General features: G+C 61.5%; 112 protein-coding genes, 1 tRNA gene, 2 pseudogenes and 1 riboswitch (1 of these 116 only partly in view). Of the genes and pseudogenes, 61 read left to right on the top strand and 54 right to left on the bottom strand.

Annotated elements, in window-relative coordinates; genetic code table 11:
• The 6 genes from NANH_RS0103900 to NANH_RS0103875 all read left to right on the top strand — a co-directional run.
• A protein-coding gene (locus tag NANH_RS0103900) for an ABC transporter substrate-binding protein (protein ID WP_027260849.1) crosses the window boundary here: on the top strand, positions 1-1,487 show its 3' portion. The gene continues 103 nt to the left of window position 1, outside the view; the window shows 1,487 of its 1,590 coding nt (coding positions 104-1,590); the start codon falls outside the window, past its left edge; it ends in the stop codon at positions 1,485-1,487.
• A gap of 63 nt (positions 1,488-1,550) precedes the next feature.
• Positions 1,551-2,660, top strand: coding sequence for a M24 family metallopeptidase (locus NANH_RS0103895; protein WP_051372226.1), 1,110 nt, complete (start codon positions 1,551-1,553; stop codon positions 2,658-2,660).
• Complete coding sequence (locus NANH_RS0103890; protein ID WP_027260847.1) at positions 2,654-3,661, top strand: ABC transporter permease subunit; 1,008 nt, start codon at positions 2,654-2,656, stop codon at positions 3,659-3,661. The genes NANH_RS0103895 and NANH_RS0103890 overlap by 7 nt, the downstream gene beginning before the upstream one ends.
• A gap of 1 nt (position 3,662) precedes the next feature.
• Positions 3,663-4,559: an ABC transporter permease subunit gene (locus NANH_RS0103885; protein ID WP_027260846.1), complete on the top strand. Its 897-nt coding sequence runs from the start codon at positions 3,663-3,665 to the stop codon at positions 4,557-4,559.
• A 4-nt stretch (positions 4,560-4,563) separates the two neighbouring features.
• Complete coding sequence (locus tag NANH_RS0103880; RefSeq protein ID WP_027260845.1) at positions 4,564-5,541, top strand: ABC transporter ATP-binding protein; 978 nt, start codon at positions 4,564-4,566, stop codon at positions 5,539-5,541.
• Entirely contained in the window at positions 5,538-6,494 is a 957-nt protein-coding gene (locus NANH_RS0103875) for an ABC transporter ATP-binding protein (protein WP_027260844.1), read from the top strand. Before NANH_RS0103880 ends, NANH_RS0103875 begins: the two co-directional genes overlap by 4 nt.
• Positions 6,495-6,497: 3 nt before the next feature.
• On the opposite strand, the gene NANH_RS0103870 is transcribed toward NANH_RS0103875, so the two are convergent.
• The 4 genes from NANH_RS0103870 to gabT all read right to left on the bottom strand — a co-directional run bounded on the left by NANH_RS0103870 (position 6,498) and on the right by gabT (position 11,636).
• Positions 6,498-7,055 (bottom strand): carboxymuconolactone decarboxylase family protein, encoded by a 558-nt coding sequence (locus tag NANH_RS0103870; RefSeq protein ID WP_027260843.1) that lies wholly within the window; start codon positions 7,053-7,055, stop codon positions 6,498-6,500.
• 24 nt (positions 7,056-7,079) lie between these two features.
• Positions 7,080-8,681: an FMN-binding glutamate synthase family protein gene (locus tag NANH_RS0103865; RefSeq protein WP_036049380.1), complete on the bottom strand. Its 1,602-nt coding sequence runs from the start codon at positions 8,679-8,681 to the stop codon at positions 7,080-7,082.
• Positions 8,682-8,705: 24 nt separating this feature from the next.
• A complete protein-coding gene (locus tag NANH_RS0103860; protein ID WP_027260841.1) occupies positions 8,706-10,025 on the bottom strand; it encodes an aspartate aminotransferase family protein in 1,320 nt (439 codons plus the stop codon).
• A 195-nt stretch (positions 10,026-10,220) separates the two neighbouring features.
• Positions 10,221-11,636, bottom strand: coding sequence for a 4-aminobutyrate--2-oxoglutarate transaminase (gene gabT / locus NANH_RS0103855; protein ID WP_081710416.1), 1,416 nt, complete (start codon positions 11,634-11,636; stop codon positions 10,221-10,223).
• A 212-nt stretch (positions 11,637-11,848) separates the two neighbouring features.
• Here gabT and NANH_RS0103850 point away from each other — a divergent pair, with 212 nt between their 5' ends.
• Entirely contained in the window at positions 11,849-12,418 is a 570-nt protein-coding gene (locus tag NANH_RS0103850) for a cupin domain-containing protein (RefSeq protein ID WP_027260839.1), read from the top strand.
• Positions 12,419-12,447: 29 nt separating this feature from the next.
• Here the strand turns inward: NANH_RS0103850 and NANH_RS0103845 are convergent, their stop codons facing one another.
• Both NANH_RS0103845 and ndk read right to left on the bottom strand, forming a co-directional pair.
• Complete coding sequence (locus NANH_RS0103845; protein WP_051372225.1) at positions 12,448-13,683, bottom strand: cytochrome P450; 1,236 nt, start codon at positions 13,681-13,683, stop codon at positions 12,448-12,450.
• Positions 13,684-13,867: 184 nt separating this feature from the next.
• Positions 13,868-14,290, bottom strand: a complete 423-nt coding sequence (gene ndk / locus NANH_RS0103840; protein WP_027260837.1) for a nucleoside-diphosphate kinase — start codon at positions 14,288-14,290, stop codon at positions 13,868-13,870.
• A 187-nt stretch (positions 14,291-14,477) separates the two neighbouring features.
• Between ndk and NANH_RS0103835 the strand changes: the two genes are divergently transcribed.
• From NANH_RS0103835 to NANH_RS0103825, 3 genes are read left to right on the top strand one after another with little or no spacing between them, the layout of a single operon-like run.
• The gene (locus tag NANH_RS0103835; protein ID WP_027260836.1) at positions 14,478-16,328 is read left to right on the top strand and encodes an ABC-F family ATP-binding cassette domain-containing protein; all 1,851 of its coding nucleotides are present in this window, start codon (positions 14,478-14,480) and stop codon (positions 16,326-16,328) included.
• Positions 16,328-16,945 (top strand): MarC family protein, encoded by a 618-nt coding sequence (locus NANH_RS0103830; RefSeq protein ID WP_027260835.1) that lies wholly within the window; start codon positions 16,328-16,330, stop codon positions 16,943-16,945. The genes NANH_RS0103835 and NANH_RS0103830 overlap by 1 nt, the downstream gene beginning before the upstream one ends.
• Before the next feature lie 51 nt (positions 16,946-16,996).
• On the top strand, positions 16,997-17,578 hold the full coding sequence (locus tag NANH_RS0103825) for a retropepsin-like aspartic protease family protein (protein ID WP_027260834.1): 582 nt from the start codon (positions 16,997-16,999) through the stop codon (positions 17,576-17,578).
• 47 nt (positions 17,579-17,625) lie between these two features.
• Here NANH_RS0103825 and NANH_RS0103820 read toward each other — a convergent pair whose 3' ends face one another.
• From NANH_RS0103820 to NANH_RS0103810, 3 genes are read right to left on the bottom strand one after another with little or no spacing between them, the layout of a single operon-like run.
• Complete coding sequence (locus NANH_RS0103820; protein ID WP_027260833.1) at positions 17,626-18,084, bottom strand: DNA polymerase III subunit chi; 459 nt, start codon at positions 18,082-18,084, stop codon at positions 17,626-17,628.
• Positions 18,084-18,485, bottom strand: coding sequence for a VOC family protein (locus NANH_RS0103815; RefSeq protein WP_027260832.1), 402 nt, complete (start codon positions 18,483-18,485; stop codon positions 18,084-18,086). Before NANH_RS0103815 ends, NANH_RS0103820 begins: the two co-directional genes overlap by 1 nt.
• Positions 18,486-18,513: 28 nt before the next feature.
• Positions 18,514-20,001, bottom strand: coding sequence for a leucyl aminopeptidase (locus tag NANH_RS0103810; RefSeq protein WP_027260831.1), 1,488 nt, complete (start codon positions 19,999-20,001; stop codon positions 18,514-18,516).
• Between the two features lie 131 nt (positions 20,002-20,132).
• Between NANH_RS0103810 and lptF the strand changes: the two genes are divergently transcribed.
• From lptF to rsmA, 6 genes are all read left to right on the top strand, one after another.
• A complete protein-coding gene (lptF, locus tag NANH_RS0103805; protein WP_027260830.1) occupies positions 20,133-21,275 on the top strand; it encodes an LPS export ABC transporter permease LptF in 1,143 nt (380 codons plus the stop codon).
• A complete protein-coding gene (gene lptG / locus NANH_RS0103800; RefSeq protein WP_027260829.1) occupies positions 21,272-22,375 on the top strand; it encodes an LPS export ABC transporter permease LptG in 1,104 nt (367 codons plus the stop codon). The genes lptF and lptG overlap by 4 nt, the downstream gene beginning before the upstream one ends.
• Positions 22,372-24,519 (top strand): LPS-assembly protein LptD, encoded by a 2,148-nt coding sequence (locus tag NANH_RS0103795; RefSeq protein ID WP_027260828.1) that lies wholly within the window; start codon positions 22,372-22,374, stop codon positions 24,517-24,519. Before lptG ends, NANH_RS0103795 begins: the two co-directional genes overlap by 4 nt.
• 5 nt (positions 24,520-24,524) lie before the next feature.
• The gene (locus NANH_RS0103790) at positions 24,525-25,757 is read left to right on the top strand and encodes a peptidylprolyl isomerase (protein WP_245601393.1); all 1,233 of its coding nucleotides are present in this window, start codon (positions 24,525-24,527) and stop codon (positions 25,755-25,757) included.
• Positions 25,754-26,719, top strand: a complete 966-nt coding sequence (gene pdxA / locus NANH_RS0103785) for a 4-hydroxythreonine-4-phosphate dehydrogenase PdxA (RefSeq protein ID WP_027260826.1) — start codon at positions 25,754-25,756, stop codon at positions 26,717-26,719. The genes NANH_RS0103790 and pdxA overlap by 4 nt, the downstream gene beginning before the upstream one ends.
• Before the next feature lie 82 nt (positions 26,720-26,801).
• Complete coding sequence (gene rsmA, locus NANH_RS0103780) at positions 26,802-27,641, top strand: 16S rRNA (adenine(1518)-N(6)/adenine(1519)-N(6))-dimethyltransferase RsmA (protein WP_027260825.1); 840 nt, start codon at positions 26,802-26,804, stop codon at positions 27,639-27,641.
• Between the two features lie 12 nt (positions 27,642-27,653).
• Here the strand turns inward: rsmA and NANH_RS0103775 are convergent, their stop codons facing one another.
• From NANH_RS0103775 to prfA, 3 genes are all read right to left on the bottom strand, one after another.
• Positions 27,654-28,322, bottom strand: coding sequence for a DUF4167 domain-containing protein (locus tag NANH_RS0103775; protein WP_027260824.1), 669 nt, complete (start codon positions 28,320-28,322; stop codon positions 27,654-27,656).
• A gap of 232 nt (positions 28,323-28,554) precedes the next feature.
• Positions 28,555-29,385, bottom strand: coding sequence for a peptide chain release factor N(5)-glutamine methyltransferase (gene prmC, locus NANH_RS0103770; RefSeq protein WP_027260823.1), 831 nt, complete (start codon positions 29,383-29,385; stop codon positions 28,555-28,557).
• Complete coding sequence (gene prfA, locus NANH_RS0103765; RefSeq protein WP_027260822.1) at positions 29,382-30,437, bottom strand: peptide chain release factor 1; 1,056 nt, start codon at positions 30,435-30,437, stop codon at positions 29,382-29,384. The genes prmC and prfA overlap by 4 nt, the downstream gene beginning before the upstream one ends.
• 61 nt (positions 30,438-30,498) lie before the next feature.
• Here prfA and NANH_RS27780 point away from each other — a divergent pair, with 61 nt between their 5' ends.
• Positions 30,499-30,789, top strand: a complete 291-nt coding sequence (locus NANH_RS27780; RefSeq protein ID WP_074920572.1) for a hypothetical protein — start codon at positions 30,499-30,501, stop codon at positions 30,787-30,789.
• Here NANH_RS27780 and NANH_RS0103760 read toward each other — a convergent pair.
• Genes NANH_RS0103760 through NANH_RS0103745 form a run of 4 tightly spaced genes read right to left on the bottom strand, consistent with a single transcriptional unit; the run spans position 30,730 to position 34,266 of the window.
• Positions 30,730-31,128, bottom strand: a complete 399-nt coding sequence (locus NANH_RS0103760; protein WP_322786778.1) for a DUF1499 domain-containing protein — start codon at positions 31,126-31,128, stop codon at positions 30,730-30,732. The two genes, NANH_RS27780 and NANH_RS0103760, sit on opposite strands and share 60 nt — an antisense overlap.
• Before the next feature lie 52 nt (positions 31,129-31,180).
• The gene (gene speB / locus NANH_RS0103755; protein WP_027260820.1) at positions 31,181-32,128 is read right to left on the bottom strand and encodes an agmatinase; all 948 of its coding nucleotides are present in this window, start codon (positions 32,126-32,128) and stop codon (positions 31,181-31,183) included.
• A complete protein-coding gene (gene speB / locus NANH_RS0103750; protein WP_027260819.1) occupies positions 32,125-33,087 on the bottom strand; it encodes an agmatinase in 963 nt (320 codons plus the stop codon). Before speB (NANH_RS0103750) ends, speB (NANH_RS0103755) begins: the two co-directional genes overlap by 4 nt.
• A 9-nt stretch (positions 33,088-33,096) precedes the next feature.
• Positions 33,097-34,266, bottom strand: coding sequence for a M20 aminoacylase family protein (locus tag NANH_RS0103745; protein WP_027260818.1), 1,170 nt, complete (start codon positions 34,264-34,266; stop codon positions 33,097-33,099).
• A gap of 62 nt (positions 34,267-34,328) precedes the next feature.
• Here NANH_RS0103745 and mazG point away from each other — a divergent pair, with 62 nt between their 5' ends.
• Positions 34,329-35,168 carry a nucleoside triphosphate pyrophosphohydrolase gene (gene mazG / locus NANH_RS0103740; RefSeq protein WP_175543406.1) on the top strand — a complete coding sequence of 280 codons (840 nt, stop codon included), beginning with the start codon at positions 34,329-34,331 and terminating at the stop codon, positions 35,166-35,168.
• Here mazG and NANH_RS0103735 read toward each other — a convergent pair.
• Entirely contained in the window at positions 35,137-36,033 is an 897-nt protein-coding gene (locus tag NANH_RS0103735; RefSeq protein ID WP_139236347.1) for a hypothetical protein, read from the bottom strand. The two genes, mazG and NANH_RS0103735, sit on opposite strands and share 32 nt — an antisense overlap.
• Before the next feature lie 101 nt (positions 36,034-36,134).
• Here NANH_RS0103735 and NANH_RS0103730 point away from each other — a divergent pair, with 101 nt between their 5' ends.
• Together NANH_RS0103730 and NANH_RS0103725 are read left to right on the top strand one after the other, a co-directional pair.
• The gene (locus NANH_RS0103730) at positions 36,135-37,076 is read left to right on the top strand and encodes a nucleoside hydrolase (RefSeq protein ID WP_027260815.1); all 942 of its coding nucleotides are present in this window, start codon (positions 36,135-36,137) and stop codon (positions 37,074-37,076) included.
• The gene (locus tag NANH_RS0103725; RefSeq protein WP_027260814.1) at positions 37,073-37,522 is read left to right on the top strand and encodes a GNAT family N-acetyltransferase; all 450 of its coding nucleotides are present in this window, start codon (positions 37,073-37,075) and stop codon (positions 37,520-37,522) included. Before NANH_RS0103730 ends, NANH_RS0103725 begins: the two co-directional genes overlap by 4 nt.
• Positions 37,523-37,894: 372 nt before the next feature.
• Here the strand turns inward: NANH_RS0103725 and eno are convergent, their stop codons facing one another.
• Both eno and NANH_RS0103710 read right to left on the bottom strand, forming a co-directional pair.
• Complete coding sequence (gene eno, locus NANH_RS0103715) at positions 37,895-39,169, bottom strand: phosphopyruvate hydratase (RefSeq protein WP_027260813.1); 1,275 nt, start codon at positions 39,167-39,169, stop codon at positions 37,895-37,897.
• A 35-nt stretch (positions 39,170-39,204) separates the two neighbouring features.
• A complete protein-coding gene (locus NANH_RS0103710; protein WP_027260812.1) occupies positions 39,205-40,107 on the bottom strand; it encodes a DMT family transporter in 903 nt (300 codons plus the stop codon).
• Positions 40,108-40,144: 37 nt separating this feature from the next.
• Between NANH_RS0103710 and NANH_RS0103705 the strand changes: the two genes are divergently transcribed.
• Positions 40,145-41,257, top strand: coding sequence for an AbrB family transcriptional regulator (locus NANH_RS0103705; protein ID WP_245601391.1), 1,113 nt, complete (start codon positions 40,145-40,147; stop codon positions 41,255-41,257).
• On the opposite strand, the gene NANH_RS0103700 is transcribed toward NANH_RS0103705, so the two are convergent.
• Positions 41,254-41,667, bottom strand: coding sequence for a Fur family transcriptional regulator (locus NANH_RS0103700; protein WP_027260810.1), 414 nt, complete (start codon positions 41,665-41,667; stop codon positions 41,254-41,256). The genes NANH_RS0103705 and NANH_RS0103700 overlap by 4 nt on opposite strands.
• A gap of 402 nt (positions 41,668-42,069) precedes the next feature.
• Between NANH_RS0103700 and NANH_RS0103695 the strand changes: the two genes are divergently transcribed.
• A complete protein-coding gene (locus NANH_RS0103695) occupies positions 42,070-43,362 on the top strand; it encodes a DEAD/DEAH box helicase (RefSeq protein WP_027260809.1) in 1,293 nt (430 codons plus the stop codon).
• Positions 43,363-43,446: 84 nt separating this feature from the next.
• On the top strand, positions 43,447-43,791 hold the full coding sequence (locus NANH_RS0103690) for a hypothetical protein (protein ID WP_027260808.1): 345 nt from the start codon (positions 43,447-43,449) through the stop codon (positions 43,789-43,791).
• A 50-nt stretch (positions 43,792-43,841) separates the two neighbouring features.
• Here the strand turns inward: NANH_RS0103690 and NANH_RS0103685 are convergent, their stop codons facing one another.
• Together NANH_RS0103685 and NANH_RS0103680 are read right to left on the bottom strand one after the other, a co-directional pair.
• Positions 43,842-44,687, bottom strand: a complete 846-nt coding sequence (locus tag NANH_RS0103685) for a tellurite resistance TerB family protein (RefSeq protein ID WP_027260807.1) — start codon at positions 44,685-44,687, stop codon at positions 43,842-43,844.
• Between the two features lie 109 nt (positions 44,688-44,796).
• Entirely contained in the window at positions 44,797-45,510 is a 714-nt protein-coding gene (locus NANH_RS0103680) for an endonuclease/exonuclease/phosphatase family protein (protein ID WP_027260806.1), read from the bottom strand.
• A 220-nt stretch (positions 45,511-45,730) separates the two neighbouring features.
• On the opposite strand from NANH_RS0103680, the gene NANH_RS0103675 reads away from it, so the two are divergent.
• Positions 45,731-46,606, top strand: a complete 876-nt coding sequence (locus NANH_RS0103675; RefSeq protein ID WP_027260805.1) for a DMT family transporter — start codon at positions 45,731-45,733, stop codon at positions 46,604-46,606.
• Between the two features lie 4 nt (positions 46,607-46,610).
• Here the strand turns inward: NANH_RS0103675 and NANH_RS0103670 are convergent, their stop codons facing one another.
• Positions 46,611-48,029 (bottom strand): protein adenylyltransferase SelO, encoded by a 1,419-nt coding sequence (locus NANH_RS0103670; RefSeq protein ID WP_027260804.1) that lies wholly within the window; start codon positions 48,027-48,029, stop codon positions 46,611-46,613.
• Between the two features lie 145 nt (positions 48,030-48,174).
• A complete protein-coding gene (locus tag NANH_RS0103665) occupies positions 48,175-49,311 on the bottom strand; it encodes an anhydro-N-acetylmuramic acid kinase (RefSeq protein ID WP_036049371.1) in 1,137 nt (378 codons plus the stop codon).
• Between the two features lie 63 nt (positions 49,312-49,374).
• On the opposite strand from NANH_RS0103665, the gene tyrS reads away from it, so the two are divergent.
• The gene (gene tyrS, locus NANH_RS0103660; RefSeq protein ID WP_027260802.1) at positions 49,375-50,628 is read left to right on the top strand and encodes a tyrosine--tRNA ligase; all 1,254 of its coding nucleotides are present in this window, start codon (positions 49,375-49,377) and stop codon (positions 50,626-50,628) included.
• Here the strand turns inward: tyrS and NANH_RS28900 are convergent.
• Positions 50,625-50,762 carry a hypothetical protein gene (locus tag NANH_RS28900; protein WP_169730246.1) on the bottom strand — a complete coding sequence of 46 codons (138 nt, stop codon included), beginning with the start codon at positions 50,760-50,762 and terminating at the stop codon, positions 50,625-50,627. The two genes, tyrS and NANH_RS28900, sit on opposite strands and share 4 nt — an antisense overlap.
• A 46-nt stretch (positions 50,763-50,808) precedes the next feature.
• Here NANH_RS28900 and NANH_RS0103650 point away from each other — a divergent pair, with 46 nt between their 5' ends.
• The 3 genes from NANH_RS0103650 (at position 50,809) to NANH_RS0103640 (ending at position 53,085) form a co-directional block, all read left to right on the top strand.
• Positions 50,809-51,702, top strand: a complete 894-nt coding sequence (locus tag NANH_RS0103650) for a GNAT family N-acetyltransferase (RefSeq protein ID WP_027260801.1) — start codon at positions 50,809-50,811, stop codon at positions 51,700-51,702.
• A gap of 75 nt (positions 51,703-51,777) precedes the next feature.
• Entirely contained in the window at positions 51,778-52,533 is a 756-nt protein-coding gene (locus tag NANH_RS0103645; protein WP_027260800.1) for a 3-hydroxyacyl-CoA dehydrogenase, read from the top strand.
• A 6-nt stretch (positions 52,534-52,539) separates the two neighbouring features.
• Positions 52,540-53,085 carry a sugar O-acetyltransferase gene (locus tag NANH_RS0103640; RefSeq protein ID WP_027260799.1) on the top strand — a complete coding sequence of 182 codons (546 nt, stop codon included), beginning with the start codon at positions 52,540-52,542 and terminating at the stop codon, positions 53,083-53,085.
• 4 nt (positions 53,086-53,089) lie between these two features.
• Here NANH_RS0103640 and NANH_RS0103635 read toward each other — a convergent pair whose 3' ends face one another.
• The 3 genes from NANH_RS0103635 to NANH_RS0103625 all read right to left on the bottom strand — a co-directional run bounded on the left by NANH_RS0103635 (position 53,090) and on the right by NANH_RS0103625 (position 56,250).
• Positions 53,090-54,895 (bottom strand): ABC-F family ATP-binding cassette domain-containing protein, encoded by a 1,806-nt coding sequence (locus tag NANH_RS0103635; RefSeq protein ID WP_027260798.1) that lies wholly within the window; start codon positions 54,893-54,895, stop codon positions 53,090-53,092.
• Between the two features lie 54 nt (positions 54,896-54,949).
• Positions 54,950-55,690, bottom strand: coding sequence for a GNAT family N-acetyltransferase (locus NANH_RS0103630; RefSeq protein ID WP_027260797.1), 741 nt, complete (start codon positions 55,688-55,690; stop codon positions 54,950-54,952).
• An 86-nt stretch (positions 55,691-55,776) separates the two neighbouring features.
• Positions 55,777-56,250, bottom strand: a complete 474-nt coding sequence (locus NANH_RS0103625; protein WP_027260796.1) for an outer membrane protein assembly factor BamE — start codon at positions 56,248-56,250, stop codon at positions 55,777-55,779.
• 84 nt (positions 56,251-56,334) lie between these two features.
• Here NANH_RS0103625 and NANH_RS0103620 point away from each other — a divergent pair, with 84 nt between their 5' ends.
• From NANH_RS0103620 to NANH_RS0103585, 8 genes are all read left to right on the top strand, one after another.
• Positions 56,335-56,871 carry a YceD family protein gene (locus NANH_RS0103620; protein WP_027260795.1) on the top strand — a complete coding sequence of 179 codons (537 nt, stop codon included), beginning with the start codon at positions 56,335-56,337 and terminating at the stop codon, positions 56,869-56,871.
• A 217-nt stretch (positions 56,872-57,088) separates the two neighbouring features.
• Entirely contained in the window at positions 57,089-57,295 is a 207-nt protein-coding gene (rpmF, locus tag NANH_RS0103615) for a 50S ribosomal protein L32 (RefSeq protein WP_027260794.1), read from the top strand.
• Between the two features lie 21 nt (positions 57,296-57,316).
• Entirely contained in the window at positions 57,317-58,444 is a 1,128-nt protein-coding gene (plsX, locus tag NANH_RS0103610) for a phosphate acyltransferase PlsX (protein WP_027260793.1), read from the top strand.
• Positions 58,441-59,412 carry a beta-ketoacyl-ACP synthase III gene (locus NANH_RS0103605; protein WP_027260792.1) on the top strand — a complete coding sequence of 324 codons (972 nt, stop codon included), beginning with the start codon at positions 58,441-58,443 and terminating at the stop codon, positions 59,410-59,412. Before plsX ends, NANH_RS0103605 begins: the two co-directional genes overlap by 4 nt.
• 112 nt (positions 59,413-59,524) lie before the next feature.
• Positions 59,525-59,827, top strand: coding sequence for an integration host factor subunit alpha (gene ihfA, locus NANH_RS0103600; RefSeq protein ID WP_027260791.1), 303 nt, complete (start codon positions 59,525-59,527; stop codon positions 59,825-59,827).
• A 15-nt stretch (positions 59,828-59,842) separates the two neighbouring features.
• Entirely contained in the window at positions 59,843-60,850 is a 1,008-nt protein-coding gene (locus NANH_RS27775) for a MerR family transcriptional regulator (RefSeq protein ID WP_081710415.1), read from the top strand.
• Between the two features lie 60 nt (positions 60,851-60,910).
• A tRNA-Pro gene (locus NANH_RS0103590) sits at positions 60,911-60,987 on the top strand.
• A 55-nt stretch (positions 60,988-61,042) separates the two neighbouring features.
• Complete coding sequence (locus NANH_RS0103585) at positions 61,043-62,116, top strand: 2'-deoxycytidine 5'-triphosphate deaminase (protein ID WP_027260790.1); 1,074 nt, start codon at positions 61,043-61,045, stop codon at positions 62,114-62,116.
• 3 nt (positions 62,117-62,119) lie between these two features.
• Here the strand turns inward: NANH_RS0103585 and NANH_RS0103580 are convergent, their stop codons facing one another.
• From NANH_RS0103580 to NANH_RS0103545, 8 genes are all read right to left on the bottom strand, one after another.
• On the bottom strand, positions 62,120-63,316 hold the full coding sequence (locus NANH_RS0103580) for a coiled-coil domain-containing protein (protein WP_027260789.1): 1,197 nt from the start codon (positions 63,314-63,316) through the stop codon (positions 62,120-62,122).
• Positions 63,317-63,402: 86 nt separating this feature from the next.
• Positions 63,403-63,660, bottom strand: coding sequence for a hypothetical protein (locus tag NANH_RS25375; protein ID WP_036049361.1), 258 nt, complete (start codon positions 63,658-63,660; stop codon positions 63,403-63,405).
• Positions 63,661-63,729: 69 nt separating this feature from the next.
• The gene (gene scpB / locus NANH_RS0103570) at positions 63,730-64,344 is read right to left on the bottom strand and encodes an SMC-Scp complex subunit ScpB (protein ID WP_139236351.1); all 615 of its coding nucleotides are present in this window, start codon (positions 64,342-64,344) and stop codon (positions 63,730-63,732) included.
• Between the two features lie 34 nt (positions 64,345-64,378).
• Entirely contained in the window at positions 64,379-65,182 is an 804-nt protein-coding gene (locus NANH_RS0103565) for a segregation and condensation protein A (RefSeq protein WP_027260787.1), read from the bottom strand.
• On the bottom strand, positions 65,175-66,179 hold the full coding sequence (gene nagZ / locus NANH_RS0103560; RefSeq protein WP_027260786.1) for a beta-N-acetylhexosaminidase: 1,005 nt from the start codon (positions 66,177-66,179) through the stop codon (positions 65,175-65,177). Before nagZ ends, NANH_RS0103565 begins: the two co-directional genes overlap by 8 nt.
• The gene (locus NANH_RS0103555) at positions 66,176-67,168 is read right to left on the bottom strand and encodes an SPOR domain-containing protein (protein WP_036049357.1); all 993 of its coding nucleotides are present in this window, start codon (positions 67,166-67,168) and stop codon (positions 66,176-66,178) included. The genes nagZ and NANH_RS0103555 overlap by 4 nt, the downstream gene beginning before the upstream one ends.
• A gap of 82 nt (positions 67,169-67,250) precedes the next feature.
• Complete coding sequence (gene argS / locus NANH_RS0103550) at positions 67,251-68,996, bottom strand: arginine--tRNA ligase (protein ID WP_027260784.1); 1,746 nt, start codon at positions 68,994-68,996, stop codon at positions 67,251-67,253.
• Positions 68,997-69,077: 81 nt separating this feature from the next.
• A complete protein-coding gene (locus tag NANH_RS0103545) occupies positions 69,078-70,247 on the bottom strand; it encodes a deoxyguanosinetriphosphate triphosphohydrolase (protein WP_027260783.1) in 1,170 nt (389 codons plus the stop codon).
• Between the two features lie 82 nt (positions 70,248-70,329).
• On the opposite strand from NANH_RS0103545, the gene NANH_RS0103540 reads away from it, so the two are divergent.
• Entirely contained in the window at positions 70,330-70,653 is a 324-nt protein-coding gene (locus tag NANH_RS0103540; RefSeq protein ID WP_027260782.1) for a HesB/IscA family protein, read from the top strand.
• 18 nt (positions 70,654-70,671) lie between these two features.
• Here the strand turns inward: NANH_RS0103540 and NANH_RS0103535 are convergent, their stop codons facing one another.
• Together NANH_RS0103535 and NANH_RS0103530 are read right to left on the bottom strand one after the other, a co-directional pair.
• Positions 70,672-71,748: a DUF6902 family protein gene (locus NANH_RS0103535; protein ID WP_027260781.1), complete on the bottom strand. Its 1,077-nt coding sequence runs from the start codon at positions 71,746-71,748 to the stop codon at positions 70,672-70,674.
• 12 nt (positions 71,749-71,760) lie between these two features.
• The gene (locus tag NANH_RS0103530; protein ID WP_139236345.1) at positions 71,761-71,985 is read right to left on the bottom strand and encodes a DUF6749 family protein; all 225 of its coding nucleotides are present in this window, start codon (positions 71,983-71,985) and stop codon (positions 71,761-71,763) included.
• A gap of 191 nt (positions 71,986-72,176) precedes the next feature.
• On the opposite strand from NANH_RS0103530, the gene xth reads away from it, so the two are divergent.
• Positions 72,177-72,956, top strand: coding sequence for an exodeoxyribonuclease III (gene xth / locus NANH_RS0103520; protein ID WP_027260779.1), 780 nt, complete (start codon positions 72,177-72,179; stop codon positions 72,954-72,956).
• 33 nt (positions 72,957-72,989) lie between these two features.
• On the opposite strand, the gene NANH_RS25370 is transcribed toward xth, so the two are convergent.
• Together NANH_RS25370 and dksA are read right to left on the bottom strand one after the other, a co-directional pair.
• Complete coding sequence (locus tag NANH_RS25370; protein WP_051372224.1) at positions 72,990-74,162, bottom strand: FAD-dependent monooxygenase; 1,173 nt, start codon at positions 74,160-74,162, stop codon at positions 72,990-72,992.
• A 79-nt stretch (positions 74,163-74,241) separates the two neighbouring features.
• Complete coding sequence (gene dksA, locus NANH_RS0103510) at positions 74,242-74,664, bottom strand: RNA polymerase-binding protein DksA (protein ID WP_027260778.1); 423 nt, start codon at positions 74,662-74,664, stop codon at positions 74,242-74,244.
• A 184-nt stretch (positions 74,665-74,848) separates the two neighbouring features.
• Between dksA and NANH_RS0103505 the strand changes: the two genes are divergently transcribed.
• The 6 genes from NANH_RS0103505 (at position 74,849) to NANH_RS0103480 (ending at position 80,026) form a co-directional block, all read left to right on the top strand.
• Positions 74,849-75,688 (top strand): AAA family ATPase, encoded by an 840-nt coding sequence (locus tag NANH_RS0103505; RefSeq protein ID WP_027260777.1) that lies wholly within the window; start codon positions 74,849-74,851, stop codon positions 75,686-75,688.
• Positions 75,689-75,809: 121 nt separating this feature from the next.
• Positions 75,810-76,265: a GNAT family N-acetyltransferase gene (locus NANH_RS0103500; protein WP_027260776.1), complete on the top strand. Its 456-nt coding sequence runs from the start codon at positions 75,810-75,812 to the stop codon at positions 76,263-76,265.
• Positions 76,262-77,635, top strand: coding sequence for a DUF2927 domain-containing protein (locus NANH_RS25365; protein ID WP_036049354.1), 1,374 nt, complete (start codon positions 76,262-76,264; stop codon positions 77,633-77,635). The genes NANH_RS0103500 and NANH_RS25365 overlap by 4 nt, the downstream gene beginning before the upstream one ends.
• 61 nt (positions 77,636-77,696) lie before the next feature.
• Entirely contained in the window at positions 77,697-77,891 is a 195-nt protein-coding gene (locus tag NANH_RS28895) for a hypothetical protein (protein ID WP_139236343.1), read from the top strand.
• 4 nt (positions 77,892-77,895) lie between these two features.
• Positions 77,896-79,083, top strand: a complete 1,188-nt coding sequence (locus tag NANH_RS0103485; RefSeq protein WP_027260775.1) for a vWA domain-containing protein — start codon at positions 77,896-77,898, stop codon at positions 79,081-79,083.
• A gap of 253 nt (positions 79,084-79,336) precedes the next feature.
• A complete protein-coding gene (locus NANH_RS0103480) occupies positions 79,337-80,026 on the top strand; it encodes a M48 family metalloprotease (RefSeq protein ID WP_027260774.1) in 690 nt (229 codons plus the stop codon).
• Here the strand turns inward: NANH_RS0103480 and NANH_RS0103475 are convergent.
• Genes NANH_RS0103475 through NANH_RS0103460 form a run of 4 tightly spaced genes read right to left on the bottom strand, consistent with a single transcriptional unit; the run spans position 80,023 to position 84,883 of the window.
• Positions 80,023-80,574, bottom strand: a complete 552-nt coding sequence (locus NANH_RS0103475) for an RSP_2648 family PIN domain-containing protein (RefSeq protein ID WP_027260773.1) — start codon at positions 80,572-80,574, stop codon at positions 80,023-80,025. The genes NANH_RS0103480 and NANH_RS0103475 overlap by 4 nt on opposite strands.
• Entirely contained in the window at positions 80,571-81,770 is a 1,200-nt protein-coding gene (locus NANH_RS0103470; RefSeq protein ID WP_027260772.1) for an RSP_2647 family RNA methyltransferase, read from the bottom strand. Before NANH_RS0103470 ends, NANH_RS0103475 begins: the two co-directional genes overlap by 4 nt.
• A gap of 60 nt (positions 81,771-81,830) precedes the next feature.
• On the bottom strand, positions 81,831-82,103 hold the full coding sequence (locus NANH_RS0103465; RefSeq protein ID WP_027260771.1) for a hypothetical protein: 273 nt from the start codon (positions 82,101-82,103) through the stop codon (positions 81,831-81,833).
• On the bottom strand, positions 82,100-84,883 hold the full coding sequence (locus tag NANH_RS0103460; RefSeq protein WP_027260770.1) for a [protein-PII] uridylyltransferase family protein: 2,784 nt from the start codon (positions 84,881-84,883) through the stop codon (positions 82,100-82,102). The genes NANH_RS0103465 and NANH_RS0103460 overlap by 4 nt, the downstream gene beginning before the upstream one ends.
• Positions 84,884-84,967: 84 nt before the next feature.
• On the opposite strand from NANH_RS0103460, the gene NANH_RS0103455 reads away from it, so the two are divergent.
• The 3 genes from NANH_RS0103455 to NANH_RS0103445 all read left to right on the top strand — a co-directional run bounded on the left by NANH_RS0103455 (position 84,968) and on the right by NANH_RS0103445 (position 88,083).
• On the top strand, positions 84,968-85,441 hold the full coding sequence (locus NANH_RS0103455; RefSeq protein ID WP_027260769.1) for a YbaK/EbsC family protein: 474 nt from the start codon (positions 84,968-84,970) through the stop codon (positions 85,439-85,441).
• Between the two features lie 811 nt (positions 85,442-86,252).
• Entirely contained in the window at positions 86,253-87,620 is a 1,368-nt protein-coding gene (locus NANH_RS25360) for a M23 family metallopeptidase (RefSeq protein ID WP_051372223.1), read from the top strand.
• A complete protein-coding gene (locus tag NANH_RS0103445; protein WP_027260768.1) occupies positions 87,571-88,083 on the top strand; it encodes a bactofilin family protein in 513 nt (170 codons plus the stop codon). The genes NANH_RS25360 and NANH_RS0103445 overlap by 50 nt, the downstream gene beginning before the upstream one ends.
• 318 nt (positions 88,084-88,401) lie before the next feature.
• Here the strand turns inward: NANH_RS0103445 and NANH_RS0103440 are convergent, their stop codons facing one another.
• Together NANH_RS0103440 and NANH_RS0103435 are read right to left on the bottom strand one after the other, a co-directional pair.
• Positions 88,402-88,956: a peptidylprolyl isomerase gene (locus NANH_RS0103440; protein WP_027260767.1), complete on the bottom strand. Its 555-nt coding sequence runs from the start codon at positions 88,954-88,956 to the stop codon at positions 88,402-88,404.
• On the bottom strand, positions 88,949-89,455 hold the full coding sequence (locus NANH_RS0103435; protein WP_027260766.1) for a peptidylprolyl isomerase: 507 nt from the start codon (positions 89,453-89,455) through the stop codon (positions 88,949-88,951). The genes NANH_RS0103440 and NANH_RS0103435 overlap by 8 nt, the downstream gene beginning before the upstream one ends.
• 127 nt (positions 89,456-89,582) lie before the next feature.
• Between NANH_RS0103435 and NANH_RS0103430 the strand changes: the two genes are divergently transcribed.
• The 6 genes from NANH_RS0103430 to NANH_RS0103405 all read left to right on the top strand — a co-directional run bounded on the left by NANH_RS0103430 (position 89,583) and on the right by NANH_RS0103405 (position 96,050).
• On the top strand, positions 89,583-90,773 hold the full coding sequence (locus NANH_RS0103430; RefSeq protein ID WP_027260765.1) for a phosphoglycerate kinase: 1,191 nt from the start codon (positions 89,583-89,585) through the stop codon (positions 90,771-90,773).
• Between the two features lie 145 nt (positions 90,774-90,918).
• A complete protein-coding gene (locus NANH_RS0103425; RefSeq protein WP_027260764.1) occupies positions 90,919-91,812 on the top strand; it encodes a fructose bisphosphate aldolase in 894 nt (297 codons plus the stop codon).
• Between the two features lie 126 nt (positions 91,813-91,938).
• Complete coding sequence (locus tag NANH_RS0103420) at positions 91,939-92,238, top strand: FtsB family cell division protein (RefSeq protein WP_027260763.1); 300 nt, start codon at positions 91,939-91,941, stop codon at positions 92,236-92,238.
• Between the two features lie 112 nt (positions 92,239-92,350).
• A complete protein-coding gene (gene pdhA / locus NANH_RS0103415; RefSeq protein WP_027260762.1) occupies positions 92,351-93,361 on the top strand; it encodes a pyruvate dehydrogenase (acetyl-transferring) E1 component subunit alpha in 1,011 nt (336 codons plus the stop codon).
• 13 nt (positions 93,362-93,374) lie between these two features.
• Positions 93,375-94,730: a pyruvate dehydrogenase complex E1 component subunit beta gene (locus tag NANH_RS0103410; RefSeq protein WP_027260761.1), complete on the top strand. Its 1,356-nt coding sequence runs from the start codon at positions 93,375-93,377 to the stop codon at positions 94,728-94,730.
• Positions 94,731-94,742: 12 nt separating this feature from the next.
• Positions 94,743-96,050 carry a pyruvate dehydrogenase complex dihydrolipoamide acetyltransferase gene (locus NANH_RS0103405; protein ID WP_027260760.1) on the top strand — a complete coding sequence of 436 codons (1,308 nt, stop codon included), beginning with the start codon at positions 94,743-94,745 and terminating at the stop codon, positions 96,048-96,050.
• A gap of 49 nt (positions 96,051-96,099) precedes the next feature.
• Here NANH_RS0103405 and cysE read toward each other — a convergent pair whose 3' ends face one another.
• The 3 genes from cysE to NANH_RS28370 form a co-directional block, all read right to left on the bottom strand.
• Positions 96,100-96,909, bottom strand: coding sequence for a serine O-acetyltransferase (gene cysE, locus NANH_RS0103400; protein WP_027260759.1), 810 nt, complete (start codon positions 96,907-96,909; stop codon positions 96,100-96,102).
• Between the two features lie 304 nt (positions 96,910-97,213).
• Entirely contained in the window at positions 97,214-98,398 is a 1,185-nt protein-coding gene (metZ, locus tag NANH_RS0103395) for an O-succinylhomoserine sulfhydrylase (protein WP_027260758.1), read from the bottom strand.
• A 63-nt stretch (positions 98,399-98,461) separates the two neighbouring features.
• A riboswitch (SAM riboswitch) is annotated at positions 98,462-98,538 on the bottom strand.
• 224 nt (positions 98,539-98,762) lie between these two features.
• Entirely contained in the window at positions 98,763-98,912 is a 150-nt protein-coding gene (locus tag NANH_RS28370; RefSeq protein WP_154665560.1) for a hypothetical protein, read from the bottom strand.
• Between the two features lie 145 nt (positions 98,913-99,057).
• On the opposite strand from NANH_RS28370, the gene NANH_RS28365 reads away from it, so the two are divergent.
• The gene (locus NANH_RS28365; RefSeq protein WP_139236341.1) at positions 99,058-99,240 is read left to right on the top strand and encodes a hypothetical protein; all 183 of its coding nucleotides are present in this window, start codon (positions 99,058-99,060) and stop codon (positions 99,238-99,240) included.
• Positions 99,241-99,355: 115 nt separating this feature from the next.
• Here the strand turns inward: NANH_RS28365 and guaB are convergent, their stop codons facing one another.
• A complete protein-coding gene (guaB, locus tag NANH_RS0103385) occupies positions 99,356-100,804 on the bottom strand; it encodes an IMP dehydrogenase (RefSeq protein ID WP_027260757.1) in 1,449 nt (482 codons plus the stop codon).
• A 263-nt stretch (positions 100,805-101,067) separates the two neighbouring features.
• On the opposite strand from guaB, the gene NANH_RS0103380 reads away from it, so the two are divergent.
• A complete protein-coding gene (locus NANH_RS0103380; protein ID WP_027260756.1) occupies positions 101,068-103,110 on the top strand; it encodes an ASKHA domain-containing protein in 2,043 nt (680 codons plus the stop codon).
• A gap of 59 nt (positions 103,111-103,169) precedes the next feature.
• Positions 103,170-104,366 (top strand): DUF2235 domain-containing protein, encoded by a 1,197-nt coding sequence (locus tag NANH_RS0103375; protein ID WP_027260755.1) that lies wholly within the window; start codon positions 103,170-103,172, stop codon positions 104,364-104,366.
• A gap of 535 nt (positions 104,367-104,901) precedes the next feature.
• Here NANH_RS0103375 and NANH_RS25355 read toward each other — a convergent pair.
• Positions 104,902-105,900: an MFS transporter gene (locus tag NANH_RS25355; protein WP_074920570.1), complete on the bottom strand. Its 999-nt coding sequence runs from the start codon at positions 105,898-105,900 to the stop codon at positions 104,902-104,904.
• Between the two features lie 61 nt (positions 105,901-105,961).
• On the opposite strand from NANH_RS25355, the gene NANH_RS25350 reads away from it, so the two are divergent.
• From NANH_RS25350 to NANH_RS0103355, 3 genes are all read left to right on the top strand, one after another.
• Positions 105,962-106,435, top strand: a complete 474-nt coding sequence (locus NANH_RS25350; RefSeq protein ID WP_051372221.1) for a helix-turn-helix domain-containing protein — start codon at positions 105,962-105,964, stop codon at positions 106,433-106,435.
• A 207-nt stretch (positions 106,436-106,642) separates the two neighbouring features.
• The gene (locus tag NANH_RS0103360) at positions 106,643-107,101 is read left to right on the top strand and encodes a carboxymuconolactone decarboxylase family protein (RefSeq protein ID WP_027260754.1); all 459 of its coding nucleotides are present in this window, start codon (positions 106,643-106,645) and stop codon (positions 107,099-107,101) included.
• Positions 107,102-107,169: 68 nt separating this feature from the next.
• Complete coding sequence (locus NANH_RS0103355) at positions 107,170-107,757, top strand: flavodoxin family protein (RefSeq protein WP_027260753.1); 588 nt, start codon at positions 107,170-107,172, stop codon at positions 107,755-107,757.
• Positions 107,758-107,827: 70 nt separating this feature from the next.
• On the opposite strand, the gene NANH_RS0103350 is transcribed toward NANH_RS0103355, so the two are convergent.
• Positions 107,828-108,496, bottom strand: coding sequence for a CatB-related O-acetyltransferase (locus NANH_RS0103350; RefSeq protein WP_027260752.1), 669 nt, complete (start codon positions 108,494-108,496; stop codon positions 107,828-107,830).
• A gap of 223 nt (positions 108,497-108,719) precedes the next feature.
• Between NANH_RS0103350 and NANH_RS0103340 the strand changes: the two genes are divergently transcribed.
• Entirely contained in the window at positions 108,720-108,983 is a 264-nt protein-coding gene (locus NANH_RS0103340) for an LptA/OstA family protein (RefSeq protein ID WP_027260751.1), read from the top strand.
• A 246-nt stretch (positions 108,984-109,229) separates the two neighbouring features.
• Positions 109,230-110,381 (top strand): class C beta-lactamase, encoded by a 1,152-nt coding sequence (gene ampC, locus NANH_RS0103335; protein WP_027260750.1) that lies wholly within the window; start codon positions 109,230-109,232, stop codon positions 110,379-110,381.
• Positions 110,382-110,632: 251 nt separating this feature from the next.
• On the opposite strand, the pseudogene NANH_RS25345 reads toward ampC, so the two are convergent.
• Positions 110,633-111,136 (bottom strand): annotated as a pseudogene (locus NANH_RS25345) (IS5 family transposase); the annotation flags it as partial.
• 7 nt (positions 111,137-111,143) lie between these two features.
• Positions 111,144-111,602: pseudogene (locus NANH_RS25340) on the bottom strand (IS6 family transposase); the annotation flags it as partial.
• Positions 111,603-111,751: the final 149 nt, after the last annotated feature.

The raw sequence follows: 111,751 nt of genomic DNA, 5'->3' as shown, positions 1-111,751 counted from the left end.
AAGGTTTTGATCCGGCCCTCTATACGGCCGGCACGACTTTCGATGCCTCCAGCCATCCACTCTATGACCACCTTACCGAATTCAAGGTCGGCACGACCGAAGTCCTGCCGGGTCTCGCCGAAAGCTGGGAAGTTTCCGATGACGGCCTGACCGTGACTTTCAAGCTACGCGCCGGGGTCAAGTTTCACAGCAACCAGAACTTTACCCCTACGCGGGACTTCAACGCCGACGACGTGATCTTTTCCTTTGATCGCCAGGGCAACCCGGATCACCCATACAACAAGGTCTCGGGCGGCACCTGGGAATATTATGGCGGCATGTCGATGCCCGATCTGGTCAAGAGCATCGAAAAGGTCGACGATCTGACGGTCCGCTTCCACCTGAACCGCCCAGAAGCCCCGTTCGTCGCCAATATGGCGATGGATTTCGCCAGTATCGTTTCGGCGGAATACGGTCAGGCGATGCTGGACGCCGGTACGCCCGAGATGCTGAACCAGGCCCCGATCGGCACCGGCCCATTCACCTTCCAAGCTTATCAGAAAGACGCCGTGATCCGCTATCTGCGCAACGACGCCTATTGGGGTGAGCCCGCCCGGGTCGAAACGCTGATCTTTGCCATCACGCCGGATGCGAGCGTACGCTATCAAAAGGTTCAGGCGGGCGAGTGTCACATCATGGCCTATCCGAACCCGGCCGACGTTGCCGACATGCAGTCCAATGAGGACATCGTCGTGATGGAGCAGGAAGGTCTGAATGTGGGATATCTGGCCTACAACACCACGGTAGCGCCCTATGACAATCCCAAGGTGCGCAAAGCCCTGAACATGGCGATCGACAAGCAGGCGATCATCGATGTGGTGTTCCAGGGGGCCGGTCAGATTGCCAAGAACCCGATCCCGCCGACCATGTGGTCCTATAACGACGCGATCGAGGACGATGTCTATGATCCCGAGGCCGCCAAAGCAATGCTTGAGGCCGAAGGCGTCAGCGATCTGAACCTCAAGATCTGGGCGATGCCGGTTCAGCGTCCTTACAACCCCAATGCGCGACGCATGGCCGAGCTGATGCAGGCAGATTTTGCCAAGATCGGCGTCAACGTGGAAATCGTGTCGTATGAATGGGGCGAGTACCTTTCGCGTTCGCGTGAGATGGACCGTGACGGCGCCGTGCTGCTGGGCTGGACCGGCGACAATGGCGATCCGGACAACTTCCTGGCCGTGCTGTTGGGCTGTGACGGGCGCGAAAACTCAAATCGCGCACAGTGGTGTTATGAACCTTTCGAGGAGCTGATCCAGAAGGCCAAGGTTCTGCCGACACAGGCCGAACGTCAGCCGCTGTATGAAGAGGCGCAGGCGATCTTCAAGGAACAGGCGCCTTGGGCAACCATCGCGCATTCGGTTGTCTACATGACCATGCGGCCCGAGGTCGACAACTATGTCGTACACCCGCTGGGCGGCCACATCTTCAACGCCGTTGGCCTGAAGTAATACCATCGGGGCGGCGCAGGATGCGCCGCCCCGTTTCTGTCACGCAGCGAAAGATCCAGCCACGTGCGCCATTCCGTTTCCGACCGCCTGTCCCAATACGCCACTGTCGCCCGCAATCTTGATGTCGGTGCCGTGGCTCTGGTGCCGGGGCCAAATTTCACCCGTGCCCTGAACCACAGTTTCATGAGCCACGAACGCCCGTTTCTCCTCGTGATCCCGGCAAGAGGGCCGGCCGCTGCCCTGGTCCCCAATCTGGAATTGCGCAGCTGGGATTTGGTCGGGTTTGACGGCGCGGTGTTTGACTGGCGCGATCAGGATGGGTACGGGACCGCCTTTTCCGGGCTGATGGACCACCTCGGCATTTCATCTCTGGCTGTCGAGGGTCAGGTGATGCGGGTTTTTGTCCATCACGCACTTAAGACCGCTCAGCCCGATCTGCGCATCGTTGACGGCGAGACGGCGATTTCCGGCCTTCGGATGATCAAGACGCCGGATGACATCTCGGCAATGCGCGCCGCAATAGAGATCTCGGAACGCGCTTTGGCCCGCACGCTGGACGCCGTTCGCATTGGACAGACCGAGAAAGACATTGAACAGTGTTTGATTCAGGCCTTGTTTGACGAAGGGGCCGAGGACATGGCCTTTCATCCGATTGTCGCTGCCGGTGACAATTCGGCCCGCCCCCACGCCCATGCCCGCGCGGAATACGCCGTGCAGCCGGGCGATGCGCTGCTGATCGATTTCGGTGCGCGCAAACACGGCTTTGCTGCGGACATCACCCGCACCGTCTTCCTACGACACGCCAGCGACGAAGGTCGGGCGGTATATGACACGGTGCTGCGCGCCAATTTGCGCGGGCTGAATATCACCCGCGCCGGGGTCACAGCCCATCAGATCGACGATGCGGTGACAGGCGTGCTCGAAGCGTCCCCCTACGGCGACCGGATTCGTACCAAGACCGGTCACGGGCTGGGCCGTGACGTGCACGAAGCGCCCTATATCATGCGCGGCAACCACATGGTTTTGCCCGCCGGTACGGTGTATACGAATGAACCCGGTCTCTACGATATCGGCAACTTTGGCGTCCGAATCGAGGATGACGTTCTGGTCACCGAAGATGGATACATAACGCTGACTTCATTTCCCAAGGAGCTGACGATCCTGCCATGCTGAAATATCTTGGTTCCCGCCTGCTGACCTTTATCCCCACGTTCATCGGCGTCACGTTAATTTCCTTTGCTTTTATCCGCGTTCTTCCGGGCGATCCGATCATTGTCATGGCCGGCGAACGCGGGCTGACCGAGGAACGCTATCAGGAACTGACCCGGCAATTCGGCTTTGACCGCCCCGTCTACGCGCAATTCTGGGATTACCTGACCGGCGTGTTGCAGGGCGATCTGGGCAATTCCTTTGTCACCAAACGCCCGGTCTGGGACGAGTTCTTTGCCCTGTTTCCCGCGACGTTGGAACTGTCGATCTGCGCCATGGTGTTTGCGGTCCTGTTGGGCCTGCCGGCCGGGGTGATCGCCGCGGTGAACCGTGGCAAATTTTTTGATCGCACGTTGATGAGCACCGCTCTGGTGGGGTATTCCATGCCGATCTTCTGGTGGGCGCTGCTGCTGATCATCGTGTTCTCGGGTAATCTTGGCTGGACCCCGGTGTCGGGCCGCATTGATCTGCTTTATTATTTTCCCGACGCCACCGGCTTTATGTTGATCGACAGCCTGGCCTCGGGGCAAAGCGGTGCCTTTGCGTCGGCGGTTCGGCACCTGGTGTTGCCGACCATCGTTTTGGGCACCATCCCGCTGGCGGTGATCGCGCGACAGACCCGATCCGCAATGCTTGAGGTTCTGGGCGAGGACTATATACGAACCGCCCGCGCCAAGGGGATGTCGCCGGGCCGGATCAATGGCGTGCACGCCCTGCGCAATGCCTTGATCCCTGTAATCACCGTGATCGGCTTGTCGGTCGGCACGCTTCTGGCGGGGGCAATTCTGACCGAAACCATTTTCAGCTGGCCCGGCATCGGAAAATGGATGGTCGACAGTATTTTCCGCCGTGACTACCCGGTGGTTCAAGGCGGGTTGCTGTTGATTGCGGTCATGGTGATGGTCGTCAACCTGACCGTTGACGTGCTTTATGGCGTTATCAACCCCAAGATCAGGAAGCGCTGATATGACTGACGCAACCGCCCCCACAGAACCCGCACGCCCCGGTCGCCTGCGTGAATTCTGGTTCTACTTCCGCGAAAATCGCGGCGCAGTCTTTGGCCTTTGGGTCTTTGCCGCTTTTGTGATCTGTGCCGCACTTGGCCCTTGGCTGGCGCCTTACGACCCGGCCGAGCAATTCCGTGAACTCACCCTGTTGCCCCCGGCATGGCAGACCGGCGGCAGTTGGGCCCATCCACTTGGCACCGACCCGCTGGGCCGGGATATGCTGTCTCGCCTGATCATTGGCGCGCGGTACTCGTTCTTTGTCGGGGTCATCGTCGTGTCCATTGCCGCCTCGGGCGGTATCCTGATCGGCATGATCGCCGGCTTTGCACCGTCGTGGCTGGACAGTGTCATCATGCGGATCATGGACGTCATTCTGGCCTTTCCGTCGCTGTTGCTGGCGCTGGTGCTGGTGGCGATCCTGGGGCCCAGCCTGACTAACGCAATGATTGCCATCGCCATTGTGCTGCAACCGCATTACGTACGCCTGACCCGAGCCAGTGTGCTGTCCGAGAAACAAAAGGACTATGTTACCTCGGCCCGTGTCGCCGGAGCCGGGTTGCTGCGGCTGATGTTCGTGACCGTGCTGCCCAATTGCCTTGCACCGATCATCGTGCAGGGCGCGCTGTCCTTTTCCACCGCGATTCTGGATGCGGCAGCGCTTGGCTTTCTCGGCATGGGCGCGCAGCCGCCGACTCCGGAATGGGGCACGATGCTGGCAGAAGCCCGCGAATTCATCCTGCGGGCCTGGTGGGTCGTGACATTTCCCGGTCTTGCCATCCTGGTGACCGTGCTGGCGATCAACCTGATGGGTGACGGGTTGCGCGACGCCCTTGATCCGAAACTCAAGCGGAGTTGATCCGATGAATTTATTGCGCATCCGCAACCTGAGTGTCGATTTCTCCACCTCATCCGGCAAGTTCCGGGCCGTGGACGCGGTCGATGTCGATGTTGAAACCGGCGATGTCCTGGCCATCGTTGGAGAATCCGGGTCAGGAAAATCCGTATCCATGCTGGCACTGATGGGGCTGTTGCCCTGGACCGCCACCATCACCGCAGACGAGATGATGTTTGATGGCCAAGATCTGAAAACCATCAGCGCCAGCGCCCGGCGCAAGATTGTCGGCAAGGATCTGGCAATGATTTTTCAGGAACCCATGTCTTCGCTCAACCCCTGTTTTACCGTCGGCTGGCAGATCAAAGAGGCATTGCGGTTCCACATGGGTCTGGACCGCGCCGCCCGGCATGCCCGCGCCATCGAGCTGTTTGAACAGGTCGGCATCCCGGCACCGGAAAAGCGACTGTCGGCCTTTCCGCATCAGATGTCCGGCGGCATGAATCAGCGGGTGATGATCGCCATGGCCATCGCCTGCAACCCCAAGCTATTGATCGCGGACGAACCCACAACCGCGCTGGATGTTACCATTCAGGCGCAGATTCTGGACCTTCTGGTCAGCTTGCGCAAGGACACCGGCATGGGGCTGGTGCTGATTACCCATGATATGGGCGTGGTGGCGGAGACCGCGGAACGGGTCAGCGTGCAATACGCCGGCCAGAAAATCGAGGAGCAGCCCGTGGCCGATCTGTTTGCCACGCCGCACCATCCCTATACCGCCGCGCTGCTCAGCGCTCTGCCGGAACGGGCCACAGAAAAGCGCCTGCCCACCATTCCCGGTGTCGTGCCGGGGCAATTCGACCGCCCAAAGGGGTGCCTATTCTCACCACGGTGCCAGTTTGCCGATGCCAAATGCAAGTCCGAACCGCCACAGCCGCAAAGCGATACCTTGGGCCGGGCCCGCTGCCACTATCCGCTGAATGGCGATGAAAGGATTGCGTCATGACCGCCCCCGTGATGATCGCCACCGCCCTGGCCCGCCATTACGAAGTGGGCGGCGGGCTGTTTTCGAAACCACAGGTGCTGCGCGCCGTCCTGCGGGTGGATTTCAACCTCTATGCCGGCAGGACCCTGGCCGTGGTCGGAGAATCCGGTTGCGGAAAATCCACCCTCGCACGCATGGTGACGATGATCGAGGAACCCACCTCGGGCGAGTTGACGCTGGATGGAAAACCGGTGATCAAACCGGCATGGCCCGAGCTGCGCACCGATGTGCAAATCGTGTTTCAGGACCCCTATGGCTCGCTCAATCCACGCCAACGGGTCGGTACCATCCTGATGGAGCCTCTGGTCATCAACCGCCCTGATATTTCCTCGGCCGACCGCGAGGCGCGGGCGCGCGAAATGTTGGGGTTGGTCGGTCTGCGCCCCGAGCATTTCGACCGCTATCCACATATGTTCTCTGGCGGTCAGCGTCAGCGTATCGCAATCGCCCGCGCCCTGATGCTGGACCCCAAGGTGCTGGTGCTGGATGAACCGGTCTCGGCGCTGGACGTTTCGATCCAGAGCGCTGTGCTGAACCTGCTGATCGATCTGCAGGAGCGGCTGAACCTTGCCTATTTGTTCATCAGCCACGACCTGAGCGTGGTGCGCCATGTCTGCGATGACATCATCGTCATGTATCTGGGTCAGGCGGTCGAGACCGGCCCAAAGGAAGAGGTCTTTGCCTCCCCCCGTCACCCGTATACCAAGGCGCTTCTTTCAGCGACACCGCGCGCCGATCCGGGTGCTGCCAAGGACCGGATCAAACTGACGGGCGAGTTGCCTTCGCCGCTGGCAAACCTGCCTGGATGTCCGTTTGCGCCGCGCTGTTGGAAAGTCCAGGATATCTGCCGCGCGGAACGGCCCGCGCTGAACGGAGCGCCCCATGCCGCAGCCTGTCACTTTCCGCTGGACTGACCGCTATCGCCGAGGGAACGGGTCTGCATCCAACTCGGCCTGCGCCTCCGCGTCAAGCGGTGTGTCGAACGTGTTCAGGATGAACCCGAGGCTTGAATAAAATCCCACCGTCGCCATCACGTCGAATACACCTTCAATACCGAATTTAGCGGTCAGGGCGGCACGCGTGTCCGACCGCAAGCGCGCTGTATCATAGAGTTCGTCCACGGCCCGTGCCAGCAATGCATCCTCGGGCGACATGGCCTCGACCGATTCCGCGATGCTGGCGATCCGCTCATCCGCCAACCCACATTTACGCGCCCGAAGAATGTGCTGCGCCCATTCATATCGCGATCCAAGCCGATGGCCGGTTCGCAGGATCACAACCTCGGATCCCTGCTGGCCCAGAACGGTGCGATTCACCACGTGATCGCGCAACGATGCCCAGGCCCGTAGCAACGCCGGGTGATGTGCCATGGTGCGATAAACGTTCAGTCCGCCGGCAAAACCGTCCAGCATGTCGGCCAACTCTTCGGGCCATTCATCATCGGTAATGGGGGAAAGGGTGGGGCAATCAGTCATGGGTGATCTCCAGTTCCAAGCCAATCATACATAAGACATGTCGACTGGCGCAAAGCTTTCCGCCCGAGCACGACGCCACCGCACCGCATAGCCAAAATCATCCTCTTCGTCCCGTAACAGGAAACCTTCAGGCAGATACGGGTAAATCTCCTGCCCGGTAACCATCGCCCGGTCGCTTTCGCGTGTCATCAGGTGGTGCGGACGGAAATCGCCCGGATGCGCAAGTCCGGCGGCCCCGGTCATTTCCGCCAGCGCCTTCATCGTATTCTGATGAAACCTGAATACACGCTGTGATTTTCGCACCGGATCCAACGCCCGTTGGCGCACCGGATCCTGTGTTGCCACACCGACCGGACAGGCGTTTGTGTGGCAGGCCTGCGCCTGGATACAACCGACGGCAAACATGAACCCGCGCGCCGAATTCACCCAATCCGCCCCCAGCGCCAGCGCCTTGGCAATATCGAAGGACGTCACCAATTTGCCTGATGCGCCCAGTTTGATCCGATCCCGCAATCCGGCGCCGCGCAGGGCGTTATGGGCAAACGTCAGCCCTTCGACCAAAGGCATGCCCATGCGGTTGGCGAACTCAAGCGGGGCCGCACCGGTGCCGCCTTCTTTACCATCAACGACGATGAAATCGGGGATAATGTCGGTTTCCAGCATCGCCTTGATCATGCACATGAACTCTCGACGGTGGCCGATACACAGCTTGAACCCGACCGGCTTGCCACTGGCGTTGTCGCGCATCTTCTTGATGAAATGCATCATCTCAATCGGGGTGGAAAACTCCGAATGCGCGGCAGGAGACTCGCAATCGTGACCCATCGGTATTCCGCGCGCCTCTGCAATTTCAGGTGTGATCTTGGCCGCAGGCAACAATCCACCATGGCCGGGCTTGGCCCCCTGGCTCAATTTCAGTTCGACCATCTTGACCTGTGGATCGGCGGCCTGTTGGCGAAATTTGTCGACGTCGAACCGCCCATCTGCCGAGCGGCAGCCGAAATAGCCAGAGCCGATTTCATAGATCAGATCACCACCGCCTTGCCGGTGATAGCGGCTGATGCTCCCCTCACCGGTATCGTGCGCAAACCCGCCCTTTTTCGCCCCGGCATTCAAGGCAAGGATGGCGTTGGCGGACAGCGCACCAAAACTCATCGCCGAAATATTATAGATCGAGGCGGCGTAGGGGACCTTGCAGTCCGGCCCGCCGATGGTGACGCGAAAGTCGTGATCCTGAATATGCTTGGGGACAACCGAATGGGTCAACCATTCGTACCCCGAATCGTAAACACGCAGGCGGGTGCCGAACGGGCGTTTGTCTTCGACCCCCTTGGCGCGCTGGTAGACGATAGAGCGGGCATCGCGCGAAAACGGTTCCTCGTCCTGATCGCTTTCGATCAGGTATTGCCGGATTTCCGGTCGGATGCCCTCGAACAGAAACCGCATGTGACCTATCACCGGATAATTGCGCAGGATCGAATGGCGCGACTGAACCACGTCATAAACGCCAAGAGCCGCAAGGTACCCAAACAACGCGACCGGCAGCAAGAACCACCAACTGAACGCCAGGCCGATCAACGACAGAATGGCCAGAACCACCGCTCCGGCAAAAATCATGAATCTCATGGTCGGAATTCTCCGTTGTGTCCGTCAGATCACCGAGGTGATCGCCCGGTCCAGCTTGTCTGTCAGTTCGTCCAGCTGCACATCTTCGATGATGAAGGGCGGTGCCAGCAGGATATGATCGCCACGCCGCCCGTCAATCGTGCCAGCCATCGGATAACAAATGAGCCCGGCCTGAAACGCAGCTTTCTTGATCTTGGCGGCAACACCGCGCGACGGGTCGAACGGGGCCTTGGTTTCACGATTTTCCACCAGCTCGATCCCCCTGAACAGCCCTCTGCCGCGCAAATCTCCAACATGCGGGTGCTGGCCGAACCGGTCCACCAGCCGCTGATGCAGCTTGTCGCCCTGTTCCCGCACCCGGGACAACAGGTTGCGGTCCAAAACTGCGGAGACCACAGCCAACCCGGCAGCAGCTGCAGTCGGATGACCATTATAGGTGTGTCCATGCTGGAAGAATCCGGAGCCATTGGCGATTGTGTCATGAATTTCGGCTGTGCACAGCATCGCCCCTATCGGCTGATATCCGGCTCCCAGCCCTTTGGCGATACAGGCAATATCGGGTGCAACCCCGTCCTGTTCACAGGCAAACAAGGTGCCCGTCCGGCCCATGCCGCACATCACCTCGTCCAGCACCAAAAGAACGCCGTATGTGTCACAGATTTCACGGATGCGCTTGAAATAACCAGGCGCTGGCGTCAACGCCCCGGCGGTTGCCCCGACCACCGGCTCTGCCATAAAGGCCATTACATTTTCCGGTCCCAGGCGCAGGATTTCATCTTCCAGAGCATTCGCAGCCCGCAGGCCATACTGCTCTGCGGTTTCGCCGTCATGTCGCAGCCGATAGTCGTAGCAAGGATCGATATGACTAATGTCCAGCAGCAACGGGCCGAACTGGGCCCGGCGCCATTCGTTTCCGCCCGCAGACAGCGCACCGATGGTATTGCCGTGATAGCTTTGCTTGCGCGCAATCATCTTGCCGCGCTGCGGCTCACCCTTTTCAACCCAATATTGCCGGGCCAGCTTGATCGCCGCTTCGGTCGCCTCGGACCCACCTGAGACGAAATAGACACGATCCAGTTCGCCCGGAGCGTTGGCAATCAACAGGTCCGCCAATGCCTCGGCCGGTTCCGACGTCAGAAAACCCGTATGGGCAAAAGCCAGGCGGTCGATCTGGGCCTTGATGGCCGCCGTTATCTGGGCATCCCCATGGCCCAGGCAAGACACTGCAGCGCCGCCAGAGCCGTCCAGATATCGCTTGCCCGTGCTGTCGATCAGGTAACACCCCTCTCCCCCGACGGCGGTGGGCGGGTTCAGTTTGGAATGACGGTGAAACACGTGCGACATGATCGAATTCCCTGAAACCGTGAAATGGACCGGTGGGCCGGTCCGCCCTTTCAGTTCTATCCGGAGGTGATTGGAATAGGAATTGTTTTGCCCCCTCAACGGGAGGATCGTGATCAAAATGACAAAAATGGCGCGGAGTGACCCGCGCCATCTGAATGTATATCGTCACCCGAGAAGACCCCCGGTGCCAATCGGTCAGCCCGCCAGGGCATCCGCCAGGGCCGCCTCGAAAATAGCGAGCCCTTCTTCGATAATCGCATCGGACGCCGTCAGCGGCACCATGATCCGCAGGGCATTGCCGTGCATGCCGCAGGCCAACAGGATCAGGCCGCGTTTCAAAGCGTGCGCGATCACCGATTTAGTCAGGGCGGCATCAGGCATCGCGGTTTCGAAATCGGTCACGAATTCGACCGCCAGCATCGCGCCCTGCCCCCGAATGTCCCACATCCGGTAAGGAGCAGTACGAGCGCCGATCTCGGCGAACCGGGCGCGGAATTTCTCGCCCAAGGCCGTCGACCGTGCCAACAGCCCTTCGGAGTCGATTGCCTCGATGGCAGCCAAGGCCGCAGCACAGGCCACCGGGTTGCCACCATAGGTCCCGCCAAGCCCGCCGGGCTGCAACGCATCCATCACCTCGGCACGCCCGATCACACCGGCAATCGGATAACCGCCCGCCATTGATTTGGCGACCGTGATCAGATCCGGCACAACTCCGGTATGCTCTATGGCAAACCAGGTGCCGGTCCGACCAAACCCGGCCTGAATCTCGTCCGCGATCAGCAGGATGCCGTGGGTGTCACAAATCGCACGCAGAGCCTGCATCATCTCGGTCGGAACCGGAAGATACCCGCCTTCACCGAGAACGGGCTCGATGATGATGGCCGCGATCCGCGCCGGATCGGCGTCGGTCAGCATCAGCGTTTCCAGACCCTTCAGCGCGTCCTCGACCGTCACACCGTTCCGTGCATCCGGGAACGGGGCGCGGAAGATATCGGACGGGAACGGGCCGACGTCCTTTTTGTAGGGCGATACCTTGCCCGTCATACCCAGCGTCATAAGGGTACGGCCATGGTAAGCACCCGAAAAAGCGATGATGCCGGAACGACCGGTGGCGGCACGGGCAATCTTGACTGCGTTCTCGACCGCTTCGGCACCGGTGGTCACCAGCAGGGTTTTCTTGGCAAAGTCACCCGGCGCAAGCTCGTTCAGCTTTTCAGCCAGCGCCACATAGGGCTCATAGGGAACAACCTGGAAGCTGGTGTGGGTATACAGATCTTCCTGCGCCTTGGCCGCGGCAATTACCTTGGGGTGCCTGTGGCCCGTATTCAGAACGGCAATGCCACCGGCGAAATCGACATAGCGGTTGCCCTCTACATCCCACAGTTCAGCGTTCTCAGCGCGTGCGGCAAACACCGGCGCAGCCGAAGCGACACCGCGCGGAACCGCAGCTTCGCGGCGCGCCAACAGGACCGCATTGCTCGCGCTGGATGCGGGCGCGGCTGTTGCAGCCGGGACTTTGGCGGCAACCGCCTTGGGGGCTGCGGCCTTGGCTGTCGTCCGCCGTGCACGGGGTTTGGCGGGGGTCTTTTTGGTGTTGGTCAAAGTGGTCATTTGGACACTCCGGCTCGAGGGCAATCTTGATGAAAATTATAATATCCGGATCAATATTATTGTCAACAACATCGAGAAAGGCGCACAAACCTTGTCATTTCAGGAATTTACTCACTAATAATCTTTTGTTTTCAAGTGCAAACAAAGATTGACCTTTACCTCAATCCTGCGTTTAATATTTAAAGCACCGGATAAACACCAAGGTGAGTGACGTGGACATCGGCGGCAGACTCAGGAACATGCGCGAGACTCGCGGCCTGACCCAACGCGACCTGGCGGCGCGCGCCGGACTGACCAACGGTGCGATCTCGCTGATCGAGCAGAACAAGAGCAGCCCCTCGGTTGCATCGCTCAAACGTCTGCTGGACGCAATCCCGATTACCATGTCCGAATTCTTTTCGGAATTCGAGGAGAACAGCACCGCGAAGTATTTCTATGGAGCGGACGAGCTGACCGAACTGTCGCCACAGGATGGCGGTCCGGGCAATGGCACGCCACGGGTGTCGTTGCGCCAGGTTGGCGATGCATCACGACACGCCTTGCAGATGCTGCACGAGATTTATCCACCAGGTGCGGATACCGGACCCGATCCCATCAGCCACGATGGCGAAGAGGCGGGTGTGGTGGTGTCGGGAATAATCGAAATCACGGTCGAAGATCAGACACGGGTGTTGAACCCTTGGGATGGCTACCTGTTCGACAGCCGACTGCCGCATCGGTTCCGCAACATCGGCGAGTGTGATTGTGTCATCATAAGCGCCTGCACGCCGCCAACGTTCTGAGTGTCTCCGGTTCGTGCCAGGGGTTTGGGTCACCCCAATTCCGCCGGCAGCGCTGCATAGCCGCGAAACCGCATGCGGCCGCCATCGACCCGCCCCGGCTTGATCCGGAAGGCCGGAAAACGGGACAGGAACCGACCGATCGCGATGCGACCCTCCATCCGCGCCAGCGTCAGACCGATACACACATGCGGCCCGCCTGCAAAAGCCAGATGCCGGTTTGGTTTACGACCGATATCAAACCGTTGCGGATCGTCGAATACCGCGGGATCGCGGTTGGCCGCTCCGATGATCAGGTGCAGATTGGTGCCGGGCGCAATGACATGGCCGCCTATTTCGATTTGGGCGCTGGTTTCCCGGTTGCCCAGCTGATTGGGCGACCGAAACCGCAGGATCTCTTCGATCGCAGACGCGATCAGCTCGGGCTGCCTCACCAGGCGCGCCTTTTGATCCGGGTGATCGTTCAGCAGGGCCAGCCCGTTGCCGATCAGGTTGGTGGTGGTTTCGTGCCCCGCATTGAGAATGAAGATACAGTTCTGGATCAACTCGATTTCGCTCAACTGCCCTTCTGCCCCATCGCCCCGGATCAGGCGGGTCAAAACGTCGGTCTCGGGATCTCCAGGCCGCGCACGACGGCGCGCGATAAGATCCTGCAGATATGCCTTGAATTCGGTCACGGCCTGGTGCCCGAGCTCCAACTGTGACGACGACAGGGACGGCTCCAGCGCCCCCAGGATGGCCAGCGACCAGTCGCGCAGCGGGCCACGTTCGTCCACGGGGACATCCAGAAGGTTGCCGATGATCTGAATCGGAATCAGCGCCGCAAAATCCTGGATCAAATCCAACTGCGGGCGCGACGCCACCGACCCGAGCAACGCATCCACGGCGGCAATCAATCCCGGTTCCATCCGTGCGATTGCACGCGGTGTCAGGGCCGATGCCATGATCCGTCGTACCCGCGTGTGCAGTGGCGGATCGTTGAACACCAGCGACGTGGTATGATGTTCGAACAACGGGCTGCCGGATCCGAATTTTGGGGCAAAAACCGATTTCTTGTCAGACGTGAACAGCGTCGTATCGCGATAAACCCGGTCCAGATCGCCATGTCGCGACAGCAGGACCGATCCGTCAGGCTGCCGCAGCACCGGGGCCCTGCGCAACAGGGCGTCGTAAAAGGGAAAAGGATCCTCGACAAAGCCGGGAGGCGGATTTGCCAGATCGAAACCGCCAATCTCTGCCGCCCCGAGCTCATCCGTTGCAGTATTCATGCGCCACTCTCCCTTGGCGGCAAGGTTCCCGACCCGACGGGACATGTCAATCGTGCCGCGTCTGAAAACCGCACTCCGGCACGGAAACAGGGGCCGCGCCAATTGGAGCGGCCCCTGCCACGACAGCACTACTGTCGCAGGCGTTTTTCGTTCTCAAAAACGCCCCGGAATTTTACAATTCCACTTAGCCGACGAGTTCGAGACCTGAAAAGAAGTAGGCGATTTCGACCGCTGCGGTTTCCGGAGCATCCGAACCGTGAACCGAGTTTTCGCCAACGGATTCAGCGAAATCAGCGCGGATCGTTCCGGGTGCGGCATCCGCAGGGTTTGTCGCGCCCATGATTTCGCGGTTCTTGGTAATGGCGTTTTCGCCTTCCAGAACCTGGACGACCACCGGCTCGGACGACATGAACTCGCACAGTTCGTCATAGAACGGGCGCTCGGCGTGGACCGAATAGAACACGCCAGCCTGTGCCTTGGTCATGTGGATGCGCTTTTGCGCGACAATGCGCAGGCCGGCGTCCTCGAATTTAGCGTTGATCTTGCCGGTCAGGTTGCGACGGGTTGCATCGGGTTTGATGATCGAAAAGGTGCGTTCCAGAGCCATTTTGGGCGTCTCCTTGATTATCGGCCGCACACTCTGGCAGCCGGGTAACTGATGGCGCGCGCCTAGCATGTCCTCTTTGGTTAGGAAAGGGCGCAATTGGCCCCCGACTGCACCTGCCCCCAATCAATGGCGCAGACCGTTCAAAAGGTTCTTTCAGCTTTGCGCAATCTGCACTATTGCCCTGCCCATGTTACGCATCACCGATATTACATATGCCGTTGAAGGCCGCCCGCTGTTCGAATCCGCCAGCGCCACCATTCCCACCGGCCACAAGGTCGGGCTGATCGGGCGCAACGGGGCTGGCAAGACCACCCTTTTCAAACTGATCCGGGGCGAATTGCACCTTGAGGGGGGCAGCATTACCCTGCCCGCCCGCGCGCGCATCGGCGGCGTGGCGCAGGAAGTGCCCGGCAACGAAGTATCGCTGCTGGACACGGTTCTGGCCGCCGATACCGAACGCGCATCCCTGCTGGCCGAAGCGGAAATCGCCACCGACCCGAGCCGTATCGCCGAGGTCCAGACCCGTCTGGCCGATATCGACGCCTGGTCGGCCGAAGGGCGTGCCTCGTCCATTCTGCGCGGACTGGGATTTGAAGCCGAAGAACAGCTGATGCCGTGCTCTGCCTTTTCCGGCGGCTGGCGGATGCGCGTTGCTCTGGCGGCGGTGTTGTTTGCACAGCCCGATTATCTGCTGCTCGACGAACCGACCAATTATCTGGATCTGGAAGGCGCATTGTGGCTGGAAAACTACCTGGTACGCTATCCGCATACAGTCATCATCATCAGCCACGACCGCGAATTGCTAAACCGCTCGGTCGGCGGCATCCTGCATCTCGAGAATCGCGGCCTGATCTATTACACTGGCAACTACGACCAGTTCGCCCGCCAGCGCGCCGCGAACCGCGCGGTGCAAGCGGCAGCAGCCAAGAAACAGGATACAAGGCGTGCCCATCTGCAGGCCTTTGTCGATCGGTTCAAAGCCAAGGCCAGCAAGGCGAAACAGGCCCAGAGCCGGGTCAAGATGCTGGAAAAGATGGAAACCATCCGCGCGCCCGAAGACGCGGCGCGCACGGTGTTTTCCTTTCCCGAACCCGAGGAACTGTCGCCCCCCATCATCGCCACCGAAGGCGTCCAGGTCGGCTATGGCGACACGGTCGTGCTGCGCAATCTGAACCTGCGGATCGATCAGGACGACCGGATCGCCCTGTTGGGCAAGAACGGCCAGGGCAAATCGACCCTGGCAAAGCTGCTCAGCGACCGGTTGGCCCCTTTGGCGGGCAAGATGACCAGTTCGAACAAGCTGCGCATCGGGTTCTTTGCCCAGCATCAGGTCGAAGAGTTGCGGGTTGACGAAACGCCGCTGCAACATCTGCTGCGCGAACGCCCTGCAGAGGGGCAGGCGAAATTGCGCGCGCGGCTGGCCGGGTTCGGGCTGGGCGCAGATCAGGCCGATACCGCAGTCGGGCGGCTGTCGGGCGGGCAAAAGGCCCGGCTGTCGCTGCTCTTGGCTACCCTGCCCGCGCCGCATCTGCTGATTCTGGACGAACCGACCAACCACCTCGATATCGAAAGCCGCGAAGCCCTTGTCGAAGCGCTGACAGCCTATTCCGGCGCGGTGATTCTGGTCAGCCACGACATGCACCTTCTGTCGCTTGTGGCCGACCGTCTGTGGCTGGTCAGCGACGGAACCGTCAAACCCTATGACGGTGATCTGCCATCGTATCGCACGCTGCTCTTGAGCCGGGACAAACCCGCTTCCAAATCGGGGGCCGGGACCGCCAAACCCAAACGCCCGTCGCGCGATGCCATCCTTGCGCTGCGCTCCGAAGCGCGCAAGGGCGAGGAGCGGGTGCAGAAACTGAACCAGATGCGCGACAAGCTGGCCGCCAAATTGGCCGACCCAAGTTTGTATGAAGATGGCAAGAAGGGCGAGGCCGAAGTCTGGCAGCGCAAATACGCCGAAGTGATGGAGGGGCTGGACCGCGCCGAAGCCCTGTGGATGAGCGCTCTTGAAAAGCTTGAGAGAGCCCAGGCATGATCGTGGACACGGCCTTTCTGATCACCGCCTATGTCACTCTGTTCGTTGTCATAGATCCGATCGGACTGGCGCCGCTGTTCATGGCCATAACGCAGGGTTTGGACGCGGCCCGCCGACGTTCGATTGCGGTGCGGGCCTGTCTGACCGCGATCATCATCCTGTCTGTTTTCGCGGCTTTCGGCGAAGCGGTTCTGAATTTTGTCGGCATCTCGATGGCAGCTTTTCGCGTGGCAGGCGGGGTTCTGTTATTTCTGACCGCGCTGGAGATGCTGTTCGAGCGGCGCAGCAAAAGGCGCGAAGACCAAGCCGAAGACGAAAGCCCGGACCCTTCGGTTTTTCCACTGGCGATTCCATTGATCGCCGGCCCCGGTTCCATCGCCACGGTTATCCTGTTGTCCGGGCAGAAGCCCGGAGCCGAAGGCCTTTTTATGGTCATAGGGGTGATGATCGCAGTTGTCACGGTGGTCCTCCTGTTGTTTCTGGCCAGCGGATTGCTGGCCCCTGCCCTTGGCAAGACCGGCATAAATGTGGTGACACGCCTCTTGGGCATGCTTCTGGCGGCACTGGCGGCGCAATTCGTACTGGACGGATTGCGTGATTTCGGTTTCGCCAGCTAGCAAGCGCACCCAGCGCACCTATATCTTGGGTAACAATTACGGAAGGTGCCAATGACGTCGTTTGAATGGGGCAACCTGATCTATCTGATCCTGATGCTGGGCATGGTGTTGACATGGTTTCTGGCCCGCAACAGGCAGTCGATCGGCAAGACCGTGCAACAGGTGCTGGCTTGGGGCTTGATCTTTGTCGGCGTGATTGCCGCCATCGGCATCTGGGACGATATCCGTCAGACGCTTCGACCCAGCCAGGGTATGATCACCGCCGACGGCCAGATCGAAGTCCCGCGTGCCAACGACGGGCACTACTACCTGACATTACTGATCAACGATAGCCCGGTGGAGTTTCTGATCGACACCGGCGCGTCGGACATGGTGCTGACCCATGCAGACGCCAAACGGGTCGGTGTCGACCTGGACGGGCTGGCTTATGTCGGACGCGCCAATACCGCCAATGGCACGGTCCGCACAGCCCCGATCAAGCTGGAGCGGGTGGGTCTGGGTCCGGTGCAGGATCGCAACGTGCGGGCCTGGGTAAATCAGGGCGAAATGGATCAATCGCTGCTGGGCATGGCCTACCTTCGCCGCTGGGAGCGGATCGAAATCACGGGCGATGCGCTGGTCTTGACGCGCTGACGCCCTTGCCGCGAAAGAACGCGGGGCAAAGACCCGTCAGCCCCGGATCAGCGTTCCGCCTTTTTCTCCCATCGCCCGGATTCTTCTGACCAGTATTGCGCAGAACATCCCGCATCGGTGAGGCTTTTCCACTGCGCGCGCGCGCGCTCGATCGCCGGCCCGTTGTTGCCGTCAAACAGCACGCAAACCCGCTGCATTCCGGTAACGTCTTGGGCAGAGACCGCCGCGCCATCCACCGCCATCAGGCAAGCGGGTGCGTTTGCGGCCGACGCCTCTGTGGTCAACAGGATTGGCTGGTCTGCATCATACGACCCGCCCGCCAGACCGTGCGGCAGAAACCCGGCGTCCGACCCCAGCCACAGCTGTTCGTCAAGCCAGGCCAGACGCTCTGAATCGGTTCCGCGAACCACGATTCGCCACCCCGCATCGAGTGCCTTGTCCAGCAGAACTGGCAGGGTCTGTTCCAGCGGTTTGCGGGTCAGGTGATAAAAATAAACCGCCCCCATCAGGCATTCGCCGCCAGAGGATCGTAATCGCCAAAGCTCCAGATATGGCCCTCGGGATCGCGCACTGTGAAATTGCTGCCGCCATAATCCTGCGTCTCGAGCGGCAGAACCACATCCGCATCATTTGCCAATACCCGCGCGTGCAGCGCCGCGACATCCGCAACCACGACATAGATCGTGGTGGTTTCTCCACCGGCACGCCGGGGATCAACCATGAAAGCGTCAAAGGCGCCGCTCTTTTGGGGGCCGAACATCATCACCCCCTGCCCCTGCCGGATCTCGACATGCAGGATCGCCCCGTCTTTGCCTCGATGAACCGCATGCGGCGTCAGCCCCAGCACCTCGGTGACAAATTTCAACGCGGCTTCGCAGTCGCGATATCGGGTGGCAGGGATCAGCATGTCGGGCTCCTTTCGCGCCGGGGCCTGATTATTCTTCTATTTCGAACCGGTCCCGCACCAACCGGTTCAGCGCCGCAACGCCCCATCCGGTGGCCCCTTTGGGGGCAAAATCGGTGTCGGATTTGACCGAGGCAACCCCGGCAATGTCCAGATGAATCCACGGGGTCTCGTCCTTGACGAAACGGGCCAGAAACTGCGCCGCCGTGATCGAGCCCGCCGGGCGGCCACCGGTATTCTTGATGTCAGCGATGCGCGACTTGATCAGATCGTCATACCCCTTGCCCAAGGGCATCCGCCAGGCACCTTCGCCCTCGGCCTTTGCCGCCTTGAGAAATGCGTTGCACAGCGAATCGTCGTTCGAAAACACACCGGCATTGTCATGTCCCAGCCCGACGATGATCGCCCCGGTCAGAGTCGCCAGATCGATCATGCCCGCCGGTTTGAACCGTTCCTGTGCATACCACATGACGTCACACAGAACGAGCCGGCCCTCGGCGTCGGTATTGATCACCTCGACCGTGGTCCCCTTCATCGACCGGATCACGTCGCCGGGTCGTGTGGCGTTCCCGGAAGGCATGTTTTCAACCAGACCGACCAAACCGACCACATTGGCCTTGGCCTTGCGAGATGCCAGCGCACGCATGGTGCCCGCGACAACACCCGCACCGCCCATGTCCATGGTCATGTCTTCCATCCCCGCCGACGGTTTCAGCGAAATACCACCGGTGTCGAACACCACACCCTTGCCCACCAGTGCCAGCGGCGCATCGTCAGGATTGCCCCCCATCCACTGCATCACCACCACCTTGGACGGGCTGACCGAGCCCTGTCCGACCGACAGCAATGTGCGCATGCCCAGTTCAGCCAGCGTGTCTTCGTCCAGCACCTCGACAGTCAGTCCGAGATCCCGCATTTCGACCAGACGGTCGGCGAATTCGGTGGTGGTCAGAATATTGGCGGGTTCGTTGACCAGATCACGGGTCATATGCGCGCCCTCGGCCACGGCCAGCAACGGTTCCGCCGCCGCCGCCATCTCATCCGGACGAGCGTGACAGATCACGATTTCGCCCGGGTCATCGGCCTCGGCCTCTTCGCCAGCGGTCTTGTAGGCATCGAACCGATAATCCCGCAACGCCAGCCCCAACGCCAGATTGTCCGCCTGCCTGGCATTTCCGGCCAGCAACATCAGCGCCTTGGTGCCCTTGAGCTTGGCCAGTTCCGCGCCAGCCTTTCGTGCGGCTACCGGGTTGGACTGCCGGGCCAGCACCAGCACGTCCAGTGCCTCGGCCGCCATACCGGCGGGCCAGGCCAGCGAGATCACCTGACCCGATTTCGCCTTGTCGAACCCTTCGCTTTCCAACAGGCGGGCCACCGCCCCCTTGGTCAGCCGATTGGCCCGCCGCGCGCCGGGATCCATCTTGCCATCCGGCGTGACCAGGATCGCCACCCGCCCCGTCGCTTGGGCGATGGCATCCAGGTCGGTGGCTTGGAAACGGATCGGTGTCAAACTGCTCATCTTTGGGCTCCATATGTGTTTTGCCCACAGCTACCGCGCGGTGCCCGGCTTGACCAGATAGCAGTTTTCCCCGCATAGGAAGTGCATTAGGGTCACGCCCAAGAAAATGCAGGCAAGAGCGAGGGATCAAGGTGTCACGTTACGACAGATACGTCCTGTCGCAATACCTGGTATTGTTCGGCTTTTTTGCGCTGATCCTCGTTGCCGTGTTCTGGATAAACCGGGCGGTCGTATTGTTCGACAATCTTATCGGCGACGGCCAATCGGCGATGGTGTTTCTGGAATTCACCGCGTTGACCCTGCCCAATCTGATCCGCATGGTCCTGCCGATGGCCGCCTTTGCAGCCGCTGTCTATGTCACCAACCGTTTGAACGGTGAAAGTGAGATGACCGTGATGCAAGCCACCGGATCCAGCCCCTGGCGGCTGGCGCGTCCGGCGCTTGTCTTCGGCCTGATCACTGCCGCGATGATGAGCATCCTGACCCATGTCCTGCTGCCGGCCTCGACCAGCCAACTGGCAATCCGCGAGGCGGAAGTCGCCCGCAACGTCACCGCCCGGCTGTTGACCGAAGGCAGTTTCCTGCACCCCGCGCCCGGCGTGACGTTCTATATCCGGCAGATCGACCCGGACGGCACCCTGAACGACGTGTTCCTGTCCGACCGTCGCGATCCCGAACAAACGGTGACCTACACCGGTGCCGAAGCCTTTCTGGTGCGCGACGGCGATCAGGCAAACCTGATCATGGTCGACGGTCTGGCCCAGAGACTGGACACGGCCACCCTGACCCTGTCCACCACCGTCTTTCAGGACTTTTCCTATAACATCAGCTCGCTGCTCAAGGAGCGAGCGGCCAGAAGCCGCAGCATCCGGTCCATTCCGACGATCGAACTGATGACAGAGCAGAATCAGATCTCAGCCACCGAAGACTTTACCCCCGGGCAACTGGCCGAAGAGCTGCACCTCAGGTTTGCCCGTGCCCTGATCTGCATCGCGGTGACGCTGATCGGTTTTTCAACCTTGTTGCTGGGCGGATTTTCCCGCTTTGGCGTCTGGCGGCAGATATTGCTGGCCTTTGTGCTGTTGATCGTCCTCGAAGTACTGCGCGGCGTTGTGTCCGATCCCGTTCTCGAAAACCCGCGCCTCTGGCCTCTGCTCTATCTTCCAACCGTGGCCGGGATAGCCACGGCGATGCTGTTTCTGCAAATGGCAGGGCGCCCCTTGCCACAGCCGTTCTGGCGTCGGGCAACCAAAACGGCCGAGACAGCACCATGATTCTGGACCGGTATTTCGCACGGCGCTTTATCCAGAGTTTTCTGATGATCGGAGCGGTATTCCTGTCTCTGATCATGCTGATCGACCTGATCGAACAATTGCGCAAATTCGAGGGCCAGGACGTGAGCTTTGGCCAATTGTTCCGCCTGATGCTGCTGAACGCCCCGGCGGCGGTGAACGAGATCCTGCCTCTGCTGATGATTCTGTCAACCATCGTGCTGTATGTCGGGCTGGCGCGCAGCAGCGAATTGGTCGTCACCCGGGCCACCGGACGATCCGGCATTCGCGCATTGCTGGGGCCTGTGCTGGTGGCGTTGATCATCGGCGTGCTGGCGGTCAGTACCCTGAACCCGATCGTGGCGGCGACATCCAATCGCTATCAGCAATTGGCCGACACCTACCGTACCGGCGGCCCCTCGGCCCTGTCGCTGAGTGGCGAAGGGCTGTGGCTGCGTCAGGGCGCGGCGCGCGGACAATCCGTCATCCATGCCACTGGCTATGGCGGCGGCGAAGAAGACGTGGTGTTGTTCGACGTCTCCATTCTGACCTATGCCGCTGGCGGTGGTCCGGTGCGCAGGATCCATGCCAAAAGTGCTGAGTTGCAGCAAGACGAGTGGATCCTGAAACAGGCCAAGGTCTGGCCCCTCGTGACCGGGTTGAACCCGGAAACCTCGGCCGCCTATCATGACACGCTGCGCATCCCTACCACCCTGACCGAAGACCGGATCCGCGACAGTCTGGGTCGCCCCACCGGCATTTCCATCTATGACCTGCCCGACACCATCCGCCAGTTGAAACAGGCTGGTTTCTCCACCAAACGACACGAAGTCTGGCTGCAGGTCGAACTTGCGCGCCCGGTGTTCCTGATGGCGATGGTGCTTGTGGGCGCGGCCTTTACCATGCGGCACACCCGGTTTGGCGGCACAGGTGTCGCCGTTCTGACTGCGGTTTTGCTGGGGTTCGGACTGTACTTCATCCGCAACTTCGCGCAGATCCTGGGGGAGAATGGCCAATTGCCGGTGGTATTTGCTGCATGGGGTCCGCCCGTGGCGTCGATCCTGCTGACATTTGGCCTGTTGTTACACGCCGAGGACGGATGAACCGGATTTTTTGCATATCGCTGGGGCTGACCGTGTCGCTGGCCCTTTGGCAGCCGGACCCGGTCCATGCACAGGACGGGCCGCCGGCCGAAACCGCCATGCCCGCGATGTTGGTTGCGGACAGCGTATTCATCACACCCGAGCGCCAGTTGATTGCCGAAGGCAATGTCGAAGCGCTGCAGGGAGATGTCCGGATTCGCGCAACGCGGATCACCTATGACCGTGACGCCGGCACGATGTCCATTGATGGGCCGATCCGGATCGAACAGGGCGGCGAAATCACCATCCTGGCGGACGCCGCCGAAATGGACTCTGCGTTGCAGAATGGCCTGCTCAGCGGGGCGAGAATGGTGCTGGATCAACAGTTGCAGATGGCGGCGCTGCAGATGTCTCGGGTCAGCGGGCGCTATACGCAATTGTACAAGACCTCGGTGACGGCCTGCCACGTCTGCGAAGACGGCAGCCCGCCCCTGTGGCAGATCCGGGCCGGACGGGTGATCCACGATCAGCAGGAACGGCAACTGTATTTCGAGGACGCCCAGTTTCGGGTTCTGGACGTGCCCATCGCCTATCTGCCCCGATTCCGCCTGCCGGACCCGACACTCGACCGCGCCAGAGGTTTCCTGGTGCCGTCGATGCGCACCACTACGCAGTTGGGCACAGGAGTCCGAATCCCCTATTTCATCCCGCTGGGAGAAGACAAGGACCTGACACTGGCGCCGTATGTGTCGCCACAAACTCGCACGTTGGATTTTCGCTATCGTCAGGCCTTCCGCACGGGCAGCGTGGCGTTCGAGGGTGCCTATACGCGCGATGATCTGATACCCGAGACCTGGCGCGGCTATCTGTTCGGCTTTGGAAGGTTCTCGTTGCCGCACGATTTCAACCTGCGCTTTGACATCGAAACCGTCTCGGACAATTCCTATGTCGCTGACTACGATCTACCGGATGTGGACCGGTTGCGCAGCCAAATCGCGCTGGACCGTATTCGGCGCAACAGCGCCTTTCAGGCCGATGTCATCCATTTCCGTTCCTTGCGCGATGACGAGATCGATTCGAGCCAGCCGCTGTTGATTGGCGATCTCTTCTATGAACGCCGTCTGTTTCCCAGCGTCATCGGCGGCGAGTTGCGCCTGAACTTTGAGGCACATGGTCACGAGCGCAATTCCAGCGAGGATCGGCTTGGCCGAGATGTCGTACGCACAACGGCCGATGTGGACTGGCGCCGGACCTGGATCACCGGACAGGGGCTGCGCGCGGACTGGCGCATGGGTATCTCAGCGGATCTGTTCAAGATCTATCAGGATAGCAACTATCCCGACGACATATACCGCCACACCCCGCGTGCGGCTCTGACACTGAGCTATCCGATGCAAAAAACCCGGGCCAACGGAGTCGCGTACTACCTGGAACCGTTGTTGCAGGTCGGGTGGACCGAGGTAAACGGCGCGCAACCCCCGAATGACGAAAGCACCTTTGTTGAATTCGATCAGGGCGATCTGGTGTCCCTGTCCCGGTTCCCGGCACCGGATCGGCGCGAGGATGGCGCAACTGTCGTCTACGGGCTGAACTGGTCTCGCCACGCGCCCTCGGGGTGGCAGGCATGGGCGACCATCGGACAGGTGTTCCGCACGACCGCCGATCCGTCTTTCACCGATACATCGGGGCTGTCAGGGACTTCATCGGCCATATTGGTCGCCGGGCAACTCAAGACCGACTATGGATTATCTCTGACCGGACGCAGCCTGATCGATGGCTCTCTCAGCCTGTCCAAGGCCGAATTGCGCGGCAACTGGAACAGTGAGCGTCTGAACCTTGCAGGCACCTATCTGTGGCTGGGTTCGGATCTGGACGAGGGGCGCACTCAGCCATTGTCCGAATTGTGGTTCGACGGCGACTATCAAATCAATCCAAGCTGGACCGCCGGCGCCGACCTGCGCTATGACATTTCAGACGAACGCGCGACCCGCGCCGGTGTCGGTCTGATCTACCGCAACGAATGCGTAACGGTCGATGTTTCGGTCCGGCGTCGCTATACCTCATCGACAAGTGTTGAGCCTTCGACCGATTTCGGCTTTACCATCGCGCTAAACGGCTTTGCCGTCCAAGGCGGAACAGAAAAATACAGGCGAGCATGCAGTTGACCCAAATGCCCAAAATCCAAACCCTCATGCCCGCCCTGTGCGGCCTTGCCCTGACCCTTGCAATTGCCCCACTGGCGACTACCGCAACGGCTCAGGGGCTGTTTTCGCCCGTCATCACCGTGAACGAACAGGTCATCACCCGGTTCGAGCTGGAACAACGCGCGGGACTGCTGCAACTGCTCCGGGCGCCGGGCAATCCCGAAGCGCTCGCGCGCGAGGCGCTGATCGAGGATCGTCTCAAGCTGCAGGCTGTCAAGGACGCCGGAATTGCCATCACATCCGAAGATATCGAGGCCGGGCTGGACGAGCTGGCCGGGCGCACCAACCTTTCTACCGAAGAGTTCATCGCGGCAGTGGAACAGGGCGGCGTGGCGGTCCAGACGCTACGCGATTTTGCCGAGGTCAATGTTGCATGGCGCGACCTGATCCGAGCGCGTTTTCTGGCCCAATCCCGCCCGACCGACACCGAAATCGACCGCGCGATGGGCTCCCAGGGTGGGGGCAGCGGCGTGCGCGTCCTGTTGTCCGAGATCATCATTCCGGTGACGCCACAAACAACCGAACAGGTCGACGATTTGGCCCAGCAGATTGCGCAGGTCAAAGGATACGACGCGTTTTCACAGGCCGCATCGCAATATTCCGCCGCCCAGACCCGCGCAAACGGCGGCCGGATGAATTGGCTGGACCTGAACACCCTGCCGCCGGGCCTGCGCCCGCTGATACTGGAACTGACCCCAGGCGAGGTGACCGACCCCATCGCCCTGCCCGATGCGGTTGCGCTGTTTCAGATGCGCGGCATCCAGGAAAGCACCCTTGCGGCTCCAAAATATGCCGAAATCGAATACGCGACCTATTATATTCCCGGCGGGCGCACCCCCGAGGCCCTTTCCACGGCGGCCCGTATCGCCCAGGAGGTGGACACCTGCAAAGACCTTTATGGCCTCAACAAGGGCCAGTCGCCCGAACGCCTTCAGGTGGTCACTCAGAAGCCCGGAGAAATTCCGCGCGACATTGCCACCGAACTGGCCAAACTGGACGAATACGAAGTCTCGACCGCGCTGACCCGGTCCGGTGGTCAGACCCTGGTGTTTCTCATGCTTTGTGGACGCACGGCGCAATTGAACCAGGATGCCTCGCGCGAGGATGTTGCAAACGCCCTGATCTCGCAACGTCTGACCGCTTTCGCACAAAGCTATCTGGATCAGTTGCGGGCCGACGCGGTGATCGTTGCGAAATGACCGCGCCGATTGCCCTGACCTGCGGGGAACCCGCTGGGATCGGCCCGGAACTGGCCGTCAAGGCGTGGAAGGCGCTGGGGCGGGATTGTCCTTTTCTGTGGATCGGGGACCGGCGTCATCTGCCTCAAGATGCTCCGGTCGTCGAAATAGATACCCCAGAACAGGCCATTGCAGCCTGTGCCGCCGGGCTGCCGGTGTTGCCCCACCGGTTTGCCGCCCAGACGACCCCCGGCCAGACAGATCCCAACAACGCACGCGGCGTTGTCGAAGTAATCAAGCGTGCCGTTTCGCTGGTTCAATCCGGCCAGGCCAGCGCCGTCTGCACCGCCCCCATCCACAAAAAAGCGTTGATAGACGGGGCCAGTTTTGCCTATCCCGGCCATACCGAATTTCTGGCCGCCCTGGGCGGCCGCAAACGGGTTGTGATGATGCTGGCCAGCGACCAGTTGCGGGTTGTGCCTGCGACAATCCATATCGCTCTGGCAGATGTACCCCACGCCCTGACTCCGGATCTGCTGCGCGAGACCATAACCATCACCGCCGCTGGCCTTCGGGACCGGTTCGGCATCCCGCATCCGCGTATCGCTGTCGCCGGGCTCAACCCCCACGCCGGAGAAGGTGGCGCGATGGGACACGAGGAACTGGACTGGATCGGGCCGCTTCTCGATCAGATGCGTAACGACGCGTTCGCCCTGACCGGTCCGCATCCGGCAGACACCCTGTTTCATGCGGCCGCCCGCAGAAACTATGATGCTGCCGTCGCCATGTATCACGACCAGGCCCTGATCCCGATCAAGACTCTGGATTTCGACCGGGGCGTCAACGTCACTCTTGGCCTGCCCTTTATCCGCACGTCGCCTGATCACGGCACGGCGTTTGACATTGCGGGACAGGGTATTGCCAACCCAACCAGTCTGATCGAAGCGCTAAAACTCGCCCAGCACATGTCGCGGCGCGGCTGACCTCTTCCTTGCAATCATTCCCCCGCCGGAGGCATCAAGGTTCCGGCACAGCCTTGCCCCTTTGCGCGACGGAATCCGGATCATGAGCACCATCGACAGCCTCCCTCCCCTGCGCGAGGTCATCGCGACACACCAGCTTTCGGCGCGCAAATCGCTGGGCCAGAACTTTCTGCTCGATCTCAACCTGACGGCCAAGATCGCACGCCAGGCCGGGGATCTCGCCGATTGCGATGTGCTGGAAATCGGCCCTGGCCCGGGTGGATTGACGCGGGGACTGTTGGCCGAAGGTGCCCGCAGGGTTCTGGCGGTGGAAAAAGACAGCCGCTGCATCGCAGCCCTGCAGCAGATCCAGGCGGCCTATCCGGGTCGGCTGCAGGTGATCGAGGGCGACGCGCTCGCAATCGATCCATTGGCGCATCTGAAACCGCCGATCAGAATCGCCGCCAATCTGCCATATAACATCGGTACCGAGTTGCTGGTGCGCTGGCTGACACCTCCCGATTGGCCACCCTTCTGGAAAAGCCTGACCCTGATGTTTCAGCGCGAAGTGGCGGAACGGATCGTGGCACAACCCGGCAGCAAGGTGTACGGGCGGCTTGCAATCCTGGCGCAATGGCGGTGCGATGCCCGCATCGTGATGTCGTTACCCCCCGAGGCATTCACCCCGCCCCCCAAGATTTCCAGTGCCGTTGTGCATCTGAACGCCTTGGCTCGGCCCCGCTATCCGGCGAATGCCGACAGCCTGTCGCGGGTGGTCGCCATGGCGTTCAATCAGCGTCGCAAGATGTTGCGGTCGGCACTGAAAGGCATCGCGCCGGACATAGAGGACCGCCTGCGCGCAGCCGGACTAAAACCGACTGAACGCGCCGAGCAAGTGTCTCTGGAAGGGTTCTGCGCCCTGGCCCGTATCTTGGACAGCTGAGCGGGCTACAGCCTATTCAGCGGCTTCCGGATTGCCGCCCGTTTCAGGTTCGCTCGCTTTGGCTTTTGCCTTGGGTGGCTTGGGCGCTGCGGGTTTGCGGACCCGGGGCTTGCGGACCGGTTTTTTCGGGGCGCTTTCAGGTGTTTCGACCAGTCCGCTGTCCTCGACATCGGGGGCTGAAATTCCCAAATCCAGCACGTCCGGCTGGGGCGCATCTGCCGGATCGGGCTGAGGTGCTGTCGCAGGGTCAGGCCGAGGTGCCGGAGCTTGATCAGGCCGAGGTGCATTCGCAGCATCGGGCTGCCGTGTGCGCGCCTGGTCGGGCTGGGCTGCCGGGGTTTCGCGCTCCTGACGTTCGGCCCGCTCGCGGTCGCGCTCGGCCTGGCGTTCGCGATTCTGCCGCTCCTGCTCTTCGCGGCGCGCATCCATTTCGCGCTGTGCCTCGCTGAGCAGGCGCAAATAATGCTCGGCGTGTTGCTGAAAGTTCTCTGCCGCGACGCGATCATTTCCTAACTGTGCATCACGCGCCAGCTGGTTATATTTTTCAATGATTTGCTGTGGTGTCCCACGCACCTTACCCTCTGGGCCGGAGCTGTCGAAGACACGGTTGACGACGTTGCCGCCACTTTGGGACCGATTGCGGTTGGACTTCGAACGCGAACGTGTTTTTGATGATCTCATGTACTTGCTGTCAGCCTTGTCTTCGCTGCCTAGTGATCCGTTTCACGCCTCGTGCGTTCAAAATACGCCGGATCATCGACTTTTTGGGCTTGGTGTCGCTCGCACGCTTCAGCAGCATTTGTCGGAGCAACAGAATTGAGTAAGCACGTCCTGTCGTCGTAGACAAGAGTTTCCACAGCTTTTTCCGGATTTTTGACTCGGTTTGACACTTTTGGGCTGCAATTTGCCTAGATCAGGGCCGACGGGCACAGACGACTCTGGGCCGACCATCCAGATCAGGCACCGCCGCAATCCCGTCTAATCCGGCCTCGGCCAGCAAACCGGTCACGGTAGCAGCCTGGGTCGGGCCGATCTCCAGTAACAGCCGTCCGCCCGGCGCCAGATAGTCCATGACTTGCGCCGCAATGACGCGATACGCCCCCAGCCCGTCCCCCCCATCGGTCAGCGCCATTTCCGGTTCATGCTGTCGCACTTCGTCCTGCAGACCGGCCATCTCATCGCGGGCAATATAGGGCGGGTTGGACACGATCAGATCGAATTGTCCCCTTACGGAAGAAAACCAGTCCGATTGCAGAATCTCCGCCCGGTTCTGCACCCTGTGCAGGACAGCATTGGCGCTGGCCTGCAAACAGGCCGCTTCGGAAAGGTCGACCCCCAAACCGATTGCACCCGGGTTTTCCGCCAACAGGGTCACCAGAATACACCCCGAGCCCAATCCCAAGTCCAGAACCCTGTCAAACGGCGCCGACAAGGCTACTTCGATCAGAATCTCGGTTTCGGGCCGCGGATCAAGGACATCGGCGCTGATCTTAAAGCGTCGGCCATAAAATTCGCGTTCACCCAAAAGGTGCGACACCGGGACCCGCACGGCGCGCAGGGCAATCAACTGCTCGTAGCGCTCGCCGATATCCGGGGCCAGATCCTCGGGCGCGATCAAGGTCACACGCGCCGCTTCGATTCGCGCTGCATGAGCCAGCAGCACGCGCGCGTCCCGCGCCGGCTGGTCGATACCGGCGGCACGCAGGCGGGCGGTGGCCGCCACCATGGCCTCGGCAGCGGTCATGTGCCCATCTCGGCCAGTTTGCGCGCCTGATCGTCGGCTGTCAGCGCGTCTATCACCTCGTCCAGATCTCCTTGCACGACCTGATCCAGCTTGTACAAAGTCAGATTGATCCGGTGGTCGGTCATACGCCCCTGGGGGAAATTATACGTGCGAATCCGTTCCGAACGATCTCCGCTGCCCACCTGTGCGGCGCGATCTGCACTGCGCTCGCTGTCAACCCGCTGACGCTCGCGGTCATACAGCCGGGTCTTCAGCACCTGCATGGCGATCTCGCGGTTGCGATGCTGCGATTTTTCCGAACTGGTGACCACGATGCCGCTGGGGATATGGGTGATGCGCACTGCCGAATCGGTGGTGTTCACATGCTGCCCCCCGGCCCCCGAGCTGCGCATGGTGTCGATTCGCAGGTCATTGGCATCGATCTGGATGTCCACGTCTTCGGCCTCGGGCAGAACCGCGACCGTCGCCGCACTTGTATGGATGCGCCCGCCGCTTTCGGTGGATGGCACACGCTGTACCCGATGCACCCCGCTTTCGTATTTCAGCCGGGCAAAAACATTCTCGCCCTTGATATGGGCGACGACTTCCTTGATCCCGCCCAGCTCGGTGTCCTGTTGTTCGATGATCTCCAGCTTCCAGCCACGGGTTTCGGCATAGCGCTGATACATCCGCAGCAAATCGCCCGCGAACAGGGCAGCTTCGTCTCCGCCGGTGCCGGGACGGATTTCCAGCATCGCGGGGCGCGCATCAGCGGCATCCTTGGGCAAAAGACTAAGCAGAAGGGCATGTTCCACCTGCGGCAGGCGTTCGCGCAGGACCGCAAGTTCTTCTTCCGCCAGTTCCTTCATGTCGGGATCGGCCAACATCACGCGGGCCTCGGCGAGGTCGGACACCAGGGTCCGATAGGCTGTGATCTGTTCGACCACCGGACGCAGATCGGAATATTCCTTGGCCAGAATCGCAATGTCCCCACCGTTGGCACCATCGGCCATTGCGGCTTCGAGATACTGAAACCGCTGGGTGATCTGTTCAAGGCGCTCTTCGGGAACCATTGGCAGGGTGTCTTATATCGCGGGGCTTTGGTCAAGGGGCGGGCTGTGCTAGCATTGCCCTATGACACGTTTGATTGCACTTGGATTGTTGCTTGGCGCCTTTCCTGCGATGGCCGATGTGTTGGGACCCAAGGGCAAGGTGCAGGACTGCTATTGCACCGATACCGTTGGCGCGCGGGTCGAGCTGGGCGAAACCATCTGCTTGCAGGTGGACGGGCGCATGTTCATGGCGCAATGCCAGATGTCCCTGAACGTACCGATGTGGCGCGAAGTTCAGCAGGGCTGTATGTCGTCACGGCTGCAAAGCGTCGATCCAACCCTGAACACGGTCGCGGTTCACTCCCATATCTGACCTGCCGAACCGGGCACGGGCATAGATCGTCACGGTCTCGGCATCCTGCTGCACCGTGGTGTAATCCGGGAACCCGAAAAGCGCCGAGCGGGTGACATAGGTCAGCATCCCGGCCCCGGTCGAACCGGCCAGCCGAGTGGTGCGCGGCGATTGCATGACGATCCCATCCAGCCGTTCCAACCCGTCCGGCGCCCCCGAAACCACCCGGATGACACCGTTGCCAAAATCCTTGTCGCCACTTGTCTGCGGCATGACATGCCATGTCTCCGGGTCGCTGGGGGCGAGACGCACATAGCCCAAGAGGACCGCGACAACGGCCAGAACGACCCACAGCGCCACCCTCAGCTTTCCCAAATCCCGACCTCGCCCTCTCTGAGCCGATGATCGCCCATCAGCGTTGCCCGACGCCCGGCAGCACACAGAGCAATTCGTACAACAGGTTCGCCCCCGTCAGCGCCGTATTTCCCGATGGATCATAGGGCGGCGACACCTCGACCAGATCGCAGCCGACGATATTGGCCCCTTTCAGCGCGCGGATCAGGTCCAGCGCCTGAGGCGTCGTCAGTCCTCCGATCTCGGGGGTGCCGGTCCCCGGAGCAAAGGCTGGATCGAGGCTGTCGATATCATAGCTCACATAGGTCGGCCTGTCGCCGATGTCGCGGCGAATCTCTGCACCCATCCGTGCCAGAGAACTGTTCCAAAGTTCGTGCGCCGGGAATTGCTGAAACCCCCAGCCCTGCGCTTCGGAAAAGTCATCCGCACCGTATCCGGTGCCGCGAATGCCGATCTGATAGGTTTTGTCGGGCAGGATCAGCCCTTCTTCATAGGCGCGGCGAAAGACGGTGCCATGGGTTTCCTTTTCGCCGAACATCTCGTCGTTCACATCGGCATGGGCATCCACATGCACCAGCGCGACGGGGCCGTGTTTGCGCGCAATCGCACGCAGGATCGGCAGCGTGATCGAATGGTCCCCGCCCATGGCCAGCGGGATCACGTCATTGGTCAGGATCGCATCGTAACTATCTGATATAATGCGTATACTGTCAGAAAGCGAAAACGTGTTGATGGCCAGATCGCCAATATCGGCCACCTGCAACGCATCAAACGGCGCCGCCCCCGTCGCCATGTTATAGGGCCGGATCATCGCGCTTTCGGCGCGAATCTGCTTGGGGCCGAATCTGGCCCCCGACCGCCACGAGGTCCCGATGTCCATCGGCACACCCAGAACCGCCACATCCAGCCCGTCCAGCGCATTGGCGGGCGGCAGGCGCATAAAGGTGTCGGGTCCGGAAAACCGCGCAAGATCGTTACCGCTGATCGGTTGGTTAAAGTCGCTCATGTCAGTTTATTCCATCCCAGCAGGCACAGGATTTCGGTGGCCACATGCGCCCCCGCAATAGCCGTGGCACCGGTGGTGTCAAACGGCGGGCTGACCTCGACCACGTCCCCCCCCTTGATGTCGATACCGGCAATGCCGCGCAGTATCGCCGCCGCCTGCGCACTGGTCAGACCGCCCCAGACCGGCGTCCCGGTGCCGGGTGCATAGGCCGGATCGAGCCCGTCGATGTCAAAGGTCAGATAGGTCGGATGGTCGCCCAGAATCGATTTGATCTTGTCCGCCACGGCCTTGGGTCCGGTCTCGTGCACCTCGCGCGCGTCGATAATGTTGACCCCCAGCGTATCGGCATTGGTGGTGCGGATACCCACCTGAACCGAACGGGCCGGGTCGACGATGCCGGATTTGACGGCTTTGTAAAACATCGTGCCATGATCCACCCGCTCCATGTCGTCATCGACCCAGGTGTCGGTATGCGCGTCGAACTGCAACAGCGAGATCGGCCCGAATTTCTCGGCATACGCCTTGAGGATCGGGAAGCTGATATAGTGATCCCCGCCCAGCACGACCGACGCCGCCCCTGCCCCCAGGATGCCGCGAATGTGGTCCGTCAGCAGCCCCGGAAAGGACGGCACGTCGGCATAATCGAACGCCAGGTCGCCATAATCGACAATCGCCAGATCGCTCAGCACGTCATAAGGCCAGCCATAGGGCGCATCGGGAGCCTGCAAGGCGCTGGCCTCGCGGATCGCCCGCGGTCCCAGCCGGGTGCCGGGGCGGTTGGTGACCGCCTGATCGAACGGCACCCCCGTGACAGCGATATCGACCCCGGTCAGATCCTTGGAATAGCGTCGGCGCAGAAACGACAGCGCGCCACCAAAGGTCAACTCAAAGGACGGCCCGCGCAGATCTTTGCGCGTAAAGGCCATGTCGATCTGGGTCTTTGCGTCTTCAAGTGCCACGCCAGTCTCCTATTTTGCCGCCAGGGGCTGTGCCCGCTCGACGAGCCGGGCAAAGAACGAAGCGCCAACCGGCGCCACCTCATCGTTGAAATTGTATTTCGGATGATGCAACCCTGCCCCCTCGCCCTGCCCCAGGAACAGATAGGCACCGGGGCGGGCCTGCAACATATAGGCGAAATCCTCGGCCCCCATTTCGCGCCCGGCCTCGGCCACGACCCGGTTCTCGCCAGCCACCTCGCCAGCGACCCCTGCCGCGAAGGTGGCTTTTTTCGCGTCGTTCACGGTGGCAGGATAGCCGATCTCATAGTCGAGCCTGGCCTGCACGCCGTAGCTCGCCGCCTGCCCATCGACGATGGCTTGCATACGCTCCATCACCATCTGTTGGACTCGCGGATCAAAGGTGCGCACAGTCCCGTTCAGATAGGCTTTGTCAGGGATCACGTTGTCCACCGTGCCGGTGTGAATCTGGGTCACTGACACCACCAGATCGTCCAGCGCATAATGGTTGCGGCTGACAATGGTCTGAATCGCCATCGCGATGCCACAGGCCGCCATTACAGGGTCGCGGGATTCGTGGGGCATCGCGCCATGTCCGCCAACGCCCTGGATATGGACGTGGAACGTATCGACCGCAGCCATCAGCGGTCCCGGATTGGTATAAAACGCGCCTGCATCGAAACCCGGCGCATTGTGCAGCGCATAGACCTGGCTGATGTTGAAACGGTCCATTATGCCCTCGTCCACCATAACGCCGGCGCCACCGCCGGCCTCCTCGGCAGGTTGAAAGATCAACGCTACACGCCCGGCAAAATTGCGCGTCTCGGCCAGGTAGCGTGCAGCCCCCAACAGCATCGTTGTGTGTCCGTCATGCCCACAGGCGTGCATTTTGCCGGGATGGAGGCTGGCATAGTCCAATCCGGTATCTTCGGTGATTGGCAAGGCGTCGAAATCGGCCCGCAGACCGATTGTCGGCCCTTCGCCCTGACCCTGGATGATCGCCACGATCCCGGTCTGCGCGATGCCTTCGTGCAACGCATCGACTCCGAATTCACGCAGGCGCTCGGCGATGAAGCCAGCGGTTTTCGGACAGTCAAAGGACAGTTCGGGAATAGTATGCAGATGTCGGCGCCATGCGGTCATGTCGGCGGAAAATTCGGCGATGCGGTTCACGACAGGCATGGGCTGGACTCCGAGGTCAGGCAATGGATGATGCATCTGACACAGGAAACAGGGCCGCCGCAATGCCAGATGATACCACGATTCAAGACACACTGATCCACGATCCCGATGCCGGAATAGAGCGGTTGCTGGAAATCATGCGCCGCCTGCGCGACCGCGAAACGGGCTGTCCCTGGGACATCGAGCAGGATTTTTCCAGTATCGCGCCCTATACGATCGAAGAGGCATACGAAGTGGCCGATGCCATCGACCGCTCGGCGTGGAACGAACTGCAAGGCGAGTTGGGCGATCTGTTGTTGCAGACGGTCTATCACACCCAAATGGGCGAAGAGGCCGGACATTTCAGCTTTCAATCGGTGGTGCACAGTATTTCCGACAAGATGGTGGCGCGCCACCCGCATGTGTTTGGCAACGATCCGCGCGACAAATCCGCAGAACAACAGACCGCCGACTGGGAGGCGATCAAGGCGGCAGAGCGCGCGGACAAAGCTCAGCCCGGCACACTGGACGGCGTCGCCGTCGGCCTCCCCGCACTGCTGCGCGCCTACAAGCTGCAGAAACGCGCCGCCCGGGTCGGGTTCGACTGGCCCGACGCCAGCCATGTGCTGGACAAGATCGCCGAGGAAACCGCCGAACTGGTCGAGGCCCGCGACCGCATGGACCAGGATCAGGTCGAAGAGGAATTCGGCGATCTTCTGTTCGTAGTCGCCAACCTTGCCCGGCATCTGCAGATCGAACCCGAAGCCGCGCTGCGCCGTGCCAATGCAAAGTTCATCCGCCGGTTCCAGGGGGTCGAGGCCCGGCTCGCCGCTCAGGGTAAAACCCCGCAAGACAGCGATCTGGCCGAAATGGACGCCCTCTGGGACGCGGTCAAACGGGACGAGCGGGCAACATCAGACTGATCCCCGGCATTTCGGCCAACCGCGCCAGATCCTGTTGGTAGCGGGCATGCAACGCTGCGCGATCCTGCGTGTTGAACGCGGCGAACCCGCGCTGCGCGGTGTCCGGGGCATATTGCTTGAGAACCGCCTGCCACGCCGGGCGCGACAGGGTCTGACCCGTCCGGTAGCGTGCCTGCAATGCGATCAGCGCCGCATCCGTCGCGCTGAGATTCATGGCGGTCCCTGGCTCGCTCAGCGCCACGTTTTCCAGATCCGGCACAAGGTGGCGCAACAGGCTGCGGCTGTCCCCACGATGCTCATAGGCCAGTACAATCAGCTGGCTGGGCCGCAATTCATCGCGCATCTCGGCCAACAGATCCGGCCAGCCCCGGTCCATGGCAAGAAAATGGGGCACCAGGTCGGTGAAATCCGGCACCGGGTTGTCCTCGGCCCGCTTGCGATAAGCGGACAGGTAAAGATCAGCATAGGACCGCACCACATAGATCATCCGCGTGGGCGGCGCGCCCAACGCGGCCCCGAGGCTGCGAAACCGCTTGCCAGCCGCGGGAAAGAAACGACCGTCATAAAAATGCCGCATCGGACCGGGAATGTTCTCTTCTGACAGGATCAGACCCCGCGCCCGATCCGACAGCTGCGCCTGCAATACCCGGCGCAGCCCTGCGGCAAATTCCGGCACGCGCTTTTCTCCATGCCGTGGACGCGGCAGCGACAGCCGCAGATTTCCGCCCGGCACCCCATCGCGTCCGGGATAGACCACGTCCAGCCCCTGCCGGTGCAGCACGGGGCGATTTTCCGACAGGCACAATTGAAACGAACTGGTCCCCGTGCGGTGGGCGCCGGCGTGAATATAGACGGGTTTGCGCATCGGCGGCACCATGGGCGAAGCTGCGCTGCCACGCAATCGGCTTCTGGACAATCCTGACCGGGATTGCGACTGTCCGCGCTCGCAACTCAACGAGACTCGGCATGACAGCACGCAAGATCATTATCGATACAGATCCGGGACAGGACGACGCGGTGGCGATTCTGCTGGCCCTGGCCAGCCCCGAAGAGATCGAAGTCGTGGGCATCACGGCAGTTGCAGGAAATGTGCCGCTGGCTCTGACCGCCAGGAACGCGCGCATCGTTTGCGAACTGGCCGGGCGTCCGGATGTGCCGGTCTGTGCAGGTTGTGACCGCCCGTTGGGCCGCCCGCTGGTAACGGCCGAGCATGTGCATGGCCAGACCGGGTTGAACGGCCCGATCCTGCCCGATCCGACCATGCCACTGCAGCACGAGCATGGGGTCGATTTCATCATTCGCACGCTGCGTGAACAGGCACCCGGTTCTGTCACCCTGTGCCCGCTGGGGCCGCTGACCAACATCGCCATGGCCTTTGTCAAAGCGCCCGACATTGTCGACCGTGTGGCTGGCGTCGTGTTGATGGGCGGGGCCTATTTTCAGGTGGGCAACATCACCCCGACCGCCGAATTCAACATTTATGTCGACCCCCAAGCCGCTGATATCGTTTTTAAGTCAGGTATCGACATTACGGTCATGCCGCTGGATGTGACCCACAAGGCGCTTGTGACCAAAGCCCGAAACGACGCTTTTCGCGCCCTCGGCACCCCGGTCGGCATGGCGGTGGCGCAGATGACCGACTTCTTCGAACGGTTCGACCGCAAGAAATACGGCAGCGACGGCGCACCGCTCCACGATCCCTGCGTGACCGCCTGGCTGATCCGCCCGGATCTGTTCAGCGGACGCCGGGTGAATGTCGAAATCGAAACCACGTCCGAGCTGACCATGGGCATGACCGTGGCCGACTGGTGGGGCGTCACGGACCGGGTGCCCAATGCCCTGTTCATCGGGGATATGGATTCAGATGGGTTTTTCGACTTGCTGACCGAGCGGCTGGGCCGACGATGAGCGCGGCATTGCATCTGGCCAAACCGGCGGATCTGGATCGGCTGACCGCATTGGTCGCCGCCTTTCACGCCGAGGTCGGCATCGAACAATCTGACGAAGCCCGCCGCGCCGGGCTGGCCCCGTTGCTGGAGGGCATTCCCCATGGTGCGGCCTACCTGCTGGGTCCTGCCCGGGCTCCGATGGGCTATATCATCGTGACTTTCGGTTGGTCAGTGGAATTTGGCGGCATGGACGGGTTCATAGACGAGCTATATCTGCGCCCCGCAATCCGCAAACGCGGCATCGCCTCCGAGGCGCTGATTTCACTGCCCAAGGCGTTGGCGCAGGCGGGTGTCAAAGCGCTGCATCTGGAAGTGAACCGAACCAACGGTTCGGCCCAGAAGCTCTATGCCCGTGCGGGGTTCCGGGCGCGGGAGGACTACATGCTGATGAGCCGCCGGTTGTAGTCCACGTCAAAATTTCAAACCAAAGACCAGCAGATGCGCGGCCAGGTGCATTCGGGGCTGATGAAACTGCGGGATCGGCGCAAAGCAGGTCCCGGCGACATAGAACCGTTCGATCCCGCAGCTGTCAGCGTCGATCCGATGGGTCGTTCCACCGCCCGACCCGCCGCCGGGTCGACCGCAAAAACCGCACCATCCGGATGCCGGTTCTGATCCGGCAAGCGGTTCAGCAGGGTGTCGAAATCCCTAGCCCCGTAATTTGTGTCCAGAAAATCCGGCAGGTCCGGCGAACGATCTAGAGCACCGTACGATGCGAGCGGCACAATGCGCGCACCGCAACAAGATCTCCTGCGGCCTGCCGAATCTGACGACCCGTCATTTCAGGATCGAACGGCCCGCATATTCCGCCACTTCACCCAGCGACTCCTCGATCCGGATCAACTGGTTATATTTGGCCAGCCGGTCCGAACGCGCCAGGCTGCCGGTCTTGATCTGACCGCAATTGATTGCCACGGCCAGGTCGGCAATGGTGGCATCTTCGGTCTCGCCCGAGCGGTGGCTCATCACATTGGTGTACCCCGCGCGATGTGCCATATCGACGGCCCGCAGGGTTTCGGTCAGCGTCCCGATCTGGTTGACCTTGACCAACATCGAGTTCGCACAGCCACGCTGAATCCCGTCGGCCAAGCGCACCGGGTTGGTCACGAACAAATCATCTCCGACCAATTGCACCTTGTCGCCCAACACGTCGGTCAGCATCTTCCAACCGTCCCAGTCGTCTTCGCTCATGCCGTCCTCGATCGACAGGATCGGGTAATCGGCCACCAGCGCCTTGAGATAACCGGCGTTTTCCTCGGACGACAGGCTGACACCTTCGCCTTTCAGCTCATAGCGGCCATCGCGGTAATACTCGGTCGCGGCACAATCGAGCGCCAGATAGATATCCTCGCCCGGCTTGTAACCGGCTTTTTCGACCGATTTGAGCACAAAATCCAGCGCCTCGCGGGTCGACGCGATATTGGGCGCAAATCCACCCTCGTCACCGATACCGGTGGACAGCCCTGCGGCGGACAGTTCTTTCTTCAGCGTGTGGAACACCTCGGCCCCCATGCGCACCGCGTCGCGCAGGGTGGGCGCGCTGACCGGCATGATCATGAATTCCTGGATGTCGATCGGATTGTCCGCATGCTCACCACCATTGATGATGTTCATCATCGGCACGGGCAGGATCCGCGCCGAGGTGCCGCCGACATAGCGGTACAGCGGCTGGGTGGTGAAATCCGCCGCTGCCTTGGCCACCGCCAGCGACACGCCCAGAATGGCGTTCGCCCCCAGGCGACTTTTGTTGTCGGTGCCGTCCAGTTCGATCATCGCGGTATCGATCGCGACCTGTTCGGTGGCGTCATAGCCCAGCAGATCTTCGGCGATCTCACCATTCACGGCGGCCACGGCCTCGAGCACACCCTTGCCCAGATAGCGCGCCTTGTCGCCGTCGCGCTTTTCCACCGCTTCATAGGCACCGGTCGATGCACCCGAGGGTACGGCTGCCCGGCCCATTGTCCCGTCTTCCAGGATCACGTCCACTTCGACCGTGGGATTGCCCCGGCTATCCAGGATTTCACGGGCGTGAATGTCGATGATGGTGCTCATGGCTTGCTATCCCTTACGCTGGTTCAGGCGTGTCTTTAGCGTTGTCTTGACTGCAGGGAAAGGCCCGGTTGCGGCACGGTACGGTATTTACGTTCACGCAGGACCGTGTAGATGCCCGAAGCGACGATGATGGCCGAGCCGATCAACATCGGCAGGTCCGGGGATTCGCCAAAAACCACCACGCCAACAATCAGGGCAAAGATCAGCCGACTGTAGCGAAACGGGGTAACAAAGGACACGTCGCCCACGCGCATTGCCGCAACGATGGCGTAATAGGCCGCAACCCCCAGCGTGATCGCCCCTGCGGTCAGCCCCCACAGATGCAGCGTCGGCACGACCATCTCTTGCGGGCTGAACAGAGACATCAGCCCCGCCGCAGGCAGCAAGGTCAGAAAGGCCAGGAAACTGACCTGAAACGACGAAATCACCGGAGGAATCCTGCGGGTTGCAAGATCGCGGATGGCCAGACCGACCACCCCCAGCACTGCCAGCAACGACAAGGGATCAAACGCGTCCAGACCTGGGCGGATGATCAGCATGACACCGACAAATCCAACCAGGATCGCGCTCCACCGGCGCCAGCCAACCGGCTCGCCCAGAAACAGCGCCGCCCCCAGCGTGACCACCAGCGGGGTCGCCTGCAAGATCGCCGAAGCCGACGAAATCGGCGTCAACACGATAGCAGAGACAAAGCCGATGGTCCCGACCAGCTCTCCCAGACTGCGCAGCAGAATTGGCCCGGACAGATAGGCACGGACAAACAACGGCTGGCCGCGCATCAGCGTCAACACCGCAAAGACCAGCGACCCGCCCAGGCCCAGCACCCCGATGATCTGCCACGTCGGAAGCGCACCTGACATCAGCTTGACGAACATGTCCTCGATCGCGAAACCGAGCATCGCCAGAGTCATCAACGCCGCACCGCGCAGGTTATCCATGGCCGCCTCTTTCCGGAAAGTTGCTTTGTTATCGGCTGTGACTGAAATTCGCCCCTATCGCAAGGGGGGCGATTGTGGCGGCACCATTGCCATGTTAAACACCGCCATGCTTTTCCCAGCCGGTTCAAACGCGGCGTTGACAACGCTTTTGACTGTCGCAGTCGGCGCGGTCGGCGCAGCGTTGGCGCAAGCGCTGAACGTGCCGGCCTGGGTTTTGCTGGGTCCGGCCCTTGCCGTCAGTCTGGCGGGTCTGGGTGGATGGCATCTGGGCGTTGCCGATCCTTTGCGCGATATTTGCTTTGTGATTCTGGGGCTTGGTGTCGGCGCCGGATTTGACAGTCAGGTCGGGGCTGTGCTGCTGCGCTGGCCGCTGGCTTTTCTGGTACTGGCGGTGGCGCTGGTGGTCACGATGGTGATGTGTCGGCTGGTACTGATGCGTGGTTTCGGCTTTGATTCACGCAGTGCCAGCCTGGCCTCGGCACCCGGCCACCTCAGCTTTGTGCTGGGGCTGGCGATGGATTTGCACGGCGACGTGGCACGGATCACCGTAGTGCAGTCGATTCGCTTGTTGTTCCTGACCGTCTCGGTGCCCTTTATCGCCCGCGCCATGGGATACGATTTTACCGAGATGTCGCTGGGCGGCGGGGCGCCGATGGAAATTTCGACGATGCTTGTCCTGGCCGCATTGGCGGCCATTGTCGGACTGTTGTTTCGCCGATTTCGGTTTCCGGCCCCCCTGCTGCTCGGGGCGATGACGGTTTCGGCCATTGGACACGCAAGCGAGCTGACCCCCGGCGCGATCCCTTCGGCGATGCTGACACCTGCCTTTCTGGTTTTGGGTACGCTGATTGGAACGCGATTTGCCGGGATCGGCCGTATTCAGCTGCTTGGCACGCTGCCCGCCGGTTTGGCCGTCACGCTGGTTTCGGTCCTGGTGGCCTGTCTCGCGGCCCTGCCGGTCGCCGCCGCCCTGCAGATGCCCGCCGCGCATGTGTTGACGGCTTTTGCCCCGGGCGGGCTGGAAACGATGATCGCGCTGGGGGCCGCTATGGGGGCCAGCCCCGGCTTCGTTGCCGCCTGCCACGTGGCACGGCTGATGCTGTTGCTGGTGCTGATTCCGCTGTTTCTGACCCGCCGGGGCCGGGCCTAGCGTTTGCGCACCGGGACGCCGTAAAGCTCCAGCTTGTGGCCCCGCAGCTCATACCCCAGCTTGGCGGCGATCTTTTCCTGCAACGCCTCGATATCGGGGTCGACAAATTCGATCACTTCGCCCGAGTTCATGTCGATCAAGTGGTCGTGATGGTCACGCTCGGCATCTTCATACCGCGCCCGCCCGTCGCCAAATTCCAATCGATCCAATATGCCCGCCTCTTCGAACAGCTTGACCGTGCGATAGACGGTGGCAATCGAGATGCCCGAATCCAGTCCACTGGCGCGGGCGTACAGTTCTTCGACATCCGGATGGTCGGTGCTGTCTTCAAGCACCTGCGCGATGATACGGCGCTGGCCGGTCATGCGCAGCCCCTTGGCTTCGCAGCGGGCGATTATGGACACGGGCATGACGGACCTTTTCAAGGCGAAAGTGGCGGTTGGTCTAATCCATTTACAAGCGCAGGAAAAGCCAAAGCCGAACCGATGCCCCACCTTGTCGCATCCGGACCAGACGCATGGGCCTGAAACACGGTGGGTTGACTTGTGCCCCCGGAACCGCCATTTGGGCCTCAAGCGTTGTCTTCTGCCGCGTGAGCAGGACAGACCATGAGCGGCCAGATCCGCCCGGCCCAATCGGCCCGACTGCAAGACAACGATACCATGTTCCCAAAATCACGCGTGGGGCCAAAGCGCCGGACCAGTCCGTTTGCGGCATGTTGCCGCCGGACCCGAGGTTCTGCGCCCCCAAGGGCCGCCAACGCGCGGTCAATAAGACTGGTCTGCCGCCGTGCAGGCCCGAAAGGATTTGACTTGAGCGACTTTGACATGATGGACCTGCCACCGAAACTGGTGGCACGCCTGACCCAGATGGGCATGACCGATCCAACCCCGATCCAGAGCCAGGCGATCCCGCATGCGCTGAACGGGCGTGATGTGATGGGTCTGGCACAGACCGGCACCGGCAAGACGCTGGCCTTTGGCCTGCCGCTGGTGACGCGGATGCTGGAATTTGGCAAGAAACCGGAAAGATACACTGTACGCGGTCTGGTGCTGGCTCCGACCCGCGAACTGGCCGGGCAAATCGCCCAGAACCTGCGTGCGCTGATCGAAGGTACCCACCTGAAGGTGGGTATGGTCGTGGGCGGGCAATCCATCAACGCTCAGATCAACCGTCTGGAACGCGGCACCGACCTGCTGGTCGCGACGCCGGGCCGTTTGATCGACCTGATGGACCGTCGCGCGCTGACGCTGGAATCGTGCCAGTTTCTGGTGCTGGACGAGGCCGACCAGATGCTGGACCTGGGCTTTATCCATGCCCTGCGCAAGATCGCGGCCATGCTGCCCGAACAGCGCCAGACCATGCTGTTCTCGGCCACCATGCCCAAGCAGATGAACGAAATCGCCAGCAGCTATCTGGACCGCCCGATCCGGGTTGAAGTTTCCCCCCCCGGCAAAGCCGCCGACAAGGTCACCCAAGAGGTGCATTTCATCGCCAAAGCGGAAAAGACCAACCTGCTGATCGAACTGCTGGACAAGCACCGCGACGAACGCGCGCTGGTGTTTGGCCGTACCAAGCACGGGTCGGAAAAGCTGATGAAACTGCTGGAAAAGCGCGGGTTTGCCACCGCGTCGATCCACGGCAACAAGAGCCAGGGTCAGCGCGACCGCGCCATCACCGCGTTCAAATCCGGACAGATCAAGGTCCTGGTGGCCACCGATGTGGCGGCGCGCGGGTTGGATATTCCGGATGTGAAACACGTTTACAACTATGACCTGCCGAACGTGCCGGACAACTATGTCCACCGCATCGGGCGCACCGCGCGGGCGGGCAAGGATGGCGCGGCCATCGCGTTCTGCGCACCCGACGAAATGGGCGAATTCAAGGCCATCCAGAAGACTATGGGCATTTCCATCCCGGTCGCCTCGGGCCGCCCATGGGATCCGGTTGACGCACCGTCAAAACCCAAGCGTGGCGGTGGCGGCGGAGCGCGCGGTGGCCAGCGTCGTGGCGGCCCGGCAGCGGCGGGCAAACCGTCGGGAGGACCACGCCGTCGTCGCGGCCCCAATCGCGGCAGTGGCGGCGGACAACAGTCTGCGGCATGAACCACACAAGGTCGGGGGACACCCCGGCCTTGCCTGCCAGTTCTGACGATACGGCGGCAGGCACCCGATCTGGGCGTTCCGGGCATGGATCACCCGTTCATCCAGCCCCAGCCCAACGGCCAATCGATCCGCAAAGATCGCCGCCTTTTCGGCGGCGTCACTCTCTCGGACAAGCGGGCGATGTGTCTATCGCACAGTCTGCCCCCCTGCAGGTTTCCCGAAAAGCAATTGGGGACACCGATCCATGAACGCGCATCCATAAACCGCCCCTATCATTGCTTATCCTTTAAAACCAATATTATACACGGTGATATTCATCAGCCGGGCATCAGCGGGGAGCGCCCAACGGATGCGTCCCGCGCTGTTCCGATCGGGACTGTTGCCACGGCGGCGGCCCAGACCGGGTACATCACCTTTATGGCCGGATAACGCGCGGCCCTCCTGATCGCTTTGACTGACGGTCCGGGCTTGCGAACCGTTCAGCCATACAGCGGCTGCACACCCATCTGCAAATGCAAGGCGTTCACGACTTGCTGGTTCAGCCCCAGTTCCCGCGCCAGCCGGTCCAGGTAATGCGCCTCGCCTTGCGTATCCAGCCGGATCGACATCAGGGACATGGAATAAACCTGCGCCTTCAGCGCTTCGGGCGTATCCGCAGCCAGCGCCTTGACATCCACAGGCGCTGCCAGTTGAGCACGCACAAAGGCGATATCCTCGGCGTTCGCATCCTCGCCTACTGTTTCCATGATCTTGTCCTGCTCGGCACTGTCAATCTCGCCATCCGATTTGGCAGCCTGGATCATTGCCCGCAACATCAGACCTGCAGCCTCTTCAGCCTGCGGAGCCGCCTCTGCAGCCTTGAACTGATCCATCATCGCGCCAGCCCCCTTGCCGCCAAGCGCCGCAGCGCCCCCCAATCCGGCCAGGATGCCAGCCAATCCGCCGCCCCCTGACGGCACGCCCGACAATAACCCCCCCTTGCCTGCGGACGATGAGGCCCCGCCGCCCAGGATGGCCGACAGGTCAAACCCGCTCTGTTCCGCCATTTTCTTGATCATGTCCGGCATGTTGCTCAACCCGCCCGCGCCGCCGGTCATCTGCTGGATCATATCCTGAAATCCGCCCATCCCGGCTTCGCCGGTCACCTGTGAAATCATTTCCTGCACGTTGGCCATGCCCGGTGCCTGCTCTGCCTGCGCTTCGCCTGGGGACAATTTTGCACCGCCCGACAATCCAGCCACACCCCTGCCGCGCGCCAGACTGTCCACGCCCCGTGCCGCCGCATATCCAATGGCCATCTTGGCCAGTGTCCCCATCAAACTCATGTTCGTCCCCTTTTTGAAATACCAAAAATAACTGGGTCCAAAGTGACAGAACGGGCGCATCTGTGAAGGGGAAATTTTGGAATTCCGATTTTACCGGCCCGCAGAGCGGTCAGGCGGTCGCCAAATCGGCCCAGATCGGCAAGTGATCCGAGGCAATATGCGCCGGACGGTCTGTATAGACCCCGTGATTCTGCACTGCCAGCCCAAAGCCCACGGCAATCCGGTCCAGCGGCCCCATCGGCCGTGGCGCCGGAAAGCTGGCGTGCGGCGGCAGGAACCGCATCCGAGGCGCGCACCGATCCAGCACCGGCTGGCGCGACCATTCGTTGAAATCCCCGGCCCAGACCGTCGGCATCTCGTCCAGATCCAAGGTTTCCTGGGCGAGGTGCTGCACCTGCTTTCGCCGGTATTGTCCGATCAGCCCCAAATGCAACCCGATGACCCGCAAAGGTCCGAGCGGGGTTTCGAATTCGACCCGGACCGCGCCGCGTGGCTCGAGCCCCGGCAGGGTCATATGCCCCGTATCCAACACCCGGAGGCGGTCGTCCCGCCAGATCACGGCGTTCCCATGCCACCCCAACGAACCGGCCCCACCCAGATCGGCAATCTGCCACCCCGCCTCGTTCAATACAAAATGCGGCAGGGCCGCGGGCCGTGGCGGCAGACGTTTGTCGGCCTCCTGCAACACCACGATCGACGCTTTCACCCCATCGAGCACCGTAAGAATCCGGCGTGGCTGGCGCCGCAGATCCAGGCCGACACATTTCTGGATATTGTAGCTGGCCAATCGCAGTTGAACCGGCTGGGCGATCAAAGTCTTCATGCGGAGATGGGCGCCTCGTGAACGATGTCACCCTTCTTGGCGTTTGCCGCGCCGTTCCGCAAGTCCGCAAATACTGCGCTTTGCCTCAAACCTGCCTCACCCGACGCTGCCCGGAACCATATATTTCAACATGTTAAATCCAACCCGATGGCTCAGGCAGAAGGCGAAACGCTTCGGACAATCGCTTGACTTGTGAAGCAACTGCCCGTCCTTTGGGCAGATGGATGAAAGACGTGCCATCGACGGATTTGGAGCAACTGCCCTGATCGGGCTGGCGGCTATACTTGCGTTCAACCAGGTTGTGGTCAAGCTCACCGGAGGAGGGTTCGGCCCGGTTTTTCAGGCCGCGCTGCGCTCCGCCGTGGCCACGGTCTTCCTGCTGATCTGGATGCGCGCGCGGGCAATCCCGCTGGCTTCACCGGTTGGCACGGCCTGGTGGGGAATCGCATCCGGTTTTGTTTTCAGCTTTGAATTCATATGCCTGTACAGCGCTCTTGATCTGACCAGCGTATCGCGCGCCTCGATCATCTTCTACTCCATGCCGGTCTGGGTCGCGTTGGCGGCGCATGTGTTGCTGCCCGGAGAACGGCTGAGCACTGGGCGGGGACTGGGCCTTGCCCTGGCACTGGCGGGTGTGGCCTTGGCCTTTTCTGACCGCAGCAGCGGACAGGCCAGCCTCGCAGGCGATCTGCTGGCCCTTGGCGCGGCTTTGGGTTGGGCCGCAATCGCGATCATGGTCCGGGTCACCCCGATGTCGCGGATGCGCCACGAATTGCAACTGCTCTATCAGGTGACCGTCTCAGCCGTTGTCCTGCTGGCGCTGGCCCCGTTGTTTGGCGATCTGGTTCGCGATCTGCAATGGATCCACATTGCCGGTCTTGGGTTTCAGGCCATCATCGTGGTTGGTCTGGGTTATCTGATGTGGTTCTGGTTGTTAACGATCTATCCGGCCAACAGCGTTGCGTCGTTCTCGTTTCTCAGCCCGGTTCTGGCGGTGCTGTTCGGTTGGGCGCTGCTGGGCGAAACCATCGGGCCAAAGATCTGGGTGGCTCTGTTGCTGGTCACGGCCGGGATATTTCTGATCAATCGGCGCTGACTTCTCAGGTGCCACAGAACGTCGCCGGAACCACCTCGTCCGGTTTCGGCGGTCGCATCAGGTCGGCGCTGTCGGGCTGATCGTCGTACGGGTGCGACAGCGCGCGGTTTATGCGATCAAACATGCCGTAATCCCCCGCCACCGCCGCCTGAATCATCTGCTCGATCCGGTGATTGCGCGCAATCAGCACCGGGTTGGCCGCATTCATCACCGCAACCGGATCCGCCTCGGCCTGTAAACGGCTGCGCCAGGGGCTCGCCCAGCCATCAAAGGCGGTCGGGTCGGTGAACTGATCGCGCGCCGCATCGCCGGACAGCGCCCGGAACGTATTGGTGAAGTCCGCCTGATTATCGGCCATAATCTGCAACAGTTCGCTGATCAGCCCTGCATCCGCCTCTTGCGCCTCGCGCAACCCGATCTTGGCTCCAAACGTGGCCAGCCAATGTGCGCGGATCAGACCCGGCATCGCATGCACGATCTCGGTGGCCTCTTCGACCGCCGCCTCGCGGTCCTCGACCTGCTGGATCAGCGATGTGGCCAGCTGCGCCAGGTTCCAGACCGCGATGTCAGGCTGATTCGAATAGGCATAGCGCCCCATCCGGTCGATCGAACTGAACACCGTGTCCGGATGATAGGCGTCCATAAAGGCACAGGGTCCATAATCGATGGTTTCGCCCGAGATCGAGGAATTGTCGGTGTTCATCACCCCGTGGATGAACCCCACCCCCATCCATCGCGCGATGGTGCGCGCCTGCGCATCGCGGACTGCGGCCAACAAACCCATCGGTCCTTCGGCCTCGGGGTAATGCCGCGCAATCGCATATTCTGTCAGCCGTTTCAGGTTTGCCCTGTCTCCTCGCGCCGCGAAAATCTGAAAGGTTCCGACCCGCAGGTGGCTGGCCGCAACGCGGGTCAGGACCGCACCCGGCATGGCCCCTTCGCGATAGACCGGCTCGCCGGTTTCCACCGCCGCCAAGGCGCGCGTCGTCGGTATGCCAAGGGCATGCATGGCCTCGCTGACGACATATTCGCGCAACACCGGTCCCAACCAGGCCCGCCCGTCGCCGCCACGTGAATAGGGCGTGCGCCCCGCCCCCTTGAGCTGAATGTCGCGGCGCTGACCATCGATGCCAATGGTTTCGCCCAACAGAACCGCGCGCCCATCGCCCAGTTGCGGATTGTACTGCCCGAACTGATGTCCCGCATACAGCTGGGCCAGCGGCGCGGCCCCCTCCGGCACCTGATTGCCGGCAAAGATCTGCGCCATTTCCCCGGTTTCTCCTGGTGCTATTGCCAGCAGCCTTGCCAGATCTTCGTTAAACGCGACAAGACGCGGGGCTCTGACCGGGTCGGGCGACTGGGCCGCGAAAAATGCCGTCGGCAGCCGGGCATAGGTGTTGTCGAAAGGGATCATTATGCTCATGTGGCGAACATAGGCACATTCCGCCCGATTGCCATAGCCCACAAGCCCATGGAGCGGGCCAGGCGCCTTCGCCACGCGACAGACAATACATCGCGTGCGCGCGTCTGCGCGCTCCTTTGGATTACGCCGAATTCCGAAGCCACACTCAGGCCAGCGTGCCCGCCGGTTGCGGTCGGCTGATCACACCACCTCCGACCGCAGCCCCGACACCTGTCGTTCCCGGACAGGACGTCGGCAACCCGTGCGCCACCCGCACCGCCAGAAAGGCAAACGCCTGCGCTTCCAGCATATCGCCATCCAATCCGACCGCCTCGACCGGCTGCACCGGACAGTCCAGCGCAACGCGCAGCATTTCCATCAACACCGGATTGTGCCGACCGCCCCCCGTCACCAACAGCCGCGCCGGGGGCGTCGGGCAATGCGCCATACCCTGCATGACGGCGGCGGCGCTCATCGCGGTCAGCGTGGCGGCGGCATTGGCGTCGCTCAACTCGCGCACCAATTGGATCATCTCTGAAAAATCGTTTCTGTCCAATGATTTAGGAGGTATTCTTGCAAAGTACGATTCGGACAGGAACAGTTCCAGCGCACCGTTTTCCACCGTGCCCTGCGCCGCCAAGGCTCCTCCCTTGTCCATGGCCTGCCCCAACCGCGCCGACATCAGGTCGTCGACCGGCGCATTCGCCGGACCGGTGTCAAACGCCAGCAGCGCCCCCGGTTCCTCGGGCGCATCAAACCCAGGATCCACATAGGTCAGGTTCCCGACCCCGCCCAGGTTGAGAAAACACAGCGGCTCGGTCGCTCCGATATATTTGGCGGCCGCAAAATGAAAGAACGGCGCCAACGGCGCGCCTTCTCCGCCCATCGCCACATCGTCGCTGCGAAAATCCCAGACCACCGGCACACCGCAGCCCTGCGCCAAGGCTGCGCCATCGCCGACCTGCAAGGTTCCGCGACCGCGCGGCTCATGCGCCAGGGTCTGACCGTGAAACCCCACCAGATCCAGCCCCGCGAACCCATCAAGAACCTCGGCATGCACCCGGTTGACCACAGCGCTGGCGGCGTCGACCTCGGGTCCCTGCCATTTGCCCAATGCACTGCGCAGCACGCCGCGTTCATTGTCGTCATAGGCGCGATAGCGACTGGGACCGAAGGCAGAAATCCTGTGCCCGTCGGTGGTCAGCACCGCCGCATCGACCCCATCCAGCGAAGTGCCCGACATCATCCCAACGGCGACCAAAGGTCCGGCGCGCCGCCCCGATCTTCTCACAGCCCCATTCATGGCCTTTTCCTTTGTTCTGCTGCCGCCTATACACTGCCCCGCAACACAAACCCGAGGCAAGCCATGACCTACCATCCCAAATCGGATTTCATCGCCACCATGATGGAACGCGGCTATCTGGCCGACTGCACCGATTATCAGGGCCTGGACGAGGCCATGATTGCGGGCGTGGTGCCGACCTATATCGGCTACGACGCCACGGCCAAATCGCTGCATGTGGGCCATTTGCTGAATATCATGATGCTGCGCTGGTTGCAGAAAACCGGACACAAGCCGATCACTCTGATGGGCGGCGGGACCACCAAGGTGGGCGATCCGTCGTTTCGCTCCGACGAACGCCCGCTGCTGGGTCCCGAGCAGATCGACGCCAACATCGCCGGCATGAAACAGGTGTTTGCCAAGTACCTGACCTATGGCGACGGGGCCAGCGACGCCCTGATGCTCAACAATGCCGAATGGCTGGACGATCTGAACTATCTGGACTTTCTGCGCGACATCGGACGGCATTTTTCGGTCAACCGGATGCTGTCGTTTGAATCGGTGAAATCGCGGCTGGACCGGGAACAATCGCTGTCCTTCCTCGAATTCAACTACATGATCCTTCAAGCCTATGATTTCCTGGAACTCAACCGCCGCTATGGTTGCCTGTTGCAGATGGGCGGCAGCGACCAGTGGGGCAATATCGTCAACGGTATCGACCTGACCCGCCGGGTTCTGGATCATGAAATCTATGGTCTGACCTCGCCCCTGCTGACCACCAGCGACGGGCGTAAGATGGGCAAAAGCCAGGGCGGTGCCATCTGGTTGAACGCCGACATGCTCAGCCCCTATGAATTCTGGCAGTTCTGGCGCAACACCACCGATGCCGATGTGGGTCGGTTCCTGAAACTGTACACCGAACTGCCCGTCGACGAATGCGACCGTCTGGGCGCGCTGCAAGGGGCCGAGATCAACGAGGCCAAGATCCGGCTGGCCAATGAGATCACCGCCCTGTGTCATGGGCGCGATGCCGCTGACGCAGCAGCGGCCACGGCCCGCGAGGTGTTCGAGAAAGGCGGGATCGGCGACGACCTGCCCACGCTTTCGCTATCGGCAGCCGAAATTGAAGGCGGGATTTCGATTGTGCAGGTGCTGATCAAATCGGGGCTGGTCAAATCCGGCAAGGAAGCCAAACGCCTGATCGCCGAAAACGGTGCGCGGCTGGACGACGCGCCACTGACGGACTCCGGGCTGATGCTGGATGCCGCTGCCCTGTCCAGCCCGATCAAGCTGAGTGCGGGGAAAAAGCGCCATGCTCTGGTACAGTTGGCAGGCTAAAGCAGCAGCCAGTCGATCAGGCTGAGCAGGACAAAAACCGGAATCGACAGTGCCGTCGCCAGCAACAGCGCCGCGGCCCGCGTCGGGCGCGGCGCTGTCATCGTCTTGGTTTGGTTAAAGGGCCTTTTAGTCATGTCCCGATTAACCCCATTTTAGGTTAATCGGCGGTAAACCGGGGCGATGTTCGACCAAGCTCCCTCTGCTGTCGCCCCGGCCCCGCTGCAACAACACCCCTGCTTTGCGGTGGCCCTGACGGCCATGGGCCAGCCCCCGCTGGTGCTGGACGGGGACGAAAGGGTGCTGGTTCTTCAACGGCGATTTCGCGGCGGTCTGCGGGTGGCGATGCTGTCGCGTGCCACGCTCGCACAGCCACATGACTGTCTACAGCGCCTGCGCGCGGCGGGCCTGGGCCGGACCCCGATCATTCTGTCGCCCGATGCTCCGGTCCCTGCTTTGGCTGAACTGGGGGCGGTGCCCCTGATGACGCCGGCGACGGTGGCCGAACTGGATCTGACCGCCCCGGTCGAACAGCGCCGCGCCGCTCTGCATCCGAAATGGCGCAACAGGTTGAAACATGCCGAAAACGGCCCGCTGCGCGTCACCCGGCAGGCTATGCCGCTGGATCCGGGGCATTGGCTGTTCGCAGCCGAAAAGGCGCAACAAGCCAGGCGCGGTTATCGCGGCTGGCCCATCGCCCTGACGCTGGCTTATGGCGCGCGGAACCCCGGTATGGCAAAACTGTTCACAGCGCTGGACGGCAAACGCCCCGTGGCCGCAATGCTGGTCCTGCGTCACGGGACCGGCGCGACCTATCACATCGGCCACACCGACACGTACGGGCGCGCCCTGTCGGCGCATAACCTCTTGCTGTGGCGCGCCGCCGCATGGCTCGCTGCCAAAGGGCATACTAGGCTGGAAGTGGGGCTGATCGACACCGTTGCCAGCCCTGGCCTCGCGCGTTTCAAGCTGGGCAGCGGCGCGCAGGTCCGAAAGATGGGCGGCACATGGGGATGGTGGCCGCCATTGGGCCGCACGCTGGCCCCTTTGGCCCGCCTGGATCGCAAACGGATGTAACACCGCTGGTCGCTGGACAGACCACACCGCCCCGTGTATCTGAACAAGCGTTCATATCATCGGGAGAGCCAGCACATGAAACTTTCGACCACAGCGGCCATTGTCACCGGGGGCGCTTCGGGGCTGGGCGAAGCCACAGCCCGCCATTTTGCCGCCAACGGCGCCAAGGTCACCATCCTGGACCGCGACGCAGACCGCGGCGCGAGGGTCGCCGAAGAGATCGGCGGATTCTTTGCCCAAACCGACGTGACGGACGAAGAGTCGGTTCAGGCGGCCATCGATCTGGCTGTTGAAAAGATGGGCACGATCACCGCCACCGTAAATTGTGCCGGCATCGCATATGGCATCAAGACGGTCGGAAAGGACGGCCCGCACCCGCTGGACGCGTTCAAGCGGACCATTGACATCAACCTGGTCGGGACTTTCAACGTTTGCCGCCTGGCGTCCGTTGTGATGGCCAGGAACACGCCCGAACCCGACGGCGCACGCGGCGTGATCGTGAACACCGCATCGGTTGCGGCCTTTGACGGCCAGAAGGGCCAGACCGCCTATTCCGCCTCCAAAGGCGGCATCGTCGGCATGACCCTGCCTATGGCCCGCGATCTGGCCAGCACCGGCATCCGCGTGATGACCATCGCTCCGGGCATCTTCATGACTCCGATGCTGGCCGGTCTGCCCGAGGACGTTCAGGCCTCGCTCGCGGCGGATGTACCGAACCCGGAGCGGCTGGGGCATCCGGCGGAATACGGGCGTTTGGCCGGTTTCATCGTCGAAATGGGGTATCTGAACGGCGAGGTGATCCGCATCGACGGTGCGCTGCGGATGCGATGATCCGTGGTGAGCGAGCGGCAAAAAATGGACGCCGGGAACTGGTACACATGCCACGATCCTGAACTGGCGCGGATGCAGGCCAGCGCCCGCCGCGCCGTTCATGCCCATAACACCCGCCCGCCCGCCCGGCGGGGTGCGATGGCGACGGAATTGGCGGATCTGCTGGGTGCGGTCGGGCAGGGCTGTTTCATCGAAGCCCCGTTTCACGTGGCCTATGGCGTCAATCTGCGGCTGGGCAACCGGGTCTATTTCAACGCCGGTTGCGCGGTCCTGGACACCGGCCCGGTAGAGATTGGCGATGACTGCATGTTCGGCCCGGCGGTTCAGATCTACTGCGCGCAGCACGCCAAGGACCCGGATGCAAGGGCCGCCGGGCAGGAAATTGCCCTGCCGGTTCGGATCGGGGCCAATGTCTGGGTTGGCGGCGGCGCCATCGTGATGCCGGGCGTGACCATTGGCGACCGCGCCATTATCGGAGCCGGGGCCGTCGTGACCCACGATGTGCCCGCCGATCGCACCGTGATTGGAAATCCGGCGCGCTCCCTAAGCTAGAGCCTCACCCGCCCGCTTTATCTTCCAGCATCAGCCACTCCTCTTCCGCCGACGCCAGTTTCTGCTGACGCTGAACCAGCGCCTCGGTCGCTTTGCGGAACTTGACCGGTTCGCGGGTGAACAACTCCGGGTCGGTCATCAGCGCCTCGAGCCTGGCGATCTCGGCCTCAAGCCGTTCGATCTCGGAAGGCAAGGCCTCAAGACGATGCTTTTCGGTAAACGACAGACCCGGTTTCGGGCCCCCCTGCTGCCTGGGCTTGGCTTTTGCGGGCTTGGCCCTGGCAACATCCACGCGGGCCTCCTCGCGACGTTGCGCGAGGTAATCGCTCCAGCCGCCGGCATAGACCGTGGCGCGCCCCTGCCCCTGCATCGCAACCGTGGCAGTCGCCACCCGGTCCAGAAAATCGCGGTCGTGGCTGACCAGCAGCACCGTGCCATCGTAGTCGTCCAAAAGTTCCTGCAACAGGTCCAGCGTTTCCACGTCCAGATCGTTGGTCGGCTCGTCCATCACCAGCACGTTGCTTTGGCGCGCCATCAACCGCGCCAACAACAGCCGCGCCTTTTCGCCGCCCGACAGCGAGCGCACCGGCGCGCGCACCTGGCGTTCGTCAAACAGGAAATCCTTGAGGTATCCGACCACATGGCGCGGCGCACCGCGCACCATCACCTGATCCGCCTTGCCCGACACCCGCATGTCGGCATCCCCCGTCAGGCTGTCCCACAGGGTCGCATCCGGATCCAGTTGTGCACGGGCCTGATCGAACACCGCCACCTCAAGATTCGTGCCCAGCCGCACGGTTCCCTCATCCGGCGCGATCTGGCCCAGCAACAGTTTCAGCAAGGTCGTCTTGCCGACCCCGTTCGGCCCGACAAAGGCCACCCGGTCACCCCGCTGGATCGTGATCGAAAAATCCTGAACAATCGGCGTGTCGCCAAAGGACTTGCCGATCGCCTCGGCCTCGATCACCTTCTTGCCCGATTTGCTGCCCGAAGACAGCGCCAGATCCGCAGTGCCTTGCCGCCGGATCTGACCGGCCCGTTCCGTCCGCAGCGCCTGCAGCGCGCGCACCCGCCCCTGATTGCGCTTGCGCCGCGCACTGATCCCCTCGACCGCCCAGCGGGCTTCGGACTTGATCAGACGGTTCAGCTTGTGGCGCTGCATGTCCTCTTCTTCCCAGACGGTGTCCCGCCAGGCCTCGAACGCGTCAAAACCCTTATCCTGCCGCCGCACTATTCCCCTGTCAATCCAAAGGGTTGCACGCGCAAGTTGACGCAGAAACGCCCGGTCGTGACTGATCAGGACAAACGCCGCGCGCGTGGCCGACAATTCGCTTTCCAGCCAGGCGATGGCCTCGATATCGAGGTGGTTGGTCGGTTCGTCCAGCAGCATCAGTTCCGGCGCTTCGCCCATCAGCTTGGCCAGAGCCGCCCGCCGACGCTCACCGCCCGAGGCAGTGCTGACGGCGCGCGCGGGATCGAATTTCAGCCCCTCGCCAGCGCGTTCGACTCGATACATTTCACCCGGTTCCAGCCCGCTGGCCGCATAGTCGCCCAGGGTCGCGAATCCGGCCATATCGGGGTCCTGCTCCATATAGCCCACCGAATTTCCCGGCGGCACGACCACGGTGCCGCTATCGGGGTCGACCAGCCCGGCCATCACTTTCATCAGGGTGGATTTGCCCGACCCGTTGCGCCCAACCAGCGCCAGTCGGTCGCCCTGATGCACCACCAGGTCGAGACCGGCGAACAGCGGTTCGCCCCCGAAGGTCAGTGAGATATCGGAGAGTTGCAGCAAGGGGATACGGGACATGGCTGTCTGCTACCCGCCGCGCCACGACACGTCAACGCCTGTTGGCGGTGGACCTTACCCCGCGAACGCCCGCAACAGCCGTTTGCGCGTGTCGGGAATGGCGTCGATCTCAAGGCCGGTAAAAACATGCAGCGTGTTCATCGACCGATCCACCACTGCATGATCGCTGACCCACCCCCCCATCAACAGATAGCTGCGCAACAGCGGCGGGATGGCCAGCAAAGCGCCGGCGGTGTCCGGGGTCCGTTCTGCCACTGTGGAAAACGCAATGACCTCGGGGGCCTTGATTCGCGGTATCCATTGCACGGGGGCCGCGTGCCGGGCACCAAGCAGGGCGAAACTGTCCAGATAGGGCGTTGGATCGGTGCCCCGAAACGAGGTGCAGCCGATCAGCAGGTCGACGCCGTTGTCATCCACGAACCCCGTCAGCCCCCCCCAGGCCAGCCGCAGAATGTCGGGGTCCTGCCAATCCGGATGGGTGCAGAATCGCCCCAGTTCCGCGATTCGCGCGGCGTAGCCATGCAATTGGCCCAGATCGTAATATTGCGCGGAATAGCTGCGCCCCAGCTCGCCACCATTCTCTAGCAGCAAAAGACGACAGCAACAGACCAGCGTTCCGGTCCGATTGTCACTGACCAGCAAATGCTGGCAGTCGGCATCGAACCGGTCGCAATCCAGCCCCTGCGTGGAAAAGCACAGGGTGCGCAACGCCTGTGCCAGGGCAATTTCGCCCGGGTCTTGCGCGAATCGGACGCTGTAGCGACCTTTGGTCAGAACTGGTTTGCGATCGACCATTTCCCGCTCCGCTGACTTACAACGCGAATCCCATGGGGCCAATCTTGCCGATCAAGAGGATCCCGCCGCCCTGACGGGGAATTAACTTAATTATCCGGCAGCGCACTTGCCGGACTCAGATTACCGAGATTCCCCATCAGCTGACGCAAGAAGGTCTTGTTGTTGACGCTGGATTCCGTCACCCGCCGGTTCAGCGTGATCGCTTGGCCATCCTGCAAACTAAAGCGCTCGATATTCTGAACGACGCCGGATTGGGAGAAACTGATCGCCACCAGCTGACGCGCGACAACACGGGGTTCGCTTGCACCATAGTGGCGCATTCGCGTGCTGACATAATAATAGCCGCTGTCGTCGAGCACCCCGGATGTCACCGGCACGCCAATGGATTCGGCCACACTGTCGCGCGTATCGACCCCGACGGTGACCTCGGCCAACTCTTCTTCGGTCGGCACATAGCCGTGATCGCGATAGATCGTGGCACAGGCTGCGACGGTCGCCGCACCGCCCAATAACAGGGTGACGCGAAACGTCCGTTTCAGTCTGGATACGGTTCTCGACATGGCAGCCCTCTTGCGTTGGCGCGGCGCGCCTCGTATCCCGATTATAGAAACCGACCCGATGGTTCAAGAAACGAAAGCCCAGCAATGTCCGACACCTCCGCCCTGCGGGTCGCCGATCTGGCACAAAACGCCCCGACCTCGTTCGAATTGCGCCCGAATGCGCCCACCTGCGCGGCACTGGCCGCTGAATTGGGCCTGATCGGACTGCGCAAGCTGCGCTTTGCCGGACAGATTGCCGCGCGGGGGCGGCGCGACTGGGAATTGACCGGCACGCTGGGCGCGACTGTGGTTCAGCCCTGTGTTGTCACCTTGGATCCTGTAACCAGCAGAATCGATGTCGATGTGCGCCGCCTCTATGTCGCGGCCCTGCCTGAGATCGAAGAGGAAGAGGTCGAAATGCCCGAGGACGACACTGTCGAACCCCTGGGCAGCGTGATCGACCCCGGTGCGGTGATGGCCGAGGCCCTGGCCCTGGCCCTGCCGCTTTATCCGCGCAAGGATGGCGTCGACCTGAACGAGGCGGTATTTTCCGAACCTGGCGTACAGCCGATGACCGACGAAGATGCCCGCCCCTTTGCCGGGCTGGCGGATTTGCGGGATTCGCTTAAGAAGGAGACCTGAGCCGCGAGTCGACCGCAACCCCAACCGCAGTGCCGAAAAACCGCTTGCACCGGACAGGATTCGCAGTATTTTCGCGCGCTCATCGGATTTAAGGTTGGACATCGCACGGGCCTCGGCCTAAACGCACGTCACGCCGCTCTTTACGATACGCGGAACGAATAATTGCAACTCGGCCATCGGGATCGCCCGCCGGCCCTTAGTAGACAAAGGTTGAGACATGGCTGTCCAACAGAACAAAGTATCCAAGTCGCGCCGCAACAACCGTCGTGCGCACGACGCACTGGTTGCTGCCAACCCCAACGAATGCCCCAACTGCGGCGAGCTCAAGCGCCCGCACCACGTTTGTGCGTCCTGCGGCCACTATGACGACAAGGAGATTGTCGCCCTGGTGGATGAGATCGATCTGGACGAAGACGCGGCGTAAGCCAACCAGACAGGCTTTTGCATGACGGCCCAGCCCGATCAGAACCCAGCAAACGCCGACCGCATCATAATTTCGGTTGACGCCATGGGCGGAGACAACGGCCCGTCGGCCGTTGTCGCAGGTATTGCAAAATCCGCTGAAAAGAACCCGGATATCGGGTTCATTTTGCATGGCCCGAAACAGGTGCTCAAACCGCTGGTTGCCAAACGCAGCGGCCTGTCCGAGCGCGTCCAGTATCGCGACACGCCCGATGTGGTCACGATGGAAGACAAGCCCAGCCACGTGATGCGCAATGGCAAGTCCACCTCGATGTGGTCGGCGCTGGAATCCGTGCGCAATGGCGAGGCGCAGGGCGCAGTCTCCTGCGGCAACACCGGTGCGTTGATGGCGCTCAGCGTGATCCGTCTGCGCAAGCTGCCCGGCGTAAACCGCCCGGCAATCGCGATTCTGTTTCCTTCGCGCAATCCGCAGGGGTTCAATGTCATGCTGGATGCGGGTGCGGATATTCGCGCCGATGCCCCTGACCTGTTGCAATACGCCCTGATGGGGGCGTCCTATGCCCGCAACGGCGTGGGACTGAAACGACCGCGGATCGGCCTCTTGAATGTCGGCACCGAGGAGCACAAGGGCCGGCCCGAGTTGAAAGAGGCCCATGCCCTGATCGCCCGGTTCGCAGAACAGGCCGATTTCGATTTCGTCGGATTTGTAGAGGGCAGCGATATTCCCGGCACTACCGCCGACGTGATCGTGACCGACGGGTTTACCGGCAACATCGCGATCAAGACCGGCGAAGGCACCGCCCGCATGATCGCGGATCTGCTGCGCGAAGCGTTCCAGTATTCGCTTCTTTCGCGGTTGGCCTCGGTCCTGGCCATCACTTCTCTGGGCCGTCTGAAAAAGCGGATCGATCCGCGCCGCGTCAATGGCGGGGTCTTCCTCGGGCTGAACGGGACGGTGGTGAAATCGCATGGCAGCGCCGACGCAACCGGCGTTTCAGCCGCCGTCAAGCTGGCTTTCCGCCTTGCCAAAAGCGGTTTTTCGGAAAAACTGGCCGCGCGGGTTGCATCCACTGTCGAGCTTGCCCAAGATGTCGCGGAACCGGCCAGACGCACGGCGGAACAACAACAAAAAGAAGAAGGTCAGGCATGACAAGGCGCGCAGTTGTCATCGGAGTGGGGCATTACCTGCCCGATCGGGTCGTGCCGAATTCGTATTTCGAATCAACGCTGGATACCAGCGACGATTGGATTCAGTCCCGCTCGGGCATTCAACGCCGCCATTTCGCTGCCGAGGGCCAGACCACGTCTGAACTGGCCACCCACGCCGCCCTGGCCGCTCTCGCCGATGCCGGACTTGTGGCCGATGACATCGACGCCATCATCCTGGCAACCTCGACCGCAGACCTGACCTTTCCATCCGCCGCAACAATGGTGCAGTCGGCCCTGGGAATGAAAAAGGGCTTTGCCTTCGATCTTCAGGCGGTTTGCGCCGGTTTCGTATATGCGCTGAGCACCGCCAATGCGATGATCCTCTCGGGTCAGGCGAAACGGATGCTGGTCATTGGCGCGGAAACCTTCAGCCGGATCATGGACTGGACCGACCGCAGCACCTGCGTGCTGTTTGGCGATGGCGCTGGCGCTTTGGTGATCGAGGCGCAGGACGGCACCGGCACAGCGGCAGATCGCGGCATCCTGTCCACCGATCTGAATTCGGACGGGCAGTACAAGGATCTGCTGTATGTCGATGGCGGCGTGTCGACCCAGACCACCGGTCATTTGCGCATGCAAGGCAACCAGGTGTTCCGCCACGCGGTCGAAAAGCTGGCCTCGAGCGCCGAGACCGCACTGGAAAAGGCCGGGCTGACCGCCGCCGACGTCGACTGGGTCGTGCCGCATCAGGCCAATATCCGCATCATCAGCGGCACCGCCAAGAAGATGGGGCTGAGCATGGATCGGGTTGTGGTCACCGTGCAGGATCACGGCAACACCTCGGCCGCCTCGATCCCGCTGGCGTTGTCCGTGGGCCGTGACCGCGGCCAGATCAACCCCGGCGACCTGATCGTGACCGAAGCCATCGGTGGGGGCCTCGCCTGGGGTGCGGTTGTGCTGCGGTGGTGAAACGCGAACAAGTTAATCTGCATTAACGCGCTTATCCGGCCTCATGCAAATCATTGATATTGACAGCGAAATTGCGTCCACCCTATGCTCTGTGACAAACTAGGGGGACAAAATGGGTGAAAAGACACTGACACGAATGGACCTGAGCGAAGCAGTGTTCCGCGAAGTCGGCTTGTCGCGCAATGAAAGCGCACAGCTGGTTGAAAGCATGCTCGAGTATATGTCAGACGCTCTGGTGCGCGGCGAACAGGTCAAGATCTCGTCATTCGGCACCTTCAGTGTGCGCGACAAGTCGGCCCGCATCGGCCGAAATCCCAAGACCGGCGAAGAGGTTCCGATTCAGCCGCGGCGCGTTCTGACCTTTCGCCCCTCGCATCTGATGAAAGAGCGCGTCGCCACCGGCAACAAACGCTGATTCGGAGCTGAATGCATGAGCAAATCGCCCGACGCTTTTCGCACCATAAGTGAAGTTGCGGACTGGCTGGGCGTACAGGCGCATGTTCTGCGGTTCTGGGAAAGCAAGTTCAGCCAGATCAAACCGGTCAAACGCGCCGGCGGGCGGCGATATTACCGCCCCAACGACATGCGGTTGCTCGGCGGCATCAAGAGGCTGCTGCATGACGACGGCCTGACCATCAAGGGCGTTCAGAAAATCTTGCGTGAGCAAGGTGTTAACCATGTCGCTGACATGTCTCACGCACTTGGTGACAGCGCGGATGCCGACACCAATGCATCGCCGTCCGGCGAGGGCGGCACGATGGACGGAAATGTGGTGTCCTTTCGCGACACCCGCGCGCCCGAACCGCCAATCCCAACCGAGACCGCCGCCACCCCACCGGATCCGGTGAACACCCAGGCTGAGCTGGAAAGCCCGGACCCTGAAGATGTGAGCACCCCGGTTTCTGCAAAGCTGAACGGGCGCAACGCCGCGCCTGCGCCCCCGGATTCCGAGCAGATCCAGCCCCTCCCGGAACCGACCAACCTTGATCTGGACGACCCCGCGCCCGACCCCGAGTTTCAGGCCAAAGCCCCGGAACACACAGACACCGTGGCAAAAGCCTCTCCCGGGCCAGAATCGAAATCCGAGATCACATCGTCCCCGCCGCCCCGAGAACCCGAAATCGCACCGGCTGAACCGGACGACGATTCCTCTGACGGCTCTGCCGCGGCAACACCCGCCGCCCTTCCCTCTTTCATGCGCCGACCGGCCTCCGAATTCCAGCCGACTCAGGAACAGCCCACCTCCGAGTCGCCCCGCCCCCGGGTGGTCAAGGCCGCTGATCCGCCCCCCGAGTCGGATCAGCCCTATTCCCCCGGAATGCTGGCACACCTGGCCGAAATTCAGAACCTGAATACAGCACAGGCAAGCCAACTGGCCCCTTTGGCGCAACAGATGCGCGATTGGCTGGCCCGCGCGGGCACATCGAAAGTAACATAGGGCAATTGCGGTGATTCCCCCTTGCCCCCGGTCTGAAAACCGGTATGAACACCCCATCGTCGGGCTATGGCGCAGCCTGGTAGCGCGTCCGTCTGGGGGACGGAAGGTCGCAGGTTCGAGTCCTGCTAGCCCGACCAAAACACGACGACGATACACCACTCTGAGCCGCCCCCAAGTTGCGGAGGCAGCAATATGACGGGTGTGAGCCCCAACCAGCATATCACGGCCATGATCGCCTCCGACGCGATCACCGCCTCTGCTCCGATCATACCGGGCCAGGTCCAGCCTGCCAGCCTGGATTTGCGTCTGGGAACGGTGGCTTACCGTGTGCGTGCCTCGTTTCTGGCGGGCCATCGCCGCACCGTATCCGACCGGTTGGCTGAATTCCGCATGCATGAGATCGATCTGACCGGCGGCGCGGTGCTGGAAAAGGGCTGTGTCTATGTGGTGCCCCTGATGGAAAGCCTGACCCTGCCCACCGGCATGTCCGGGGCGGCCAGCGCCAAGTCGTCGATCGGGCGGCTCGACCTGTTGACCCGTATCATCACCGATCGCGGTGTCGAGTTCGACCGGATACCCGATGGCTATTGCGGCCCTCTCTATGTCGAAATCTGCCCGCAAAGCTTTTCGGTGATCGCCCGCACCGGGCAGATGCTGAACCAGATCATCTTCCGTACCGGCAAGACCGTGATCGACGATGACGCCCTGCGTGCCATCCATGACGACACACCTATCGTGTCCGGCGATCCGGTGATCGCGGACGGTTTGGGATTTTCCGTCGACCTGCGCCCCGGATCCGGCAATCTGGTCGGGTATCGCGCCAAACCCCACACCGGCGTCATCGACCTTGCCAAGCTGAACCACTATGATCCGGCCGAATACTGGGAACAGGTCCACACCAACAGCGGCTGGATCATCCTGGACCCAGGCGCGTTCTATATTCTGGTCAGCCGCGAAGCGATCACGATTCCCCCGGCCTGCGCGGCGGAAATGGCCCCCTATCTGGCCATGGTGGGTGAATTCCGGGTGCACTACGCCGGGTTCTTTGATCCCGGATTCGGCCATGCCGCCTCCGGCGGGGCCGGCTCACGCGGCGTGCTCGAAGTCCGCTGCCACGAGGCCCCTTTCGTTCTGGAACACGGCCAGATCGTCGGCAAGCTGATCTATGAGCGCATGGCCGAAGTACCGACCCAACTGTACGGCACGGACATCGCATCGAACTATCAGGGTCAGGGGCTGAAACTGTCCAAACACTTTCGCACCTGACCCCTAGCCGCCCGCGTCACCCTGCGCTTCGTCCCCGGCATGGTCCGACACCGCATTGCCGGGCGCATCCTTGGACTTGAACAGGTTGCGTCCGGCCTCTTGGATCCGGGTAAACGCATCTTCGGCCATGAAGCCCGACAGAAAGGCGATGAACGCCACCGAATACGGGCTCAGCTCGACTTCCTTTTGCGGCCCGGCCCCCTGAGTCAGAACCAGCATTCCCGCGCCCGAAAACAGGAAGATGGCAATCGCCGCTGCCATCCCCTCTCCAAGACCGACAAACAGGCGCGAAGCGCTGACCTCGCCCCACGAACCGGGGCGGAAACTGCGCGAAAATGACACCACCGCGCCCAGGCTGCCCGCCGCAATGGTTACCAGCAAGGTCAGAAAAATCGTCGGCCAACTGACCAGCCCCAGAAACAGCCAGCCCCCCATGATGCTGCGCAACACGCCCAGACGCGCCCGATCGATGGGATTCTTGGCCAGCTTTTCATGGACCAACACCGCCTCGGCCGCCAACGCCTCACGGCGCTTCAACGGCGGCGAGCGCGCCTCCAGATGCCGGTCGCGTGTGCTTTGCACCGTGCGCAAATCGGTCTCGATCCCATCCAGCCGGGTCCGGTTCTCGGCGATCTCGGCCGAAATCGTCGCAACGCTATTTCTGAGAACCGCGATTTTCTCCTGCTGGCGCGGGTCCCCTTCATCATCGTCAAACTGCAAAGTGGTCAACAGGGTCGCCGCTTCTGCGGCCTTGGCTACGACGTCGGATTTCTCTGCGCCAATAACCCGATCCATCCTTTGATGTTCATCCGGATGGGCCAGTAGGCGGGCGGTGCGGAAATGCGTCATGATCGCCGCCGCCGCCTGCCAGTTTGCTGTTTCCAAACGGTTCTTGCTGCTCTCAAGCTCGCGTATCCGGTCGTTCGCCTCGTCAATCTGCCGATCGACCTCACGTACCAGCCCCTCTTGCCGAACGATCTCGGTCGCCATTTCTTCCTCGCGCTGGGTCAGAAAGATCAGGTTGTCCAGGTTTTGCACACCTTCGGGATCGGTGGCCAAATGCCCCTCCCACTCGCTGCGCGTGATATAGGCGGCAAAGCCCATGAAGACCGCCAAGACGGCCGCAATATAAAAGAACACCACCAGGATTCCCAAGGGAACGCCCCGATCCTGGCGTACGACGGGCGGTGTGTCGGTCATGGTGCAAATCCAATTATGAGGTCATGAAATACGACCAGCGTAACAGATTTTGGCACAATTTTAAATTGCAGGACGCGCGGGCGGTTTCAGCCTTTGGCGGCGCGGGCAGCGCGGCGCGCCTGACGCACGGCGCGGCGGGCCCGGCGTTGCTGCTGGGTCAGCTTGGGGGGGCCAGAGGTCTGTTGCACCTGTGGATCGGTGCCTTGTTCCGGCGCGGCCCCGTTTGGGGCCTGGCGTTTGCGCCCCGCCCCCGAGGCCGCGTCGATGCCGGCCGAAACCCCCTTGTTGATCGCTTTGCGCATCAGGATGCGTGTGACCATCTTGATGATCCGATCCATGTTCATGTCGCGTCTCCCTGGGTTCGCCCGGCCAGGCTATTCTGCGAATCCGCCGTTTTTTGGGCCTGGCGCCAGCTATTCTTCAAAAAGTTCGGGCTGCCCGATGCTGCCCTCGTCTTCGTCCTCCTCGGCACCGCCACCCGATCCAAACGGCACAGCCCCCGGTGGCGGGCGGTTCTCCAGCAATCCGGCGGCGCGCAATTCCTTAAGCCCCGGCAGATCGCGCGCGTTTTCCAACCCGAAATGGTCCAGAAATTCGCCCGTCACCACAAACGTCACCGGCCGCCCCGGCGTCATCTTGCGCCGCCCCAGCCGGACCCACTCCATCTCAAGCAGCTGATCCACCGTTCCCCGGCTAACCGAAACACCGCGGATTTCCTCGATCTCGGCGCGGGTGACCGGCTGATGATAGGCGATGATCGCCAATGTCTCGATCGCGGCCCGGCTCAGCTTGCGGGTCTCGACAGTCTCTTTCTGCATCAGAAAACCCAGGTCGGGCGCGGTTCGGATCGCCCAGGCATCGCCCACCTTTATCACCCGCACGCCGCGCCCCTCATAGCGCTTGCGCAGCCGCACCAGCGCCTCGGCGGCATCACAGCCATGTGGCATCCGCGCCTCAAGATCGCGCACGGTGGCCGGCTCGGCGCTGGCGAACAGCACCGCTTCGACCATGCGTTCCTGTTCACCCATCGGCGGCGCGTCAAACAGGCTGTCGGCGTCGGTTTCAGTCTCTTGGCTCACGTTTCCTGTCTTTCTTGCGCAGCTGGATCGGCGCGAATATCTCGGACTGGCGGATCTCCAGATGGCCTTCTTTCACCAGTTCCAACGAGGCCGCAAACGTCGCCGCCGTGGCCGAACGCCGCCGAACCGGGTCCGCAGTCCATCCCTCGGGCATATAGCTGGTCAGGTCGGTCCAGTTGCCCGCGAACCCGATCATCGGGCGCATCCGTTCCAGCGCCTGCTCCATGGTAAACACCGAATCCCGGTCCATCACAAAGGGGCGGAAATCGTCACGGGTGCGGATGCGGGCATAGCCCTGCATCAGATCCAGCAGGGTCGCGGTATAGGTCACCGTGCGAATGCGGGCGATATCCTCGGCCTGGCCGCGGGCAAAGAAATCGCGCCCCAGCCGGTCGCGCGCCATCAATCGCGCGGCGGCATCGCGCATCGCCTGCAGCCGTTCCAGCTGAAACGCCAGATGCGCGGCCAGTTCCTCGCCCGATGGTCCTTCTTCGGTCGGGTCCGGCGGCAACAGCAGACGCGATTTCAGAAACGCCAGCCACGCCGCCATCACCAGATAATCGGCGGCCAGCTCGATGCGCAGGGTCTTGGCCTTGTCGACAAAGCTGAGGTATTGCTTGGCGAGTTGCAGCACCGAGATCTTGCGCAGATCGACCTTTTGGGTGCGCGACAGGGTCAGCAGAACGTCCAACGGTCCCTCGAACCCGTCCACATCGACGATCAGCGCCTCGGCGGCCATGCGTTCGGCCACCGACATGCTGTCTTCCTGAAAAAGGTTGTCAGCCATCTACCGTCCCGCCCATCAGGCGGGAAAGGTCGGCTTCACAGGCAGAAATGTCAAGATCATCGGGCGCGCGACGCGCCGCCAGTGCCGCCTCGGCCCGGACCTGCGCCGCCGGTGTCATCACCCCGGCGGCCCCGGCCACCTCGGCCCGTTCGGCCAGGGTGCCGTTGCAATGCAGGATCACGTCACAGCCCGCCGCAAGGGCGGCGCGCGACAGATCGCCCAGCGACCCCGTCAACGCCTTCATCGAGATATCATCGGTCATGATCAGCCCGCCAAACCCGATCCGCTCGCGGATCAGCCGCATCATCGTGGCCGAGACCGTCGCCGGGTCGGGGTCGATCGCATCATAGACCAGATGCGCCGTCATCCCCATGGGCAGATCGTTCAGCGCCCGGAACGGGGCAAAATCGCCGGTGTCCAGCGTGGTGATATCGCTCGCAACATGCGGCAGGTCGAAATGGCTGTCCGCCGTGGCCCGCCCATGGCCCGGAATATGTTTGACAACCGGCAGCACACCGCCGTCCAGCATCCCTTGCGCTACGGCGCGGCCCAACACGGCCACCCGGTCCGGATCGGTTCCGTAACAGCGGTTTTTCAGGAACGGATGGGTTTCGGTCCCCGCCACATCCACCATCGGCGCACAATTGCTGTCGATCCCCAGCGTGCGCAGCTCGTGCGCGATCAGCCGATAGCGCAGATACATCGCCTGCTCCGCATCCGCGCCTGCCTGCGCGACATGCTCAAGCGGTGGCAGCCAATCGCGCGCCAGCGGCGGCCGCAGGCGTTGCACCCGGCCGCCTTCCTGATCAATGGTAATCGGGGCCTCGCGCCCCACCGCCTCGCGCAGGTCCCCGCACAGGGCGCGGATCTGATCCGGCGTGTCCAGATTGCGGGCAAACAGGATGAATCCGAACGGATCCACATCGCGAAAAAGTGCCGCCTCATCGGGTGTCAGGCGCAATCCCTCGGCGTCCAGAATGGTGGCGCCAAAGCTCACCGTGTGGTCACCGGGATACAATCGGCCTTTTCCGCCACCAGAACCGAACAGAACCGGCGCGCGTCGCTCAGGTCTTCAAAGCCCAGGGCGCGCAGGCGGTAAAAGGTGCGCCCACCGCTGCTGGCCATCTGAATGACGCGCGATTTGCCTTCGAGGTAATCACCGAACCGGCCTGACAGACGATCCCATTCCTGCCGGGCGACATCGGCGCTTTCATAGGCGCCCAGCTGGGCCATGCGGGTGCCTGACGGCAGGCTTTCGGCATCGACTTCGGGGGCCGCACTGGCGACCGGCGTTGCCACCGCTGGCTGCATCGCCCGAACCGGACGCACCCTGGGCCGCAACGACCGGGCCGGTCCCGGCCCCTTGACAACCGCGCGGGTAATCGTGGTCATTTCGGTCCCGGTGCGCGCCGCTGTCTGGCCAGCCCCCAGCGGCGCGGGCTGAACGATACGGGCCGCAGCCTGAATGACCTCGGCCTCGCCCGGCGCATTCGGCGGCATGACCTCGGCAAGCAGCTGATCGACCATCGATTGCACGGAGCCGGTTTTGATACTGTCCACCGCCTGCTTCGGGCCAGGGGCCTGCGGCTTGGGCTGTACCGGGCTGGCGGCCACCTTCCTTGCGCTCTGCATCGGCTGATCTTCATCAGACAGATCCACCGGACGCGGCGCAAGGGTCAGCCGGTCGGCGGGCGCTTCGGCGATGCCCTGTGCCGCAACCGCATTGACCGCCAGCCCTTGATGATCGGCCTCACGCCCGCCCGGGTCTGCCGGTTGTTCGCGCATCGGCCCCTCGAGCGCGCGCACCACTGGCACGCCGCTGACATCGCGCATCATCAACTTGTAGCCCCACACCCCGATTCCGGCGATCAGCGCCAGCGACGCCAGCGCCCCCAGCACATTCAGCGCCGTGCCCAGGGGCGCGCCGTCTTCGCGTGCGTAAATATCCCGTGTGTCCACGTCCTGCGTGGAGCCTGCATCTGCCATGTCCGCCTCACTGCCCGTATGCGCAAAAACAGTGCGCGTCGGGTTCTCTTGACTGCCTCGGTCCGGCGGTTCGGGCGATTTTTTACCGCATCTCCTGCGCCGGTGTGACGCCAAGAATACCAAGACCTGCGGAAATGACAACGGAAACGGCGCGGGCCAGTGCCATTTTTGCCTGACTCGCGGCCACCTCGCCCTCCTGGATAAAGCGCAGTGCCGGCACATCGTTGCCCCGGTTCCACAGTGCGTGGAAATCGCCGGCCAGCTCGTACAGGTAAAACGCCACCCGATGCGGCTCGTTGCTACGCGCTGCAGTTTCGACCAGGCGCGGCCATTCCGCCAGCTTTTTCGCCACAGCCAGCTCCGCCTCGTGATCCAGCAGCTCCAGATCGGCTCCGGCCAGAGTTGCTTCATCGGCCACGATCCCCGCCTCGGCGGCGCGGCGCAACACGCTCATCACCCGCGCATGGGCGTATTGCACATAGAACACCGGGTTCTCGCGGCTCTGCTCCAGCACCTTGTCAAAATCGAAATCCAGCGGCGCATCGTTCTTGCGGGTCAGCATGACGAACCGGGTCACGTCCGGGCCAACCCGATCCACCACATCGCGCAGAGTGACAAAATTGCCCGCCCGTTTGGACATCTTGAAGGGCGCGCCATTCTTGAACAGCCGCACCAGCTGCGTCAGCTTGATATCCAGAGGCACCCGGCCATCCGACAGCGCCGACACCGCCGCCTTCATGCGCTTGACGTACCCGCCATGATCCGCGCCAAATACATCGATAAGAGCGTCGAACCCCCTGGAAACCTTATTGAAATGATAGGCGATATCCGGTGCGAAATAGGTCCATCCGCCGTCGCTTTTCATAATCGGACGGTCCACATCGTCGCCATGGGCTGTGCTGCGGAACAGGGTCTGCTCGCGCGGCTCCCAATCTTCGGGCGTCTTGCCCTTGGGCGGCTCAAGCACCCCGCGATAGATCAGATCCTTGCCGCGCAGATCCTCGATCGCGGCCTCGATCAGCCCGGTGCCATACAGGGACTTTTCACTGAAAAACACATCCATCTTGACCCCAAGCGCGGCCAGATCCTCGCGGATCAACCCCATCATCGCGTCGGTCGACAGATCGCGCAGCTCTTCCAGCCAGACGCTTTCGGGCTGATCGACCCAGGCATCGCCCTTGTCGCGCGCCACCGCCTCGCCCACCGGGATCAGATAGTCGCCGGGATAGGTGCCGTCCTCGAACGCCACCTCGCGCCCCAGAGCTTCGAGATAGCGCAAGTAGACCGACCGGGCCAGCACATCGACCTGCGCGCCGCCGTCGTTGATGTAATATTCGCGTGTCACGTCATGCCCGGCAAAATCCAGCAGGCTGGCCAGCGCATCGCCAAAAACCGCGCCGCGGGTGTGGCCGACATGCAACGGCCCTGTGGGATTGGCGCTGACATATTCGACGTTGACGCGGCGCCCCCGCCCCATCTCCGAACGGCCGAAGTCGGTGCCCGCTTGCAGCACCTGCCCAACCACGCCCTGCCACAGCGACGGGGCCAGCCGCAGGTTCAGGAATCCCGGCCCGGCAACCTCGGCGCTGGTCAAGCGCGGATCCTGCGCCAGACGGCCGGCCAGGGCCTCGGCAATATCGCGCGGCTTCATGCCGGCAGGCTTGGCCAGCACCATCGCGGCATTGGTCGCCATGTCGCCATGGGCCGCATCGCGCGGCGGCTCGACCGTGACATTGGCAAAATCCAACCCGCCAGGCAGCGCGCCTTCGGCCACCATCGTCGTGAGGCTTTCCAGCACCAGCGTGCGGATATCGGCGAACAGGTTCATCTTGGCATCCTTCAGTCTTTGGCGCGGTTTATCACGCGCGCGGGCGCGGTCAACTGATGGCGGCCAACAGCCCGCGCAGCGTCAGACAAAATCCGGGGGCGTTTGCGCGGATCCCGCCGCGATCAGCCGGATATGTTCCTGCAATGCAAAACGATCTGTCATGCCCGCGATATAATCCGATACGATCCGCGCCAAGCCGGTTTCGTCCTGCACCTGCTCGACATCCTTGCGCCATTGTTTCGGCAGCTGGTCCGGATGGGTCATGAAATACGGGAACAGATCGGTCACCACATCGGTCACTTCTGCGCGCATCTCAATCACGCTGGGTGCGCGGTACATGCGTTCAAACAGAAACCCCCGGATTACCTTGAGATCGGAAAAGACCGGGCGCGAAAACTGTACCATTGCACGACCCGCCATCCGGATATCCTCGACCCTCTGCGGATTCAGCGCCGTGAGATTGGCCCGCGCCACGGTAATGACATCCTCGACCAGAACGCCAAAGAACCGCCGCAATGCCTCGTGCCGACGGCGGTAATAATTCAGACCGGGATAGATCCGGTCCACCTCGGCAAAATTGTCGCGCAGGATGGGCAGTTCGGCCAGCTCGTCGGTGGAAAACAGCTCGGCCCGCAACCCGTCGTGCAGATCGTGGTGGTTATAGGCCACATCGTCGGCGATCGCCGCCACCTGCGCCTCGCCACTGGCATAGGTATCCAGCTCCAGATTGTTGCCCGCATTGTACCCGGCCAGCGCCCAGGGAACCGGATGCGGCACCGGCCCATTGTGCTTGGCGATCCCTTCCAGCGTTTCCCAGGTCAGGTTCAGACCGTCGAAATCGGCATAATGACGCTCCAGATTGGTGACAATGCGGATCGCCTGGGCATTGTGATCAAAACCGCCATAGGGCGCCATCAGCGCATGCAACGCGTCCTCGCCGGTGTGTCCAAACGGCGTGTGACCCAGATCATGCGCCAGCGCCACCGCCTCGGTCAGCTCCTGGTTCAGCCCCAGCGTGCCCGAAATCGTGCGTGCCACCTGCGCCACCTCGATCGAATGGGTCAGCCGGGTGCGATAATAATCGCCCTCGTGCTCGACGAACACCTGGGTCTTGTGTTTCAGCCGCCGAAAGGCGCTGGCATGTATGATCCGGTCCCGGTCGCGCTGAAAGCACGAGCGAAAACTGCTCTCCTCTTCCGCCACCAGCCGTCCCTTGCTGGCGGCCGGATCCGAGGCATAGGGCGCGCGCATTGCCTGTTGTCCTTGTCGCCTGTCATTGGCGTTTCTATATGCTAGGATGAAGCATAAGAAAACCGCCCCGGAGTACCCGACGATGCAATTGCCCCCCAAAGTCACCGACCGCGCCTTTACCCGGCTGGCTGAAATCGGTGCCGCCGATCAGGGTCAGGCCCTGCGCGTGGCCGTCGAAGGCGGCGGTTGTTCCGGGTTTCAGTATGAAATCGCGCTCGACACACCGGCGGACGACGATCTGGTGCTCGAAGGTCAGGGCCAAAAGGTGGTGGTCGATGCCGTTTCGCTGCCGTTCCTTGGCAATGCCGTGATCGATTTCGCCGACGAGCTGATCGGCGCGCGGTTCATCGTCGAAAACCCCAACGCCAGCTCTTCCTGCGGCTGCGGCACGTCGTTCTCTATGTGAGACCCCGGTGCGCGGCGCCTAAACCGCCCCAGCCCCGGACGCAGCCCGCGCAAACCCGGCAAAAAACTCTTCGAACCGGTCGGTGCTGCGACAGGCTTCGGCCAGAATATCCTGCCCGATTTCCGTCAACGCCTGTTCCACACGGGGCCGCATCCGGTGCCAATCATCGCTGCGCGCCCCCTGCATCTGGAACATGCACACCGACATGTCCCGCAGAGGCCCGACATGAGGCCGCGCGCGGTGAAAGCGGACCGGTCCGCTTTCGATCCGCGCCGTGAAAGCCGGGTGCCCTGTCAGCGCCAACAGCCAGTTGCAGACCAGATAGGGATGATACTCGTCCGCAACCCCGTCCGTGCCGTCACAACGGATGTCAAACCGGTGCAACTCGCTCTGCACCCAGCCTTCCCAGATCGGCGAAGGCGTCAATTTCGCATGGCGCATGGCGATACAGATCTCCGCCAGAAGGTCGACGTTCTGATCCAGATAGGCCAACAGCCCGGCATACTCCAACGACACCGCCGCTCCGGCAGGCAGATGCGGATCGCGGCGGCCATAATCGCTGAGATAAAACACCACATGGGTCAGCTCGTATGCGGCCCTGGGGTTGGGTATCGCAAAGCCGCGCGACGCTGCGATGAACCGGTGCACGCGATGCTCCAGCCCGGTGTCGCCGGGCAAGGGATCGATCCCGTGCCGCGCCATCAGTCGTCGTGCTTCCAGCCGTTGCAGATCGGACAACTCGCCCGCGACCAGCCCCATGCGCAATACCCGATCCGCCAGCGCCCCAGCCTTGGTCCCGGCCATCCCCAGCGCTTCCAGATCGGTGCAGATCGACAGGACAAAGCGGTAATATTGTGGGAAAAACTCCAACCACCGCTCCGCTTGCGCATAAAACGCCCGATGCGGATCCAGCGCGGCATCCCCCAGCGCCCCCCCGGTACAGCCGAGAATGCCCAGCAGTTCGGCATTCTCCTTCAGCCAGAACACATCCTCGGGCAGCCGCCGAAACCGCGCGAACCCCTCTATCAACGCCGCCCGCGCAGCGCCTGGAACCGGACGCGATACAGTTCGCTGCAAGGGAATGACATTGGACATCGGCCGGTCAGCCTACCCACGCGCCGCCGTCAAACGCGCCGGGCCCCGCCCGTGATTCTGCGGTGTGTCAGATGCCACCGACCCTGACGAAAACAACCCGCTCGCCTGCCCCAATACCGCATCGCTGCGATAGTCCGGGGCCGAACCCGAAGAGAACAGCGCGGTGCCCTCGCCGTCGAACACGCTGGCCTGAACCGATACAGCGAAACCTGGGTTGGCCGTGTTAGTGTTGGACATGATCCCATCCTTGTTGATCAAACGATATGTTACCCAGTTTCCGCATTTTGACGAGAATTGAAACATGTATCTACAATTTAAAGTTGCATTTTCCCTTTTACGCATCATCGACGCACGATCCACGCATCACCTTGCCCTGCGCCCCGGCATCGGCGATAGATCGGACCCAATGCGGCAGCCAGGGACCTGACATGAAAATCGCCACGTTCAACATCAACGGAATCAAGGCCCGCGCCCAGGCCCTGCCGGCATGGCTGGACGAGGCCCGGCCCGACGTCGTGCTGTTGCAGGAAATCAAGTCGATCGACGGCAACTTCCCGCGCGAGCTGTTCGAGGATCGCGGCTATAACGTGGAAACCCACGGTCAGAAATCCTTTAACGGCGTCGCCATCCTGTCAAAACTGCCGCTCGAAGACGTCACCCGCGGCCTGCCCGGCGACGCCGACGACGATCAGGCCCGCTGGATCGAGGCCACCGTGATCGGCAAACAGGCCCTGCGCCTGTGCGGGTTGTACCTGCCCAACGGCAACCCGGTGCCCGGGCCGAAATACGACTACAAACTGGCCTGGATGGACCGCCTGCACGCCCGTGCCGCCGATCTGCTGACTCAGGAACAACCGGCCCTGATGGCGGGCGACTACAATATCATTCCCCAGCCGGAAGACGCCAAACGCCCGGAGGCCTGGCGCGAGGACGCCCTGTTCCGCCCGCAAAGCCGTGCCGCCTATCAGCGCATCCTGAACCTCGGCTTTACCGAAGCCTTCCGCGCCCGCACCCGGGGTCCGGGCCATTATTCCTTCTGGGACTATCAGGCCGGAGCCTGGAACAAGAATGACGGCATCCGCATCGACCACTTCCTGCTGACCCCACAGGCGGCCGACCTGCTGCAGGATTGCCAGATAGACAAACATGTTCGCGGCCATGAAAAACCCTCGGATCACGTGCCTGTCTGGATCGACCTCGATCTCTGACGCAGCGTCGCCACAGGCGCCAGACCGAGCATGTCATGCGCGCGCAGCGCGCTCCGCCTGACAATCGCCGCCATATGCGGTGACGTCATGGCCATAGATCCATGCATAGTCCGGTGCCAATCGTGCCCCCGCCAGCCGCAGCGCCGCCTGCGCGCCCCAGCGCAGCGGCCCGCGCAGATGAAACCTGCGCGCATTGGCCGCCGCCGCCGCCACCACGGCCTGCGCACGCGGACGGCGGATCTGCTGATACCGCCGCAGCCCCTCCGCACCGTCCGCCGCCAGACAGTCGGCCAGAACCCAGGCATCCTCCAGCGCCAGACAGGCCCCCTGCGCCATGAACGGCAGGGTCGGATGCGCCGCATCGCCCAACAGCGCCAAACCTCCCCGGCACCATGTCCGCGCCACCGGATGCAGATACAACGCCCACAGATGCGCCGCCTCGATCTGCTGCAACAGCTCACCGACCGCGCCGCCAAATTCCGCGAACCGCGCGCGCAGCTGCACAGGATCGCCCTCCTGACGCCAGCCCTCGGCGGTCCAGTCGTCCCGCTCTTCCACCGCAACGATATTCATCAACGCCCCGCCCCGCAGCGGATAACTGACCACATGCCGCCCCGGCCCCATGGTCAACACCGCATGGGTCTGCCCGGCCTGGCCGCCGGGCACCACCGCGCGCCACGCGACCTGACGCGAAAACCGTGCCTGGCGCGGGCCGTCCACCAGCTGCCGCGCCGCGCTCTGTCCGCCATCCGCCGCCACCACCAGCGCCGACTGCCGCTGGCTGCCGTCGCTCAGGGTCAGATGACAGCCCGCCTCGTCTCCCCCATAGGCGCATACCGCCCGGCCCAGATCGAACCCCACCCCCAGCGCCCGCGCGCGCGCCACCAGCGCCGCAAGCAGATCGGCGCGATGAAAATACCAGGTCGGCCCGGCCGCGGGGGGGGGCATGCGCATCACCTCGCGCCCGGTGGCAAAATCGCGGATTTCGGTGCCGCCCGAGCGGACCGCGCCATCGGGCACGCCCGTTACCACGCCCAGGGCCCGCAGGACGGCCATGCCATTGGCGCTGATCTGCAACCCGGCACCGACTTCTCCCAAGGCCTCGGCCCGTTCCAGAACCCGCACCCGCGCCCCGCGCCGTGCCAGCGCGATGGCTGCGGCCACCCCGCCGATTCCGGCTCCGATCACCTCAACCTGAACGTCCACCCTGCCCTCCTCCTCGCGGAAACAAAAAACGCCGCAGCAGATGCCACGGCGTCCGGTTCAGCGGTTCATCACCAACACCTCAGTCGTCGCGATGTACTTTTTCGCGGCGCTCATGGCGTTCCTGCGCCTCCAGGCTCATGGTGGCGATCGGACGCGCATCCAGCCGCTTGAGCGAAATCGGCTCTCCGGTCACTTCACAATACCCGTATTCGCCTTCCTCGATGCGACGCAAGGCGCTGTCGATCTTGGACACCAGCTTGCGCTGCCGGTCCCGCGTCCGCAGTTCCAGCGCGCGGTCGGTCTCTTCGCTGGCGCGATCCGTCACATCGGGAATGTTGCGCGTTCCGTCCTGCAGCCCTTCGATCGTGTCGCGGCTGCCTGCCTGCAGTTCATGTTTCCAATTGAGCAGCTTGCGCCGGAAATACTCAAGGTGCTTGTCGTTCATAAACGGTTCATCTTCAGCCGGACGATAGTCGTCCGGTAGGAAAACGTCCTGTTTCATGTTTACTCCCTCGGATTGGCCAATGCCCTCTGACAAATCTGCTTCCTTAGACATCTGGCTCCTCACTGCCGCTGCATTTATCCGAGACATTTCAGATTGTCACTACACAATCCTGCCTTGTCCGGGCTAAAACCGCGGCCGAGCGTTTGCCCGATCGGGCCTATCAGCAAAGGGTTGTAAAAACATGAAATTTCAGGGCACCGAAGAATATGTCGCGACCGACGACCTGACCATCGCAGTTAACGCTGCGGTAACTTTGGAACGTCCGCTGCTGGTCAAGGGCGAGCCCGGCACCGGCAAGACCGAACTGGCGCGGCAGGTGGCGCAATCGCTCAATCTGCGGATGATCGAGTGGAACGTCAAATCCACCACCCGCGCCCAGCAGGGCCTGTATGAGTACGACGCCGTGTCGCGCCTGCGCGACAGCCAGCTGGGCGAGGAAAAAGTGCATGACGTCGCCAATTACATCCGCAAAGGCAAGCTGTGGCAGGCTTTTGAGGCCGATCAAAAGGTCGTGCTGCTGATCGACGAGATCGACAAGGCCGACATCGAATTCCCCAACGACCTGTTGCAGGAACTCGATAAGATGGAGTTCTTCGTCTACGAAACCGGCGAAACCATCCGCGCCCGCCAGCGCCCGATCGTCATCATCACCTCCAACAACGAAAAGGAATTGCCCGACGCCTTCCTGCGCCGCTGTTTCTTCCATTATATCCGCTTTCCCGATGAGGCGACCATGCGCAAGATCGTCGAGGTGCATCACCCCGGCATCAAAGAGGCGCTGCTGACCACCGCGCTGACCCAGTTTTACGAGCTGCGCGACCAGGCCGGGCTGAAAAAGAAACCCTCGACCTCCGAAGTTCTGGACTGGCTGAAACTGCTGCTGGCCGAAGATCTGACCGCCGAGGATCTGAAACGCGACGGGGCCAATGCCCTGCCCAGACTGCACGGCGCATTGCTTAAGAACGAACAGGATGTGCACCTGTTCGAACGCCTCGCCTTCATGGCTCGCAGCCAGCGCTGACGGGCCGGGCACCGAAACGACCGGGGGACATTCACAACCCCCGGTTGCGAAACACCTATTCTATTGCGATTCAACACAATTTTGCCTTGAGCCACGCGCCCCGGTCTGACAGCGTGACGACATGGCTGATACACCGACTTGCACCATCCGCGCCCTGCGCGCCGAGGATCGCCCGCAATGGGCAGAGCTGTGGACCGACTATCTGGCCTTCTACGGGTCCTCCGCACCGCCCGAAGTCTATGACAGCAGCTTTGCCCGTCTGCTGGGGGATGACCCGCGCGACTTCAATGCATTGGTGGCCGAACAGGACGGCCGCCTGGTCGGGCTGACCCACTATCTGTTCCATCGCCACGGCTGGAAAATAGAAGAGGTCTGCTATCTGCAAGACCTCTACGCCCGCCCGGAGACCCGAGGCACCGGCGTCGGACGCGCCCTGATCCAGGGGGTGTATGACGCCGCCGATGCCCATGGCGCACCGTCGGTCTATTGGCTGACACAGGATTTTAACGAAACTGCGCGCAGGTTGTATGACCGTATCGCCACCCTGACCCCGTTCATCAAGTACCAGCGCCCATGATCCGTCCTGCCCTGTTCTTCCTCATCCTGTTTCTGGCTGGCTGCACCACCGCGCCGCCGCCCGATACTCCGAGCCGGGCACAGATCGCAACCTCCAGCCTGCCCCCGATGAAAGGCTTCGCGCGCGCCCATCCCAGCGCCCCGGCGCAATCCAACGCCAATATCGCCGCCGATTTCCTGGATCTGCATTTTGCCCTGGAAAGCGGGCGCAGCCTGCCGGTCTTTACCCGGTTCGAAACCCCGATCCTTGTGCGCGTCACCGGTCAGGTCCCCTCCAGCCTGCAACCCGACCTGCAACATCTGCTGGGCCGGCTGCAACGCGAAGCCGGGATCGAGATCCAGCAGACCGCCAGCAGCAACGCCAACGCCAATATCACCATTCAGGCGGTCAGCCGGGCCGAGATTCGCCGCGCCCTGCCCCAGGCCGCCTGTTTCGTGGTCCCCAACGTCACCAGCCTCAGCGATTATCGCCGCAAACGGCGCGGCCCGGCCACCAACTGGTCGCTGCTGACAACCCGCCACCAGCTGTCGATCTTTCTGCCCTACGATTCCAGCCCACAGGAAATCCGCGATTGCCTGCACGAGGAGCTTGCCCAGGCCATCGGCCCGCTCAACGACCTGTACCGGCTGCCGGATTCGGTGTTCAACGACGATAATGTGCATACGGTGCTGACCGGGTTCGACATGTTGATCCTGCGCGTCACCTATGCGCCGGAACTCTACAGCGGCATGTCAAAATCCGAGGTCGCGACCGAGTTGCCCGACATCCTGTCGCGGCTCAATCCGCGCGGCGACCGCCGCCCGGTGCGGGCGGTCTCGTCCACGCCGCGCAACTGGATCGACGCGGTGCAGACCGCGCTTGGGCCGGGCACCGACCCGACCAAACGCCGCAACGCCGCCAGTGCGGCCGCAGCCACCGCGCAAAACCTGGGCTGGCAGGACCATCGCCGCGCCTTTGGCTACTATATGCTGGGCCGGATGACCCAGGTGAACGATCCCGCCCTGGCGCAACGGTATTACAATGACGCCCTTGGCTATCTGCGCCGCACACCAGGCACCCAACTGCACCAGGCCTATATCGCCACCCAGACCGCCGCCTATGCGATTGCCCTTGGCGACGGGGCCGCGGCCCTGCGACAGATCGACCCCTATCTGGACGTCGCCGAACGGTCGGAAAACGCCGCCCTGCTCGCCACGCTGATGCTGCTCAAAGCCGAAGCGCTGGACCAGACCGGCCAACCCGAGGCGGCGCGTACCGTCAGGCTGGACAGTCTGGGATGGGCAAGATACGGCTTTGGCACAGATTGGGCCGTGCGGGCAAAGATGCAGGAAATCGCCGCATTGAATCCACGGGCCGCACACAAGGGCTAGGGGCGGGCCACCGGCTTTCCCGGCCAGAAACAGATCAGGTCTTCCCGGCGCTTCTGCGCCCATGACCTCAGCAGACGGGTACACAGCCATGATCGTGATCGCGGGTATCATATTGGGGGCCATCATCGGCGCCCTGATCGCCAGAAAACGCGGCGGCACCCCCGCCGATCTGGCCCAGCATGCGGCGGCGGCGGGCATGGCCTTTGGCGTCGTGGCCATGCTGGTGACGGTTCTGATCGACAAACTGGCGGGGTAATCCGGTGTTTGTGCCCTTCTTCGAAAACCTGCGCAAATCCGGCGTGCCGGTCAGCCTGCGCGAATATCTGACCTTCCTTGAGGGCATGAAAGCCGGGCTGGCCACCTATGATGTCGAGGCGTTCTACTATCTCGCGCGGGCGTCGATGGTCAAAGACGAACGCAACATCGACAAGTTCGACCGCGCCTTTGCCACCAGCTTCAAGGGGCTGGAGGCGATCAGCTTTCAGCAGGTGATCGAAGCCGTGGACATTCCCGGCGACTGGCTGCGCAAGATGGCCGAAAAACATCTCTCGGATGCGGAAAAGGCCGAAATCGAGGCGCTTGGCGGCTTTGACAAGCTGATGGAGACCCTGCAAGAGCGGCTCAAGGATCAGCAGGGGCGCCATCAGGGCGGCAACAAATGGATCGGCACCGCCGGCACCAGCCCGTTTGGTGCCTACGGCTATAACCCCGAAGGCGTGCGTATCGGTCAGAAGGAAAGCCGCCACCAGCGCGCGGTCAAAGTCTGGGACAAGCGCGAGTTCAAGAACCTCGATGACACCGTCGAACTGGGCACGCGCAACATCAAGGTGGCGCTGAAACGTCTGCGTCACTGGGCCCGCGAAGGCGCGGCCGAGGAGCTGGATCTCGACGGCACCATCCGCGCCACGGCCGAACATGGCTATCTGGATGTGAAAACCCGCCCCGAGCGGCACAATGCCGTCAAGGTCGTGTTGTTTCTGGACATCGGTGGCAGCATGGACCCCCATGTCAAAGTGGTCGAAGAACTGTTTTCCGCCGCCCGCAGCGAATTCAAGCATCTGGAACATTACTATTTCCACAACTGCCTTTACGAAGGCGTGTGGCGTGACAACCGCCGCCGCTGGGATGCACAGATCCCCACCCACGACGTGCTGCGCACCTACGGGCCGGACTACAAATGCATCTTCGTCGGCGACGCCAGCATGTCGCCATATGAAATCGCCTATCCCGGCGGCGCCAATGAACATTGGAATCCCGAGGCCGGCAGCGTCTGGCTGGAGCGCGCCCGCGAACAATGGTCCAGCAACCTGTGGATCAATCCGGTGCCGGAACAATACTGGGGCTACACCCATTCGATCCAGATGATTCAAGAGATCTTTGGCCCCGAAGCCATGGTCCCGATGACCCTCGCCGGACTCAGCCGCGGCATGAAGCAACTGACCCGCTGACCCGTCTAGGGAGCCAGCCTGACGCACCGGTTCAGCTTTGCCCCGAACCGCCAGGGCCGCGTTAACACCCTGTCAGTAACCCCCACCGCGCGCGCCGTTAACCTGCGGATCCCGGCCCATACCCACGTCGCCTATGTACGGGTGCCATACCCGTCATCGCCAGCAAAACAAGGAGGTTAACGCCGATCCGGCGCAAAATCCGCGGAGCCCGTTGCGCATTGACCCGGCGTCCCTTCACCCCCATATCTACGCCATGCTCAAGTTCACGCCCATCTTGCTGGCAATCCTCTATGCGTTGGCCATGTACCGCTTTTCGGTCTGGCGCACCGGCAAGGAGCTGGACGCAAAGTCGACCGAACTGGCGGATCCCGCGCTCAAGCAGTTGACCGACCGGCTCGCCGCTTCGCTCGATCTGGCGCGGATTCCGGTCTATATCTACGAAATCGACCCGGTGAACGGCCTCGCGGCACCGGACGGGCGCATTTTCATAACCCGTGGATTTTACAGGAAATTCCGCAATGGCGAGGTCACAGGCGAAGAAATGGCAAGCGTCATCGCCCATGAACTGGGCCATGTCGCCCTGGGCCACGCACGCCGTCGGATGATCGACTTTTCCGGCCAGAACGCCCTGCGCACCGCCTTGATCATGGTTCTTGGTCGGTTCGTTCCGTTCGTCGGGGTCTGGATCGCCAACATGCTCACCTCGGTGTTGGCCAGCAAGCTGTCGCGCTCGGACGAATACGAAGCGGACGCCTATGCCGCCGCCCTGCTGACCAAGGCCGGGATTGGTGTCGGGCCGCAGAAATCCCTGTTTCACAAACTGGATAGTTTGACCGAGAAACGCGCCGGAATGGCCCCCGCATGGTTGCTCAGCCACCCGGATACCGCCCAGCGGATCGCGGCCTTGGAACAGCTGGAATCCCGTTGGAAAACAAGCGACTAAAGGGGAGAGGCGATCAAGGCCTTGGCCAACCGTGGCAGGCGCGCCTTTTTCAGCAACGGACGCATCTGCCATTGTTTCCCAGACAGGCGGCTGGCCTCGGCCAGAACCCGTTCGGCGACCTGGGAAATCCCGTCCGGGTCCGCTTGCCAAAGCCGATGCAGAAACCCATCGGGATCGACCCGTTCCAACCCCTCCTCGGTCAGGATCTGGCGCGGAAAGTCTTTGGCATTCAAGGTCATGATCGCATCCGCCGAACTGCCGACCGCCACCGCCAGGACATGCAGATCGCCAGCGTCCGGCAGCCACAGCCGGGCCTCGATACCGGGTGCGGCAGGCTGCTCGGCTTGCGGCCATTCGGCACGCAACAGCGCGATTTCCGCCCGCGCCTGGGCTTCCCCATCGACTCCCAGCTTGATCGCGGCGCGGGCCCATTCTTCAAGAATGCGCGCCGACCACAGCGGCGTGAAATGCCGCGCCCGCGCCGCGCCCAGCACCATTTCGCGCATCACCGTCGGGTACAACACGCAGGTATCGATGACGATTTTCACAACCGGTAGAACAGCGCTTTGAGATAGCCGCTTTCGGCCAGCTGCGGCAATTGCGGATGATCTGCCCCGGCAAACCCGGTGTGCAGCAATTGCGCCGACCGGCCAGCCCGGCCAATGCCCCGATTGCAGGCCGCCCGAAACCGCGCCAGATCGGCGGCATGCGAACACGAGCACAGGCCCAGATACCCGCCCGGTGCCACCAGCGGTGCCGCCAGCCGGGCCACACGCTCATAGGCCCGCAGCCCCGCGTCCAGCGCAGGTTTGGCCGGTGCAAAGGCCGGCGGATCGCAGATCACAACGTCAAATACCGCGCCTTCTTCACGCAATGCCCCCAGCACCGCAAACGCGTCTCCCTGCCGTGTGGCAAAGCGATCCGCTGCTCCACTGGCCTGAGCGCCCTGTTCAGCCAATGCCAAAGCCGGGGCCGATCCATCCACCGCCAGCGCCGAAGCCGCCCCCCCGGCCAGAGCGGCCAGAGCAAAGCCCCCGACATGCGAGAACACATCCAAAACCCGCGCGCCCTCCGACAGTCGCGCGACAAAGGCGTGGTTGGGCCGTTGATCGTAAAACAAGCCGGTCTTCTGCCCGCCCGTCAGATCGGCCAAATAGGTTGCACCGTTCATGGGCACCGCAAGCGGAGCGGTCGGAGCGGCCCCATTCAGAATACCGGACACATCGTCCAGCCCCTCCAATGCCCGCGTCCGTCCACCGGCATTTTTAAGCACATGCGAAACCCCGGTGACAGCAATCAACGCCGCGGTCAGATCCGGCAAACAGGCTTCGGCCCAGGCCGCATTCGGCTGCACCACACAGGTGTCGCCGAACCGGTCGATCACGACGCCGGGCAAACCATCGGCCTCGGCATGGATCAGCCGATAATAGGGGTCCGGGAAAAGCCGCGCGCGCAGCTCCTGTGCGCGGGCGATGCGCTGCGCGAACCAGGCCTGATCTACCGTCGTCGCCGGGTCCTGGTCCAGCATCCGGCAGATGATTTTCGATCCTGGATTGACGGCGACCAGCCCCAGCGGCGCCCGGGTCTCGTCTTCGAGCACTGCCAGTGTGCCTGGCAACAGCGCCCTGGTGCGCCGGTCGGTCACCAGATCCGATGCATAGACCCAGGGAAATCCGTGCCGCAGACCGCGGGCATCGCTTTTGGGTTTCAGGCGGACTCGGGGGGGATCAGAGGGATGTGTCATTTCGCCCTCATACCGGGATCATCGGGGGGGCGAAAGGGCATATGGCAGTGGTGCGTGCGCTCAGTTCCGGGGCCGTGCCCGCCAACCGCCCCTGCGCTGCGGCGTCGCCACCGATGCCAATCCGTCGCGCATTACCGTGGTCATCGGGTGGTCGGGTTTCGGTTCGCCATAGCGCTCCAGCAGAACCCGCAATGCCTTGCCGGTCTCTTGCCCTTCCGGCAGGCTGAGCGCCCAGTCCAGAAAGATCGATCGGCATTCCGAGGCGGTGATTCCATCGATCCGATAGGCCTCGTGAATCAAGCCCTTGGGATCGATCAGCGCATCCCCCTTCATCCGTCCTCTCCCTGTTTCAATGCACCGGCAATCAGTGCTGTCGCCTGTTCATAGTGGCCTTCCAACGCGTTCTGCAGGTCCTTCAGGCTGTCATATCCGGTCGTCCGGCACAGGAATGCCGCCGCGCCGTCGCCCATGTCACGCACATCTACCGCCTTTTCGGACAACAGTCGAACCGCCGTTTGCACCGACCAGAAAAGATCAAAGCACGCGCCCAGATCCGTAGCATCTGCATCTGAAAGCCACCCGCAATCAACCGCCCCGGCCAGCCCGCCCTGCACGTCTCGGGCCGCCGAGCCCGACAAGAGCGCTCCAGTCTGGGCGATCAGTTCGATGTCCATCATTCGACCGGGTCCGGTCTTGGCGTCCCATACTCCGGCGGGCGATTTGGCGGCGGCGATCCGCGCGCGCATCTCGCTGACCTCTTGCAGGATCTGCTCGCGCACGCGCGGCGCGGCCAGCACCGACTGACGGAACGTTTCGATGTCAGCTGCCAGACCGGCATCGCCCGCGACCACGCGGGCGCGGGTCAGGGCCAGATGCTCCCAGGCCCAGGCATCGTTCTGCTGGTAATTCCGGAAGCTGGCCCAACTGGTCGCGACCGGCCCCTGCGTGCCCGAAGGACGCAGGCGCATGTCCACCTCGTAAAGGCGTCCCTGTGCCATCGGCGCGGTCAACGCGGTGATCAGGGCCTGTGTCATGCGCGCGTAATACAACCGCGAGGCCAGCGGACGCCTCCCATCCGAGCTTTCTACATCGAGCGGGTCGTAGATCACGATCACATCCAGATCGGACACCGCGTTCAGCCGCCCCGCGCCAAGCGACCCCATGCCAAGAACCGCCGCCCCGCGCCCAGGCGGATCGCCATGTTTGGCGGCAAACTGCGCCACGACGACCGGGCAAATCGCGGCGATCACCGCCTCGGCCAGATCGGCATATTGCGCGCCACTGGTCGGACCGTCGATCAGCCCCCGCAGATGATGCACACCGATGCGGAAGTGCCATTCCTTTGTCCAACGACGTGCGGCATCCAATTGGCGTTCATAGTCCGGCTCTGCCTCAAGAATCCCGGTCAGCTCGCGTCTTAGCGCTGTGCAGCCGGGCCAGTCGGCAAAAAAGTCGCCGCCGATCACCGCGTCGAACACTCCGGCATTGCGTGACAGGTGGCCGGCCAATGCGGATGACGTGCCGACGATGTCCACCAGCAGATCGATCAACTGGGTATTGGCCTCAAACAGCGAAAACAGCTGCACACCGGCGGGCAATCCGGCCAGAAACCCGTCCAGCGCCATCAGGGCCTCGTCGGGTTTGGCGGTCCGCGCCAAGCGGCTCAGAAGTTCCGGGCGCAGGCGATCGAATATCTGCCGGGCGCGCTGTGAACGCAAAGCCGGATAGGTGGGCCAACGCGCAAGGATGCTGGCATCGAAGCTGGCCGGTTCTGCGACCGCCGATGGCGGCGGGTCAGGCGCAAAGAACCCCTCGGTCAATTCATGCACTTCGGTCAGCCGGCGCTCCAGGTCCGCAATCAGACCCTTCGCATCCGCCCCCATCAAACAGGCAATGCGCTCGATCCCCTCGGGCGATTGCGGCATCCGGTGGGTCTGTGCGTCGTTCACCATCTGGATGCGGTGTTCAACCTCACGATGCGCCCGGTAATGGTCGCTCAACCGATCGGACACGTCTTCCGGCACCCAGCCCTTGCCCGCAAGCGCCGCCAGCCCCGCAACGGTTTCACGCTGGCGCAACCCGGTATCGCGCCCGCCGGCGATCAGCTGTCGCGTCTGGGTGAAAAATTCGATTTCTCTGATACCCCCACGACCCAATTTCATGTCATGCCCCGGCACCGACAATGCGCCGCCCAACCCCTTGTTCTCGCGGATGCGCAACCGCATATCATGAGCGTCCTGAATCGCGGCGAAATCCAGGTGACGGCGCCAGACGAACGGCGTCAGCGTCTTCAGGAACCTCTCTCCGGCCTGCAAATCTCCCGCGCAGGGACGCGCCTTGATATACGCCGCCCTCTCCCATGTCCGCCCCAGGCTCTCATAATACCGCTCCGCCGCCTCGGTCGCCATGCAGACCGGGGTAACCACAGGATCGGGTCGCAGCCGAAGATCGGTGCGAAAGACGTAACCTTCGGCTGTGCGGTCGCTCAGGATGCTGCACATGTTGCGCGTGGCCCGCACCATGCCCTGTCGGGCTTCATAGAAATCGCCCGGATCAAACCGGGTTTCATCAAACAGACAGATCAGGTCGATATCCGAAGAATAATTCAGCTCGTGTGCGCCCATCTTGCCCATCGCCAACACAAACAGCCCACCCGCCGTCGCCACGTCGTCCGGGGTCTGCCCTGGCAGCTTGTTGCGCCGGATCAGGTTGGCGATCTCGGCCCTGATCACGACGTCACAGGCCAGGCCGCCAAAATCGGTCAGAACACCCGTTACCCGCTCCAGCGGCCAGGCCCCTGCCAGATCCGCCAGCGCCGTGATCAGTGCAACCCGCCGCTTGGCCTGCCGCAGACCGGATTTCAGCCGATCCGGCGCGAGTTCTTCGATTTCGGAGAAACAGGCCTGGATGCACCCATCCGGATCGTCCAACGCAGCCAAGAGCCATGCCGCTTCCTTTTCGACCAACCCCTTCAAAAACGGGCTGGATCCCCCGGCCCCGGCAAGCAAAAGCGCCAAATCGCCATCGGCCTCGGGAACAGCGGCGCAGGTTTCCGCGCCCAGGTCCGGGTCGAACGGGCGAGGCAAGCGGGTGATGGCATGGATCAAAGACATGGGCGCAGACTGTCGCCGACAGCGGCAATGGTCAATGCAGCATCGACTTGAAACAGACCGACATTCCGCGCAAGGCTGTACATTATGAGCAAAAGCCTGAACCGTGTCCGCGCCGCCCTGCAGGCCGCCGGAATCGAACCGCAGATCCGTGAAACCGCCCTCGCGCGTACCGCCGCCGATGCAGCGGCCGCAGTGTCCTGCAATGTGGACCAGATCGCCAAGTCCATCATCTTTCGCGGCGAGACCAGCACCAGAGCCATCCTGTTCCTGACCGCCGGGGGCAGCCGGGTGGACGCAGTCAAGGCCGCGCATCTTGCTGGCGAGCCGCTCGGCAAGGCCGATGCCGGTTTGGTGCGGACCCAAACCGGGTTTGCCATTGGCGGCGTTTCGCCCGTGGGTCATTTGAATCCGATCCGTGCGTTTCTGGATCCACGCTTGCTGGATTTTCCGGTCATCTGGGCCGCTGCCGGCACGCCGCACCACGTCTTTTCTGTAGAACCCGCGATTCTACAGCAGATTTCAGACGCGCAAGTAGCCGATTTCTCGATCCAGCCGTAGCGGTTGGAGTGATATCCATGAAACCTGAAAAGGGCCGACGACCGGCCTGAAACCCGTAAGACTTCGTCCCGGCAACGGCTTTTCGACAAGACTTTGGCGATAAGGTTCTTGCGATGCCGAGTACCCTTCCGGGCGCTCTCGGTCATATTACATCATTGGAAACGGTGGCGATAAGGCCGGCATATGCAATTGCACGAACCCGCCGACCCTCGCGTCCATCTCGATGGAATACTCAGGTGCCCACTGACGCACATGCCATCGCGTGACTTGTCCCGAGCGCAGGCGCCCCATACATTGGCTCATGCGCCAATATGGTTTGGTGCCGCGTTTGCTGACATTCGGCGCGACTAGCCGCAACAGCCGGACTCCTGACACGTCGATATGGCCACGCGCGCGTGACCGCTGACACGATTTTTGACCGAAACTCTGGCGGAACCCGTCCACAAATTTGGTCCAGAAGGGCGCGGGATTACATTTTTGCGCCAGCTTGTCCGGTGCCGCCTGCCATGTCGCGTTGGGGCATTTTCTGCGGCGAGGGCGACTCGAGAGCGATGCGCCAGGACAGCCAACCCACCGCATGGGCCGCCCAAGCCGGAGCCCGACCATGCTGCGGTCAAGCAGGATTTCGCCACCCGCGATACATAAGCCTCGGTTTATCGGCAGATTTTCGCCACTTTGCGGCGAAACGTCCCGATGCGACAGCTTGCCTTCGCAACTGTCTTGCTCTTGAAGCGGGCGCTGTCTATCCACCCGCAAGGTGCGTTTGCCAAGCCATTCGGCACCGCTTGGGGGAACAGCGAGGGATGGGCCTGTGAGATCACGTCTTGCGATCAAGACACACGCGGTTCTGGAGCATTTTTTTCCTGAACGGCGGCTGTTTCTGAAATCCGACACAGATACACGTTTTATACGTCTGCGCCCCGCAACCCAACTGCTGACCTATGCCGGCGCAGCGGCCGTCATTGCCTGGGCGATCATCGCCACCGCAGTCTTGCTGATGGACAGCATCGGCTCTGGCAACTTCCGCGAGCAGGCAAAGCGTGACCAGATCACATATCAACAACGCTTGAATGCTCTGTCTCTTGAACGCGACGCCCGCGCCGAAGAAGCCCTGGCGGCGCAAAACCGGTTCAATGCCGCACTTCAGCAAATCTCGGTCATGCAATCCGAGCTGCTGCAATCGGAAACCCATCGGCGCGAGCTGGAAACCGGTATTGACGTAATTCAGGCGACGCTGCGCAGCACGATGCAGGACCGCAAGGCGGCACAGGATGCCTTGGCCAATCTGGAAGCCCAAACCGCCGATGGCGATCCCACATCCCCGGACACGGATTCGCAAATCCCGGTCGCCTTCCTGGCCGGTGCCCTGGCCGATACAGCGCGCGAACGCGATCAGATTCTGGCCGACGCCCAAGCCGCCCTGCTGACAGCAGAAAAGCTGGAACATGACATCAAATTGATGCAGGAAAAGAACAATCAGGTTTTCCAGCAGCTTGAAGAGGCCATGACCATTTCAGTGGTGCCGCTGGACAAGATGTTCCGCAGTGCCGGTATGCCAACAGACAAGATCATCGATCAGCTGCGGCGCAACTATAGCGGTCAAGGTGGCCCTCTGACCCCGTTGTCGTTTACCACCCGTGGCGAGGACGACCCCACCGTCGATGAGATTCGCGCCAACAAGATCCTGAACCAGATGGATCTTTTGAATCTTTACCGTATTGCCGCCGAGCGTGCTCCGTTTGCCAGCCCGGTGCGAGACGCTGTGCGTTATACCAGCGGTTTCGGCCATCGTCGCGATCCCAAGACAGGCGGTCGGAGAATGCACAACGGATCGGATTTTGCCGGGCCTTCGGGGACGGACATCTTTGCCACGGCGGATGGTGTGGTCACCCATGCGGGCTGGCAATCCGGCTTTGGCAAACTGGTGACAATCCAGCACGATTTCGGCATCAAGACGCAGTATGCCCATACCTCTCGCATTCTGGTGAAGAAGGGCCAAAGGGTCTCGCGCGGGGATCACATAGCTGATATGGGTAGCACCGGACGGTCGACCGGTACCCATCTTCACTACGAAGTCCGGGTCAATGGAACACCTGTTAACCCCATGATCTACATCAAGGCTGCAAGCAATGTTTTCGAAAAGCAAAATCAACGAGCCCGGGTCGAAAGCGACCGATGACACCAGACCGGCTGCGCCCAGCAGTGCGCCGGCCTCGGCTTCGCCCAACGAGTTCAAACCCAGCGCAGCAAAGCCAAAGCCGCCCGCATCTACCCTGTCGGCGGACCTGCATATCACCGGCAACATCAAGACCAGCGGCGACATCCAGGTCGAAGGTACGATTGACGGCGACATCCGTGCGCATCTTCTGACCATCGGCGAAACCGCTACCATCAAGGGCGAAGTGGTTGCCGATGACGTGGTGATCAATGGCCGAATCGTTGGTCGCGTGCGTGGTTTGAAAGTCCGCCTGACATCGACCGCGCGCGTGGAAGGCGACATCATTCACAAGACCATCGCGATCGAAAGCGGTGCCCATTTCGAAGGTTCGGTTCAGCGTCAGGATGACCCGCTTAATCCCGGACGGCCGGGCAAGGCACCGGGTGCCAACCCTGCTGCCACAAAGGCCGACGTACCAAGTTAAGTCGAGCAGACCACAAGAGAAACAGGCGTCTCCCACGAGCAGGGCGGTGCCTGTTTCCGCGTTTGGCCCCCAGTCAATCCTCGATGATCGCATCCAGGGGCAAAACAGGCCGGTCGGACAATGCCAACCGGCATGGTTTTTCACCCGCGATACCCATTCACGTTGGGTCCGGTCGTGTACCCGGTGAACTTTGAACCGACTTGGGGGAATTCGGTGTATCGCCGGATTCACCGGCGCCGCCAGAACGGACGCCTTCGCCAAAAGGCGGGCGGGCGGCGGGTTTTGACCGCCACACGCAGGAGCAACGCAGAGCGCGTGTCAGTCGGTGATTGTCACGCTTTTCATGACATCGGGCTGCCCGACCACCGAGCCGTTCTGGCCAGTCCCGCGCTTGATCGCATCCACCACATCCATACCGTCGGTTACGCGACCGACGACCGTGTATTGGCCGTTCAGAAACGATCCCTCATCGAACATGATAAAGAACTGACTGTTGGCACTGTTCGGGTCCTGCGACCGCGCCATGCCGACAACGCCCCGCTCAAAGGGAACCTCAGAAAACTCGGCCTTCAGATCGGGACGATCAGAGCCGCCCATTCCGGCACGGCCCATGTCTCCCCCCATCTTGCCGAACTGAACATCGCCGGTCTGGGCCATGAAGCCGTCAATGACTCGGTGAAACACGACGCCGTCATAGGCACCGGCACGCGACAATGCCGCGATCTGCGCCACATGTTCAGGAGCCACCTCTTCGAGCAAATCGATGGTGACGGTGCCATTGGCCCCCTCGCCTTCAATCTCGATCTGCATTTCGGTCGCGTTAACCAATGCAGGGCTGGCGACCAGGGCGATAACAGCGGCAAGTCTATGCATCGGCCGCTACCTTTACATTAATCATCCGATCCGGCGCCGCTGGCGGCTCGCCGCGCACAATCGCATCGACATGTTCCATGCCGCTGATCACACGGCCATAAACCGTGTATTGCCCGTTCAGGAAACTGTTGTCCTTGAAGTTGATAAAGAACTGCGAGTTTGCACTGTTCGGATTCGCCGAACGCGCTGCGCCCAGGGTTCCACGCTCATGCGGCAATTTCGAGAATTCCGCCGGCAGATCGTCCATATCGGAGCTGCCGGTTCCGGCCATACGGATATTGAAACCGTCTTCCATGTCGCCATGCTGGACATCGCCGGTCTGGGCCATGAACCCGTCGATCACGCGGTGAAAGCAGACGTTATCATATGCACCGGCACGGGCCAGGTCCTTCATGCGCTGGCTGTGCAGCGGCGCAACGTCGGGCAGCAATTCGATAACGACCGTGCCGTCCTTTAACTCTATCAGGATTGTGTTCTCGGGGTCTTTGATCTCGGCCATGTGGCTCTCCTGTCTTACCAAGTTGCGCCGATACCTAAGGCGGCTGTGCCGGAATGCCAAGTGAGGCATTGACGAAGCCGTAAAATGTGAGGAAAAGCGCCTGATATTTGATGAAGGGGATTGTATTATGGGCTGGAACACGCTGGACGATATCGAGCTTGTGGGAAAGCGGGTTCTGGTCCGGGTCGACATCAACGTCCCGGTCGAAAACGGACAGGTCACCGATAATACACGAATCCGCCGTCTGACACCAACCGTCACCGACATCATTGCCAAGGGGGGGCGCCCGATTCTGCTGGCACATTTCGGTCGCCCCAAGGGTCAACATGTGCCCGAAATGTCCCTGCTTCCGCTGGTTCCCGCCCTGCAGGCCGCGTTTGGCGTGCCGGTTGCCTTTTGCGCCGACAGCCGCGGCCCCGCCGCCCTGGCCGCTGTCGATGCGTTGCCCGAAGGCTCTGTATTATTGCTTGAAAACACGCGGTTCCACCCCGGTGAAGAAAAGAACGACCCGGATCTGGCGGCCGAATTCGCAGCTCTCGGCGACATCTATTGCAACGACGCGTTTTCGGCTGCGCACCGCGCACATGCCTCGACCGAAGGGGTGGCCCGGTTGTTGCCCGCCTGCGCCGGACGCCTGATGCAGGCGGAAATGACAGCGCTCGAGGCAGCATTGGGCACACCCAAGCGCCCGGTTGTCGCAGTCGTTGGCGGAGCCAAAGTGTCCACCAAGCTGGATCTGCTGGGCAACCTGGTCGAAAAGGTCGATCACCTGATCATCGGTGGTGGGATGGCGAACACCTTTCTGGCCGCGCAGGGTCTCGATGTGGGCAAATCGCTGTGCGAACATGACATGACCACCACCGCAGCCGAAATCCTGACCAAGGCGCGCGACGCAGGCTGTGCCATTCTGTTGCCCAGCGACATCGTCGTAGCCAGCGAATTCCGTTCCGATGCCGACAGCACGATCGTTCCGGCGGATCAATGCCCGCCCGATGCGATGATCCTGGACGCCGGACCGGAAACCGTGGCGCGCATCGCCGCCGTGTTCACCGGGGCCAAGACTCTGATCTGGAACGGCCCGCTTGGGGCATTCGAAATCGCCCCGTTCGATGCCGCAACCAGGGCCGCCGCCCAAAAGGCGGCCGAATTGACCCGCGTCGGCGATCTTGTCAGCGTCGCCGGCGGCGGCGATACCGTTGCCGCGCTGAATCAGGCCGGGGTGGCCGGAGATTTCACTTATGTCTCGACCGCGGGCGGCGCATTTCTGGAATGGATGGAGGGCAAGGCCCTGCCAGGCGTCGCGGCCCTGAACCGCTGAATGTGGCCAAGGTTTGATTGCTAGCGCAAACAGATAGGTTTTCGCGTCAACACGATTGAAACGACGCAAGGGCTGGCCTAAGACCGCCTTGCCCCCGGCCCGTCCGGATGCGGGCACCGGATCTAAAAAATAGGTAGACGAGCACATGTCCAAGGATATTCAGACCCAGCAAATGACATCCGGAGCGGGCTTCATCGCGGCGCTGGACCAAAGCGGTGGATCGACTCCCAAGGCTCTGAAACTGTATGGCGTAGACGCCGATGCCTATGGATCCGACGATGAAATGTTCGATCAGATCCATGCCATGCGCAGCCGGATCGTCAAGTCACCGGCCTTTACGGGCGAGCGCATCGTCGGTGCGATTCTGTTTGAAATGACCATGGATCGGAAAATCGACGGCACACCGACAGCGCAATACCTGTGGGACAAGCGCCGGGTGGTTCCGTTTCTGAAGATCGACAAGGGTCTTGAGGACGAAGTCGACGGCGTGCGCCTGATGAAGCCGATGCCCGACCTGGACGCGCTGCTGGACCGCGCCGTCAAAGCGGGGATTTTCGGAACCAAGATGCGTTCGGTGATCGACGCGGCGTCCGCCAGCGGTATCGCGGCCAATGTGGCACAGCAATTCGAGGTGGCCGCTCAGGTTCTGGATCACGGGTTGGTGCCGATCATCGAACCCGAGGTGACCATCAGCATCGCCGACAAGGCCGAGGCCGAAGACATTTTGCTGGCGGAGCTGACCCGCCATCTGGACCTCCTGCCCGAGAGCCGGCAGGTGATGTTGAAACTGACGCTGCCGGAAAAGGTCAACCTGTATGGACCGCTGGTCGATCACCCACGTGTGATGCGCGTCGTGGCACTGTCCGGTGGGTACAGCCGCGACGAGGCGAATCGGCGGCTTGCACAGAACCGTGGCGTGATCGCATCCTTTTCGCGCGCGCTGACCGAAGGACTGTCAGCGGACCAGTCCGACGAGGCGTTCGATAAGGTGCTGGCCGGGACGATCGACAGCATCCACACAGCATCGATTTCTGGTTAAGCCTGACGAGGACGTTCTGCAGCAATCTGTTGCCGACCTCCCCTAAAAACGGGGATTCCCATGGCGAATCACCTGTGGCATAGTCTCTGCAAATGCCCGCAATGGGCGCATGTAAGGCAGTACATTTTGACCCGTTCGACCCGACCCGGCTTTGGTGCACTGATCTATTTCAGCGCCGCTTTTGCGTTGTGCACCTACTTCACCTTTGCCGCCGTGCAGGGAGATTTCGGGTTGTTTCGTCGTGTCGAGATTGTTGCCGAATCCGATGCACTGCGCGACACTCTGGGCCATCTTGAGCGCGAGATTTCTGCCGCCGAGAACCTGACCCGGCGCCTGTCGGACGACTATCTTGACCTGGACCTTTTGGATCAACAGGCCCGTTCCGTACTGGGATTGCTGCGCGCCGACGAAATCGTAATCCGCTAAGCCTCCCGGACTTTGAACGCAGATCGCTTGTCTTTTTTCTCGCCACTCCGGCGCAAATTCGCTATTTGATGGTTTAACGCTAAACTATTCATCCGGAGGGGAGTGCCGCACGATGGTTGCCCGAAAAGCCGCTAAGAAACCAAACGTTTCCGCAGATGAACTGAAAACCTATTACCGTGAAATGCTCTTGATCCGTCGATTCGAGGAAAAGGCGGGCCAATTGTACGGCATGGGCCTGATCGGCGGGTTCTGCCATCTTTACATCGGACAAGAGGCGGTGGTCGTCGGGCTTGAGGCAGCGGCGGACGAGGGCGACAAGCGAATCACATCCTATCGCGACCACGGCCATATGCTCGCCTGTGGCATGGACCCCAAAGGCGTCATGGCCGAACTGACCGGACGCGAAGGCGGCTACTCCAAGGGCAAAGGCGGCTCGATGCACATGTTCTCGAAAGAGAAACATTTCTACGGCGGACACGGGATCGTCGCGGCCCAGGTGCCGCTTGGTGCAGGCTTGGCCTTTGCCGACAAGTATCAGGGCAATGGTCGCGTCACCTTTACCTATTTCGGTGACGGGGCGGCCAATCAGGGCCAGGTTTACGAGACGTTCAATATGGCCGCGTTGTGGAATCTGCCCGTGGTTTTCGTGATCGAGAATAATCAATATGCAATGGGCACGGCGCAGAAACGGTCTACGTCCAGCCCTGACATCCATACCCGAGGCGAGGCATTTGGCATCCCCGGCGAGGCCGTCGATGGGATGAACGTGCTGGCCGTGAAAGAGGCCGGCGACAAGGCCGTGGCGCATTGCCGCTCGGGCAAGGGTCCTTATATCCTGGAGATCAAGACCTATCGCTATCGCGGCCATTCGATGTCGGATCCGGCCAAATACCGCACCCGAGAAGAGGTACAGAAAATGCGCGAGGAGCGTGACCCCATCGAACAGGTGCGCGGTCTGCTTCTGACGGGCAACCATGCGTCAGAAGAGGATCTCAAGGCGATCGACAAGGAGATCAAGCAAGTGGTCAATGCCGCCGCCGAGTTTGCCAAGGACAGCCCGGAACCGGCGCTGGACGAGCTTTGGACCGACATCTGCGCAGAAACCGCGCCTCAGAACGCGTAAGGAGAGACAGCACATGGCAACTGAAATCCTGATGCCCGCCCTGTCCCCGACGATGGAGGAAGGGACGCTGGCGAAGTGGCTGGTCAAAGAGGGCGATACCGTCGTCTCTGGCGACATATTGGCCGAGATCGAAACCGACAAGGCCACGATGGAATTCGAGGCGGTCGACGAAGGGCTCATCGGCAAGATCCTGATCGACGAGGGCACCGAGGGGGTCAAGGTCAACACCGCTATCGCTATCCTTGTCGAGGAAGGCGAAGAGATCGCAGAGCCTGCAACCGATACGCCCGCTGAAGACAGCAAAACGGACCCGGTTCCGGCATCCGCCGAGCCCCCGGCCGCGCCGCCCCAGCCGGAGCGAACACCCGATTGGCCCGCTGACACCCCGATGAAGCAACAGACCGTTCGCGAGGCGTTGCGCGATGCCATGGCCGAAGAGATGCGTGGCGATGAAACCGTCTTTCTGATGGGCGAAGAGGTGGCCGAATATCAGGGCGCGTACAAGATCAGCCAGGGGTTGCTGGATGAGTTCGGCGCGAAACGGGTCATCGACACGCCAATCACCGAACACGGGTTTGCCGGTATCGCGGTTGGCGCGGCCTTTGGCGGGCTCAGGCCCATCGTCGAATTCATGACCTTCAACTTTGCCATGCAGGCGATGGACCAGATCATCAACTCAGCGGCCAAGACCCTTTATATGTCAGGCGGCCAGATGGGTGCTCCGATGGTGTTTCGCGGCCCCAACGGTGCCGCTGCCCGTGTGGCCGCCCAGCACAGCCAGGACTATGCCGCCTGGTTCATGCAGATCCCCGGACTGAAAGTGGCGATGCCCTATTGTGCCAGCGACGCCAAGGGGCTGTTGAAAACCGCGATCCGCGATCCCAATCCGGTGATCTTTCTGGAAAACGAGATCCTGTACGGTCGCAGCTTTGATGTGCCGGATGTCGAAGACTACACCGTGCCGTTTGGCAAGGCCCGGATCTGGCGCGAAGGCAGCGACGTTACATTGGTCAGTTTTGGCATCGGAATGAAATACGCACTGGAAGCCGCGGACAAACTGGCCGAAGATGGGATCGAGGCCGAGGTGCTCGATTTGCGAACCTTGCGTCCGATGGACACCGACGCGATCATCGCGTCCGTCCAAAAAACCAACCGTTGCGTCACAATCGAAGAGGGATGGCCGCAAGGCTCGGTCGGCAGCTACATCAGTTCGGTGTTGATGCAGCGGGCGTTTGACTATCTGGATGCGCCGGTCATCAATTGCACTGGCAAAGATGTTCCGATGCCCTATGCCGCCAATCTGGAAAAACACGCGCTGGTCACCACCCAAGAGGTGCTGGATGCGGTGAAACAAGTGACCTACCGGTAAGAGGAGCGCGTCATGGCAACTGAAATCCTGATGCCCGCCCTGTCCCCGACGATGGAGGAAGGGACGCTGGCGAAATGGCTGGTCAAAGAGGGCGATACCGTCGTCTCTGGCGACATATTGGCCGAGATCGAAACCGACAAGGCCACGATGGAATTCGAGGCGGTCGACGAAGGGCTCATCGGCAAGATCCTGATCGATGAGGGCACCGAGGGGGTCAAGGTCAACACCGCTATCGCTATCCTTGTCGAGGAAGGCGAAGAGATCCCGGACTCAACTGCAAACGCGCCGGCCTCAAAACCCGACGACAACGCGCCCCAGGAGACACCACAGCCGACAGTATCAAGGGACCCGGCCCCAAGTGCCCCCGCCACGCGGGATGGCGATCGCGTTTTTGCCTCTCCCCTCGCCCGCCGGATCGCGGCAGACAAGGGGCTGGACCTGTCCAGCATCTCCGGCACCGGCCCACACGGGCGTATCGTCAAGGCCGATGTCGAGGCAACCGGTTCGCAGGCCCGCCCAACAGAACCAGCCCAGGCCCGGACCTCCGTTCCAGCCAATGCGGCCCCTGCCCCGGCGGCGGCGGCCACCGGTCCTGCTGCTGATACCGTCCTGCGGATGTATCAGGATCGCGACTACAAAGAGATTGCGCTGGACGGCATGCGCAAGACCATCGCCGCGCGCCTGACCGAGGCCAAACAGTCGATCCCGCATTTCTATCTGCGTCGCGACATCCGGTTGGACGCCTTGCTAAAGTTCCGGAGCGAGTTGAACGCCCAGTTGCAATCCCGCGAAGTAAAGCTGTCGGTCAACGATTTCATCATCAAGGCCTGTGCCCTGGCATTGCAACAAGTCCCGGCCGCCAATGCGGTCTGGGCCAAAGATCGTATCTTGCAGTTGAAACCTTCGGATGTGGCCGTGGCGGTGGCGATCGATGGCGGTTTGTTCACACCCGTGCTGAAAGACGCAGACAGTAAGACCCTGTCTGCGCTGTCCACAGAGATGAAGGATCTTGCCGCGCGCGCGCGGGACCGCAAGCTCGCGCCTCACGAATATCAGGGTGGCAGCTTTGCGATTTCAAATCTGGGAATGTTCGGCATCGATAGTTTCGACGCGGTCATCAACCCACCACACGGGGCGATCCTGGCCGTTGGTGCCGGTATCCGAAAGCCCGTCGTTGGCACGGACGGCGGACTGGAAGTTGCCACCGTGATGTCCGTTACGCTTTCGGTGGACCACCGGGTTATCGACGGCGCGTTGGGCGCGGAATTGTTGGCCTCGATCGTCGACAACCTGGAAAATCCGATGGCAATGCTGGCCTGACGTCGGACCGGCGCGGGCGATGCCCGCGTCCGCCGCCGTCAGGAACGCATCACTGGGATGCCGAGAACAACTGATTCATGTTGATCGAGGGTTGATCGCACCCGGCCTCGCCTACGATCTTCGCTGGGATTCCCGCAACTGTCTTGCACGGCGGCACATCGGTCAGCACAACGGATCCTGCGGCGATTCGGCTGCAGTGCCCGATCCGGATATTTCCCAGAACCTTGGCCCCCGCCCCGATCAAAACGCCATCCTCGATCTTGGGATGGCGGTCTTCCTCTTCCTTACCCGTTCCGCCCAGCGTAACCGAATGCAGCATCGAAACATTGTCGCCGACCACCGCGGTTTCGCCAATCACGATCGAATGGGCATGGTCGATCATGATGCCACGCCCGATCCGGGCTGCAGGATGAATGTCGATGCCAAAAATCTCTGACACGCGCATCTGGAAAAAATAGGCCAGGTCATGCTGGCCCGTTTCCCAAAGCCAATGCCCGACACGATAGGCCTGCATCGCCTGGTATCCCTTGAAATAAAGGATAGGCTGCAAGAGTCGGTGGCAGGCCGGATCCCGTTCATACACAGCAACAAGATCGGCGCGCGCGGCTTCGACCAGATCAGGCGCGTCTTCATATGCCTGGTCGGCGATTTCTCGCAGGATCACCATCGACATCTCATTTGACGCCAGCTTTGCCGCGATCCGGTAGGACAGAGCTTTTTCCAGCGTCTTGTGATGCAGGATACACGCATGCACCAGCCCCCCCATCAGGGGCTCCTTGCGCACGGCCTCACGGGCCTCATCAGTGATGCGGTTCCAGACTGGATCCACCTGAGCAATCTTGCTGCGTGTTTCTGGCATGGCAAACGCCCCCTTTTTCGCGACTAGAATAGACACCTAAGCGAGAATTCTCCAAACGCAATCCTTTGATTGGCCACATGTCCATCATTGATATTCCCGTAAGGAAATACCCCTTAACCAGAGGAATTTCTGCGAGCTTTTCAGCAGCGGCTGCGGCCCGAAATGACGCGCGCCGCATCGCCAGAGCCTTCGCCGTGTCAGAGAGACGACTCCGCCTTCTGGCCCCGTGCATCCCGGCCGATCCCATTTCCGCAAAGCACCCGAGCCCGGTCGTACCTTGTTCGAAAAAGCCCGGCAGGCAAGCTCAGCCAACCGCATCCAACGCCTGTTTCACATCCGCGATCAGATCGTTTCCATCTTCGATCCCCAAGCTCAGACGCACCAGTCCCGGCGTAATTCCCAGCGCCGCCTTTTGATCGTCAGGCAGACGTTGATGGGTGGTGGTCGCTGGGTGTGTCACGATAGATTTCGCATCGCCCAGATTGTTCGAGATTTTGGCGATCTGCAGGGCGTTCAGGAACTGGAACGCTGCCGTCTGCCCGCCTTTCAGGTCCAGTGACACCACGGTTCCACCCTTGCCCATTTGCGCCGCACACAGGCCGTACTGCGGGTGGCTGGGGTGGCCGGGGTAAAGTACGCGCTCAAGCCGCGTATGCCCCTGCAGCGCATTGACCAGCGCCAGCGCATTGTCTGCCTGCGCATTGACCCGCAGGCTGAGGGTTTCGAGCCCCTTTAACATCACCCATGCAGTAAACGGGCTCATCGAACCGCCGGTGTGCTTCATATAGGGCTCGACCGTCTTGCGGATAAAATCGCGTGTCCCGAGGATGACCCCACCCAAGGCGCGGCCCTGCCCGTCGATATGTTTGGTCGCAGAATACACCACGACATCCGCACCTTGCGCGATGGCGTCTGAAAATACCGGTGTGGCAAAGACATTGTCCACCACAACCGTTGCGCCAACCGCATGCGCCAGATCGCATACCGCGCGGATATCGATCACTTCCAATGTCGGATTCGAGACTGATTCAAAGAAAACGGCACGGGTTTCCGGGCGCAGCGCGGCGCGCCACTGGTTCAGATCGATGCCATCGACAAAAGTGACCTCGACACCGTACCGGGTCAACACCTCTTCCAGTATATACAGGCACGATCCGAACAACGCACGCGACGCGACCACATGGTCACCTGCTTTCAACATCGCTGTCAAAGCGCCCGAGACCGCCGCCATGCCCGAGGCGGTTGCAAAGGCATCCTCGGCCCCCTCCAGCGCGGCGATGCGGTCTTCGAACATACGCACGGTGGGATTGCCATAGCGCGCATAGATGAACTCTTCGTCGCCGGCCTGCAGGAATCGAGACTCTGCCGCCTCGGCACTGTCATAGACAAATCCCTGGGTCAGAAAGATCGCCTCGCTGACCTCACCATACTGGCTGCGGCGGGTTCCACCGTGAACGGCGGTGGTGCGCTTGTTCCAAGTCTCGCTCATGTCATCCTCCGGCCCGTTGGTATCGGGCACATCAAAAAAGCCCCAGTCGCGGTCAAGCGAAAGGAGCCCTTCATCCTGACCTTTTAGCGGTTTCGTTTAGCGTGGCCCGCAATTTGGTATAAATCGCCACGGATCAACCCAGTATGACTCTGCGCTAAGTCTTTATATATAAACAGTTTACTTTGCAGAATTCGAGTACACACACTGTTTACATCCAATATATCGGGCCGATTTCGAGGTGTTACCGGCGATATACAGGATATGAACTGTATACATGAGCTCCATCTACAAACTACCGTCAAGCAAAACACGTGTCGTCATACGCAAGCGCGGGATATACAAATCTGCATCGTTCGACAAGGCATCAGACGCAAAGTCTTGGACACTCGAGACCGAAGCGGTCATCGAAGCAAATCGCCATGGTATTGAGAAGAGAGCCCGACACGCTCGGCTCGGTGATCTGAGCGACCGCATCTCGCTTGAAATCGTCGCTGAACTTGTCGCTGCTCGCCATGGTCTCTTTGCCTCAAAATCAGCGAAGAAGGCGTCCACGATACACGGGACGATTCACAGGAAGCCATAGATGCGACCAGAAGGGTCTCGCAAAGACTGCAAAGTTCAAGGCGTAAAGCAAGCCTGTGATCGACGCGGAGACTGCGATGACTCATACTTACTCTCGAAATCAAGACATCTCCAATGATGAGACACAAAAGAAAAACTTCGCTTCGCCAGCAGCTTCAGAAATCAAATCCCACCTGAATGAAATCAAACTCTTAGCACTTCGGTGGGTGATACCTCTTATTCCGAAAAGCCGTTTGATCGCGGATGTCACAACGCACTGATGCATACGGCAAAACTGCCGAAACGTCGCCGCATCCAAGCAGCCGCAATCAGACATCGCCATTCCGGAATGATGAATTTTGCGCCAGAGCTTCGCCGAGCGCCTCATCTTATTGGTTATCCGATGCGGTAGTTCGGGCTTTCGCGGGTGATCTGCACGTCGTGCACATGGCTTTCCTTCAGGCCCGCGCCGGTGATCTTGACGAATTGGCAATTCTTGCGCATCTCGTCGACCGTCGCGCACCCGGTATACCCCATCGCCGCGCGCAATCCGCCAACCAGTTGGTGGATCACCGCCCCGGCGCTGCCCTTGTAGGGCACCTGCCCCTCGATCCCTTCCGGCACCAGCTTGTCGCTGGCGGCGTCCTTCTGAAAATAGCGGTCGGCAGAACCGCGCGCCATTGCGCCCAGGCTGCCCATACCGCGGTAGCTTTTGAAGCTACGGCCTTGATACAATATGACTTCGCCCGGAGACTCGTCCGTGCCCGCGATCATGCTGCCAACCATCGCACAGGATGCGCCCGCCGCAATTGCCTTGGCGAAATCGCCGGAAAACTTGATGCCGCCATCGGCAATCACCGGCACGTCGCCCGCACCGCTGGCACAATCCATGATTGCGGTCAGCTGCGGCACCCCGACACCGGCAACCATGCGGGTGGTACAGATGCTGCCCGGGCCGATACCGACCTTGATCGCATCCGCCCCTGCCCCGATCAGCGCGCGTGTCGCCTCGGCGGTGGCGACATTGCCCGCCACGATCTGCACCTCGTTGGACAGCTTCTTGGCCCGCGCCACTGCGATGGCAACCCCTTCGGAATGGCCGTGCGCGGTGTCGATCACGATCATGTCCGCACCCGCATCCACCAACGCCTGCGCGCGTTCAAATCCGGCATCGCCGACCGTGCTCGCCGCCGCGACCCGCAGCCGCCCCAGCTGATCCTTGCAGGCGGTGGGGTTCAGTACGGCCTGTTCGGTATCCTTTAGCGTCAGCAAGCCGGTCAGCTTGCCCTGCGCATTCGTCACCAGCAGCTTTTCGATCCGGCGCGCTTTCATCAAGCTGATTGCCTCGTCTCGATCTGCCGGTTCCTGCAGGATCGCCAGATTGTCCGAACTCATCATCACCCGGACCGGTGTGCTGTCATCGGTGGCAAAGCGCATGTCGCGATTGGTGACGATTCCGACAACCCTGCCGCTTTCGTCCACGACCGGAAAGCCGGTGACCCGATACCGTTCCTGCAATGCCTTGGCGTCGGCCAGGGTTTGATTGGCGGTCAAGGTGATCGGATTGTAGACGATGCCGCTTTCAAACCGTTTGACGCGGCGCACCTCCTCGGCCTGCGCCCCGATGTCCAGATTGCGGTGGATGACCCCCATGCCGCCGGCCTGAGCCATGGCAATGGCCATGCGCGCCTCGGTGACGGTGTCCATTGCGCTGGACAGCAGCGGGATGTTCATGGTGATCGCCTGCGTCACGCGCGTGGCGGTGTTTGCGGTCGATGGCAGCACATTGCTGGCCGCAGGAACCAATAGAACATCATCAAAGGTAAGCGCCTCACGAATCTGCATTCGAATTCTCCATGCAAAAGCCCGTTTGGCGGCCACCCTATCGCACGGATATTCGGCGGGGGAAAGGCCTCGCACAAGATATCGCCCCTCGAGGACTTGCAAGCGCGATCGTGCGGCCGTCATCTGCGCCACGTACGCCGGAAGCCCAAAGGCCCAATCCAAGATAAATGACGCTGGCAGATCGGAAATTGCCGCTGCTCGCGTTTCGCATTACACAGCGCAGACTATTCTGACCCCAATGCGTCACAAAAGGCAGTCCCGGCATGGCAAACGATCCCCTCGTGGTCTTCACACCCTCTGGCAAGCGTGGCCGGTTTCCCGTGGGCACGCCGATCCTGACTGCGGCACGTCAATTGGGGGTCGATCTGGATTCGGTCTGTGGAGGGCGGGGCATTTGCAGCAAATGCCAGATCACACCCAGCTATGGCGAGTTTCCAAAACATGGCGTTACCGCTGCTGCGGACGCGCTGTCGGACTGGAACGCGGTGGAAGAGCGTTACAAATCCAAGCGCGGCATGATCGAAGGGCGGCGGCTGGGCTGTCAGGCGCAGGTGCGGGGCGACGTGGTGATCGACGTTCCCCCGGAAAGCCAGGTGCACAAGCAGGTCGTGCGCAAACGTGCCGAGGCGCGCGAGATCGTCATGAACCCGGCAGTCAAACTGTTCTATGTCGAGGTCGTCGAGCCGGACATGCATGATCCGTCGGGCGATCTGGAACGACTGCGCGGTGCCCTGGCCGACCAATGGCAGCTGAGCGATCTGCAAATCGACCTTACGACGCTGCAATCGCTTCAACCGGCGCTGCGCAAAGGCGGCTGGAAAGTGACCTGTGCAGTACATCTGGGTTCGCGCGCCTATCGACCGCGCATCATGCAGGTCTGGCCGGGGTTTCATGATGCGTCCATCTATGGCCTAGCGGTCGACCTGGGGTCTACCACCATTGCCGCACATCTGTGCGATCTGCAATCCGGCGACGTCGTCGCGTCGTCCGGCATAATGAACCCGCAGATCCGCTATGGCGAGGACCTGATGAGCCGGGTCAGCTATTCGATGATGAACAAGGGCGGCGCGGATGAGATGACCGCCGCCGTGCGCGCGGGCATGAACGCCCTGTTCGATCAGATCGCGGGCGAGGCCGAAATCGCCAAGACCGACATTCTGGATGCGGTGTTTGTCTGCAACCCGGTGATGCACCACTTGTTTCTGGGCATTGATCCGTTCGAATTGGGCCAAGCGCCCTTCGCGCTGGCGACATCGGACTCGCTGAACCTGACTGCGGCTGAGCTCGACCTTCAACTGCACCCCAGCGCGCGGGTCTATCTGCTGCCCTGCATTGCGGGGCACGTGGGTGCGGACGCCGCCGCCGTCGCCCTGTCCGAGGCACCGGAAAAATCCGATGACCTTGTGCTGGTAGTGGATGTGGGCACCAATGCGGAACTGTTGTTGGGCAATCGTGACAAAGTGCTGGCCTGCTCGTCGCCCACAGGCCCGGCCTTTGAAGGCGCACAGATTTCGTCAGGTCAGCGGGCCGCACCAGGTGCCATCGAGCGGGTCGAGATCGACCCGGTCACGAAAGATCCCAGGTTCAAGGTCATCGGCAGCGATCTTTGGTCAACCGAGGACGGGTTCGCCGAGGCCATCGCCACCACCGGAATCACGGGAATCTGTGGCTCGGGCATCATCGAGATGGTCGCCGAGATGCGCCTCGCAGGCATACTGGACGGCCCCGGCCTGATCGGCAGCCCGGCGCAGACAGGCACCGATCGCTGTATTCTGGACGGGCGCACCTATTCCTATCTGGTGTGGGACGGCACGGCAGACGGAGGCCCGCGCATCACGGTCACCAATCGCGACATCCGCGAGATCCAGATGGCCAAGGCGGCGCTGTATTCCGGCGCACGTCTCTTGATGGATAAATTCGGCGTCGACAAGGTCGACCGTATCGTGCTGGCTGGTGCCTTTGGTGCCCATATCAGCCCGAAACACGCGATGGTGCTGGGCATGATCCCCGACGCGCCATTGGACAAGGTGACCTCGGCGGGCAATGCCGCCGGAACCGGCGCACGGATCGCCTTGCTGAACCAGAGCGCGCGCGAGGAAATCGAGGCAACCGTGCGGGCCATCCACAAGGTGGAAACCGCCATTGAACCGCGTTTCCAGGAGCATTTTGTCAATGCATCCAACATCCCCAATGCGGTCGAGCCTTTCCCGATCCTGAACAGTATCGTTACCCTGCCCGAGGTGAATTTCAACCAGGGCAGCGGCGATACCGAAGGCGGCGGGCGGCGGCGGCGGCGGCGCGGTTGAACCGTTTCGATGTTGCTCGGGTTCTGGTATAGTGGGGCCTGATTTTCAGGAGCAATTTCATGTCGCGCAAGTTGATCGTCTGTCTGGACGGAACCGGAAACGAGGTCGAGAAGCACGAAAGCAACATTCTCAGGCTCTATAAATGTCTGAAACACGACGAGAACCAATTGGTCTATTATGAACCGGGCGTCGGCACCCTGAGCACCCGGCCCTTTGCCAGGACCTTGTTTCAGACCCCCAAACGCATCCTCGGCCTGATGGTCGGACTGGGACTCGAATCCAATGTATTGCGCGCCTATGAATTTCTATGCCGCAACTACCGCGAAGGCGACCGGCTCTATTTTTTCGGCTACAGCCGTGGGGCCTATACGGCGCGGGTTCTGGCCGGGTTTCTTAACGATTTCGGACTGGTCGCGCCCCACGAGTTGCACCTGATCGGCCCGGTCTTTCGCGCCTATCGCAGATTACGCAACGATGGCCCCCGCGAACAATTCGAACCGCTTCGAATATCCGAGCAGTTCTTTCATATCCGGCGGGTGCCGATCCGGTTTCTCGGGCTGTTTGACACGGTATCGTCTCTAATTCGCATCAAGCCGCAGATGGGTACATTCATCGAATACGGCACCCATTCCAGCGTCGACGAAAATCCATCGGTCCGCGCAGTTCGTCATGCGCTTTCCATCGATGAGCGCCGCCGGTTCTTTGGCGTACAGATGTGGAAAGAAGGCCAAGATTATCATGGTACCCGGTTCCGCAGCAAAACCAACCCGCCGAAGCAGGATGTGAAACAGGTCTGGTTTTCCGGAACCCATACCGACATCGCCGGCAGCGTTTCGGAAAAAGAGGCCGGGCTGACCAAGATCACCATGTGCTGGATGCGTCAGGAACTGGACGGGCTGGGCGTGGACAGCCTTGTGTTTCGTGAAAAATACTATGACCGGTACGTTCGCGGGAAAAGTGACGAGGTAACCCAGCGTATGAAGCTGGAAATATCCGCGCCGGACACATCCGCACCGCTGCACAGTCAGATGAAAAAGGGCTGGTTTCTTCTGGAGCCTTTTCCGCGATTGCGGCGGCGCAGTTCATGGCCCGATCAAAAAGGATTTTTGGGGTATTACATGCCGCTTGGTCAATATCGCTACATCCCGCCGGACGCCGAGATACATCCCACGGCACTGGAGCGGCGCGACGACCCTGCCAACACCTATGATCCGCCAAACCTGCGCGCGCATACGGCCCCAACAAGACAAATTTGATCCCGGATGATCGCCGCCGCGTGACAGATCATTGGAACCGCCCGAAATGGGCTGAATTTCGCGGGCGACCGAAGTGCAATTCGGAGGTTCGAGCGGGCGGTGGAAATCGATCCGACCCCATCAAAGGGTAAAACAAATATACCACAATATGTTAGCCAGAATAAATTAACGAAAGCGGTCCATTTGTGTCCCATATGGCGGCGCTGGGTAACCCTTGACATAAGTCAACTAAGCTGACCCGCAACGAAAGACCCTCCCCACTGTGAAATGAGAGAGGCTGTGGTTCTGTCGATGCGATCAACCGCCCCACTTGCAGGCAGCAGCTTCGCAGCGCTCTGCGTGGGCCACGGCATCCGGGTGTCTGGACTTCGCCTTGGCAGCTGGCTCGGCGAGATGGGCCGCATGTTTGCGCATGGCCTCTGCGGTGGACCTGGCCCCACCCGTAAGCTGCGTCCCTGCGGTCTGATTGCATGCGGTGTCGAAGGGTTTCTTCGTCATGGTCCGTTTACCTTCTACCACGTTGTGTTTGATTTATTCATCGGAAAAGCTCTCGATACAGCCGAACAGGTTTCCTGGTAGCAGTATCACCTGTTTGCCGCGCCGCCCTGGATTTCGGTTTCAGCATCGTGATCGTCAATGCGCCGAGCCCGGAGGCGAGCAGAACAGCGCCCAGGTTCTGAGCCAGTCCGGACAGCCACAGTCCGGCGCCAAGAAGCAGGTAGTATTTCATTCCGAAGATGGCTCCTGCGGTTCTCAGGCGATCTGAATAGTCCTTCAGGGCCGGGGCCAGAATATTCGGAATTGCGAGAGCAAAGGCGAACGCGACCATGGCCACCGGCACGATGAACATGAAGCTTGAACCGAGCAATGCGACCAGCAGCCCGCCCGCCGTGGCAAGGACGCAGGACACGAACACCAAACGTTCCGGTTCCCAGCCCTTCTGCAACAGCTTTCGGTTCGCCATCGCGCCCAGGAGCGTCCCAAGGCTCAACAATACGCCACTGGCGCCCATCTCCCCGGACCCGTGGCTGAGTTGTTCAAGCTGAAACGGTGACAGCTGGTCGTAGCCGAACAAGGACAGGTTGAAGAGCGCAACCAGAAAGGCTGAACACCAAATACGGCCTTCCTTGATCATCATGATCGCCGTATCCCAAAAGGATACCGGTTTCACACTCGTCGGCTGCGTCTCCGGCAGGCTTGCCGAGGTCCAGGCAAAAAGCAGCAAGGCAAGCGCGGCCAGCGTGGCAAAGACGCCCGCATAGGAAGCAAGCCCGACGGCCACCGCACCAATCGCCATACCGATCGCGGGGCTGAGCGCCACGGCGATCCCGACCGAGGAGAATATCTGCGCAAGTTGCTGACCCTGAAAGCGGTCGCGCAGAATGGTTTGCGTGCCAATCGAGCCAACTGCCGATACTATTCGGGCGGTGAGCAGCATCTCGAAATTGGCGCTGAAGAGAGCAGCAAAGGCGCCGATGCCATAGAATGCAAGACCGGCGAGCATTGCTGGCCTTCTGCAAATCAGATCACACAAACGCCTACCCTGGACAGCAAGCTCTGCCCGCTCCCACCGACACGCGCCGGATCAGGTCGAGGTGTTCGAGGTTTCAGCCGTCTTACGGGCAGTTCTGGAACGCATCGCTTGCGCGCCGCCAGCGACAGATTGGACAAAGGGTGCAGGCAAGAATCTGCTTGCCGTCTGCCTGGACGAAGTCAAGTTCGCGCCGCGTCTTCCGGTGCTCCTGCCCTTGCCGTCCGACCCTCGGTTGGCACGCCTTACGACGACTGTCCTGCCGCCCCCGCTTGGGCTTCTGGCAACCCGCGTCGGGGCGAGCGAGAAGACGATTGGCAGAATATTCAAGCGCGAAACCGGTATGTCCTATCGACAATGGCGGCAACAATGGCGTCTGATGAAGGCATACGAGATGCTGGTGGCAGGCGCGAGCATTTCGATGACCGCACAGGATTTGGGGTTTGCCAGCGACAGCGCCTTCATCACGTTCTTCAAAAATCTGTCGGGCCAGACACCAAAGGCGTTTCTGAAAACGCCCGCCGGACAAATCCGTTGAGAAGCAGAAAAGAGGCGGGATCAGCCTGCCAGAGAACCTGGTTATCTGGAATGCTCTGGAAGCAGCGCGGCAGCAGGAACGGCGGCATCGACCAATGGCAGGTGACGGAGTAGAAAAGCTTAACCAATGCCGCAACACCGCATGGAACCTTTTGCGGACGGACGTCCGAACGAATAATACTGGCTAAGGAAAAATGGAGGACGTTCTTTGTCCGGTCGAATGAACTATTATCGCGCCGCACCAGCGGCAATGAAAGCCATGATGGCCCTGGAAGAGGCGACGAAAGAGCTTTCGATTCCGCAGTCCATCCGCGAATTGATCAAGATGCGGGTGTCTCAGATCAACGGTTGCGCATTCTGCTTGAATCTCCACGCTCCCGAAGCGCGAGCGGCGGGAATTTCTCAGCAAAAGCTGGATGTTCTGGCTGCCTGGCGGGAAAGCCCCGCTTTTGACGAACGCGAGCGGGCAGCGCTGGCCTGGGCCGAGGCGCTGACACGTCTGGAATCCACGGGTGCGCCGGATTCGGATTACCGGATACTTGCGGCGGCGTTCGATGAGCGCGAACGGGTTGAACTGACCCTCGCCATCACAACCATAAACGCATGGAACCGTTTTGCCGTGGGGTTTCGCTCGCAGCATCCCGTCGACCAGACACCTCAGGTGTAAACGTCATCAAATTGTATGCTGGCGCAGCAGGTGTGCAGATGTCAGCGCACGTCGAGGAGTAAAAGAATATGCCTCAGATAGCGATTGTTCACCATACCGGATACGGCCATACGCTCTGGCTGACCAAGGCAGTTATCGAGGGTGTGAACCGGGTCGATCAGGCCAGTGTCATCGACGTTCCGGTCGCCGAAGCAGAAGCGCGAATGGATGAGATCGACCAAGCGGACGCCATCATCATGGGCTGTCCAACCTATATGGGTTCGGTGTCCGCCGACATGAAAAGATTCATGGAACTAACCGCTCGGAAGTACCAAACACAAGCGTGGTCCGACAAGATCGCGTCCGGGTTTACCAACTCCGGCGGCTATGCGGGGGACAAGCTTTCGACGCTGATGACCATGGCGGTTTTCGCCGCTCAGCACGGCATGACATGGGTTTCGCTCGGGCTTCCGACCGGCTTTGCCATGCGCAGCGATGTGGTCGATACAGCCTTGAACGCGACCGGCGCTTATCTCGGCGCGGTCAGCCGCTCGCCGGTCGACGTAGACGCCGAACATGGCCTGACGAAGGGCGATCACGACACCGGCGTCCATCTGGGAACGCGCGTCGCGGAGATAACGGCCCGGTTCATCCGTGGCCGGACGCATTCGGCATGAGTTTCTTAGATCGGAATGCGCATGTGAACGGTGTTCCGTCAGCAGCGGTGGCATCAGACAAAGGATCCTGTCATGCGGGTCTCCCGTGTTTTTGATCGTATTGCTCTGACGCCGCGACGAGGACGTCAATATCCTGGCTTGTAATGTGCTCTCTCAGGGCAGTAAATTTCGCATCATCCCAGTGGTATATGTCCAGTTCCAGCAGCCTGGCCACGACATCCGCCGAAAAGCGTTGGCGGACCGGTTTGGCCGGATTCCCAGCAACGATTGTATAGGGCGCGACGTCTCTTGTGACGATTGCCCCGGACGCGACAACAGCACCTTCGCCAATTGTCACCCCCGGCATGATCATGGCCCTCATGCCGATCCAGGCACCATCGCCGATTCTGGTGTCACCCTTGCCGGCATAGGCCTCGGCGATGACTTCGGGGAACGGATAAAGACTGAACCAGTCCGCGCGGTGGGTATGGTTACCGCCCATCAGAATGACAGCCTCCGCGCCTATGCAGACATAGTCGCCGATATGGAGCTGGTCGATGGGCCACATCGGCTCCCATGTCTTGAGGCTGTATTCGTCGCCGTAATGGTAGCGTACCACGCTGTCCTCGAACGAGCCGGTCCATGCCCCACTGTAGTAGCTGTGCTTGCCGCGAAGATGAATGTTGGGGTTCCTGACCGTCTCGTGCAGCAGTTCGACTTTCGACCAGTGCTTCGCTTCTGTGTTCTTTGGTTCCATCATGAACAATCTCTATCTCAGTCGGCGGAAATGAATTGGCGCCAGTACATTGGTGCAAGAATTCCCCTTCGTGAAAGGGTCAAATTCTGATGATTTGACAAGGCTCGAAAGTTAAGTGATTTACCTCGTGACTAATGTATCCATAGTTGAGGATTTCATGAACAGGGCATGCATCATCTCGGCTGTAATCTGTGCCGCACTGTCCGTCTCCGTTCCGGCATACGCCATGGAAATTTCCGCAAACGAGATCCGGACCGTTCAGGAATATAGCGGCAACGCTCAGGTCGTGTTCGATGCGGACCAAGCGTTCGAGATTTCTTCCGACAGCATTTCTCAATCGGACGACGCGAGCACCTATTCGGGCAATGTCGTTGTGACGTGGCAGGACATGAGGCTGGAGGCCGACTCACTCGTTATGGCAAAGCAGGAGGATGGTACATCGCTGCTGAAAGCCGCGCGCTTCTCATTGATTGGGACAAGCGCGGATTAAACCGCCCAATACCTGCGAGCCTTCTTTCTGGTCGCAGCGCACAGAGCTCCGCCATCCTGTGAACAGGGGAAGCTGGCCTTGTCCGCTTCGATACGGGCAAAGCCCATCGGCTTGCATTCTTCACAACGATCGCGCGCAAGCCGTCCAACGCTTCGGAACGTCATCGGCCATTTTCGGTTTGAGCGGTTCGATCTCCGCCTGTAAAGCCATCCTTACCCCTTCAGACCCACAAACAATGAGGCAGACATGAAGTCTATTGCAGTCGCAGCGGTCGCGCTGCTGTCCTTTCCGGTCGCGGTTGCCGCCGCGGCCTTAACGGACTCCCAAATGCAGGACCTGGCCGCGAGCAGCTTCGCCCCTGTTATCGAGGAATACAAACTGCCGGGACTGGTCGTCGGCGTGACCGACCATGGCCAGTCCTACTTCTATGCAACGGGCCTTGCCTCCCGCGCGGACAATGTTGCCGTGACCCCGGATACGCTTTTCGAGCTTGGCTCGGTGAGCAAGCTGTTCAATGTCAGCCTGGCCGCTCTGGCGGAAGCGCGGGGCGGCCTCGACCTGACCAGCAAAGTGTCCAATGAGCTGCCCGACCTTGAAGGAACCGCCTTTGGCAATCTGTCACTGATGGATCTTGCGACTCACCACTCCGGCGGCCTGCCCCTGCAGGTGCCTGATACGGTTGCGGATACGGAAGGGCTCGTGGAATGGCTGGCCGATTGGCATCCAACTCGTCCAGGTGCCCGCAGTTATTCGAACATCAGCATCGGCATGCTGGGGTATCTCACTGCAAATGTCCTGAACAAAACGTACGCGAATGCGGCAGAACAGGACCTGTTTCCTGAAATGGGCCTCAACAACACCTGGGTGAATGTCCCCGAAGGGGCCATGAACCACTATGCCTATGGCTACGACCGCAAGACCGACCGCCCGATCCGGGTCAATCCCGGCGTTCTCGCCGATCAGGCCTATGGCGTGAAATCCAGCGCACGCGACCTCGTGCGCTTTCTCAACCTCCATCTGGGGCACGCCGAGGCCTCGGGTAACCTGAGAACCGCACTGGAAAGAACCCGGCGGGGACAAGGGCGCACCGCCGATTACGTGCAGGACATGATCTGGGAACAGTATCCCTGGCCGGTCAATGTCGAACAGATGGTCCGGGGCAACAGCTACGCCTACATTCTGGAACCGCAGCCAATGAAGAGCATCGATCCACCCTTGCCTCCGCAGAACGACGTAATCCTCAACAAGACTGGCTCGACCAACGGATTCGGAACATACGTTGCTCTCCTGCCGGGGGAGGATCTGGGCGTGGTGGTACTGGCAAACCGGAACTTTCCGAACGAAGCCCGCATCCGGACGACCTACGCCTTCATTCGGCGCGTCCTCGCAGATCGGTAGCCACTTGAACCACGCCGCGGCGAGATCGACCTGGAGCTGGATGTCGGAGCGCTGGTCCGGGCACTCGGGGTTCCGGAAAAGAACCTGTGTCCGGCCCTGGCCCACATAACGGCCCCGTTCGATCTCCGCCGCCGCGGGGTCGAAGCCAGGATCATCGCCGGCGATATCGCGCCGGACCCCGATCCGCATCTGCGCGCCATGCTGATCCGCGCCCATGGCTGGGCCCGCGCATTGAGGTCCGGCACGCAACTCTCCGACATCGCCCGCCGTGAATCCTCCTTCCAGAAGCGACCGTTCTTGCGAATGGGGATGACGGCAGTGCCGCCACGCGCGAGGATCGCGGTGTGGCAGCGGCGGGTGTCGAAGGCCCCATCGCCCGTCACGGTGCCGATCTCCTGATCCACCGGGATTTGGTCCAGCAGGTCAGGCAGGACGGGGCTGTCGCCCTCGCGGCTTGAGGTGAATTCCACGGCCACTACGTCGCCCGAGCCCGTGTCCATCGCCAAATGGACCTTGCGGTATTGGCGTCTGCGATGGGTGCGGTGCTTGCGGGCCAGCCATTCGCCATCGCCCAGGAACTTGATGCCGGTGCTATCTACCAACAGGTTGAGGGGACCAGCCGATCGGCGGCTCGAGATCTCAATAGTAATGCTCTTTTGCCTGCGGCTCAGGGTAGAGAAGTCAGGAACTGGCCATTCCAGCCCGGCCATCTGCAGGATGCTCGACACCATCCCGGTCGTTTGCCGGAGCGGCAGCACCCGCGCCGATCTGTTTCAAAGCGGCTCCGTAGGATCGGAGCTGGTCAGTAACAATCTCCTCAGCTCTGCCATGCTTTCGCATTGCTTTCTTTAGGAATTTCAATGCGGCCTTCTTGTCTCGGGTCTTCGTGACATAGCTTTCAAGCACTTCGCCTTCGTGATCCACAGCCCGCCAAAGGTAGTGCGTCTGGCCATTGATCTTCGCAAACATCTCGTCGAGGTGCCAACGCCAACGGCTGGATCGCATCCCCGCGATCCTGCGCTTTCTGATCTCAGCGGCGAACACAGGACCGAAGCGATGCCACCAATACCGGACTGTCTCGTGGCTGACATCGACACCTCGTTCATGCAGCAGATCTTCCACATTCCTGAGCGACAACGGGAACCGAAGGTACAACATCACCGCTAGGCGAATGATCTCTGGGCTCGTCTTGAAGTAGCGAAATGGGTTAGGATTGGTCATCCGGTAAGGCTACGAAACCGCCCTGCCCGTCTCAAGCGATTTTGCTCTGACAGAACCTTTGATGTTGATTGTCGCTGAGAACTGACCCGGCATTGTCACCGAGACTTGACCCACCCAGCTGTTATGTTCTTTGCGTCATGATGGCGTCA

The organism is Sedimentitalea nanhaiensis DSM 24252 (assembly GCF_000473225.1).
Classification (GTDB): Bacteria; Pseudomonadota; Alphaproteobacteria; order Rhodobacterales; family Rhodobacteraceae; genus Sedimentitalea; species Sedimentitalea nanhaiensis.
This window is presented reverse-complemented; position numbering and strand designations above follow the sequence as displayed.

What these genes read in the sequence shown, in the direction of transcription:
- lptG (WP_027260829.1), top strand. Translation starts at nt 21,272, where the DNA reads ATGATTCTGGACCGGTATTTCGCACGGCGCTTTATCCAGAGTTTTCTG.
- NANH_RS28365 (WP_139236341.1), top strand. Translation starts at nt 99,058, where the DNA reads ATGACTCATACTTACTCTCGAAATCAAGACATCTCCAATGATGAGACA.
- cysE (WP_027260759.1), bottom strand. Translation starts at nt 96,909, where the DNA reads ATGCCAGAAACACGCAGCAAGATTGCTCAGGTGGATCCAGTCTGGAAC.
- NANH_RS0103540 (WP_027260782.1), top strand. Translation starts at nt 70,330, where the DNA reads ATGCAATTGCCCCCCAAAGTCACCGACCGCGCCTTTACCCGGCTGGCT.
- NANH_RS0103870 (WP_027260843.1), bottom strand. Translation starts at nt 7,055, where the DNA reads ATGACTGATTGCCCCACCCTTTCCCCCATTACCGATGATGAATGGCCC.
- NANH_RS0103530 (WP_139236345.1), bottom strand. Translation starts at nt 71,985, where the DNA reads ATGTCCAACACTAACACGGCCAACCCAGGTTTCGCTGTATCGGTTCAG.
- tyrS (WP_027260802.1), top strand. Translation starts at nt 49,375, where the DNA reads ATGACCTACCATCCCAAATCGGATTTCATCGCCACCATGATGGAACGC.
- NANH_RS0103845 (WP_051372225.1), bottom strand. Translation starts at nt 13,683, where the DNA reads ATGAATACTGCAACGGATGAGCTCGGGGCGGCAGAGATTGGCGGTTTC.
- NANH_RS0103460 (WP_027260770.1), bottom strand. Translation starts at nt 84,883, where the DNA reads ATGTCTTTGATCCATGCCATCACCCGCTTGCCTCGCCCGTTCGACCCG.
- NANH_RS0103635 (WP_027260798.1), bottom strand. Translation starts at nt 54,895, where the DNA reads ATGTCCCGTATCCCCTTGCTGCAACTCTCCGATATCTCACTGACCTTC.
- NANH_RS0103585 (WP_027260790.1), top strand. Translation starts at nt 61,043, where the DNA reads ATGACGGGTGTGAGCCCCAACCAGCATATCACGGCCATGATCGCCTCC.
- NANH_RS0103565 (WP_027260787.1), bottom strand. Translation starts at nt 65,182, where the DNA reads ATGGCTGACAACCTTTTTCAGGAAGACAGCATGTCGGTGGCCGAACGC.
- NANH_RS0103605 (WP_027260792.1), top strand. Translation starts at nt 58,441, where the DNA reads ATGACAAGGCGCGCAGTTGTCATCGGAGTGGGGCATTACCTGCCCGAT.
- NANH_RS0103480 (WP_027260774.1), top strand. Translation starts at nt 79,337, where the DNA reads ATGCTCAAGTTCACGCCCATCTTGCTGGCAATCCTCTATGCGTTGGCC.
- NANH_RS0103425 (WP_027260764.1), top strand. Translation starts at nt 90,919, where the DNA reads ATGTCCAAGGATATTCAGACCCAGCAAATGACATCCGGAGCGGGCTTC.
- metZ (WP_027260758.1), bottom strand. Translation starts at nt 98,398, where the DNA reads ATGAGCGAGACTTGGAACAAGCGCACCACCGCCGTTCACGGTGGAACC.
- scpB (WP_139236351.1), bottom strand. Translation starts at nt 64,344, where the DNA reads ATGGGTGAACAGGAACGCATGGTCGAAGCGGTGCTGTTCGCCAGCGCC.
- NANH_RS0103500 (WP_027260776.1), top strand. Translation starts at nt 75,810, where the DNA reads ATGGCTGATACACCGACTTGCACCATCCGCGCCCTGCGCGCCGAGGAT.
- NANH_RS0103725 (WP_027260814.1), top strand. Translation starts at nt 37,073, where the DNA reads ATGAGCGCGGCATTGCATCTGGCCAAACCGGCGGATCTGGATCGGCTG.
- NANH_RS0103730 (WP_027260815.1), top strand. Translation starts at nt 36,135, where the DNA reads ATGACAGCACGCAAGATCATTATCGATACAGATCCGGGACAGGACGAC.
- NANH_RS0103675 (WP_027260805.1), top strand. Translation starts at nt 45,731, where the DNA reads ATGGATGAAAGACGTGCCATCGACGGATTTGGAGCAACTGCCCTGATC.
- NANH_RS0103470 (WP_027260772.1), bottom strand. Translation starts at nt 81,770, where the DNA reads ATGACACATCCCTCTGATCCCCCCCGAGTCCGCCTGAAACCCAAAAGC.
- speB (WP_027260820.1), bottom strand. Translation starts at nt 32,128, where the DNA reads ATGAGCGACTTTAACCAACCGATCAGCGGTAACGATCTTGCGCGGTTT.
- rpmF (WP_027260794.1), top strand. Translation starts at nt 57,089, where the DNA reads ATGGCTGTCCAACAGAACAAAGTATCCAAGTCGCGCCGCAACAACCGT.
- NANH_RS25365 (WP_036049354.1), top strand. Translation starts at nt 76,262, where the DNA reads ATGATCCGTCCTGCCCTGTTCTTCCTCATCCTGTTTCTGGCTGGCTGC.
- NANH_RS0103690 (WP_027260808.1), top strand. Translation starts at nt 43,447, where the DNA reads ATGGATCACCCGTTCATCCAGCCCCAGCCCAACGGCCAATCGATCCGC.
- NANH_RS27780 (WP_074920572.1), top strand. Translation starts at nt 30,499, where the DNA reads ATGACACGTTTGATTGCACTTGGATTGTTGCTTGGCGCCTTTCCTGCG.
- NANH_RS0103620 (WP_027260795.1), top strand. Translation starts at nt 56,335, where the DNA reads ATGTCCGACACCTCCGCCCTGCGGGTCGCCGATCTGGCACAAAACGCC.
- NANH_RS0103685 (WP_027260807.1), bottom strand. Translation starts at nt 44,687, where the DNA reads ATGAGTTTGATGGGGACACTGGCCAAGATGGCCATTGGATATGCGGCG.
- NANH_RS27775 (WP_081710415.1), top strand. Translation starts at nt 59,843, where the DNA reads ATGAGCAAATCGCCCGACGCTTTTCGCACCATAAGTGAAGTTGCGGAC.
- prfA (WP_027260822.1), bottom strand. Translation starts at nt 30,437, where the DNA reads ATGGTTCCCGAAGAGCGCCTTGAACAGATCACCCAGCGGTTTCAGTAT.
- NANH_RS0103435 (WP_027260766.1), bottom strand. Translation starts at nt 89,455, where the DNA reads ATGGCCGAGATCAAAGACCCCGAGAACACAATCCTGATAGAGTTAAAG.
- mazG (WP_175543406.1), top strand. Translation starts at nt 34,329, where the DNA reads ATGCCAGATGATACCACGATTCAAGACACACTGATCCACGATCCCGAT.
- NANH_RS0103375 (WP_027260755.1), top strand. Translation starts at nt 103,170, where the DNA reads ATGTCGCGCAAGTTGATCGTCTGTCTGGACGGAACCGGAAACGAGGTC.
- gabT (WP_081710416.1), bottom strand. Translation starts at nt 11,636, where the DNA reads ATGACCACTTTGACCAACACCAAAAAGACCCCCGCCAAACCCCGTGCA.
- pdxA (WP_027260826.1), top strand. Translation starts at nt 25,754, where the DNA reads ATGACCGCGCCGATTGCCCTGACCTGCGGGGAACCCGCTGGGATCGGC.
- NANH_RS0103625 (WP_027260796.1), bottom strand. Translation starts at nt 56,250, where the DNA reads ATGTCGAGAACCGTATCCAGACTGAAACGGACGTTTCGCGTCACCCTG.
- NANH_RS0103630 (WP_027260797.1), bottom strand. Translation starts at nt 55,690, where the DNA reads ATGGTCGATCGCAAACCAGTTCTGACCAAAGGTCGCTACAGCGTCCGA.
- prmC (WP_027260823.1), bottom strand. Translation starts at nt 29,385, where the DNA reads ATGACCGCTGCCGAGGCCATGGTGGCGGCCACCGCCCGCCTGCGTGCC.
- NANH_RS0103890 (WP_027260847.1), top strand. Translation starts at nt 2,654, where the DNA reads ATGCTGAAATATCTTGGTTCCCGCCTGCTGACCTTTATCCCCACGTTC.
- NANH_RS0103810 (WP_027260831.1), bottom strand. Translation starts at nt 20,001, where the DNA reads ATGAGCAGTTTGACACCGATCCGTTTCCAAGCCACCGACCTGGATGCC.
- NANH_RS0103665 (WP_036049371.1), bottom strand. Translation starts at nt 49,311, where the DNA reads ATGAATGGGGCTGTGAGAAGATCGGGGCGGCGCGCCGGACCTTTGGTC.
- NANH_RS0103350 (WP_027260752.1), bottom strand. Translation starts at nt 108,496, where the DNA reads ATGATGGAACCAAAGAACACAGAAGCGAAGCACTGGTCGAAAGTCGAA.
- NANH_RS0103745 (WP_027260818.1), bottom strand. Translation starts at nt 34,266, where the DNA reads ATGCCTGTCGTGAACCGCATCGCCGAATTTTCCGCCGACATGACCGCA.
- NANH_RS0103545 (WP_027260783.1), bottom strand. Translation starts at nt 70,247, where the DNA reads ATGCGCGCGCCCTATGCCTCGGATCCGGCCGCCAGCAAGGGACGGCTG.
- NANH_RS0103650 (WP_027260801.1), top strand. Translation starts at nt 50,809, where the DNA reads ATGTTCGACCAAGCTCCCTCTGCTGTCGCCCCGGCCCCGCTGCAACAA.
- NANH_RS0103645 (WP_027260800.1), top strand. Translation starts at nt 51,778, where the DNA reads ATGAAACTTTCGACCACAGCGGCCATTGTCACCGGGGGCGCTTCGGGG.
- pdhA (WP_027260762.1), top strand. Translation starts at nt 92,351, where the DNA reads ATGGTTGCCCGAAAAGCCGCTAAGAAACCAAACGTTTCCGCAGATGAA.
- argS (WP_027260784.1), bottom strand. Translation starts at nt 68,996, where the DNA reads ATGAACCTGTTCGCCGATATCCGCACGCTGGTGCTGGAAAGCCTCACG.
- NANH_RS0103795 (WP_027260828.1), top strand. Translation starts at nt 22,372, where the DNA reads ATGAACCGGATTTTTTGCATATCGCTGGGGCTGACCGTGTCGCTGGCC.
- guaB (WP_027260757.1), bottom strand. Translation starts at nt 100,804, where the DNA reads ATGCAGATTCGTGAGGCGCTTACCTTTGATGATGTTCTATTGGTTCCT.
- NANH_RS0103700 (WP_027260810.1), bottom strand. Translation starts at nt 41,667, where the DNA reads ATGCCCGTGTCCATAATCGCCCGCTGCGAAGCCAAGGGGCTGCGCATG.
- NANH_RS0103380 (WP_027260756.1), top strand. Translation starts at nt 101,068, where the DNA reads ATGGCAAACGATCCCCTCGTGGTCTTCACACCCTCTGGCAAGCGTGGC.
- NANH_RS0103445 (WP_027260768.1), top strand. Translation starts at nt 87,571, where the DNA reads ATGTTTTCGAAAAGCAAAATCAACGAGCCCGGGTCGAAAGCGACCGAT.
- NANH_RS28900 (WP_169730246.1), bottom strand. Translation starts at nt 50,762, where the DNA reads ATGACTAAAAGGCCCTTTAACCAAACCAAGACGATGACAGCGCCGCGC.
- NANH_RS0103885 (WP_027260846.1), top strand. Translation starts at nt 3,663, where the DNA reads ATGACTGACGCAACCGCCCCCACAGAACCCGCACGCCCCGGTCGCCTG.
- NANH_RS0103440 (WP_027260767.1), bottom strand. Translation starts at nt 88,956, where the DNA reads ATGCATAGACTTGCCGCTGTTATCGCCCTGGTCGCCAGCCCTGCATTG.
- NANH_RS0103835 (WP_027260836.1), top strand. Translation starts at nt 14,478, where the DNA reads ATGTTACGCATCACCGATATTACATATGCCGTTGAAGGCCGCCCGCTG.
- ihfA (WP_027260791.1), top strand. Translation starts at nt 59,525, where the DNA reads ATGGGTGAAAAGACACTGACACGAATGGACCTGAGCGAAGCAGTGTTC.
- xth (WP_027260779.1), top strand. Translation starts at nt 72,177, where the DNA reads ATGAAAATCGCCACGTTCAACATCAACGGAATCAAGGCCCGCGCCCAG.
- NANH_RS28370 (WP_154665560.1), bottom strand. Translation starts at nt 98,912, where the DNA reads ATGGCGAGCAGCGACAAGTTCAGCGACGATTTCAAGCGAGATGCGGTC.
- NANH_RS0103820 (WP_027260833.1), bottom strand. Translation starts at nt 18,084, where the DNA reads ATGGGGGCGGTTTATTTTTATCACCTGACCCGCAAACCGCTGGAACAG.
- NANH_RS0103580 (WP_027260789.1), bottom strand. Translation starts at nt 63,316, where the DNA reads ATGACCGACACACCGCCCGTCGTACGCCAGGATCGGGGCGTTCCCTTG.
- plsX (WP_027260793.1), top strand. Translation starts at nt 57,317, where the DNA reads ATGACGGCCCAGCCCGATCAGAACCCAGCAAACGCCGACCGCATCATA.
- NANH_RS0103505 (WP_027260777.1), top strand. Translation starts at nt 74,849, where the DNA reads ATGAAATTTCAGGGCACCGAAGAATATGTCGCGACCGACGACCTGACC.
- NANH_RS25375 (WP_036049361.1), bottom strand. Translation starts at nt 63,660, where the DNA reads ATGAACATGGATCGGATCATCAAGATGGTCACACGCATCCTGATGCGC.
- NANH_RS0103410 (WP_027260761.1), top strand. Translation starts at nt 93,375, where the DNA reads ATGGCAACTGAAATCCTGATGCCCGCCCTGTCCCCGACGATGGAGGAA.
- NANH_RS0103555 (WP_036049357.1), bottom strand. Translation starts at nt 67,168, where the DNA reads ATGGCAGATGCAGGCTCCACGCAGGACGTGGACACACGGGATATTTAC.
- NANH_RS0103355 (WP_027260753.1), top strand. Translation starts at nt 107,170, where the DNA reads ATGCCTCAGATAGCGATTGTTCACCATACCGGATACGGCCATACGCTC.
- NANH_RS0103865 (WP_036049380.1), bottom strand. Translation starts at nt 8,681, where the DNA reads ATGAGATTCATGATTTTTGCCGGAGCGGTGGTTCTGGCCATTCTGTCG.
- NANH_RS0103825 (WP_027260834.1), top strand. Translation starts at nt 16,997, where the DNA reads ATGACGTCGTTTGAATGGGGCAACCTGATCTATCTGATCCTGATGCTG.
- NANH_RS0103680 (WP_027260806.1), bottom strand. Translation starts at nt 45,510, where the DNA reads ATGAAGACTTTGATCGCCCAGCCGGTTCAACTGCGATTGGCCAGCTAC.
- NANH_RS0103875 (WP_027260844.1), top strand. Translation starts at nt 5,538, where the DNA reads ATGACCGCCCCCGTGATGATCGCCACCGCCCTGGCCCGCCATTACGAA.
- NANH_RS0103430 (WP_027260765.1), top strand. Translation starts at nt 89,583, where the DNA reads ATGGGCTGGAACACGCTGGACGATATCGAGCTTGTGGGAAAGCGGGTT.
- NANH_RS0103815 (WP_027260832.1), bottom strand. Translation starts at nt 18,485, where the DNA reads ATGCTGATCCCTGCCACCCGATATCGCGACTGCGAAGCCGCGTTGAAA.
- NANH_RS0103670 (WP_027260804.1), bottom strand. Translation starts at nt 48,029, where the DNA reads ATGAGCATAATGATCCCTTTCGACAACACCTATGCCCGGCTGCCGACG.
- rsmA (WP_027260825.1), top strand. Translation starts at nt 26,802, where the DNA reads ATGAGCACCATCGACAGCCTCCCTCCCCTGCGCGAGGTCATCGCGACA.
- NANH_RS0103455 (WP_027260769.1), top strand. Translation starts at nt 84,968, where the DNA reads ATGAGCAAAAGCCTGAACCGTGTCCGCGCCGCCCTGCAGGCCGCCGGA.
- ndk (WP_027260837.1), bottom strand. Translation starts at nt 14,290, where the DNA reads ATGGCTCTGGAACGCACCTTTTCGATCATCAAACCCGATGCAACCCGT.
- NANH_RS0103710 (WP_027260812.1), bottom strand. Translation starts at nt 40,107, where the DNA reads ATGGATAACCTGCGCGGTGCGGCGTTGATGACTCTGGCGATGCTCGGT.
- NANH_RS0103735 (WP_139236347.1), bottom strand. Translation starts at nt 36,033, where the DNA reads ATGCGCAAACCCGTCTATATTCACGCCGGCGCCCACCGCACGGGGACC.
- NANH_RS0103790 (WP_245601393.1), top strand. Translation starts at nt 24,525, where the DNA reads ATGCCCAAAATCCAAACCCTCATGCCCGCCCTGTGCGGCCTTGCCCTG.
- NANH_RS0103860 (WP_027260841.1), bottom strand. Translation starts at nt 10,025, where the DNA reads ATGTCGCACGTGTTTCACCGTCATTCCAAACTGAACCCGCCCACCGCC.
- NANH_RS0103535 (WP_027260781.1), bottom strand. Translation starts at nt 71,748, where the DNA reads ATGTCCAATGTCATTCCCTTGCAGCGAACTGTATCGCGTCCGGTTCCA.
- NANH_RS0103775 (WP_027260824.1), bottom strand. Translation starts at nt 28,322, where the DNA reads ATGAGATCATCAAAAACACGTTCGCGTTCGAAGTCCAACCGCAATCGG.
- NANH_RS28895 (WP_139236343.1), top strand. Translation starts at nt 77,697, where the DNA reads ATGACCTCAGCAGACGGGTACACAGCCATGATCGTGATCGCGGGTATC.
- NANH_RS0103880 (WP_027260845.1), top strand. Translation starts at nt 4,564, where the DNA reads ATGAATTTATTGCGCATCCGCAACCTGAGTGTCGATTTCTCCACCTCA.
- NANH_RS0103465 (WP_027260771.1), bottom strand. Translation starts at nt 82,103, where the DNA reads ATGAAGGGGGATGCGCTGATCGATCCCAAGGGCTTGATTCACGAGGCC.
- dksA (WP_027260778.1), bottom strand. Translation starts at nt 74,664, where the DNA reads ATGAAACAGGACGTTTTCCTACCGGACGACTATCGTCCGGCTGAAGAT.
- NANH_RS0103340 (WP_027260751.1), top strand. Translation starts at nt 108,720, where the DNA reads ATGGAAATTTCCGCAAACGAGATCCGGACCGTTCAGGAATATAGCGGC.
- eno (WP_027260813.1), bottom strand. Translation starts at nt 39,169, where the DNA reads ATGAGCACCATCATCGACATTCACGCCCGTGAAATCCTGGATAGCCGG.
- NANH_RS0103405 (WP_027260760.1), top strand. Translation starts at nt 94,743, where the DNA reads ATGGCAACTGAAATCCTGATGCCCGCCCTGTCCCCGACGATGGAGGAA.
- ampC (WP_027260750.1), top strand. Translation starts at nt 109,230, where the DNA reads ATGAAGTCTATTGCAGTCGCAGCGGTCGCGCTGCTGTCCTTTCCGGTC.